Origin of the sequence: Bradyrhizobium sp. Ai1a-2, from assembly GCF_000426245.1 — a bacterium.
In the GTDB taxonomy this organism is placed as follows: domain Bacteria; phylum Pseudomonadota; class Alphaproteobacteria; order Rhizobiales; family Xanthobacteraceae; genus Bradyrhizobium.
The window spans coordinates 1-101,099 of sequence record NZ_AUEZ01000028.1 but is presented as its reverse complement, the minus strand read 5'-3'; the positions used below and the strand labels follow the sequence as shown (position 1 = coordinate 101,099).

General features: G+C 64.1%; 93 protein-coding genes, 1 tRNA gene and 1 pseudogene. 43 read left to right on the top strand and 52 right to left on the bottom strand.

Translation table 11 applies throughout. The features are described from left to right. Positions 1–153: sigma-70 region 4 domain-containing protein (locus K288_RS50695; protein WP_201449694.1), on the bottom strand; the 153-nt coding region annotated here is incomplete at its 3' end. Positions 154–352: 199 nt separating this feature from the next. Then, positions 353–1,789: a DUF1254 domain-containing protein gene (locus K288_RS0119195; protein ID WP_027581029.1), complete on the bottom strand. Its 1,437-nt coding sequence runs from the start codon at positions 1,787–1,789 to the stop codon at positions 353–355. A 280-nt stretch (positions 1,790–2,069) separates the two neighbouring features. Between K288_RS0119195 and K288_RS45890 the strand changes: the two genes are divergently transcribed. The 11 genes from K288_RS45890 (at position 2,070) to K288_RS0119140 (ending at position 15,338) form a co-directional block, all read left to right on the top strand. Then, complete coding sequence (locus tag K288_RS45890; RefSeq protein ID WP_043160210.1) at positions 2,070–3,071, top strand: formylglycine-generating enzyme family protein; 1,002 nt, start codon at positions 2,070–2,072, stop codon at positions 3,069–3,071. 10 nt (positions 3,072–3,081) lie between these two features. Continuing rightward, a complete protein-coding gene (locus K288_RS0119185; protein WP_051334607.1) occupies positions 3,082–4,689 on the top strand; it encodes an arylsulfatase in 1,608 nt (535 codons plus the stop codon). Positions 4,690–4,795: 106 nt separating this feature from the next. Then, a complete protein-coding gene (locus K288_RS0119180; protein WP_244443178.1) occupies positions 4,796–5,830 on the top strand; it encodes an AAA family ATPase in 1,035 nt (344 codons plus the stop codon). Positions 5,831–5,837: 7 nt separating this feature from the next. Next, positions 5,838–6,824 carry a DUF58 domain-containing protein gene (locus K288_RS0119175; RefSeq protein WP_027581026.1) on the top strand — a complete coding sequence of 329 codons (987 nt, stop codon included), beginning with the start codon at positions 5,838–5,840 and terminating at the stop codon, positions 6,822–6,824. After that, complete coding sequence (locus K288_RS0119170) at positions 6,817–7,314, top strand: DUF4381 domain-containing protein (RefSeq protein ID WP_051334606.1); 498 nt, start codon at positions 6,817–6,819, stop codon at positions 7,312–7,314. Before K288_RS0119175 ends, K288_RS0119170 begins: the two co-directional genes overlap by 8 nt. Continuing rightward, complete coding sequence (locus K288_RS0119165; protein ID WP_027581024.1) at positions 7,307–8,305, top strand: VWA domain-containing protein; 999 nt, start codon at positions 7,307–7,309, stop codon at positions 8,303–8,305. Before K288_RS0119170 ends, K288_RS0119165 begins: the two co-directional genes overlap by 8 nt. Next, the gene (locus K288_RS0119160; protein WP_051334605.1) at positions 8,298–9,824 is read left to right on the top strand and encodes a VWA domain-containing protein; all 1,527 of its coding nucleotides are present in this window, start codon (positions 8,298–8,300) and stop codon (positions 9,822–9,824) included. Before K288_RS0119165 ends, K288_RS0119160 begins: the two co-directional genes overlap by 8 nt. Beyond that, positions 9,821–11,212, top strand: a complete 1,392-nt coding sequence (locus K288_RS0119155) for a BatD family protein (RefSeq protein ID WP_027581022.1) — start codon at positions 9,821–9,823, stop codon at positions 11,210–11,212. Before K288_RS0119160 ends, K288_RS0119155 begins: the two co-directional genes overlap by 4 nt. Before the next feature lie 89 nt (positions 11,213–11,301). Next, on the top strand, positions 11,302–12,987 hold the full coding sequence (locus K288_RS0119150) for an arylsulfatase (protein WP_027581021.1): 1,686 nt from the start codon (positions 11,302–11,304) through the stop codon (positions 12,985–12,987). Positions 12,988–13,211: 224 nt separating this feature from the next. Further along, positions 13,212–14,249, top strand: coding sequence for a zinc-dependent alcohol dehydrogenase family protein (locus tag K288_RS0119145; RefSeq protein ID WP_027581020.1), 1,038 nt, complete (start codon positions 13,212–13,214; stop codon positions 14,247–14,249). A gap of 60 nt (positions 14,250–14,309) precedes the next feature. Continuing rightward, positions 14,310–15,338 (top strand): transporter, encoded by a 1,029-nt coding sequence (locus K288_RS0119140; RefSeq protein ID WP_027581019.1) that lies wholly within the window; start codon positions 14,310–14,312, stop codon positions 15,336–15,338. Positions 15,339–15,362: 24 nt separating this feature from the next. Here K288_RS0119140 and K288_RS0119135 read toward each other — a convergent pair whose 3' ends face one another. The 3 genes from K288_RS0119135 to K288_RS0119125 form a co-directional block, all read right to left on the bottom strand. Next, positions 15,363–16,124 carry a glycosyltransferase family 2 protein gene (locus tag K288_RS0119135; protein WP_027581018.1) on the bottom strand — a complete coding sequence of 254 codons (762 nt, stop codon included), beginning with the start codon at positions 16,122–16,124 and terminating at the stop codon, positions 15,363–15,365. Between the two features lie 4 nt (positions 16,125–16,128). Continuing rightward, positions 16,129–16,968 carry an FkbM family methyltransferase gene (locus tag K288_RS49635; RefSeq protein ID WP_051334604.1) on the bottom strand — a complete coding sequence of 280 codons (840 nt, stop codon included), beginning with the start codon at positions 16,966–16,968 and terminating at the stop codon, positions 16,129–16,131. Between the two features lie 145 nt (positions 16,969–17,113). Next, the gene (locus tag K288_RS0119125; RefSeq protein ID WP_027581017.1) at positions 17,114–17,743 is read right to left on the bottom strand and encodes a class I SAM-dependent methyltransferase; all 630 of its coding nucleotides are present in this window, start codon (positions 17,741–17,743) and stop codon (positions 17,114–17,116) included. A 34-nt stretch (positions 17,744–17,777) separates the two neighbouring features. Here K288_RS0119125 and K288_RS0119120 point away from each other — a divergent pair, with 34 nt between their 5' ends. Next, positions 17,778–18,599: a nucleoside phosphorylase gene (locus K288_RS0119120; RefSeq protein WP_027581016.1), complete on the top strand. Its 822-nt coding sequence runs from the start codon at positions 17,778–17,780 to the stop codon at positions 18,597–18,599. Positions 18,600–18,726: 127 nt separating this feature from the next. On the opposite strand, the gene K288_RS0119115 is transcribed toward K288_RS0119120, so the two are convergent. Together K288_RS0119115 and K288_RS0119110 are read right to left on the bottom strand one after the other, a co-directional pair. Further along, positions 18,727–19,026 carry a type II toxin-antitoxin system RelE/ParE family toxin gene (locus K288_RS0119115; RefSeq protein ID WP_027581015.1) on the bottom strand — a complete coding sequence of 100 codons (300 nt, stop codon included), beginning with the start codon at positions 19,024–19,026 and terminating at the stop codon, positions 18,727–18,729. Beyond that, the gene (locus K288_RS0119110; RefSeq protein WP_027581014.1) at positions 19,023–19,280 is read right to left on the bottom strand and encodes a type II toxin-antitoxin system ParD family antitoxin; all 258 of its coding nucleotides are present in this window, start codon (positions 19,278–19,280) and stop codon (positions 19,023–19,025) included. The genes K288_RS0119115 and K288_RS0119110 overlap by 4 nt, the downstream gene beginning before the upstream one ends. Before the next feature lie 220 nt (positions 19,281–19,500). Between K288_RS0119110 and K288_RS0119105 the strand changes: the two genes are divergently transcribed. The 9 genes from K288_RS0119105 (at position 19,501) to K288_RS0119065 (ending at position 26,813) form a co-directional block, all read left to right on the top strand. Beyond that, complete coding sequence (locus K288_RS0119105; RefSeq protein WP_027581013.1) at positions 19,501–20,115, top strand: ribonuclease D; 615 nt, start codon at positions 19,501–19,503, stop codon at positions 20,113–20,115. A gap of 162 nt (positions 20,116–20,277) precedes the next feature. After that, positions 20,278–21,024, top strand: a complete 747-nt coding sequence (lptC, locus tag K288_RS0119100; protein WP_027581012.1) for an LPS export ABC transporter periplasmic protein LptC — start codon at positions 20,278–20,280, stop codon at positions 21,022–21,024. A 5-nt stretch (positions 21,025–21,029) separates the two neighbouring features. Next, positions 21,030–21,725 carry an LptA/OstA family protein gene (locus K288_RS0119095; RefSeq protein WP_244443177.1) on the top strand — a complete coding sequence of 232 codons (696 nt, stop codon included), beginning with the start codon at positions 21,030–21,032 and terminating at the stop codon, positions 21,723–21,725. A 246-nt stretch (positions 21,726–21,971) separates the two neighbouring features. Continuing rightward, the gene (lptB, locus tag K288_RS0119090; protein WP_027581010.1) at positions 21,972–23,000 is read left to right on the top strand and encodes an LPS export ABC transporter ATP-binding protein; all 1,029 of its coding nucleotides are present in this window, start codon (positions 21,972–21,974) and stop codon (positions 22,998–23,000) included. Between the two features lie 93 nt (positions 23,001–23,093). Next, complete coding sequence (gene rpoN, locus K288_RS0119085) at positions 23,094–24,734, top strand: RNA polymerase factor sigma-54 (RefSeq protein ID WP_027581009.1); 1,641 nt, start codon at positions 23,094–23,096, stop codon at positions 24,732–24,734. A gap of 76 nt (positions 24,735–24,810) precedes the next feature. Next, positions 24,811–25,413 carry a ribosome-associated translation inhibitor RaiA gene (raiA, locus tag K288_RS0119080; protein WP_027581008.1) on the top strand — a complete coding sequence of 201 codons (603 nt, stop codon included), beginning with the start codon at positions 24,811–24,813 and terminating at the stop codon, positions 25,411–25,413. A 231-nt stretch (positions 25,414–25,644) separates the two neighbouring features. Next, the gene (gene ptsN, locus K288_RS0119075; RefSeq protein WP_027581007.1) at positions 25,645–26,106 is read left to right on the top strand and encodes a PTS IIA-like nitrogen regulatory protein PtsN; all 462 of its coding nucleotides are present in this window, start codon (positions 25,645–25,647) and stop codon (positions 26,104–26,106) included. 64 nt (positions 26,107–26,170) lie between these two features. Further along, positions 26,171–26,449: a nucleotidyltransferase gene (locus K288_RS0119070; protein WP_027581006.1), complete on the top strand. Its 279-nt coding sequence runs from the start codon at positions 26,171–26,173 to the stop codon at positions 26,447–26,449. A 55-nt stretch (positions 26,450–26,504) separates the two neighbouring features. Then, positions 26,505–26,813, top strand: a complete 309-nt coding sequence (locus K288_RS0119065; protein WP_051334609.1) for a HepT-like ribonuclease domain-containing protein — start codon at positions 26,505–26,507, stop codon at positions 26,811–26,813. 108 nt (positions 26,814–26,921) lie between these two features. On the opposite strand, the gene K288_RS0119060 is transcribed toward K288_RS0119065, so the two are convergent. The 8 genes from K288_RS0119060 to K288_RS0119020 all read right to left on the bottom strand — a co-directional run bounded on the left by K288_RS0119060 (position 26,922) and on the right by K288_RS0119020 (position 34,346). Then, positions 26,922–27,188: a DUF1150 domain-containing protein gene (locus K288_RS0119060; RefSeq protein ID WP_027581004.1), complete on the bottom strand. Its 267-nt coding sequence runs from the start codon at positions 27,186–27,188 to the stop codon at positions 26,922–26,924. Positions 27,189–27,237: 49 nt separating this feature from the next. After that, the gene (locus K288_RS0119055; RefSeq protein ID WP_027581003.1) at positions 27,238–27,663 is read right to left on the bottom strand and encodes an Hsp20 family protein; all 426 of its coding nucleotides are present in this window, start codon (positions 27,661–27,663) and stop codon (positions 27,238–27,240) included. A 276-nt stretch (positions 27,664–27,939) separates the two neighbouring features. Continuing rightward, entirely contained in the window at positions 27,940–29,028 is a 1,089-nt protein-coding gene (locus tag K288_RS0119050; RefSeq protein WP_027581002.1) for a sn-glycerol-3-phosphate import ATP-binding protein UgpC, read from the bottom strand. A 111-nt stretch (positions 29,029–29,139) separates the two neighbouring features. Then, positions 29,140–29,988 (bottom strand): sn-glycerol-3-phosphate ABC transporter permease UgpE, encoded by an 849-nt coding sequence (gene ugpE / locus K288_RS0119045; protein ID WP_027581001.1) that lies wholly within the window; start codon positions 29,986–29,988, stop codon positions 29,140–29,142. Continuing rightward, a complete protein-coding gene (gene ugpA, locus K288_RS0119040) occupies positions 29,988–30,869 on the bottom strand; it encodes a sn-glycerol-3-phosphate ABC transporter permease UgpA (protein ID WP_027581000.1) in 882 nt (293 codons plus the stop codon). Before ugpA ends, ugpE begins: the two co-directional genes overlap by 1 nt. A gap of 178 nt (positions 30,870–31,047) precedes the next feature. Continuing rightward, on the bottom strand, positions 31,048–32,367 hold the full coding sequence (gene ugpB / locus K288_RS0119030) for a sn-glycerol-3-phosphate ABC transporter substrate-binding protein UgpB (protein ID WP_027580999.1): 1,320 nt from the start codon (positions 32,365–32,367) through the stop codon (positions 31,048–31,050). Positions 32,368–32,557: 190 nt separating this feature from the next. Beyond that, positions 32,558–33,763, bottom strand: coding sequence for a CaiB/BaiF CoA-transferase family protein (locus K288_RS0119025; RefSeq protein WP_027580998.1), 1,206 nt, complete (start codon positions 33,761–33,763; stop codon positions 32,558–32,560). Between the two features lie 157 nt (positions 33,764–33,920). Next, positions 33,921–34,346 (bottom strand): organic hydroperoxide resistance protein, encoded by a 426-nt coding sequence (locus tag K288_RS0119020; protein WP_027580997.1) that lies wholly within the window; start codon positions 34,344–34,346, stop codon positions 33,921–33,923. Between the two features lie 155 nt (positions 34,347–34,501). Here K288_RS0119020 and K288_RS0119015 point away from each other — a divergent pair, with 155 nt between their 5' ends. Beyond that, entirely contained in the window at positions 34,502–34,966 is a 465-nt protein-coding gene (locus tag K288_RS0119015; protein WP_027580996.1) for a MarR family transcriptional regulator, read from the top strand. A gap of 13 nt (positions 34,967–34,979) precedes the next feature. On the opposite strand, the gene K288_RS0119010 is transcribed toward K288_RS0119015, so the two are convergent. The 3 genes from K288_RS0119010 to K288_RS0119000 form a co-directional block, all read right to left on the bottom strand. Continuing rightward, positions 34,980–35,219 (bottom strand): GIY-YIG nuclease family protein, encoded by a 240-nt coding sequence (locus K288_RS0119010; RefSeq protein ID WP_027580995.1) that lies wholly within the window; start codon positions 35,217–35,219, stop codon positions 34,980–34,982. Between the two features lie 132 nt (positions 35,220–35,351). Continuing rightward, a tRNA-Ala gene (locus K288_RS0119005) sits at positions 35,352–35,427 on the bottom strand. Between the two features lie 64 nt (positions 35,428–35,491). Further along, on the bottom strand, positions 35,492–35,908 hold the full coding sequence (locus tag K288_RS0119000) for a TIGR02300 family protein (RefSeq protein ID WP_027580994.1): 417 nt from the start codon (positions 35,906–35,908) through the stop codon (positions 35,492–35,494). 144 nt (positions 35,909–36,052) lie between these two features. On the opposite strand from K288_RS0119000, the gene aroA reads away from it, so the two are divergent. Continuing rightward, a complete protein-coding gene (gene aroA, locus K288_RS0118995) occupies positions 36,053–37,414 on the top strand; it encodes a 3-phosphoshikimate 1-carboxyvinyltransferase (protein WP_051334608.1) in 1,362 nt (453 codons plus the stop codon). After that, positions 37,411–38,049, top strand: a complete 639-nt coding sequence (cmk, locus tag K288_RS0118990; protein WP_027580992.1) for a (d)CMP kinase — start codon at positions 37,411–37,413, stop codon at positions 38,047–38,049. Before aroA ends, cmk begins: the two co-directional genes overlap by 4 nt. On the opposite strand, the gene K288_RS53660 is transcribed toward cmk, so the two are convergent. Then, positions 38,046–38,195 (bottom strand): hypothetical protein, encoded by a 150-nt coding sequence (locus tag K288_RS53660; protein ID WP_160168987.1) that lies wholly within the window; start codon positions 38,193–38,195, stop codon positions 38,046–38,048. The genes cmk and K288_RS53660 overlap by 4 nt on opposite strands. Before the next feature lie 549 nt (positions 38,196–38,744). Here K288_RS53660 and rpsA point away from each other — a divergent pair. From rpsA to K288_RS0118935, 9 genes and pseudogenes are all read left to right on the top strand, one after another. After that, a complete protein-coding gene (gene rpsA / locus K288_RS0118975; RefSeq protein ID WP_027580990.1) occupies positions 38,745–40,454 on the top strand; it encodes a 30S ribosomal protein S1 in 1,710 nt (569 codons plus the stop codon). A gap of 251 nt (positions 40,455–40,705) precedes the next feature. Then, the gene (gene sppA, locus K288_RS0118970; protein ID WP_027580989.1) at positions 40,706–41,683 is read left to right on the top strand and encodes a signal peptide peptidase SppA; all 978 of its coding nucleotides are present in this window, start codon (positions 40,706–40,708) and stop codon (positions 41,681–41,683) included. 141 nt (positions 41,684–41,824) lie between these two features. Next, on the top strand, positions 41,825–42,175 hold the full coding sequence (locus K288_RS0118965) for an integration host factor subunit beta (protein WP_256378835.1): 351 nt from the start codon (positions 41,825–41,827) through the stop codon (positions 42,173–42,175). Positions 42,176–42,256: 81 nt separating this feature from the next. Next, positions 42,257–42,649, top strand: a complete 393-nt coding sequence (locus K288_RS0118960) for a LapA family protein (RefSeq protein WP_027580987.1) — start codon at positions 42,257–42,259, stop codon at positions 42,647–42,649. A 60-nt stretch (positions 42,650–42,709) separates the two neighbouring features. After that, positions 42,710–43,348: pseudogene (locus K288_RS45880) on the top strand (phosphoribosylanthranilate isomerase); the annotation flags it as partial. A gap of 184 nt (positions 43,349–43,532) precedes the next feature. After that, a complete protein-coding gene (trpB, locus tag K288_RS0118950; RefSeq protein ID WP_027580986.1) occupies positions 43,533–44,750 on the top strand; it encodes a tryptophan synthase subunit beta in 1,218 nt (405 codons plus the stop codon). Next, positions 44,747–45,583, top strand: coding sequence for a tryptophan synthase subunit alpha (gene trpA, locus K288_RS0118945; protein WP_027580985.1), 837 nt, complete (start codon positions 44,747–44,749; stop codon positions 45,581–45,583). The genes trpB and trpA overlap by 4 nt, the downstream gene beginning before the upstream one ends. A 100-nt stretch (positions 45,584–45,683) precedes the next feature. Continuing rightward, positions 45,684–46,625 carry an acetyl-CoA carboxylase, carboxyltransferase subunit beta gene (gene accD / locus K288_RS0118940; protein ID WP_027580984.1) on the top strand — a complete coding sequence of 314 codons (942 nt, stop codon included), beginning with the start codon at positions 45,684–45,686 and terminating at the stop codon, positions 46,623–46,625. Beyond that, positions 46,622–47,965, top strand: coding sequence for a folylpolyglutamate synthase/dihydrofolate synthase family protein (locus tag K288_RS0118935; protein ID WP_027580983.1), 1,344 nt, complete (start codon positions 46,622–46,624; stop codon positions 47,963–47,965). Before accD ends, K288_RS0118935 begins: the two co-directional genes overlap by 4 nt. Before the next feature lie 174 nt (positions 47,966–48,139). Here the strand turns inward: K288_RS0118935 and trxA are convergent, their stop codons facing one another. The 11 genes from trxA to ubiE form a co-directional block, all read right to left on the bottom strand. Further along, positions 48,140–48,460 (bottom strand): thioredoxin, encoded by a 321-nt coding sequence (trxA, locus tag K288_RS0118930; RefSeq protein WP_027580982.1) that lies wholly within the window; start codon positions 48,458–48,460, stop codon positions 48,140–48,142. 65 nt (positions 48,461–48,525) lie between these two features. After that, complete coding sequence (gene addA, locus K288_RS0118925; protein ID WP_027580981.1) at positions 48,526–52,050, bottom strand: double-strand break repair helicase AddA; 3,525 nt, start codon at positions 52,048–52,050, stop codon at positions 48,526–48,528. Beyond that, complete coding sequence (gene addB, locus K288_RS0118920) at positions 52,044–55,190, bottom strand: double-strand break repair protein AddB (RefSeq protein WP_027580980.1); 3,147 nt, start codon at positions 55,188–55,190, stop codon at positions 52,044–52,046. Before addB ends, addA begins: the two co-directional genes overlap by 7 nt. Before the next feature lie 194 nt (positions 55,191–55,384). Then, complete coding sequence (locus K288_RS0118915; RefSeq protein ID WP_027580979.1) at positions 55,385–56,107, bottom strand: nucleotidyltransferase family protein; 723 nt, start codon at positions 56,105–56,107, stop codon at positions 55,385–55,387. 135 nt (positions 56,108–56,242) lie between these two features. After that, positions 56,243–56,563 (bottom strand): PilZ domain-containing protein, encoded by a 321-nt coding sequence (locus K288_RS0118910; RefSeq protein WP_043160206.1) that lies wholly within the window; start codon positions 56,561–56,563, stop codon positions 56,243–56,245. A gap of 82 nt (positions 56,564–56,645) precedes the next feature. Then, positions 56,646–58,169, bottom strand: coding sequence for a tRNA (adenosine(37)-N6)-threonylcarbamoyltransferase complex ATPase subunit type 1 TsaE (gene tsaE, locus K288_RS0118905; protein WP_027580977.1), 1,524 nt, complete (start codon positions 58,167–58,169; stop codon positions 56,646–56,648). Then, positions 58,166–60,685, bottom strand: coding sequence for a PAS domain-containing sensor histidine kinase (locus K288_RS0118900; protein ID WP_027580976.1), 2,520 nt, complete (start codon positions 60,683–60,685; stop codon positions 58,166–58,168). The genes tsaE and K288_RS0118900 overlap by 4 nt, the downstream gene beginning before the upstream one ends. A 300-nt stretch (positions 60,686–60,985) precedes the next feature. Then, a complete protein-coding gene (gene dut, locus K288_RS0118895; protein WP_027580975.1) occupies positions 60,986–61,444 on the bottom strand; it encodes a dUTP diphosphatase in 459 nt (152 codons plus the stop codon). Further along, positions 61,441–62,853, bottom strand: a complete 1,413-nt coding sequence (gene coaBC, locus K288_RS0118890; RefSeq protein ID WP_027580974.1) for a bifunctional phosphopantothenoylcysteine decarboxylase/phosphopantothenate--cysteine ligase CoaBC — start codon at positions 62,851–62,853, stop codon at positions 61,441–61,443. The genes dut and coaBC overlap by 4 nt, the downstream gene beginning before the upstream one ends. A 52-nt stretch (positions 62,854–62,905) precedes the next feature. Further along, positions 62,906–64,480: a 2-polyprenylphenol 6-hydroxylase gene (gene ubiB / locus K288_RS0118885; protein ID WP_027580973.1), complete on the bottom strand. Its 1,575-nt coding sequence runs from the start codon at positions 64,478–64,480 to the stop codon at positions 62,906–62,908. After that, complete coding sequence (gene ubiE, locus K288_RS0118880) at positions 64,477–65,238, bottom strand: bifunctional demethylmenaquinone methyltransferase/2-methoxy-6-polyprenyl-1,4-benzoquinol methylase UbiE (RefSeq protein ID WP_027580972.1); 762 nt, start codon at positions 65,236–65,238, stop codon at positions 64,477–64,479. Before ubiE ends, ubiB begins: the two co-directional genes overlap by 4 nt. A gap of 190 nt (positions 65,239–65,428) precedes the next feature. Between ubiE and mutM the strand changes: the two genes are divergently transcribed. Together mutM and ggt are read left to right on the top strand one after the other, a co-directional pair. Continuing rightward, positions 65,429–66,313 (top strand): bifunctional DNA-formamidopyrimidine glycosylase/DNA-(apurinic or apyrimidinic site) lyase, encoded by an 885-nt coding sequence (gene mutM, locus K288_RS0118875; protein ID WP_027580971.1) that lies wholly within the window; start codon positions 65,429–65,431, stop codon positions 66,311–66,313. Between the two features lie 23 nt (positions 66,314–66,336). Further along, on the top strand, positions 66,337–68,016 hold the full coding sequence (gene ggt / locus K288_RS0118870) for a gamma-glutamyltransferase (RefSeq protein ID WP_027580970.1): 1,680 nt from the start codon (positions 66,337–66,339) through the stop codon (positions 68,014–68,016). Positions 68,017–68,204: 188 nt separating this feature from the next. On the opposite strand, the gene K288_RS0118865 is transcribed toward ggt, so the two are convergent. After that, entirely contained in the window at positions 68,205–69,554 is a 1,350-nt protein-coding gene (locus tag K288_RS0118865) for a serine protease (RefSeq protein WP_027580969.1), read from the bottom strand. A gap of 179 nt (positions 69,555–69,733) precedes the next feature. Here K288_RS0118865 and moeB point away from each other — a divergent pair, with 179 nt between their 5' ends. After that, positions 69,734–70,534, top strand: a complete 801-nt coding sequence (gene moeB / locus K288_RS0118860) for a molybdopterin-synthase adenylyltransferase MoeB (protein ID WP_027580968.1) — start codon at positions 69,734–69,736, stop codon at positions 70,532–70,534. A gap of 3 nt (positions 70,535–70,537) precedes the next feature. Here the strand turns inward: moeB and K288_RS0118855 are convergent, their stop codons facing one another. Next, positions 70,538–71,539 carry an aldo/keto reductase gene (locus K288_RS0118855; RefSeq protein ID WP_027580967.1) on the bottom strand — a complete coding sequence of 334 codons (1,002 nt, stop codon included), beginning with the start codon at positions 71,537–71,539 and terminating at the stop codon, positions 70,538–70,540. Positions 71,540–71,658: 119 nt separating this feature from the next. On the opposite strand from K288_RS0118855, the gene K288_RS0118850 reads away from it, so the two are divergent. Then, positions 71,659–72,579, top strand: a complete 921-nt coding sequence (locus K288_RS0118850) for a LysR family transcriptional regulator (RefSeq protein ID WP_027580966.1) — start codon at positions 71,659–71,661, stop codon at positions 72,577–72,579. Positions 72,580–72,683: 104 nt separating this feature from the next. On the opposite strand, the gene K288_RS0118845 is transcribed toward K288_RS0118850, so the two are convergent. Then, positions 72,684–73,685, bottom strand: a complete 1,002-nt coding sequence (locus K288_RS0118845; protein ID WP_027580965.1) for a D-glycerate dehydrogenase — start codon at positions 73,683–73,685, stop codon at positions 72,684–72,686. Between the two features lie 305 nt (positions 73,686–73,990). On the opposite strand from K288_RS0118845, the gene K288_RS0118840 reads away from it, so the two are divergent. Further along, positions 73,991–74,518, top strand: coding sequence for an SH3 domain-containing protein (locus K288_RS0118840; RefSeq protein WP_027580964.1), 528 nt, complete (start codon positions 73,991–73,993; stop codon positions 74,516–74,518). 141 nt (positions 74,519–74,659) lie between these two features. Here the strand turns inward: K288_RS0118840 and irrA are convergent, their stop codons facing one another. Next, on the bottom strand, positions 74,660–75,148 hold the full coding sequence (gene irrA, locus K288_RS0118835; protein WP_027580963.1) for an iron response transcriptional regulator IrrA: 489 nt from the start codon (positions 75,146–75,148) through the stop codon (positions 74,660–74,662). 320 nt (positions 75,149–75,468) lie between these two features. Between irrA and fabA the strand changes: the two genes are divergently transcribed. From fabA to fabI, 3 genes are all read left to right on the top strand, one after another. Then, positions 75,469–75,990 (top strand): 3-hydroxyacyl-[acyl-carrier-protein] dehydratase FabA, encoded by a 522-nt coding sequence (gene fabA / locus K288_RS0118830; RefSeq protein WP_027580962.1) that lies wholly within the window; start codon positions 75,469–75,471, stop codon positions 75,988–75,990. 43 nt (positions 75,991–76,033) lie between these two features. Further along, positions 76,034–77,257, top strand: a complete 1,224-nt coding sequence (gene fabB / locus K288_RS0118825) for a beta-ketoacyl-ACP synthase I (RefSeq protein ID WP_027580961.1) — start codon at positions 76,034–76,036, stop codon at positions 77,255–77,257. Positions 77,258–77,400: 143 nt separating this feature from the next. After that, positions 77,401–78,201: an enoyl-ACP reductase FabI gene (fabI, locus tag K288_RS0118820; RefSeq protein WP_027580960.1), complete on the top strand. Its 801-nt coding sequence runs from the start codon at positions 77,401–77,403 to the stop codon at positions 78,199–78,201. A gap of 103 nt (positions 78,202–78,304) precedes the next feature. Here fabI and K288_RS0118815 read toward each other — a convergent pair whose 3' ends face one another. The 10 genes from K288_RS0118815 to rimP form a co-directional block, all read right to left on the bottom strand. Then, positions 78,305–78,901 (bottom strand): glutathione S-transferase family protein, encoded by a 597-nt coding sequence (locus K288_RS0118815; RefSeq protein ID WP_027580959.1) that lies wholly within the window; start codon positions 78,899–78,901, stop codon positions 78,305–78,307. Positions 78,902–79,137: 236 nt separating this feature from the next. Further along, the gene (locus K288_RS0118810; RefSeq protein WP_027580958.1) at positions 79,138–79,872 is read right to left on the bottom strand and encodes a superoxide dismutase; all 735 of its coding nucleotides are present in this window, start codon (positions 79,870–79,872) and stop codon (positions 79,138–79,140) included. A 297-nt stretch (positions 79,873–80,169) separates the two neighbouring features. Then, a complete protein-coding gene (pnp, locus tag K288_RS0118805) occupies positions 80,170–82,326 on the bottom strand; it encodes a polyribonucleotide nucleotidyltransferase (RefSeq protein ID WP_027580957.1) in 2,157 nt (718 codons plus the stop codon). Positions 82,327–82,704: 378 nt separating this feature from the next. Beyond that, positions 82,705–82,974, bottom strand: a complete 270-nt coding sequence (gene rpsO / locus K288_RS0118800) for a 30S ribosomal protein S15 (RefSeq protein ID WP_027580956.1) — start codon at positions 82,972–82,974, stop codon at positions 82,705–82,707. Between the two features lie 2 nt (positions 82,975–82,976). Then, positions 82,977–84,080, bottom strand: coding sequence for a tRNA pseudouridine(55) synthase TruB (gene truB, locus K288_RS0118795; RefSeq protein ID WP_027580955.1), 1,104 nt, complete (start codon positions 84,078–84,080; stop codon positions 82,977–82,979). A gap of 1 nt (position 84,081) precedes the next feature. Then, a complete protein-coding gene (gene rbfA / locus K288_RS0118790; protein ID WP_027580954.1) occupies positions 84,082–84,495 on the bottom strand; it encodes a 30S ribosome-binding factor RbfA in 414 nt (137 codons plus the stop codon). Positions 84,496–84,642: 147 nt separating this feature from the next. Continuing rightward, positions 84,643–87,345 (bottom strand): translation initiation factor IF-2, encoded by a 2,703-nt coding sequence (gene infB / locus K288_RS0118785; RefSeq protein WP_027580953.1) that lies wholly within the window; start codon positions 87,343–87,345, stop codon positions 84,643–84,645. Between the two features lie 160 nt (positions 87,346–87,505). Further along, entirely contained in the window at positions 87,506–88,192 is a 687-nt protein-coding gene (locus K288_RS0118780) for an RNA-binding protein (RefSeq protein WP_027580952.1), read from the bottom strand. 15 nt (positions 88,193–88,207) lie between these two features. Then, entirely contained in the window at positions 88,208–89,815 is a 1,608-nt protein-coding gene (gene nusA / locus K288_RS0118775; RefSeq protein WP_027580951.1) for a transcription termination factor NusA, read from the bottom strand. 2 nt (positions 89,816–89,817) lie between these two features. After that, on the bottom strand, positions 89,818–90,582 hold the full coding sequence (gene rimP / locus K288_RS0118770) for a ribosome maturation factor RimP (protein WP_027580950.1): 765 nt from the start codon (positions 90,580–90,582) through the stop codon (positions 89,818–89,820). Positions 90,583–91,023: 441 nt separating this feature from the next. Between rimP and K288_RS0118760 the strand changes: the two genes are divergently transcribed. Then, the gene (locus K288_RS0118760) at positions 91,024–92,100 is read left to right on the top strand and encodes a DUF2336 domain-containing protein (RefSeq protein ID WP_043160199.1); all 1,077 of its coding nucleotides are present in this window, start codon (positions 91,024–91,026) and stop codon (positions 92,098–92,100) included. 5 nt (positions 92,101–92,105) lie between these two features. On the opposite strand, the gene K288_RS0118755 is transcribed toward K288_RS0118760, so the two are convergent. From K288_RS0118755 to miaB, 8 genes are all read right to left on the bottom strand, one after another. After that, positions 92,106–92,843 (bottom strand): tRNA (guanine(46)-N(7))-methyltransferase TrmB, encoded by a 738-nt coding sequence (locus K288_RS0118755; RefSeq protein WP_027580948.1) that lies wholly within the window; start codon positions 92,841–92,843, stop codon positions 92,106–92,108. Next, a complete protein-coding gene (locus tag K288_RS0118750; protein WP_027580947.1) occupies positions 92,843–93,967 on the bottom strand; it encodes a M20 family metallopeptidase in 1,125 nt (374 codons plus the stop codon). Before K288_RS0118750 ends, K288_RS0118755 begins: the two co-directional genes overlap by 1 nt. A 194-nt stretch (positions 93,968–94,161) precedes the next feature. Further along, positions 94,162–94,578: a helix-turn-helix transcriptional regulator gene (locus tag K288_RS0118745; RefSeq protein WP_027580946.1), complete on the bottom strand. Its 417-nt coding sequence runs from the start codon at positions 94,576–94,578 to the stop codon at positions 94,162–94,164. A gap of 259 nt (positions 94,579–94,837) precedes the next feature. Further along, the gene (gene lnt / locus K288_RS0118740; protein WP_027580945.1) at positions 94,838–96,451 is read right to left on the bottom strand and encodes an apolipoprotein N-acyltransferase; all 1,614 of its coding nucleotides are present in this window, start codon (positions 96,449–96,451) and stop codon (positions 94,838–94,840) included. Next, positions 96,448–97,581, bottom strand: a complete 1,134-nt coding sequence (locus K288_RS0118735; RefSeq protein ID WP_027580944.1) for a hemolysin family protein — start codon at positions 97,579–97,581, stop codon at positions 96,448–96,450. Before K288_RS0118735 ends, lnt begins: the two co-directional genes overlap by 4 nt. Before the next feature lies 1 nt (position 97,582). After that, positions 97,583–98,089 carry an rRNA maturation RNase YbeY gene (gene ybeY, locus K288_RS0118730; protein WP_027580943.1) on the bottom strand — a complete coding sequence of 169 codons (507 nt, stop codon included), beginning with the start codon at positions 98,087–98,089 and terminating at the stop codon, positions 97,583–97,585. Positions 98,090–98,172: 83 nt separating this feature from the next. Further along, positions 98,173–99,228, bottom strand: coding sequence for a PhoH family protein (locus tag K288_RS0118725; RefSeq protein WP_043160195.1), 1,056 nt, complete (start codon positions 99,226–99,228; stop codon positions 98,173–98,175). Between the two features lie 4 nt (positions 99,229–99,232). Next, positions 99,233–100,633 carry a tRNA (N6-isopentenyl adenosine(37)-C2)-methylthiotransferase MiaB gene (miaB, locus tag K288_RS0118720; protein WP_027580941.1) on the bottom strand — a complete coding sequence of 467 codons (1,401 nt, stop codon included), beginning with the start codon at positions 100,631–100,633 and terminating at the stop codon, positions 99,233–99,235. A gap of 184 nt (positions 100,634–100,817) precedes the next feature. Between miaB and K288_RS0118715 the strand changes: the two genes are divergently transcribed. Then, positions 100,818–101,099: IS5 family transposase (locus tag K288_RS0118715; RefSeq protein ID WP_027580940.1), on the top strand; the 282-nt coding region annotated here is incomplete at its 3' end.

The following is a 101,099-nucleotide window of genomic DNA, read 5'->3' as shown; positions in this document are numbered from 1 at the left end:
CAGCCCGGCAGCCCCGGCTCGGCGCAGATAGCTGTGTACGGCACCGTTGCTGATGCCCAGGGTGCGCGCGATGGCTCGCTCCGGCAAGCCTTGAACATGTTTTAAGCGGAGAACCTCTTTGATCCGGCGCATCGACAATCTCTGGGTGGGCATCGGCCTTCCTCGTTCACTGACGAGGCAGTTCCTAAGCCGGTTGAGTTGTCGGCCGAAGCGGGCTGAGCCATTCAAAAATTGCTCACGATCCCGCGAAATCCATGCTCACGATCGTCTGAAATCTCTGCTCACGATGCTCTGAAATCCGTGCTCACGATCCCGCGAAACATGCACGCTGGTCGGGGCATGGGCCACCCGCCTACTGCTTTGCTCCGGTGGTCGCGACGGCGAGGTTCTCGACGTCGGGCAGCGTCCATGCCTTCGCGAAGAACTCCTGCTTCGGTCCATAGAGGCGGAACATAAGCTCGAACCTGCGGGCGGGGTCGGTGGGGATCCAGTTCGGTTCCTGGCCGGCGGGAGGCCTCGGACCGACATAGAGATCGACAGAGCCGTCGGCGTTCTTCTTCACCTCGGCGTTGTTCGAGGCGCGGCTGGCGCGGTCGACGTTCCTGATCAGCGCGTGGGTGTCGCGGTCGTAGGCAGTCAGCGACCAATATTGCTCGATCGGGACGTTCGGTGGGACGTGCAGCCGGTAGGTCTTTGACCCATCGTAGCTCTCGCCGTTCTTGTCCTTGATGTTGATGAGGTAGAACTGGCCGGAGCCCAATCTCTTGATGCCGATATAGGCGTAGTGATAGGCGACCCCGCGCCAGTCCACGGGGTAGGCGTTCGGATCATCAAAGTTGTCCGCCGCCGCCTTGAGCAAATCCGGGTGTGCCGGATACGTCCAGTGAGTCCCCTCGAAGAATGGCGGCAGGCCGCCGTCGTATTTTGCGGCGAGGTAGGCATGCGCCTGGACGATACCATCCGCGAGGGCCTGCTTCGTCGCCGCATCAGGCGCGAAGGCCTTGCCCTTTTCGATGCCGATCGAGCGCAACTGGTCGATCATGGCGCGATCGCGAGCGAGCCAAGGCTCGCTTTGCACCATGCGATCGAGGTGAACGAAGAAGCTGTCGTCATAGCGGATCGTCGAGTCGAACAGGATATCCTTGACGTCGGTAAAGACCGTGGCCGGCGGATCCGATGCCTGCGAGAGCGGGTAGATCTTGATCCGCTTGGCGTAGGCAGCCGACGTCGCGACATCGGCATCGCCGTGGCTCTTCAGGTTCGAGCGGAACAGCACGTAGCTGCCGAAGGTGTTGGGCTGCAGCGCCTCGAAGCCTGCGGGCACCTGACCATTGTGGCCGGGCGGCAGCATCACCAGCTTGACGCCCGCTCCCTTGTCGACGCCGAGCAAGCCTGCATCTTCCAGCGGCTGCTGCCAGACATTGACGAAGTTGGCGTTGAGAGAGCCATCCGGTCCTGCCGGCGGGACTTCTATCGCGATCGGGCCGACATCCTTGGTGTCGAGAAACGCCATGAAATAGAGCGTGTCGGGATTGGGCGTCAGCGTCTGGTTATGCCAGTCGAGCGGCCTGCCCCAGTAGATCACCTGGTTCACCTTGCCCGGTGTCTTGGTCAGCATTTCCTGCAGCATCAGGTCGTAGTTGACGACCGGCATGCCCCAGATGGCGGCCTGTGTCGCGCGGCTGCGTGCGAGCAGGTCTTCGAGCGATCGTGTTTGCGCGGATGCGGCCGAGGGCAACAACGAGGGCGACAACATGAGGACGAATGCGAATGCCAATGCTCGTCTCATTGAGGCCTCCTCAAGGGTCCATGCGGCCATCCGTCACGCTATCCGACGCACTGATCCAAAACAACTTGCCCGAGTGCTGCGCCATCTGACGCCACGCGCGTCCGCCGATTAGCTATGGACGGGTTCGAATATGCATTTTGTGCCAGCGACCATAGGTCAGCAGCAGTGACATTTTTCTCGCGTGCCACCTGTGGTAGATTACCGTTACGTCCTTGACGGCACGGACGGAATTTCGGGGGACGTGCCGGCGGCAGTTGCTGATCCGTGTCGGGAAGTGGGAATGTTGGAGTCGGGTATCGAGCGCACGGGGCGGCCGACCGATCTCGCTGCCGGCGACATGATTTGGATTCCCGGCGCTACTTTCCGTATGGGCTCCGACAATCATTATGCCGAAGAGGCGCCCAGCCATCGGGTGAGCGTGGACGGCTTCTGGATCGACCGCACGCCCGTGACCAACCGCGCGTTCAAGGCGTTCGTCAACGCGACCGGCTACGTCACCACGGCGGAGGTTCCGCCGAACCCCAAAGACTATCCCGGCGCCCTGCCGAAGATGATCTATGCCGGCTCGCTGGTGTTCTCGCCGCCGCGCCGTGTGCACGATCTGCGCGACTGGAGCCAGTGGTGGACGCTCATGAAGGGCGCCAACTGGCGGCGCCCGTACGGACCCGGAAGCAACATCAAGGACCTCGACGATCATCCGGTGGTGCATGTTTCGTACGCTGACGTACTCGCCTACGCGAAATGGATCGGCAAGCAGATTCCCACCGAAGCCGAATGGGAGCTTGCCGCGCGCGGCGGCCTGGATGGTGAGGAGTTCGCCTGGGGCAACACGCTGACGCCTGACGGTCGGCACATGGCCAACACCTGGCAAGGCGAATTCCCGATCCAGAACGCGTGCGAAGACGGCTTCCAGCGCACCTCGCCCGTCACCGCATTTCCGCCGAACGGCTACGGCGTCTACGACATGATCGGCAATGTCTGGGAATGGACCGCCGACTGGTGGTCGGCCCGTCATGAAGCCGATAGCGCCAAGCCGTGCTGTGTTCCACAGAATCCGCGCGGCGGCCCGGAGCGCGCGAGCTTTGATCCAGGTCAACCGAACATCCGTATCCCCCGCAAAGTCTTGAAGGGCGGCTCGCATCTGTGCGCGCCGAACTACTGCCGGCGGTATCGGCCCGCCGCCCGGCACGCCGAACCAGTCGACACGTCGACGAGCCATGTCGGTTTCAGGTGCGTCGTGCGGGCGCCCGGCGTTCAGCCGACACAAGCGCCTTCAAAATAGGGAGTGTGGAATGAGCGACGAAGCTGAGTCCAAGAGCGCCAAATTGCTTCGCACCTTCTTCGCTGCAGCACTGGTTGCGACCAGCCTGTCACCATTCGCCGGCTCGACTGCACTCGCGCAGGCGCCGAGCACGGCAAGGCCGAATATCCTCGTGATCTTCGGTGACGACGTCGGCCAGTCCAACATCAGCGCCTATACCGACGGCCTGATGGGTTACAAGACGCCCAACATCGACCGGATCGCCAAGGAAGGCATGCGGTTCACCGACTATTATGCAGAGAATAGCTGCACGGCGGGCCGTTCCACCTTTATCACCGGTCAAGTCTGCCTGCGGACCGGGCTGTGCAAAGTCGGCATTCCCGGCGCGGCCGTCGGCCTGCAGGATCGCGACGTGACGATCGCCCAGGCGCTCAAGCCGCTCGGCTACGCCACCGGCCAGTTCGGCAAGAACCATCTCGGTGATCGCGACGAATATCTGCCGACCAAGCACGGCTTCGACGAATTCTTCGGCAACCTCTACCACCTCAATGCGGAGGAGGAACCGGAGCGGCCGTATTATCCGAAGAACGACACGGCGTTCGTCAAGGCAAACACCCCGCGCGGGGTCCTGAAAGCCTCCGCTGATGGCAAGATCGAAGATACCGGCCCGCTCAACAGGAAGCGGATGGAGACGGTCGACGACGAAACCACCGCCGCAGCGATCGATTTCATGCAGCGGCAGGTAAGGGCCAACAAGCCGTTCTTCACCTGGATGAACACGACCAGGATGCATGCCTTCACCCACGTTCGGCCCTCGATGCAGGGACAGAGCGGCATGCCCGGCAATGAATATGCCGACGGCATGATCGAGCACGACGGTGACGTCGGCAAGCTCTTGAAGGCGGTCGACGACCTCGGGATCGCCAACAATACGATCGTCGTCTACACCACCGACAACGGACCCAACCAATGGTCATGGCCGGATGCGGCGACGACCCCGTTCCGCAGTGAAAAGGATACCAACTGGGAAGGCGCGTTCCGCGTACCGGCGATGATCCGCTGGCCCGGCCGCATCAAGGCCGGCGAAGTGTCCAATGAAATGATCTCCGGACTCGACTGGTTTCCGACGCTGCTTGCCGCCGCCGGCGATGCCGACATCAAGGACCGGCTGCTCAAGGGCACCGATCTCGGCGGCAAATCCTCCAAGGTCCACCTCGACGGCTACAATCAGTTGCCATACCTGACGGGACAGGCACCGAAGTCCGCGCGCAGCGAGTTCTACTATTTCAACGATGACGGCGAGGTCGTCGCCTATCGCTACGGCGATTGGAAAATCGTGTTCTGCGAACAGCGTCAGCCCGGCGGCTTCGTGGTCTGGTCCAACCCGTTCACCTGCCTGCGCGCGCCGAAAGTGTTCAATCTGCGGATGGATCCATTCGAACGCGCCGATGTGGTGTCGGACCAGTATTACGACTGGCTGGCCAAGAATGCCTATCTCATTCAATACGGCGTGTGGCGCGTTGCTCCATTCCTTCAGACCTTCAAGGAATTTCCGCCGAGCCAGCGCTCCGCCAGCTTCAGCATCGACCAGATGGTCGACGCGCTGATGAAGAATCTCGACAAGACGGGAACGAAATAGTCCTCGGCAGGGCGCTCCCTGCACCGTGAGGCGTCGATATCACGGGGGGCGCCAGCGCACCGGCCGTCCAGGCGGCCGGACAATCCCTGGTCCCAGCGAGAAGGAAATGTCCGACCTCCGCACAGGCAAGTTGCCAATTCCACCGGAGTCCGGGAGCCTGAAGCGCTCGGCTGCGCGCGATGCGTTGTCAGAGCTCAAGGCGCGGATCGGCAAATCGGTGCTCGGCCAGGATCATCTGGTCGAAAGCATGCTGATCGGTCTGCTCGCCAACGGCAATCTCCTGATCGAGAGCCTGCCCGGTCTGGCCAAGACTCGCGCAGTGAAGACATTGGCGAAGAACCTCGCAGCCGACCTGTCGCGTGTGCAGTTCACGCCGGACCTGCTGCCATCGGATGTCACCGGCGCCGAGATCTATGTGCAGACGGAGAAAGGCGGGCAATTCCAGTTCCAGAAGGGGCCGATCTTCGCCAATCTCGTGCTCGCGGACGAGATCAATCGCGCCCCCGCCAAGGTGCAATCGGCGCTGCTCGAGGCCATGGAGGAGCGCCAGGTCACGGTTGCGGGCAAGACCTACAAAATGCCTGACCTGTTCATGGTGCTCGCGACCGAAAACCCGATCGAGCAGGAAGGCACCTATCCGCTGCCCGAGGCGCAGCTCGACCGCTTCCTGATGCACGTCGTCATCACCTATCCGGACGAGGCGACGGAAGGCGAGATCATCAAGCTGAACCGCGCCGAGAATGCACAGGCACCGAAGGACCACGCCACGGAGCCCGCGGCGGTGCCGCAGCAGGCGATCTTCGATGCGCGCGCCGAGATCGACAATCTGTTCGTCTCCGACCTCGCGCTGAAATACATGGTCGATGTGATCTATGCCACCCGGTTTCCCGGCCGCTACGGCGAACCTCTGAGCAAATGGATCCAGATCGGCGCCAGCCCACGCGGCAGCCTCGCGCTCGACCGCTGCGCGCGCGCCCGAGCCTGGCTCGACGCCCAAGAATTTGTCACGCCCGATCATGTCCGCGCGGTGGTGCATGACTGCCTGCGCCATCGGCTGATCCTGAGCTACGAAGCCGTGTCGCAAGGCGTCACGGCCGACCAGGTGATCGACAAGATCACCGAACTGGTCGCAGCCGCGTGAGGCCGCCATGATCGACGAGAACGCCAGGGTGCCCGGTGTCTATGTCGATCTCGAAGAACTCATCGCGCTCGAGCAGCGCGGCCGCCATGTTTCTTTCCTGCCGAAGCAACCCGTGCACAGCTTGCTGTCCGGCCGCTTTGCCTCGCGGATGCGCGGGCGCGGATTGAATTTCGAGGAGATCAGGGACTATCGCCCCGGCGACGACGTTCGCTCGATCGACTGGAAGGTGACGGCGCGGTTGCAGAAGCCGCATGTGCGCGTCTTCAACGAGGAGCGCGACCGGCAGGCGCTGCTGGTGGTTGATCAAAGGCTGTCGATGTTCTTCGGCAGCCGGCTTGCGATGAAGTCGGTGACGGCAGCCCAGGCGGCGGCGATCGGTGCGTGGCGTGTGCTCGGCGTCGGCGACCGCGTCGGCGCCATCGTGTTCAATGACAATGATCTCGCCGAAATCAGGGCACGGCGCAGCCGGGCCACGGTGCTGCAGATCCTTTCCACAATCGTTGCGCAAAACCAGGCGCTCAGTGTCGGCCGCGGCCTCGTCACTGCGCCCATCATGCTGAACACGGCGCTCCAACATGCCGAACGTCGCGCGCTGCATGACGCCACGATCATTGTCATCAGCGATTTTGACGGCGCCGACGATGTGACCCGGAAGATGATCGGCGCCCTGACCCGGCATAACGACGTCGTCGCGGTGCTGGTCCACGATCCCCTGCAAAGCGACCTGCCGGCATCCGCCGCGATGACGGTGACCGACGGCGAGTTGCAGATCCAGCTCGAAGTCGGCCGTGACAGCGTGCGGCAGAGCATCATGCTGGCGACCCAGGAAAGGTTACGGGGCGTGTTTGCATGGACGCACGAACTTGGCGTTCCCGTGCTGCCGCTCAGCGCCGCAGAGGAGATCGTGCCGCAGCTCCGGCACCTGTTCGGCGCGATGCCGGCGCGTCATGGCCGTGGCCGTGGCCAACCACAGACGGAGGCGGCTCTTGGCTGACGTCAAGCCCATCGCCAACGATCCGGTTGCCGGTCTCATTGACATTCCCTTGCCGAAGGAGATCAGCCTGTGGCCCGAGACCTGGGCCTTGCGGATCGCGATTGTCCTGCTGCTCGTCGCGGCCGTGGTCGCGATCTGGCAATTCGTGCACTATCGCCGCGTCAATCGATATCGGCGCGAAGCACTCTCCGAATTGACGCGGATCACGCAGCCGCACGACGTAGATCGGTCGCCGTCCGACTTGGCGACGCAACTTTCGTTGCTGGTGCGACGGACTGCGCTCGCGGCCTACCCGCGCAACCAGGTGGCGCCGCTGATGGGATCAGCCTGGCTCGCCTTTCTCGACCGCACCGGTGACGAAACGAGATTTTCGGCCGGCGTCGGACGCTGGCTCGCGAGCGCACCATATGTTCCGGCCGAGCCAGACGCCAACCAGAGCTCCGCGCTCGTCGAGCTCGTTCGCCGCTGGATCAGGGTGCATCATGTTTGAGTTCGCCTGGCCCTGGATGTTCGCGCTGTTGCCGTTGCCGCTCCTGGTCTGGTGGCTGTTGCCGCCGTTTCGTGCCCGCCAGGCCTCGGTGCAAGTGCCGTTCTTCGAGCGGCTTGCCGCCGCGACCGGACAGACGCCGCAACGGGGAGCAGTAGTGCTGCGACGCCGCGCCATGCAAATGATCGTTGCGATCCTGATCTGGCTATTGATTGTCGCTGCCCTGGCGCGGCCGCAATGGGTCAGCGATCCCGTCACCCACGAGATATCGGCGCGCGACCTGATCCTCGCCGTCGATATCTCGGGATCGATGGATCAGTCCGACTTCCGCAATGCCGACGGACAGATGCTGACGCGGCTCGACGGCGTCAAGCGCGTGATCAAGGATTTCATCGCTCGCCGTCATGGCGACCGCATCGCGCTGATCCTGTTCGGCACCAAGGCCTATGTGCAGGTGCCGTTCACGCAGGATCTCGCGACGGCGCAGCAGCTCCTCGCGCAGACGCAGGTCGGCATGGCCGGGCAGCAGACCGCGATCGGCGACACCATCGGTCTCGCCATCAAGACTTTCGAGAAGAGCACGGCAAAGCAAAGACTGCTGATCCTCCTGACCGACGGCAACGATACGGCAAGCCGTGTGCCGCCCGAGCATGCCGCTGACATCGCGCGACAGAACGGCGTCGTTATCTACACCATCGGCGTCGGCGATCCGGCGGCTTCCGGCGAGAACCGCGTCGACCTCGGCGTGCTGCAAGGCGTGGCGAGCAGCACGGGCGGTGAGTTCTTCCGTGCCGAGGATGGCGCACAATTGGAAGGGGTCTATGCCGACATCGATCGTCTGGCGCCGGCAAAACTCCAGACGCTGTCTTGGCGCCCGAAGCTGCCGCTCTTTCAATGGCCGCTCGGCGCGGCTGTGGTTTTGTCGCTGTTGTTGTGGCTCGCCTTGCTGATGTCGAGTGCCTGGAACCATCGCAGGATGCTCCGCCATGCCTGATGCAGCCGCGATCCCTTTGCAGATCCCCTTGCACCTGCTGCGCCCGCAATGGCTGGTTGCGCTGGTGCCTGTCGTCGCGATCCTGCTGCTGGTGCTCTGGCGCCAACGCGCGGAGACCCAATGGGGCGGCGTGATCTCCTCGCACCTCCTGAAATATCTGATCGTCAGGCCGGACCGAAGATGGGGCATCAATCCGGCCTGGCTCGTTGCGACCGGAATGACGCTCGGCATCGTCGCCCTGTCAGGCCCAACCTGGCGGCGTGAATTGCCGCCCTTTGTCGAAGACAAGGCGCCGCTGATGATCGCGCTGGCGCTGTCGTCGTCCATGACCGAGACCGATGTGGCGCCGTCCCGGCTCGAGCGCGCCAAGCAGAAAATCCATGACCTGCTGGCGGCGCGCGCTGGCGCCCGTATGGGGCTGATCGCCTATGCGGCGACCTCTCATCTGGTGATGCCGCTGACCGACGATCGCGGCGTGATCGAGCCGTTCCTTGCAGCGCTTGCACCCCGCCTGATGCCGTCTGACGGCCGCAACGCGCTTGCAGCCGTCGCGCTTGCGGCGCAGTCGCTCGCGAGCGAACCGGTGGCCGGCACCATCCTTGTCGTCACCGACGATTCCGCAAGCACTGCGGAGCCAGCGCTGCGGCAGGCCGCCGGGCGCAATAATCTGCTGATGCTTGATGTGATGCCTATGGGTGCGCCGCTGGCGTCCGGCGCAGTCCGTGTCAGCGTCGATGGCTCGGACATCCGCATGCTCGAGCGCAGGATCGAAACGCGATATCAGGCCGCGCAGGGAGACACATTCGGCTCGCAGTGGCTCGACGAAGGCTACTGGCTGCTGTTTCCAGTCGCATTGCTCGCCCTGCTGTGGTTCCGGCGCGGCACGACGGTCGCCTGGATGCTGGCATTCTTCCTGGCGTTCCACGCGTTGCCGGCGAACGCGCAAGACGCTTCCTGGTTCAGGAATTTGTGGCTGACGCCGGACCAGCAGGGGCGGCTCGCCTTCGATCGCGGCGATTACGCAGCCGCGGCGAAATTGTTCGCCGACCCGATGTGGCGCGGCCTCGCCGCCTATCGCGCCTATGATTTCCTGGAAGCGGCGAAGGCATTCGCCGAGGTTGATACGATCGAAGGAAAATTCGCGCTCGGCAATGCGCAAGCGCAGAACCATGCCTATGAGAAGGCCATCAAGGCCTATGACGACGTGCTCAAGGCGCAGCCGCAACATCTCGCGGCCAAGACCAACCGCGCGATCGTCGCTGCCGCGCTGAAGGCGCGGGAGGAAAAACGCCGCAAGCAGGAGCAGGACGATCCCGCACCGCCCGATGAAAAGGCGGACGAGATGCGCGTCGATCCCGACCAGAAGGGCGGCAAGCGCATCCAGGTCAAGCCGGAAGACGTGACCACGCCGGGTGCGGCGGAAGCCTGGATGCGCCAGGTGCAGACCACGCCCGCGGATTTCCTGAAGCTGAAATTCGCGATCCAGGCTGCGCCGCCGCCAAAGAGACCACTGCCATGAGGAGCCGGTTCGCCATCGCATGTCTGCTGGCGCTCCTGGTGCCGCTCGCCGCGCAGGCGCAGCAGAATGCAGCGCCCGAGCCGATCGTGCGAGTGGCCATCGATCCCGCGCAGGTGCTGGTTGGTCAGCGCGCGACGCTGCGGGTGGAGGTGCTGGCGCCGAACTACATGACGGCGCCGCCGGAATTGCCGGGCTTCCAGCTCCGTAATGCGGTAACCCGCCAGCTTCAAAGCGTGAACCTCAACGAGCAGTCAAACGGCATCGAATACGCCGGCGTGCGCTTCGAATTCGCGATCTATCCGCTGGAGGCGGGATCCTATGCGATCTCGGACCAGAAGCTGACGATCAAATACGCGGCCGAGCCGCCGGCAACACGCGAAGCCGTCATCTCGCTGCCTCGCATCGAATTCCAGGCGTCCATTCCGGACGCGGCGGCCGGCCTTCATCCCTTCCTGACCGCGACCAGCCTGACCATGGAGCAGCAGATCCAGCGCTCTTCGGAAGAGCTGAAGGTCGGCGACGCCGTCACCCGCATCGTCACCATCAAGGCCGACGGAACGCCGGCGATGCTGCTGCCACCGATCGCGTTTTCCCCGATCGATGGCCTCGCCGTCTATCCGGCACAGCCGTCACTACAGGACACGACGGAGGGGCGGAGCGACGCGTTATCGGCTGCCCGCGTCGATTCCGCGACCTATATGCTGGAAAAGCCCGGCGACTATGTGCTGCCGGCGATCGATGTGCGCTGGTGGAATGCGGGCGACGGGAAGATTGCGCTCGCGCATCTCGACGCCGTCCCGCTGCAGGTCGCGGCCAACCCGGCAGCTGGAAGCGCAGCACCGCCCGGCGATGCCGGTGCGGGCCGGAACTGGAGCAGGCTGCTCGATCTGTTCGTGGATCACTGGGGTCTTGCCGTGCTGGCGCTCGCCGCACTCGCGGGGCTCGGCTGGATCACGCCGCGCGCGGCGCGGGCGATGGCTGCGGACTACCGGCATCGACGCGAAGCCTATCTCCGATCCGAATCGTTTTCCTTCAGCCGGCTGCGCCAGGCGGCGCGCCGTAGCGATGCGAAGGCCGCCTATTTTGCGCTGCTCGACTGGCTGCAGCGCTTCGATCCGGTTGCGCCACGCCACACCGTGGCCTCGCTGAAATCCGTGGCAAAGGATCCCGCGCTCGACGTCCAGATCGGTGCAATCGAACAGCAGCTGTTCGCGCCGCGTAGTACGGATAGCTGGTCGCCACATCAATGGCTGCGTCAGCTCGGTGCGACGCGCCGCCGCTTGCAGCGGCAGGCAGCGCGCTCCGCAAGGATGCGTTCACCGCAACAGCTCAATCCGATCGACGACCACGCGGCGTCGGCCCGTCGCCGCCGCATGCCCGCGAGATGAAAGGAGCACATCAAGGCGAACTCGGCTGAGGACGAACTTTCTGGATCATCGTCACGAGCAATTTTCTCACAGGTGAAGGGAGCGTAAAAATGAGCAGCGAGAAGAATGAAGTTCGAAGGGTCGCCGGGTCGAACCGCAGTGGAAACGCTACCATCGATCGCCGAGCCATATTGCTTGGCTCCTCATCGCTCGTCGCAACAGCAGCGCTGAGCTCGCAGGCGCTCGCGCAGGCTCAGCAGCCAGCACCTTCGCCGGCCCCGGCACAAGCAACCGCTTCGGGCCGCAAGCCGAACATCCTCGTCATCTTCGGCGATGACATCGGCATTCCGCAGATCAGTGCCTACACGATGGGAATGATGGGTTATCGCACGCCCAACATCGACCGCATCGCACGGGAGGGCGCCATCTTCACCGATTCGTACGGGCAGCAAAGCTGCACCGCTGGCCGGGCCTCCTTCATTCTTGGCCAGGAACCGTTCCGGACCGGCCTTCTCACCATCGGCATGCCGGGCGATCCGCACGGTATCCAGGACTGGATGCCGACGATCGCCGATGTGTTGAAGACGCAGGGCTATGCCACCGGACAGTTCGGCAAGAACCATCTCGGCGACCGCGACGAGCATCTGCCAACCAGGCACGGCTTCGACGAATTCTTCGGCAATCTCTATCATCTCAATGCCGAAGAGGAGCCGGAAGGCTACTTCTATCCGAAGGATCCGAATTTCCGTAAGCAGTTCGGCCCTCGCGGTGTCATCAAATCGTCCGCGGATGGAAAGATCGAGGACACCGGCCCCCTGAACAAGGCCCGTATGCCGACCGTCGACGAGGAATTCCTGGGCGGGGCCAAGGATTTCATCGGTCGTCAAGCCAGGGCGAATCGGCCATTTTTCGTCTGGTTCAACTCGACGCGCATGCACGTCTTTACGCACCTCAAGCCGTCATCGCTCGGAAAGACCGGCAAAGGTATCCACGCTGATGGCATGGTGGAGCACGATGGAATGGTTGGAGAGCTGCTCCGGCAGCTTGACGATCTCGGCATCGCCGACAACACCATCGTCCTCTACACCACGGACAATGGCGCTGAACTGGCGCTGTGGCCCGATGGCGCCATGACGCCTTTCCACGGCGAGAAGGGCACGACTTGGGAAGGCGGTTTCCGCATTCCAATGATGGTGCGATGGCCGGGAGTGGTGAAGCCGGGGACGCAATACAACGAGATGATCTCGCTGATCGACTGGTTTCCGACGCTCTGTGCGGCGGCCGGGATTCCGGACATCAAGGAAAGGATGAAAGCCGGATTTGCCGGTGCCGGCGGCAAGAGCTTCAGGGTCCATCTCGACGGCTACAATTTCATGCCGTTCTTCAAGGGAGAGGCAAAGGAGCCGCCACGCGATTCGATCTACTATTTCGATCAAGGCGGCAATCTGAACGCGATCCGGTGGAACGACTGGAAGCTAAGCTTTGCCACGGCCTCGAAGGGAAATATTGCGACCGCGACCCGAGAGGTGCCCGCCTGGGCACTGATCGCCAACCTGCGCATGGACCCCTATGAGCGCGGGATGGAGGAAGGTGGAGGAGCGATCCAGTTCCTTGCTCAGAACATGTGGTTGATCGTGCCCGTGCAGGGCAAGATCAAGGAGTTCTTCGCCGATTTCAACGACTTCCCCTATCAGGAGGGCAGTTCATTGAACGCAAGTGGCATCAACTATGGATTGCTCCGGCAGCAGGCGGCCTTGAAGCGGCTCAATGAGATCGAACGAATGAAGCCGAAGTGAGGAGGATAGCGGTAACCGGCAGCAGGTGTGCGCGAGTACGACAGCGACCGGCCGGCGCGGCAGTCCCGACAAGGAAGTGATCTATCTCAACGTCACACCTGCGAAGAACGACGACAGTGCGATCTACGGGCTTTCCTGGTTCGACAAGAGCTGGCCGGGCGGTTTCACCGAGGTGAAGGCGAGCACGGCGGGGAGAGCATCCAAGTCAGCATGGAGCAAGTATCATGAAGGCACTCGTCTTCGAAGGACCCGGAAAGAAAGCCCTCGTGCAAAGGCCGAAGCCGGCGATCGAGGCGCCCGGTGACGCGATCGTGCGGATCGTGAAGACCACGATCTGCGGCACCGACCTGCACATCCTCAAAGGCGACGTTCCGACCTGCACGCCGGGGCGTATCCTTGGACATGAAGGTGTCGGCGTCGTCGATGCGATCGGGGCCGGCGTGACGGCGTTCAAGCCCGGCGACCGCGTGCTGATCTCCTGCATCTCCTCCTGCGGCAAATGCGACTATTGCCGACGCGGCATGTATTCGCAGTGCCGCACCGGCGGCTGGATCCTCGGCAACAAGATCGACGGCACGCAGGCCGAATATGTCCGCACGCCCCATGCCGACACCAGCCTCTATCACCTGCCGGAAGGCGTGGACGAGGAGGCGCTGGTGATGCTCAGCGATATCCTCCCAACCGGATTCGAGTGCGGAGTGCTGAATGGCAAGATCGCTCCAGGTGCTACGGTCGCCATTGTCGGCGCGGGGCCGGTAGGACTGGCGGCGCTGCTCACGGCGCAATTCTATTCGCCGGCCGGGATCATCATGATCGATCTCGACGACAAGCGGCTCGCCATCGCGCGCCAGTTCGGTGCGACGCAAACCATCAACAGCGGCGACGGCAAAGCCGCCGAGCGCGTCAACAAGCTGACCGGCGGCAGCGGCGTCGACACCGCCATCGAGGCCGTCGGCATTCCCGCCACTTTCGAGCTCTGCACCGACATCATTGCGCCCGGTGGCATCGTTGCCAATGCCGGGGTCCATGGCGTCAAGGTCGATCTCCATCTGGAGCGGCTGTGGTCACAGAACATCTCGATCACCACGCGCCTGGTCGACACGGTCTCGACCCCGATGCTGCTCAAGACAGTCGCCTCGAAGCGCATCGAGCCAAAACGGCTGATCACGCATCATTTCAAGCTCGACCAGATCATGGACGCCTACGACACCTTCTCGCGCGCGGCCGAGACCGGCGCGCTGAAGGTGATCCTCGAGGCTTGATAAGGCTGAAGCGATACTGGAAGAATAAAAATAAACGTCGGGGACAAGGTGAGGGTAGTTATGACGCAAGCCAGACGTCGCAACATCATGGTGCTGGGAGGCCTGTGCGCGCTCGCACTAGCAGCGGCGCCGCAGCGGGCGCTCGCCGATGCCGGTGGCCTTAGCTTCTGGCTTCCCGGAACGTTTGGCAGCCTCGCTGCGACCCCTGTCACGCCCGGATGGTCCTATGCGACCATGTACATCCATCTGCAGCAGAACGCCGGCGCGGGAAGGGAGTTCGTCACCAGCGGGGGTGCGCGCGGGTCTGTGGTCGCCGGCCTCAATGCGCACGCGGACGTCCTCGTGCAAGGTGTGACCTACACCTCAGCGCTGCCTGTCTTTGGCGGTCAGGCGGCTTTCACCGTGCTCGCTGCACCCGGGAATGTGGGAGTTGGAATCGACGCCACGCTGACGGGTCCGCGAGGCAACACGATTTCTGGCGGCAAAAGCGATAATCGTACGACCCTATCAGACGTGTTCTATCAGGGCACGCTCAAATGGAATCAGGGCGTCCACAACGAGATGGTCTACATCGCCGGCAATATTCCAAGCGGCACGTATGACCCGGATCGCCTCGCCAACCTGAGCTTCGGCTTCGCCGCAACCGATGTCGGCGTCGGATATACTTATCTGGATCCGAAGACGGGGCATGAATTCTCCATCGTCGGAGGACTGACCTACAGCACCACCAATCCGTTCCTGCAATACAAGAACGGCATTGACGCTCATATCGATTGGGCCGCCTCGCAGTTCGTCAGCAAGAACGTGCTGGTTGGTGTGGCCGGCTATTACTTCCAGCAGCTCACGGCGGACAGCGGTGCCGGTGCGAATCTCGGCGCCTTCAAGGGAAGTGCGGTCGGCATCGGTCCGCAGGTCGGCTTTCTGTTTCCGGTCGGCGACGATTATCAGGGCTACCTGAATCTGAAGGGATTCAAGGACCTCGCCGTCGAAAACCGCCCCGAAGGATGGACGGCCTGGCTGACCTTTGCGATCTCGCCCAAGGCGCCGGAGCAGCCGGCCCCTGTGAAGCCGATCGTGCGGAAGTATTGAAATGCTCGCCTAGTCGGCTGGCCATCAACGGTTACGTTTGGCTTGCGCCGAATATTCCGCAAGACGCCGCCATTTCGCGGCGGAGTATTGCCGATTGTACTGTGCCACGCCCCAGCCGGCTGCTCCGTCCAGGAAGCCCAGGCGCAGGACGTAGACCTTCAGGAAGGCGGCCAGGCCATGCAAGGGCGCAGCGAAGGGGCCCGCGCGGCGTCCTCGGGCGTTCATCTGCTGTGCCGCGGCCCGGGAATAGCGGTCGATCTTGTCCTGTGCATCGGACCATGATTCGATCGAATCATGCTCGACGGTGACATCGATCCGCCGGATGGGTCCGTCCACGATCAGCCCCTCGTGGACCAGGTCATCGGAAAATCGGGCCTGTCCGCGCTGGAACAGGCGGACGACGTAGTCGGAGGACCAGCCTCCGAACCTCAGCGCCTTGCCGCAGAAACGCGATCGCCGCAGCGTCTGGTAGGCGGCAGGCGCGTCGGGCGCATCGATGGCGCTCCTGATCTGGTCGCCAAATTCCGGCTCGATCCATTCGTCGGCGTCGAGCGACAAAACCCAGTCACCTTGCGCGAGCTCGAGCGCGCGGGTCTTCTGCGGCCCGTATCCCGGCCAATCCGACGTCACCACGACACGTGCGCCGCTCTCGCGGGCGATCTCCACGGTGCGATCGGTGCTGCCGCTGTCCACCACGATGATCTCGTCCGCATCGACCGAGCGCAGGCACCGCGCAATGCAGTGCTCTTCGTTCTTGGTGATCACGATCAGCGACAGCCTCGGCATGCCGTCACCCCGCAAATGGTTCGGCCTGCCTGGATGAGGATGCGACGCCACCGTTCGTTGCTGGTTTGATCCAGAGGATGTCGGTTTGGTCTTCGATGCGACGCAGATCCTCAAGCTCAGCCCTGACGGCCTTGGACGACTTCCCTGCGAGTTGATGCGGGACAAACCCAGCCGCAAGCAGCCGATCGACCATCCCTTCAACCGACAGATCGCCGTCGCGGCTCAGCTCCGGCGAGTATTCGGTGATGACGGCATCGGCTCGCGCGAGAGTCTTCACGGCGCCTGCGAGAACTGCGGGCTCGAAGCCCTCGACGTCGATCTTCATCAACAGCACCCTATCCTGCGCCAAGCCAAGGACCTCGAGCGCGGAATCGACGTCGGTCAGCGGGACCACGCGCGAGCCCAGGCCATAGTTCTTGATCAGCGAGTGGCGCCCATTGTTGGACCTTTTGTAGCGGTGCAGGTGCGCGCGCCCGACGGCGGCTCCAACCGCGCAAGGATAGACAACGACCTTGTCGATATCGTTGATCGTGAGATTGCGATCGAGCAGCCAGGCGTTCGTGGCATCCGGTTCGAATGCCACCACGGTGGTGACGGAGGCGTGCTGAGCGGCATGCACCGCGTGCCAGCCGAGATTGGCGCCGACGTCCACGACGATGCCCTTCGGTTGATTTTGTAGGTATTCGCTGATCCAGTCAGTCAATTGCGGTTCAAACCGGCCATATTTTGCGATGTGACGGCCGATGACGTCGCGGCACTGGACGATGAAACGCAGTTTCGACCCCGCCGCATAGGTCTGGAAAGACGTGCCTTGCGGCATCATCCAGGCGAGCAGGAGCTTCATCGATTGGAGTGGTCTGGGTATTCGGCGCATATTCTCGTATCTCGACGTCGCGACCTCTTCGGGAGGAGATCGTGCGTACAAAGTGGGTAAGCCAAAGTCCAGATGCCGCCAAACGCTTCATCGTCGGCTTCGTGAGCCAGGCGGTTCAGGGGGTGTCGGTCCTGCGAAACACGCTGAACTGGAACGACTGCTCGGCGCCCCATGGCGTCGCATGCCGATGTTGCCGCCGATCGGTCAGCTGGAACGCAGGGCCCAGGATCCGGCCGAGGCCCTCCGCGTCGTAGCGCACGACAGGCAAGCCGCTGCAGCGCTCCGGTCCGTCCAACGCAAAGGTGGCGATGATCGCGTGGCCTCCGGCCTTCAACGCCTGCTTCAAGCGCTTTACATAGGCAGCGCGGTCGTTCTCCCCGGTCAGGAAGTGGAAAGCCGCACGATCATGCCAGATCTCGTAGGTCCTTGATGGCTCCCACGTCGTTATGTCGGTGACGATCCAATCGACCTTTGCAGCACGGTCTCCAAGACGGCTCCTGGCAACCTGCAGCGCCGCTTCGGACACGTCGAGCACGGTGACGTCTTCAAATCCCTTGTCGATGAGATCATCGACCAAACGTGAAGCGCCGCCGCCGATGTCTATGATAGGGGAGGCGCGCGTCGCCCCGACCTGCATGATCAATTCGATTGAAGGAGCTGGGTTCTCCTGAAACCAACTGACTTCGTTCTCGGCCTTTTTGCTATAGACGTCCTGCCAATGGGCGTGTCGATCCTCGCTTTGCATGGCTTTGCTCCGCTGATCCAAGGTTATTCACTGCATGGCTGTTCCGCCTATCCTCGACAACAAGCATTCGTCCACGCCGTCAGTGTTTACTCCGGCGGCCCTGCTGCGGGAAGCGCGGCGACAGAAGCGGCTTTCGACCGTGGACGTGCCGGCGGTCTGCATTCTCGACCCTGACGGGGACCTGGTGCGCCAGTTGCGGAAGACGGGCGCGGCAAGGTCCTTCCCCGGTTGGCCCTGTTACCACACGGAACTTGACACGTTCTCGCTCGCCGGACGCGAAGTCGGGATTGTGGGCCGGGTGGTCGGCGCGTCCTTTGCCGTGCTTGTGGCCGAGGAACTGTTCGCCAGCGGCTGCAAGTTGCTCGTGAGCCTGACCTCGGCCGGGCAGGTCGTTGCGGCAGGGGAGCCACCCTATTTCGTCGTGATCGACCGCTCGCTGCGCGATGAGGGCACCAGCTACCACTATGCACCTCCATCCGAGTTCGCAGATGCCGACCACAACATCGTGAAGATCGCAGCGACGGCGCTTGCCCGGACCGCGTTGCACAGCGTTGTCGGCGCAAGCTGGACCACCGATGCTCCCTTTCGGGAAACCGCAGAGGCGATAGCAGCCGCTCGGGCCAAGAACATCCTCGCGGTCGAGATGGAAGCGGCGGCGCTTTACACCTTTGCGCGCTCTGCAAACCTGCCGGTGCTCTGCCTCGCCCACGTCACCAACACGATGGGCCTGAACGGCGATGATTTCGAGAAAGGCGAAGCGGACGGCACAAACGATGCGCTGACGGCGCTTGCGGCCGTGATCGCCGGCCTGTGCAGCGAAGGCCGGCTTGAGGGCGTTGCCGAAGTCACTGAGTAAACCCGGTTGCGCGGGTGCGGCGGAGCGCAACCCGGGATATTTGTACGAGCGGTGGCGAACGGCCCCCGGGTTGCGCTGGCGCTCTACCCCGGCTGCGGCGCTGCTTCCAAATCATGCCTGGCGGCGATCACTCGTCGGGAAACAGCAGCGACTCGTAGTCCCGCGCGCCGTGAAGGACATGGATGACCTCTATCGCGTCGACGCCGATGCGATAGAAGATCAGGAAGCGACCGAACGGGCGTCGCCGAATGCCGAACTTTTCGTAGCGCGGCACCAGCGGATAGGCACGCGGCCCGTCAGCCAATGATTCGCAGCGCCGTCGAAGCTCGCGGATGAGGTTGAGCGCACTCGTGGGGCTTTGCACGGCGACGTAGGTTGCGATCTGCTCGAGATCGGCCTCAGCTTCTGCGGTGATGACAACGATCACTTGCGTTCGGGATTGGCTGCCAACTTTGCTTCCAGACGATCGAATACCTCAGAGCTTGTCTTAACTCGACCGGCGTCTACGTCTGAGAGACCCCGCGCGATGGATGCGTCCAGCGCCGCCAGTCGTACCTCGCGCTCCTGAATGAGCCGCACGCCCTCGCGCAGAACTTCGCTTTTGGAATGGTAACGGCCCGACTCCACGAGCCTGTTCACGAAGCGCTCAAGCGCTTCACCCAAGTCCGCACTCACTGCCATGAGGGCCTCTCCGCTTCGTCACTATCCACCAATAACTATTATTAGCTGACCTGCCGTTCAAGACGTCTGGTTTCCCGCTCGGCGCGCTCATGGAACGGTAAAAGTATGCCAAATGGCTCATTTTATTGCGATTCAAGCGCCTTGTTCCGCTCGCCTCTCTGCGCCATGGAGGCTAGTGTCGCGCCTCGAATCGAGCTTTTTTGACCCGAGGCACGCTTTCATGACCATCCGCCTGCACCGCGGCGATTTGCCGGATTTGTCCCGCTACAAGGATTCCGTCGCCATCGACACCGAGACCATGGGGCTCAATCCGCATCGCGACCGTCTCTGCGTGGTGCAGATGTCCAATGGCGACGGCACCGCCGACGTCGTGCAGGTGCCGACGGCATCAGCCGATGCGCCGAACCTCAAGGCGCTGCTCGTCAATCCGAACATCCTGAAGATCTTCCACTTCGCACGGTTCGATCTTGCGGCGCTCTTCAATGCCTATGGCGTGATGCCGACGCCGGTCTACTGCACCAAGATCGCCTCCCGCCTCAGCCGCACCTATACCGACCGCCACGGGCTGAAGGACCTGGTGCGCGAGGTGCTCAACGTCGAACTGTCGAAGCAGCAGCAGTCGAGCGACTGGGGCGCGCCGGCGCTGAGCGAGGCGCAGCTTGCCTATGCTGCATCCGACGTGTTGCATCTCCACGCGCTGCGCGAGAAGCTCGACGCGATGCTGGCGCGCGAGGGTCGCACCGAACTGGCGAAAGCCTGTTTCGAATTTCTGCCCACCCGTGCCCGGCTCGATCTCGGCGGCTGGGAAGCCGAGGACATTTTTGCCCATTCATGAACCTGTCCGAGCCGGGCGCTTGACAAGGCGTCCGGCCGCCCCGTTTCGGTCACACTCGTAACGCGAGTGTGCGGCAGCCGCGACGCGAGGTCCCGGCTGCGCAATCCGGCGGTCCCGGGTAGAATGTGAGCCAATGCCAGACCTCGCGCCCTTGGAGCAGCGGTGAATTCGGTCCAGACCCCAGCCTACCTAGCCGGCCTCGAGGCGCGCTTTGCTGCCGCCGAACGCCACAGCCGGATGGTGCGGATTCTGCGCATCGCGGTCCCAGCGGCAGTGGTGCTGTCATTGCTCGCGATCGTTGGGGTGTCGGTCTTCAATCCGTTCCGCATGCTGCTGCCGAAGCTGCCGGTCGACATGGGCAACCTGGTCGTCTCCGGCACCAAGATCACGATGGAATCGCCGCACCTCGCAGGCTTCTCCACCGACCAGCGTCCGTACGAGCTCTGGGCCAAGGCGGCGGTCCAGGACCTCACCGACCCCGATCATGTCGAACTCCAGACCCTGCGCGCAAAGATGCTGATGGAAGACCGCACCACGGTGACCCTGGATGCGCGCACCGGCTTGTACGATAGCAAGCAGCAGCTGCTCGACCTGCGCAAGGATATCTTCCTGCAATCGTCGACCGGCTACGAGGCAAAGCTGTCGCAAGCCTTTGTCGATATGAACAAGGGCACGGTGACCTCGGACGAGCATGTCGACGTCAAATTGCTGAACGGCACGCTGACCGCCGACAAGCTCCGTATCTACAATAACGGCGAGGTCGTGCGCTTCGAAGGCAATGTCGTGATGAATTTGATCATGGATAATCCGCCGGCGCAGGCTGAAGCGGAGCCGGCGCCCGCACCTGCGCCGCCGCCGCCATCACAGAAAACGCGCTCGGGCTCAAGCAAATCCGCCAACACGAAATGATCTTCATGAAGCTGTTTTCTTCGCGCGGTGTTGCAACGGCGGCTTTCGTGCTCGCGATGATCGCGCCGGGTTCGGTGCGCGCGCAGGGCGCGGTCTCCGGCGTGCCCAATGCCATGCAGGGCTTTACCCAGAATCGCGACCAGCCAATCCAGATCGAAGCTGCGGCGCTCGAGATGCGCGACAAGAAAAAGGAAGCGACATTCTCGGGCAATGTGAAGGTGGTACAGGGCGACACCACCATGACGTCGAAGACGCTCGTCGTGTTCTACGAATCGAGTTCGGGACAGGGCACGCCGCCGCCGTCGAACGCCAAGGGCGCAAAATCGGCGCCGATGCAGTCAGCTCAGCCGGGGCCCGGCGGCAGCTCGTCGATCAAGCGGCTGGAGGCCAAGGGCAATGTCGTGGTTACCCAGAAAGACCAGGTCGTCACCGGCGAGACCGCGATCTTTGACACCAAGGCCAATCTGATCACCATGCTGGGCGGCGTCGTGCTGACACAGTGCAAGAACGTGCTGCGCGGCGACCGGCTGCTGGTGGACATGACGACCGGCGTCTCGCGCGTGGAATCCGACAGCGGCAGGGTGCAGGCGCTGATCCAGCAGGGACAGGGCGGGCAAGGCGGCGGTGGCCAGGGGGGCTGCCCGCCGCAGCCCGGCAGCCCATCCGGCGGACCGTCGTCGTCTTCCAGTAAGGCTAAATAAATCAATGCCTTACTGAATATCTTGAAACGGCGAGGTTGAAGCCGGCGTGGCAAGACTCTATCTAGGGCAATAATCCGGAAAAGTGGGAACCGGTTTTCCGAAAAAGAGTGGACGTCCGGTGGTGGAGCGCGCCTGGGGTGGGCGAGTGGTTCCGCAGGACAAGGGCATCCATGCATTCAAGGTTCGCGAGCGAATTAGACCGCGGGCGTAGTCCCCGGGGACACCGTGAAAGGCTGGCGAAGCGGGATGGTGGACATATTCGGCATGTTCCGAAGGCGCCCTGCGAAACGCAGTTCAGGCTTCGCGCGTTCGCGTGAGGATATCACTGCGGTCGAGGATTCCTTTGGCGAGATGCTGACAACCTCTGTCCGGGATACGCCACCGGTGGCGCGTGCCGCCTCGATGCCAGGCCTTGAATTGCCGCATCCGCAGACGGTGCCCGACCCGTCCAGCGAGGCGAGGCCGCGTTCGCGCGCCGCCAAGCCCGCCAAGGCGCCTGACAAGGCCGCTGCCAAAACCAATGGCGCCAACGCCCCGCGCCTGATCCGGCGCCCGGGATATCTGGCTGTGCATAGCGTGGAAAAGAGCTTCGGCAGCCGCCAGGTCGTGCGCGGCGTCAGCATCTATGTCCGCCGCGGCGAGGCGGTCGGTCTGCTCGGCCCCAACGGCGCCGGCAAGACCACTGTGTTCTACATGATCACCGGCCTGATCAAGGCTGATCGCGGCGCCATCGAGCTCGATGGTCACGATGTGACGAAGCTGCCGATGTATCAGCGCGCCCGCCTCGGCATCGGCTATCTGCCGCAGGAAGCCTCGATCTTCCGCGGACTGTCGGTCGAGCAGAATATCCGCGCGGTGCTCGAGGTGGTCGAGCCCTCGAGGAAGAAGCGCGAGGCGGAACTCGACGCGCTGCTCGACGAATTCAACATTACGCGATTGCGAAAGACACCGTCGATCGCGCTATCCGGTGGCGAGCGTCGCCGCGTCGAGATCGCCCGTGCGCTGGCGACGCGGCCCAATTACATGCTGCTCGACGAGCCCTTCGCCGGCATCGACCCGATCGCGGTCGGCGACATCCAGGATCTCGTCCGTCACCTGACCAATCGCGGTATCGGAGTGTTGATCACCGACCACAATGTGCGGGAAACGCTCGGTCTGACCGACCGCGCCTATATCGTTTACGCTGGCGAAATCTTGACGGAAGGCAGTCCGGATGAGATCGTCAACAACCCGGATGTCCGCCGGCTTTACCTTGGCGAAGAATTCCGCCTCTAGCCCTTATTTCCGATCCGTCAAGCCGTGTACATCGGCCTTGGACTAGGCTAAGCAAGAATCGAGCCAACTTCCATTTGGACCGTTCTTGCCTCCATGGCACTGACCCAGAGACTAGAGTTCCGCCAGTCGCAGTCGCTGGTGATGACGCCGCAGCTGATGCAGGCGATCAAGCTGCTGCAACTGTCCAACCTGGATCTCTCGGCCTTCGTGGAAGAAGAGCTGGAACGGAACCCGCTGTTGGATCGCGCCAGCGACGGACCCGAACCGCCGGTGGCCGGCGAACCCGCCGTGGAGCGGTCGGAGTTTTCCGAGGCTGACGGTTCCAGCTACGCCGACGAAGCCGGTGGCGAGGCGGCGAGTTCCGGAGACGGATTCGAATCGGGCCAGGAAGAATGGCTGAACCGCGATCTCGGCAGCCGCACCGAGATCGAGCAGACGCTCGATACCGGCCTCGAAAATGTTTTCTCCGAGGAGCCGGCGGAGGCTGCCGAGCGCGCCGCGAAAGACGCGGCTCCGACCGCCTATACGGAATGGGGCGGCGGTGCTTCGAGCGACGAGGATTACAACCTCGAAGCCTTTGTCGCTGCCGAGCTGACGCTTGCCGACCATCTCGCCGAGCAGCTTGCGGTCGCCTTCTCCTCGCCCGCGGAGCGCATGATCGGGCAGTATCTGATCGATCTCGTCGACGAGGCCGGCTACCTGCCGCCGGACCTCGGACAGGCCGCGGAGCGGCTCGGTGCGCCGCAGCACGATGTCGATGCCGTGCTTTCGGTGCTGCAGAAATTCGATCCCCCAGGCGTCTGCGCGCGAAACTTGAGCGAGTGCCTTGCAATCCAGCTGTGCGAGCTCGATCGTTACGACCCGGCGATGCAGGCGCTGGTGGAGCACCTCGATCTCCTCGCCAAGCGCGATATCGCGTCGCTGCGGAAGCTGTGCGGCGTCGACGACGAAGACATCACCGACATGATCGGCGAGATCCGCAGGCTCGATCCGAAGCCGGGTCTGAAGTTCGGCACGTCGCGGACGCAAACCATGGTGCCGGACGTCTATGTACGGCCGGGGCCGGATGGCGGCTGGCATGTCGAGCTCAATAGCGACACGTTGCCGCGCGTCCTGGTGAACCAGACCTATTATGCCGAATTGTCGAAGACGATCCGGAAGGACGGCGACAAGTCCTACTTCACGGATTGCCTGCAGAACGCGACCTGGCTGGTGCGCGCACTTGATCAACGCGCCCGTACGATCCTCAAGGTCGCAACCGAGATCGTTCGCCAGCAGGACGGCTTCTTCACCTATGGCGTGGCGCATTTGCGGCCGCTCAACCTGAAGGCCGTGGCGGATGCGATCCAGATGCACGAATCGACGGTGTCGCGTGTGACCGCTAACAAATATATGGCGACCAATCGCGGCACTTTCGAACTGAAGTACTTCTTCACGGCCTCGATCGCTTCCGCCGACGGCGGCGAGGCGCATTCGGCCGAAGCCGTGCGGCATCACATCAAGCAACTGATCGACGCCGAATCTCCCTCCGCGGTCCTCTCCGACGATACGATCGTGGAACGATTGCGCGCATCGGGCATTGATATCGCCCGCCGCACCGTGGCGAAGTATCGCGAGGCGATGAGAATTCCTTCCTCGGTGCAGCGCCGCCGCGACAAACAGAGCATGCTTGGACACGCCCTTTCAGCACCTGCTTCCTCTCCAGACCGGCCGCGCGATACCGCACCGGTGTAATTGCGTTCGCGTTAAATCGCGCTAGTCTTGGTACCCCTCCGAACGATCGGGGGTTTCATAGGCATAGAGGCACGCAATGACCCTTCGAATCTCGGGAAAGAGCATCTCAATCGGCGAGGCGCTTCGCGCACGCGTGAGCGAGCGCACCGATGAGGTTCTGAAGAAATATTTCGACGGCAATTATTCCGGCCACATCACACTGAGCAAGGACGGCTTCGGTTTCCGCACCGACTGTGCGCTGCACCTGGATTCCGGGATCACGCTGGAAGCGGATTCGAACGCCGCCGACGCGTATGCCAGCGCAGATGCCGCGCTTCTGATGATCGAGAAGCGCCTGCGCCGCTACAAGAGCCGGCTGAAGGACCGCTCGGCCCGCAAGGCCTATGCGGCTTCCGCCGCCCTTGCCGAGCTCAACGGCGTTCCCCTGGATGCGCCAAGCTATGTGATCGAGGCGCCGGCAGAAGGCGATGGGGAGGTCACCGAATACAGCCCCGTGATCATCGCCGAGGCGACCACCTCGCTGAAGCGGCTGTCGGTCAGCGAGGCGGTGCTGGAATTGGACCTGACAGGCGCACCCTGCCTGGTCTTCCAGCACGGCGGTAGCGGTCGTGTGAATATCATTTACCGCCGCGCGGACGGCAATGTGGGCTGGGTCGATCCACCCGTGGTTAATCCATAATGGTTAGGCCGTTCCGCATTGACGAGCCCCTTGGCCGTCCCTATGGTCCGCGGCCCTTAAGCATAGGCTCAAGGGAACTGACCGGCGGGAGTTGGCACGGCTCGTGCCTTGGAGTAGAAGCCGCCGCATCGGGATCCGGGTCGAAAAGCCGCTTCCCGATTCATCTTCTTGACGCCTGCGCCTGACAACCTATTTCGCAACTTGACGGTTCACTTCACCTCGGAACGCCCCATGACGATTACCGATCTGGTCGCACCCGAGGCGATTCTCCCGGCGTTGAAAGTCATCAGCAAGAAGCAGGCGCTGCAGGAGCTCGCCGCGCGGGCCGCAACTCTTACGGGGCAGAACGAACGTTCGATCTTCGAGGTATTGCTGCAGCGCGAGAAGCTGGGCACCACGGCAGTCGGTTACGGTGTCGCCATTCCCCACGGTAAGCTGCCGAAGCTGGAAAAGCTGTTCGGCCTGTTCGCGCGCCTGGAGCGTCCGATCGACTTCGAGGCGATGGACGGCCAGCCGGTCGACCTGATTTTCCTCTTGCTCGCCCCGGAAGGCGCCGGCGCCGACCATCTCAAGGCCCTGGCGCGCATCGCGCGCCTGTTGCGCGACCAGGACGTCGCCAAGAAGCTCCGCGCCTCCCGCGACGCACAGGCGATCTACTCGGTGCTCGCCCTGCCGCCGGCAAGCGCGGCCTAGTCGTCATCTGCGAAGCGCATACTGGCTTTGCCGGCATTTCGGTGCTCGTGATACAATTCGCTGCATGACAAGAGCTGAAGCATTGAGGAAGTTGCGAAGCCAGGCGGACGCCATCAAGGCGCTGGGGGCGACGTCGCTCTATCTGTTCGGTTCGACGGCTCGCAACAAAGCCAATGCGAAAAGCGACGTCGACCTGTTTATCGATTATGATCCTCGGGGCCGCTTCAACGCCCTGGATTTGGTGGCCGCCAAGCGACTACTTGAGGAGAGCCTTGGCGTCGAGGTCGATTTGACCACGCGCAAGGGACTCCATCCGCTCATCCGAAAACAGATCGAAGCTTAGGCGACGCGGGTTTTCTGAATGCCCACGCGTTCCCCCTTTGCTGCGGATCCATGACATGCTCGAAAGCATCCGTGGCATCGAGAAGGCGTTGGCCGGCAAAACGATACGCGACTATGAGCGCTCCTGGTTGCTCCGCTCTGCGGTTGAACGTGGCAAAGAGATTATTTCCGAAGCGAGCCGCCATCTCGGCAACGAGTTGAAGGCGCGGCATAAGGATGTGCGTTGGAAGGACATTGCCGGCATCGGCAATATTCTGCGGCATGATTATCAGCGGGTGGACGCTGCAATCATCTGGAAAGCCGTCAAAGACGATCTCCCCCCGCTTAAGGCAGCGTTGCTTGAACTCCGGGAGTCCTTGAAATAGCGCCGGAAATAGCGGCGAAGCGGCCCAGAAAAAATACGCGGGCTTGCCCCCATCAGAGGACTTGCCCGCGCATTCGAATTCGTTTCGGTCGCGGTCAACCCGCCGGCGTCAGTGGACGCTGACAGCCTGCAGCTCGTTGCTCCAGGCGTTTGCGATCGCGGCTTCCCGGCTATCGGTCAGCATGATCGGCGTGCCATCGGCGGCATGGAGCGCAAAGAGTTTGAGTCCCGGCGCGATCTTGGGCGCCTGGGGAAAGAGATCCGGAACATCCTCGGAACGGACCTGCTTCACATAGGCGATATGACCCTCGCCCATATGGGCCAGCGCCTCCGGTGAGACGCCATCGCGTTCTAACGTCGTACTTGCTTCACTCATGGTCTCGACTCCTCTGTCGATTAAGCGGTCGAGTCCGCTCCTCGTTCCATTATTCGTGCTCATTGATCGCGATTGTCTTAATGACCCTTTCAGGTTCCGGCCTGGCCAGGTCGACCGACAACAGCCCGTTCTTCAGATCCGCGCCCAGCACCTGCATCCCCTCCGCCAGCACGAAAGTGCGCTGGAAGTGGCGCGCGGCAATGCCGCGATGGATGTATTGCCGAGCCTTGTCCTCCTGCTGGCGGCCCCGAATCACGAGCTGGTTTTCCTCAACCGTCACATCGAGTTGGTCGCGGGTAAACCCCGCCACCGCCAGCGTGATACGCAGGCGCTCGGGCTGGCCGTTGGACCGGTCAAACCGCTCGATATTGTATGGAGGATAGCCGTCGGCGCCTTTCACGACGCGATCGAGCGCACGCTCGATTTCGTCGAATCCCAAAAGGAACGGACTGGACAACGATGGAACACGAGACATCCCAAAGCCCTCTCGAAGCGACTTTGAGGGGCCCTTGCGGCACCCCATGCAACCGATGAGCCTCTTGCCCTCCGGTCATAGGCGAATATGGGGTCGATTCGTGGAGGGTTCAAGCGCCTCTGGAATCAGGATTAATCGGCCCAATTGCCAGCCCAGACGCCGTCATTCCGGGGCATCGCGTAGCGATGAACCCGGAATCCGGAGATTGCGAAGCGAGATTCCGGGTTCCCGCTGCTCGGGCCCCGGGATGACGAGCGAAGAACCCCGATCCGAGTCTCAGCCGACCCGCTTCCGGCCGTCGGCGGTGAACAGGTGCAATTTGTCGCGAGGAGCAACCGCCCGGATCCGCTGGCCGATCGCAGGGCCGGCCGTCCCGGGAACCCGGACGATGACCTCGCCCGGCGGCAGTTCGCCGGGGTTGGCCGCCACGCCCTGTTCCTCGCGCTGGCGGGTGCCGTAGACGAAGGTCTCGGCACCGACATGCTCGATCGCTTCTACGGTGAGGCCAAGCGCAATGCCGCCGGGGACCGGTTCGTTCGCGATCACAAAGTCCTCAGGCCGGATTCCGACAATGCCGGCCTCGCTGGCGCTGATGTCGCCGGCGAGCTGCGACCTGAGCTCGTCGGAAGCCAGCGGCATCAGGTTCATCGGCGGTGCGCCGATGAAGGCGGCGACGAAGGTGGTCGCGGGCCTCTGGTAGATTTCGAGCGGATTGCCAATCTGCTCGACCAGGCCGCCGTTCATCACGACAAGGATATCGGCGAGCGTCATCGCCTCGAGCTGATCGTGGGTGACGTAGATCGAGGTCGTGTTCAGCCGGCGCTGCAATTTGCGGATCTCGACACGCATCGCGATGCGCAGCTTGGCGTCGAGGTTCGACAATGGCTCGTCGAACAGGAACACTTTCGGCTGCCGCACGATCGCCCGCCCCATCGCAACGCGCTGGCGCTGGCCGCCGGAGAGTTGCCGCGGCTTGCGGTCGAGCATCGCGGCAAGCTCGAGGATGCGCGCGGCTTCCTCGACGCGCGTCCTGATTTCCGCCTCCGGCATGCGGCGGTTGCGCAGGCCATAGGCCATGTTGTTGTAGACACTCATATGCGGATAGAGCGCGTAGTTCTGGAACACCATGGCGATGTCGCGATCGGCGGGCTCGATCCGGTTGACCACGCGGCCGCCGATGTCGATCTCGCCGCCGGTGATGGTCTCCAGGCCCGCCACCATGCGCAGCAGCGTGGACTTGCCGCAGCCGGACGGTCCGACCAGTACGCAGAACTGGCCGTCGCCGACCTCGAAATCGATGCCCTTGATCGCTTCGAAACCGCCCGGATAGGTCTTGCGGACATTGCGGAGCGTGACGTTAGCCATGTCGAGCTCCGCCCGCGCGAATGGCGAGTAGCGAATGGCGAATAGGGAAGGGAAGAGAGCGGAGCCTGCACGGTCCACCACTCGCTACTCTCCATTCGCTATTCGCCATATTCACTTTTCCGTCTCCACCAGTCCGCGCACGAACAGCTTCTGCATCACCACGACCACGAGCACCGGCGGCAGCATGGCGAGCACGGCGGTCGCCATCACCACGGGCCATTCGGTCAATGCATCGGTGGTGGTGATCATCTTGCGGATGCCGATCTGGATCGTCTGCATGTCGTCGCGCGTGGTGATCAATAGCGGCCAGAGATATTGATTCCAGCCGAGGATGAAGAGGATGACGAACAGCGCCGCCATGTTGGTGCGCGACAACGGCAGCAGGGTATCCCAGAAGAACCTTAGAGGCCCGGCGCCGTCGATGCGCGATGCCTCGAGCAACTCCTCGGGTACGGTCATGAAGAACTGGCGGAACAATAGTGTCGCCGTGGCGGACGCGATCAGCGGCAGCGCGAGGCCGGCATAGCTGTCGAGCAGACGCAGGTCGGCGACGATCTTGTAGGTCGGATAGATCCGCACCTCGACCGGCAGCATCAGCGTGATGAAGATCATCCAGAACATCGCCATCCGGAACGGAAAGCGGAAATAGACGATCGCATAGGCCGAGATGATCGAGATCGCGATCTTGCCGAAAGCGATCAAGAGCGCCATCACCAGAGAGTTGAGCAGCATCGTGCCGACCGGCTCCCGGGTCGATCCGCTCGTGCCGACGAAGATGGTCTGGTAGTAGGTTTGCAGGAAGTGTCCGCCCGGCAACAGCGACATCTGGCCGTTGGCGATGACAGCATTTTCCTGGGTGGACGCGACGATGGCGAGATAGACCGGAAACGCGACAATCGCGATGCCGATCCACAGGATCGCATGCGCGACGTAGCGCTGGATGCCTTCCTCCTCGACCATCAGTAGGTCACCTTGCGCTCGACGAAGCGGAACTGGATCGCCGTGAGGCCGACGACGATGATCATCAGGATCACCGATTGCGCCGCGGAGCCGCCGAGGTTGCCGCCGAGCAGGCCGTCGACATAGACCTTGTACACCATCGTCTCGGTGGCCTTCGCCGGTCCGCCGCGCGTCATCGTGTCGATAATGCCGAACGTGTCAAAGAAGGCATAGACGATGTTGATGACGAGGAGGAAGAAGATGGTCGGCGACAGCAGCGGGAAGGTCACCGTCCAGAACCGCCGCATCGGGCGCGCCCCGTCGATGGCGGCGGCCTCGAACACGCTTTTCGGGATGCTTTGCAGGCCTGCCAGGAAGAACAGGAAGTTGTAGGAAATCTGCTTCCAGGCGGCGGCGAGAATGATCAGGAGCGCGGCCTGGTTGCCATCGAGCAGCGGATTCCAGTCGATGCCCATGCCGCGCAGTCCGCGCGCCAGGATGCCGAGCGAAGGGTGCAGCATGAACACCCAGAGCACGCCGACCACCGGAGGGGCGACAGCATAGGGCCAGATCAGGAGCGTGCGATACAGCGTGCCGCCGCGCAGCGGCTTGTCGGCCATGACAGCCAGCAGCAGTGCCGATGACAGCGACGAGAACGCGATGGCGAAGGAGAACACGAAGGTCCTGACCACCGCCGCCCAATAGTCCGGCTGGCTGAGGATGTCCTGGTAGTTCTCAAACCAGACGAAACTGGTCGAGAGCCCGAACGCATCCTGGAGCAGGAAGGACTGCACAACCGCCTGCGCTGCCGGCCAGTAGAAGAAGATCAGGACGATCGCGAGTTGCGGCGCGACCAGCGCGTAAGGCAACAGCTTCGACTGGAAAACCGACTGCTTCTGCATGACACCCCAAGCGAAGCGGGTCGCATCATGCGGCCCGCCTGATCCTCAGCGCACGATAGTCGTGATTGTAGCCCGGATGGAGCGCAAGCGTAATCCGGGGCAGTCGATCCGCGGCGAAGATCTCCCGGATTACGCTTCGCTCCATCCGGGCTACGTGGTGTGAGTGTGACGCCAGAGTTCAACGCACAGCGGTTTTTTCAAACTGCCTGAGCATCTGGTTGCCGCGCTCGACGGCGGCATCGAGCGCCTGCTTGGCGGTCTTCTTGCCGGCCAGCGCCTGCTCGATCTCTTCGGCCCAGATGTCGCGAAGCTGGACCATGTTGCCGAGGCGCAGGCCGCGTGAATTCTCGGTCGGCTCCTTGTTGGTGAGCTCCTTCAGCGGGGTCTCCAGATAGGGCTGGTCCTTGTAGAAGCCCTCCGCCTTCGCCTTCTCGTAGGCCGCCTTGGTGATCGGAAGATAGCCGGAGGCCTTGTGGATCTCGATCTGGCGGTCGGTGTCCGAAAGGAAAGCCAGGAACTTGGCGACGCCCTTGTATTCCTCGGGCTTCTTGCCGCCCATCACCCACAGTGAGGCGCCGCCGATGATCGAATTCTGCGGCGCGCCCTTGGCGTCGGAGTAGTAGGGCATTGGCGCGTTGGTCCAGTTGAACTTGGCCTGCGACTTCACATTGCCGAAGAAGGCCGACGAGGTCAGGAAGATCGGGCATTCACCCGAGGTGAAACGGCCCTCGCCGGCGTTGGTGCGGCCGGAATAGTCGTAAGTCTTGTCCTTCTGCAGCTCGACCAGATTTTCCAGATGCTTGACCTGCAGCGGTCCGTTGAACTGCAGCACGGTGTCAAAACCGTCGAGCCCGTTGGCCTTGCTGGCCAGCGGCACGTTGTGCCAGGCCGAGAGCTGCTCGAGATTGACCCAGGTGGCCCAGGCGTTGGAGAAGCCGCAATTGGTGTAGCCCGCGGCCTTCAGTTTTTTCGCCGCATCGAACACGTCCGGCCAGGTCTTCGGGATCTCTGCAATATCAGCCTTCTTCAAGGCGTCGAGATTGACCCACATTACGGTCGACGACGAGTTGAAGGGAAAGGACAGCATCTCGCCTTTCGAGGTCGAGTAGTAGCCGGTGATCGCGGGCAGATAGCTGTTGGGATCGAATTTCTCGCCGGCTTCCTGCATCAATTTGTAGACCGGCTTGATCGCGCCGGTTGCCGCCATCATGGTGGCGGTGCCGACCTCGAAGACCTGCATGATGTGGGGCGCGTTGCCGGCGCGGAACGCGGCGATACCGGCGTTCATCGTATCAGCATAGCCGCCCTTGTAGGTCGGAACGACCTTGTACTCGCTCTGCGACGCGTTGAAGTCATTGGCGAGCTTGACCACGACATCGTTGTTGCCGCCTGTCATGGCGTGCCACCACTGGATCTCGGTCACCGCAAATGCCGGCGAAGCGCCGAATGCCAGTGCGACCGCGATTGCTGCTGCAGCGCCGAACTGTCGAAAAGCCATCAAACCCCTCCCGTTAAGCCGCCATGTCCGTCGGTTGCGCTAGCAGCGCGGAATGACGTGCAAATGACCTATAAGCGAAGATCATGGCACCGGGGAAGCCTGCGAAAGGTAGAAACGGCCAACGGCGCCGGTGGCGGCGCCCCGAATGCCGGGGGCCCGTCACCGAGGCGACCCGTTGCCGCAGCTCGGATCAGCGTTTCCGCTCGGGCCCGCAGACCACGCCCTTGGCGACCAGCGCCTCGACTTCCGCCTGCGAGTAGCCGAACTCGCCGAGCACTTCGGTGGCGTGCTGGCTGAACTTCGGCGGAGTGCGGCGCAGACTGGGTTTGGTGCGTTCGAGCCGGACCGGCGAGGCGACGCCCTTGTACCAATCCTTCTCGATGATATCGCCACGGTAGATCGTGTGCGGGTTGGTTAGCGCCTGGTCGATCTTCTGCACTGGGCCGGCCGGCAGGCCGGCGGCGAGCAGGCGGTTGCACAGCGGCTCGGCCTCGTACTGGCTGAACACCGCGGCGAGCTCCGCGCGCAGCGCGTCGCGGTTGGCGATGCGGTCCTTGTTACGGGCAAAGCGCGGATCGGTGCCGAGCTCGGGCTTGCCGATCTCCTTGCACAATTTGCGGAAGGTGCCGTCATTGCCGACGCCGATGAAGATGTTGTCGGTCTTGGTCGGGAAGATCGCATACGGCACGAGATTCGGATGCTCGTTGCCGGTCAGGCTCGGCGGCTTGCCGTGCATGAAGTAGTTGGCCGTGTGCGGATGCATGATCGCAAGGCCGGTCTCGTACAGCGTGGTCTCGAGGAACTGGCCGAGGCCGGAGCGCTGCCGCTCCGACAGCGCCATCAGGATGCCGATCGCCGCATAGAGTCCGGTGGTGATGTCGACCAGCGGCACGCCGATCCGCATCGGGCCGCTCTCCGGCGAGCCGGTGGCGGCGATCATGCCGGTCATCGCCTGGATGATCGCATCATAGCCGGGATTGCCACCGCGCGGGCCGTCGGCGCCGAAGCCGGAGATCCGGCAATGCACCAGCCGCGGGAATTTCGCGCGCAGCACATCGTTGCCGATGCCCCATTTGTCGAGCGTGCCCGGCTTGAAATTCTCGATCAGCACGTCGGCGCCTTCGAGCAGCTTCATGAGCACGGCCCGACCGCCTTCAGAGGCGAGGTCGAGCCCGATCGAGCGCTTGTTGCGGTTGATGCCGACGAAATAGGCCGCGTCTTCTTCATGGAACGGAGGGCCCCAGTCGCGGACTTCGTCGCCGGCGGGCGGCTCGACCTTGATCACGTCGGCGCCGTGGTCGGCGAGGATCTGCGTGCAATAGGGGCCGCCGAGCACGCGCGTCAGATCGATCACGCGCAGGCCGGCCATCGCGCCTGCGACCGCTTCTGAACTCATGGGAAACCTTCGCTCAAGTCAAACAGATGGAGGGTTTGACCAGAGCTAGCGGTCTTCGAACGCCGCGGCAATGGCTTATCGCGCGTGGGGGCATGCCGCAGCACCGATCGCGACGCGAATAGCCCGCCAGGTACGGCGGGCTATTCCGCCGTACGGATTACACCACGTTCAGGCGCACATCGACATTGCCGCGCGTGGCGTTGGAATAGGGGCACACCTGGTGGGCCTTTTCCACCAGCGCCTCGGCATCCGCGCGCGCGAGCCCGGGCAGTGAGATATCGAGCGCGATATCGAGGCCGAAGCCGCCCTCGGAACGCGGTCCGATGCCGACCGTCGAGGTGACCGAAGCATCGGCAGGCACTTTCGGGCCGCCCTGCGAGGCGACGAACTTCATCGCGCCGATGAAGCAGGCGGCATAGCCGGCCGCAAAAAGTTGTTCGGGGTTGTTGCCGGCGCCGCCGCCACCACCGAGCTCTTTCGGGGTGGTGAGCTTGACGTCGAGCGTGCCGTCGATCGTTGCGGCGTGGCCGTCGCGGCCGCCGGTTGCCTTGGCGCTGGTCTTGTAGAGCACGTTTACGGACATGGGTGTCTCCCTCATCAACGGTTTCAACGCGGCTTATATTGCAGACAATTAGATTGCGCACAATATAAAAAGCATGGCCTCACATTTAATTGTTCTCAATTGAATGTGCGGCCGCACCGGACCACAATGAACTGAGATTCTGACGAGGCTGAGAAATGGCAAGGAAACAGCTGGCGGTCGCGGACCAGCCGCTACGGCTCGACAATCAAATCTGCTTTGCGATCTATTCGGCCGCGCACGCGTTCAACCGCGTCTACAAGCCGCTATTGGACCGGCTCGGGCTGACCTATCCGCAGTACCTGGTGATGCTGGTGCTGTGGGAGAAGGATGGCGTGCCGCTCAAGGACATCGGCGAGCGGCTGTTCCTCGATTCCGGCACGCTGACGCCGCTGCTCAAGCGGCTGGAGGCGGCGCAGCTCATCAAGCGCACGCGCAGCAAGGAAGACGAGCGGCAGGTGCTGATCGCGCTCACGCCGCAAGGCCAGGGGCTGAAGGAGCAGGCGAGGACCGTGCCGCACCAGGTCCTGGCGGCATCGGCCTGCTCGATCCCGGAACTGTCGGCGATGAAGAGCGAGATCGCCGCGCTGCGGGACAGGCTGAATGCGGCGATGGGGGAGTGAGGGGGGCGGAGGGTTAGAGGCGCTTCTTGGCGAAGGCTCGGCCGGAGTGGGATTTGAGATATTTCTCAAAGGCGAGGGCTTTGTACTTATCGGGGAAAGCGCAGTACCAGACGAGCTGCCAAGGCTTGAATTTGGCGGTGTGCGCGGATTTGCCCGCATTGTGCTCGGGAAAGCGCCGCTTCAAATCCGCAGTGGCGCCAATGTATTCCTGATCTGGAAAGTTGATGCTGCGGATGATGTAGACGTACCACATCAATGCCTACCGGCAGATGGCACCAGCTGAGTTTTGGGCAGCCCGTCTTCGCCCGTTGGGCTTCGCCGGGCACCACGCTTCGCCCTTCAAGCTCCGCGCGGCTGCGCCACGCGTAGCCCGAAGGGCGAAGCGTGGTGGAGCCAGGCGGGATCGAACCGCCGACCTCTTGCATGCCATGCAAGCGCTCTCCCAGCTGAGCTATGGCCCCTTAAGGGATCGCGAGCCGCATCCGACTCGCGGGGAAAGACCCAGAACACAGTTCTGGATCGATCTCAAGTCTCTTCATCACCTCCGACGTCGCCAATGATGTCGGTGACGTCCTCATCGCCCTCTTCTTCGTCGGCGATGAAGGTGGAATCATCGTCGTCATCGTCTTCGAGGGTCTCGTCGATCTCGATATCGTCCTCGGATTCGGGAACGACTGCCTTGACCTTGCCGGTGTTCTCCTCGGCATCGGCCTCCTCGAGCGAGACCATTTCTTCGGCCTCCGCGGGCTCCGGCGTATCGGCGGCGGCGGCGGTGGCCGCCGCAGCGGCGCCGGCGCCTCGGGTCGCGCGCGGCGGCGCCACGGGGGCGATCGGCACGACCTCGCCGGTGTAGGGCGAGATGACCGGGTTCTTGTTCAGATCATAGAACTTCTTGCCCGTGGTCGGGCAAATGCGTTTGGTTCCGAGGTCGGACTTGGCCACGTGGTGATCCCAGGAATTTTCTGAAAAGCGGTGCTTCACTTGGCTAGTTGAGGGGCCGCTGTCAATAGCGGTTTGCGCGCATTTGTCCCCGGGTGACGCCGGGGGTCCGATGTGTTACCTGCCGCGCCGCGAGAGGACGTGATCTTGGCCCATTCCGACCAGCAGAACCCTGAAAAAACCCCCTCCAAGACCCCCCTGGAGGCCCGCGCGAGCGGTCCCCTGAGCGGCCAGGCCCGCGTCCCCGGCGACAAGTCGATCTCCCACCGCGCCCTGATCCTGGGTGCGCTGGCGGTCGGTCAAAGCCGGATTTCCGGGTTGCTCGAGGGCGAAGACGTGCTCAATACCGCCAAATCGATGCGGGCGCTGGGTGCCGAGGTCGAGCGTACCGGGCCGTTTGCCTGGTCGGTCCGGGGTGTCGGCGTCGGGGGCTTCGCGGAGCCCGCCGGGCCGCTCGATTTCGGCAATTCCGGCACCGGCTGCCGGCTCGTGATGGGGGCGGTCGCCGGCTGCCCGATCACGGCGATCTTTGACGGCGATGCCTCGCTGCGCTCGCGGCCGATGCGACGGATCCTCGATCCGCTGGAACTGATGGGCGCCAAGGCGGGTGAAATGAGGGAGGGCGGCCGCCTGCCGCTGACGCTGCATGGCGCCCGCAACCCGGTGCCGATCGTCTACAAGACGCCCGTCGCCTCGGCCCAGATCAAGTCTGCCGTGCTGCTGGCGGGGCTGGCGGCACCCGGCGTCACCACGGTGATCGAGCAGGAAGCCAGCCGCGATCACACCGAGCTGATGCTGAAGCATTTTGGCGCCGAGCTCACGTCGATCAAGGAAGGCAGCCACGGCCGCCGGATCGCGCTGACCGGCCAGGGCGAACTGCACGGCGCCGAGGTCGTCGTTCCCGCCGATCCATCCTCCGCGTCGTTCCCGATCGTGGCGGCGCTGATCGTCGACGGCTCCGATATCGTGCTGCCTGACGTCATGACCAATCCGCTGCGCACCGGCCTGTTCACGACGCTGCGAGAAATGGGCGCCTCCATCGAGGAAGACGAGCTGCGCATGGATGGCGGCGAGCCGATGGCGCGGCTCCGCGTGCGCGCCTCCAAATTGCGCGGGGTCGAGGTGCCGCCGGAACGTGCGCCGTCGATGATCGACGAATATCTGGTGCTGGCGGTGGCGGCCGCTTACGCCGAAGGCACCACCATCATGCGCGGCCTGCAGGAATTGCGCGTCAAGGAATCCGATCGTCTCGAAGCCACCGCCGACATGCTGCGCGTCAACGGCGTCAAGGTCGAGGTTTCGGGCGACGATTTGATCGTGGAAGGCAAGGGCCATGTGCCCGGCGGCGGCGTGGTCGCCACCCATATGGATCACCGTATCGCGATGTCGGCGCTGGTGATGGGGCTCGCGGCCGACCGGCCGGTGACGATCGACGACACCGCCTTCATCGCCACCAGTTTCCCGGATTTCATTCCGATGATGCGTTCGCTCGGCGCGGAGCTGTCATGATCATCGCTATCGACGGACCGGCCGCATCCGGCAAAGGCACGCTCGGAAAACGGCTCGCCGCGCATTATGGCTACCGCCATCTCGACACCGGCGTGATCTATCGCGCGGTGGCGAAGGCATTGCTCGATGCCGGCGCCGGCCTCACCGATGAGGCGCGCGCGGTCAAGGCGGCGATGGAGCTCGACCCTGAGAAATTCGGCCATCCCGAGTTGAAGACGCAGCGGATCGGCGATGCCGCGTCCGTGGTCTCGGCGATCCCGAAAGTGCGCGAGGCGCTGGTCAATTTTCAGCGCCAGTTCGCTATCGACCCGCCCGGCGCGGTGCTTGACGGCCGCGATATCGGGACCGTGATCTGCCCGAATGCCGATGTGAAGATCTTTGTCCTCGCCGATCCGCGCGTGCGGGCGCGGCGGCGGACGCTGGAGGCCCGCGCACGCGGCGAGGACGCCGATGAGGCAGCGGTGCTGGCCGATATCCTCCAGCGCGACGAGCGCGACAAGAACCGCCCGGTGGCCCCGCTGAAGCCGGCGCCCGATGCGCATATGCTGGACAATTCCAATCTCGATATCGAGGCGGGCGTGCGCGCCGCGATCGACATCGTCGAGGCGGTGCGCGCCGCTCGTGGGCTGACCTAGCGGGTCGAGGATTCCTGGTCAGCCAGACCGGAAAAAGATTGTGCAGCCGAAAAGGTCCGCATCGACGCAGCCGCGCCAGGCATCGCGGCGATGGCATGGCCGAGCGCAAATGCGGCAACGACGGCCAGGGCGATCAGGCTTTTCATGGTCGTACCCCCTGTCTCTTGGGTGGGCCCCACTATGCGCGGGCTCGCTTAAGCCCGGGTTCCACCGCAAGCCGCGCCGGATGCCTTTCGCGCAACACGGTCAATAATTGTTCAAATGCACTCCGGCATTGTTAAGGCTTGTGTCAGCCTCGGAGCCCCGCAAATCGGGCATTTCTGGCTTGCCGAAAATGGCGGTGGATATTATATCAGCAGCGTCCGTGCCGCCATCGACTATGTCGGGGCCGCCCGAGCGGGCCGGCAGCGGGGTATGAGCCCCGGCCGACATTGGAGGAGCGCCCGCTCCATCGGTTCTTGACGTCGATCCTTCGTTTCCGGCCCCGGACATCTACGTCACGCGCATTCTTTCGCAAAACCGGTTTCCACTTTTGCGGAATGCGCGCCATCAACGTATCGGACATGTGGCTTGCTGCCGGCCCGCTTTTGCGCCCTCGCGCAAGGAGCGGTCGTCAGGATTTGCGGACCTGACACCACATGCGCGATGCGCCCTTAACCCGAACGGCCGGCAAGACACCCGCATCTGGAGAACATATGGTTTCGAATACTGCTGCTTCCTATAATCCCAGCCGCGACGATTTCGCCGCGATGCTCGATGAATCCTTTGCCGGCGGCAATCTGCAGGAGAGCTCGGTCGTCAAGGGCAAGGTGGTTGCCATCGAAAAGGATATGGCCGTCATCGATGTCGGCCTGAAGACCGAAGGCCGCGTGGCGCTGCGCGAATTCGCCGGCCCCGGCCGCGAAAGCGATCTCAAGGTCGGCGACGAGGTCGAGGTGTTCCTCGACCGCATCGAGAATGCGCTGGGTGAAGCCGTGCTGTCGCGTGACAAGGCGCGGCGTGAGGAGAGCTGGGGCAAGCTCGAGAAGGCGTTCCAGAACAACGAAAAGGTTACGGGCGTCATCTTCAACCAGGTCAAGGGCGGCTTCACCGTCGACCTCGACGGCGCCGTGGCCTTCCTGCCGCGCTCGCAGGTCGATATCCGTCCGATCCGCGACGTCGCGCCGCTGATGAACAACTCGCAGCCGTTCCAGATCCTCAAGATGGACCGCCGCCGCGGCAACATCGTGGTGTCGCGCCGCACCGTGCTGGAAGAGACCCGTGCCGAGCAGCGCCAGGAACTGGTGCAGAACCTCGAAGAGGGTCAGGTGATCGACGGCGTGGTCAAGAACATCACCGACTACGGTGCGTTCGTGGACCTCGGCGGCATCGATGGCCTGCTGCACGTCACCGACATCGCCTGGCGCCGCGTCAATCACCCGACCGAGGTGCTCTCCATCGGCCAGACCGTGAAGGTCAAGATCATCAAGATCAACCACGAGACGCACCGCATCTCGCTCGGCATGAAGCAGCTGCTGGACGATCCGTGGCAGGGCATCGAGGCGAAGTATCCGCTCGGCGCCCGCTTCACCGGCCGCGTTACCAACATCACCGACTACGGCGCGTTCGTCGAGCTCGAGCCGGGCATCGAAGGCCTGATCCACGTCTCCGAGATGTCGTGGACCAAGAAGAACATGCATCCCGGCAAGATCGTCTCCACCTCGCAGGAAGTCGAGGTGCAGGTGCTGGAAGTCGATTCGGTCAAGCGGCGCATCTCGCTCGGCCTCAAGCAGACCATGCGCAATCCCTGGGAAGTCTTCGTCGAGAAGCATCCGGTCGGTTCGGTGGTCGAGGGCGAGGTCAAGAACAAGACCGAGTTCGGCCTGTTCCTGGGTCTAGAAGGCGACGTCGACGGCATGGTTCACCTGTCCGATCTCGACTGGAAGCTTCCGGGCGAGCAGGTGATCGACAACTTCAAGAAGAGCGACGTGGTCAAGGCGGTCGTGCTCGACGTCGATGTCGAGAAGGAGCGCATCTCGCTCGGCGTCAAGCAGCTCGAGGGCGATCCCTTCGCCGAGCCGGGCGACGTCAAGAAGGGCGCGGTCGTGACCTGCGAGGTGCTCGAAGTGAAGGAGAGCGGCATCGAGGTGAAGATCGCCGGCACCGACTTCACCACCTTCATCAAGCGCTCGGAACTCGCCCGTGACCGCAACGATCAGCGCTCCGAACGCTTCGCCGTCGGCGAGAAGGTCGATGCGCGGGTGATCCAGTTCGACAAGAAGGCCCGCAAGGTGCAGGTCTCAATCAAGGCGCTGGAAGTCGCCGAAGAGAAGGAAGCCATCGCGCAGTACGGCTCCTCCGATTCGGGCGCGACGCTCGGCGATATTCTCGGCACCGCACTCAAGAATCGTGCCAACGAGAAGTGAGCACTTGCTTTCTTCGTCGTCATCAAGCCCCGGCTTCGGCCGGGGCTTTTTGTTTGGGGCTTGTCCATCGTCGTAGCCCCGTTGGCTTCATCCCGGCTACGGCTGCGTATCTCGGGCTATTCCAGCCGTGCTACGCTTGTAACCCTATGCCAGCCTTGTTTTCTTCATATTGCACCGCAATTGATGTATTTTGATAACCTCTCCGTCATCCTGTGATTGCAAGAACGTGTTGAGCTCTTTTGGAGATTTCGATGTCGCTTGATTCAGACGTGATCGTCGATCGTCGCCGGATTCGCCGCAAGCTGACCTTCTGGCGCGTCGCGGCTGCGGTGGTTGCGATCGCGGCTCTTGTCGGCGTCGGCGTGATCGTAGCAGGCGGGCGCGGCTCGCTGACGACGGCGGGATCGATCGCACGCATCAATATCGAGGGCCTGATCCGCAGCGACCAGGATCGTGTCGAGGCGCTGGAGCGGCTGGAGAAGTCGCAAGCCGCGGCTGTCATCGTTCACATCAATTCGCCCGGTGGCACCACCGCTGGTTCGGAGCAGCTTTACGACGCACTGACGCGGCTGAAGGCGAAGAAGCCGCTGGTCGTAGTGGTCGAGGGATTGGCGGCGTCCGGGGGCTACATCACCGCGATTGCCGCCGATCACATCATCGCGCGGCAGAGCTCGCTGGTCGGCTCGATCGGCGTGCTGTTCCAGTTTCCGAATGTCAGTGAGCTGCTGAAAACCGTGGGCGTGAAGGTCGAGGAGATAAAGTCCTCGCCGCTGAAAGCGGCGCCCAACGGCTTCGAGCCGACCAGCCCGGAAGCGCGCGCCGCGATCGATGCGCTGGTGAAGGATTCCTATGCCTGGTTCCGCGGCCTCGTAAAGGAGCGGCGCGGCATGGATGATGCCTTGCTCGAAAAGGTCGCGGACGGGCGTGTCTTCACCGGCCGCCAGGCGGTCGAATTGAAGCTCGTCGATCAGCTCGGCGATGAGAAGAGCGCGGTCGCCTGGCTGGTCCAGGAGAAGAAGATCAAGAGTGAATTGCCGGTGCGCGATTTCCGGCTCAATCCGCGATTCGGCGATCTGACATTCCTGCGCACGGCCGCTTCGGTCACGCTTGATGCATTTGGTTTGAACGCAATCGCTCGCCGCATTGAACAGGCCGGCCTCGTCCAGGCTGTCGATCGGCTCGGCATGGACGGCATGCTGGCGCTATGGCAGCCGTCGGGGAGCAATTGAGATGTGCACAATCGGTCTTTGGTCGCACTCCCGTATTGCGGGAATCGCGAAAAGCCGGGCTCGGGCCATTTGTCACGGCTCTTCCTTGGCGCCAAAAGTGATTTAGCGTCTTGACAGTTCAAGGCATTTTCACGGAAATGGATATCCGCAAGGTCCCGGGCCAAACTCTCGATGATCAAATCCGAACTTGTTCAGCGTATCGCCGAGCACAACCCGCATCTCTACCAGCGGGATGTCGAGAATATCGTCAATGCGATCCTCGATGAGATCGTGGCAGCGCTGGCGCGCGGCGATCGGGTTGAGCTGCGCGGCTTCGGCGCTTTTTCGGTGAAACATCGTCCAGCGCGGGCCGGTCGCAATCCGAGAACGGGTGCGCACGTTCCGGTTGATCAGAAGAGCGTTCCGTTCTTCAAGACCGGCAAGGAAATGCGCGAACGCCTGAACCGCGACGCCGATAGCAGCGGCGGCAGCTCGCCGGAACCGAGCGCCTGATCTCGAGGAGACCGCTGGCGCATCCGCGTCTCCGGTTGCTATAGATCGGCGCGCGATTGTCGGCCGATGCGAGGGATGGTGATGCGAAAGTTCTTCACGACGCTGCTCGTCGTCCTGCTTGGCCTGTTCTTCATCATCTTCGCCGTCGCGAATCGTCACCTGGTGACGGTTTCATTCGATCCGTTCAATTCGGCCACTCCGACAGTCGCGGTAACGCTGCCGTTATTCCTGGTGCTCATTATCGTCGCGATCCTGGGCGTGATCGCGGGCGGCACGGCGACGTGGTTCCGGCAGCATCGCTGGCGCCGTGCGGCACGGCAGCATGAGGCTGATGCCCGTCAGGCCCAAACGGAACTGGCCGATCTGCGCAGCGCCTTGACCGCAGCCCAGGCTGAACGGCGTCGCCTCACAGGTCCGGCAAATGGCGGCTCCTCGGGGGTCGTTGGGCGAGACAAGCAGGGCGCGACGTTGTAGAACCCGCCCCGTCCGTGCCGGAGCTGCCAGTTCCGGCCGTTACAACGCCCCTGAGAGACCATGTCCCTGCTCGTCAAAATCTGCGGCCTGTCTACGCGCGAGACGCTCGACGTCGCGCTCGAGACCGGTGCCGACATGGTGGGCTTCGTGTTCTTTCCACCCTCGCCGCGGCATCTCTCGCTCGAGAGCGCGCGGGAGCTCGGCCGGCAGGCAAAGGGCCGCGCCGTGAAGGTGGCGCTCACCGTCGATGCGGACGACGCCACGGTCGAAAACATCGTCGAGACGCTTCAGCCCGATGTCCTGCAACTGCATGGCAAGGAGACGGTGGCGCGCGTGCGCGACATCAAGCAGAGATTCGGCCTGCACGTGATGAAGGTGCTCGCTGTCGAAACGGCAGCCGATCTCGCGCGGCTCGCAGGCTATGCCGCCGTCGCCGACCGCATCCTGTTCGACGCGCGGGCCCCGAAGGGCGCGACGCGGCCGGGAGGGCTCGGTGCGGTGTTCGACTGGCACGTGCTGGAACGGCTCGAGCTTGCGTTGCCCTTCATGGTCTCCGGCGGGCTGAATGCCGACAACGTCGCCGAAGCTGTCCGTGTGACCCGTGCGGGCGGCGTCGATATTTCCTCCGGCGTGGAACGGTCACCGGGCATCAAGGATCCCGAGCTGATCCGCGCCTTCATCCGCGCCGCGCGCGCCACAGACCTTCCTTCACCTCTCCCCGTTTACGGGGAGAGGTCGGATCGCGCTAGCGATCCGGGTGAGGGGGAGCCACCGCGGTCACAGCTCTCACCGAATTTGTGGAGAGAGCCCCTCTCCCCGCAAGGGCGGGGCGAGGGAGCAGAGACAGCGCGCCCGCGCGCGCCACAGAAGAATTGACGGTTCGATGAGCCCAGCACTGCCCAACTCTTTCCGCAGCGGTCCCGACGAGCGCGGGCATTTCGGCATTTTCGGCGGACGTTTCGTCGCGGAAACGCTGATGCCGCTGATCCTCGACCTCGAAAAGGCTTACGCCGAGGCCAAGGCCGATCCTGCCTTCCAAAAGGAGATGGACGGCCATCTGAAACACTATGTCGGGCGGCCGTCGCCGCTCTATTTCGCCGAGCGGCTGACCGAGCATCTCGGCGGCGCAAAAATCTATTTCAAGCGCGAGGAGCTCAACCACACCGGCTCGCACAAGGTCAACAATGTGCTCGGCCAGATCATGCTGGCGCGCCGCATGGGCAAGAAGCGCATCATCGCTGAGACCGGCGCCGGCCAGCACGGCGTTGCCACCGCGACGCTGTGCGCGCGGTTCGGGCTCGAATGCGTGGTCTATATGGGCGCGGTCGACGTCGCACGGCAGCAGCCCAACGTGATCCGCATGGAGATGCTGGGCGCCAAGGTGATCCCGGTGCAATCGGGCGCGCGCACGTTGAAGGATGCGATGAACGATGCGCTGCGCGATTGGGTCACCAATGTGCACAATACGTTCTACTGCATCGGCACGGTGGCCGGCCCGCATCCCTATCCGATGATGGTGCGCGACTTCCAGTCGATCATCGGTATCGAAACGCGCCAGCAATTGCAGGAGGTCGAGGGCCGCCTGCCGGATTCGCTGGTCGCCTGCATCGGCGGCGGCTCCAATGCGATGGGTCTGTTCCATCCCTTCCTCGACGATCCCTCGGTCGAGATCTTTGGCGTCGAAGCCGCCGGCCATGGGCTGACGCAATTGCATGCCGCTTCGATCGCCGGCGGCCGCCCCGGCGTGCTGCACGGCAACCGCACCTATCTGCTGATGGACGAGGACGGGCAGATCACGGAAGCGCACTCGATCTCGGCGGGACTGGACTATCCCGGTATTGGGCCGGAGCATTCCTGGCTGCACGAAACCGGCCGCGTCAACTATCTCTCCGCGACCGATGAAGAGGCGCTGGAAGCCTTCCAGTTGCTGTCGCGGCTCGAAGGCATCATTCCGGCGCTGGAGCCAGCGCATGCCATCGCCAAGGTGATGGAGCTCGCGCCGAAGCGGCCCAGGGATCACCTGATGGTGGTCAACCTCTCCGGCCGCGGCGACAAGGACGTGCCGCAGGTCGGCGACATCTTGAAGGGCCGAAACAAGTGACCACCCGTATCGATGCACGTTTTGCCGAGCTCGCGAAGCAGGGCCGCTCCGCCTTTGTCACCTTCGTGATGGCCGGCGATCCCGATCCTGCGACGTCGCTCGACATCCTCAAGGCGTTGCCGAAGGCGGGTGCTGACATCATCGAGATCGGCATGCCCTTCACCGATCCGATGGCGGACGGTCCGTCGATCCAGGCGGCCGGCTTGCGCGCGCTCAAGGGCGGCATGACGCTCAGGAAGACGCTCGAGATGGTGCGCAGCTTCCGCAAGGACGATGACGCGACGCCGCTGGTGATGATGGGCTACTACAATCCGATCTACATCTACGGCGTCGACAAGTTCCTCGCCGATGCCAAGACCGCTGGCGTCGATGGTCTGATCATTGTCGACCTACCGCCGGAGGAGGACACCGAGCTGTGCCTGCCGGCGATGAAGGCCGGGCTCAATTTCATCCGGCTGGCGACGCCGACCACTGACGACAAGCGCCTGCCGGCGGTGCTCGCGAACACCTCGGGCTTCGTCTATTATGTCTCGATCACCGGCATCACCGGTGCTGCTGCGGCGGACGCCAGGGCGGTCGGCGAAGCGGTGGCGCGCATCAAGCGGCATACCGAATTGCCGGTTTGCGTCGGTTTCGGCATCCGCACGCCGGAAGCCGCGCGGGCGATCGCCGAAAGCGCCAATGGTGCGGTGGTCGGCACCGCGCTGGTTGATGCCTTGCGCGGCAGCCTCGATGCGGAGGGGCGGGCTACCGCCAAGACCGTGACCGCTGTCGCCGACCTTGCCGCCGCGCTGGCGCAGGGCGTGCGGGGCGCCAAACAAGCGGCCGAATAGGCTGCAATCGTGGTTGCAGGGCGGCTTGCCGGGGGTTACCCGGCCCGCCATATATCCACCCGTGGATAGATGCGGAACCGACCGCATTCTGGAGCGAAACATGAACTGGCTCACCAATGTCGTCCGGCCGAAGATCCGCAGCATCCTGCGGCGCGAGACGCCGGAGAACCTTTGGATCAAGTGCCCGGATTCCGGGCAGCTCGTGTTCTACAAGGACGTCGAGGCCAACCAGTTCGTCATACCCGGCTCGAACTACCACATGCGCATGGGCGCAGTGGCGCGTCTCAAGTCGATCTTCGACAACGAGACCTGGTTCGACGTCGCGGTGCCGGACGTGACGCCTGACCCGCTGAAGTTCCGCGACGAGCGCAAATATGTCGACCGCATCAAGGACGCGCGGGTGAAGACCGCGCTGAACGACGCGATCAAGGTGGGTTACGGCAAGCTCGAAGGCGCCGGCGTCGTGATCGCGGTGCAGGATTTCGATTTCATGGGCGGTTCGCTCGGCATGGCTGCCGGTGAAGCGATGGTGCGCGGGCTCGAGCTTGCGGTCGAGAAGAAGTCGCCCTTCATCGTGTTCGCGGCTTCGGGCGGCGCGCGGATGCAGGAAGGCATCCTGTCGCTGATGCAGATGCCGCGCACCACCGTCGGCGTGCAGATGCTGCGCGAGGCCAAGCAGCCCTATATCGTGGTGCTGACCAATCCGACTACCGGCGGCGTCACCGCCTCCTATGCGATGCTGGGCGATGTGCATATCGCCGAGCCCGGCGCGCTGATCGGTTTTGCCGGTGCGCGCGTGATCGAGCAGACCATCCGCGAGAAACTGCCGGACGGATTCCAGCGCGCCGAATATCTTCGCGACCACGGCATGGTCGATATGGTCGTGCATCGCCACGACATGCGCGCGACGCTGGCGCGGCTGTGCCGCCTGCTTACCAAATCGCCGCCGCTGCAGGTGCCCCCGAAGCCTGCGCCGGAGGTGACCACGCCCGCCCAGATCGTCACGGCACCGGAAACCGTGCCGGCAGCGCCCCACGCGTGAGCGTACCCGCCGCCCAACCATCGCCGACGCTCGGCGAATTGGTTGCGCGCCTGTCGGCGCTGCATCCGAAGACGATCGACCTCAGCCTCGATCGCATGCACGGGCTGCTCGCACGGCTCGGTCATCCCGAGCGCAAGCTGCCGCCGGTGATCCATGTGGCCGGCACCAACGGCAAGGGCTCCACGATCGCCTATCTGCGCGCGATCCTGGAAGCGGCCGGCCTGCGCGTCCATGTCTTCACCTCGCCCTATCTGGTGCGACTGAACGAATGCTATCGCCTTGGCCGCGTCGATGGCGGCGTGCTGGTCAGCGACGACGAATTGCGCGCGGTGCTCGAGCATTGCGAACGCGTCAACGACGGCCAGCCGATCACGATCTTCGAGATCGAGACCGCGGCGGCGTTCTGCCTGTTTGCCACGCATGCGGCCGACGTCACGCTGCTTGAGGTCGGTCTCGGCGGCAGACTGGATTCGACCAATGTCGTCGACACGCCGCTTGCCTCCGTCATCGCGCCGATCAGCATGGATCACACCGAATTCCTCGGCGACACGCTGACCGCGATCGCCGGTGAGAAGGCGGCGATCATCAAGCGCGGCGTGCCGGTGGTCTGTGCCGAGCAATCTGCTGATGCGATGTCGGTCGTCGAGGCGCAGGCGGCGCGCCGGCGCGCGCCTCTGCATGTGGCCGGCCAGCAATGGCATGTCGGGGTCGAGCGCGGCCGGCTGGTCTATCAGGATGACCGCGGCCTGATGGATCTGGCGGCGCCAAAACTGTTCGGTCGGCATCAGTTCGACAATGCCGGGCTCGCGATCGCGACGCTGCGTGCTGTCGACGCGTTCAGGATCGGGATCGCGGCGTTCGAGGCCGGCATCGTCAACGCCGAATGGCCGGCGCGGATGCAGCGGCTGGCGTCGGGCGCGCTGGTCAATCTGCCGCCAGCGGGATCGGAGATCTGGCTCGATGGCGGACACAATGCCGAAGGCGGACGCGTGGCGGCCACCGCAGTCGGCGATCTCGAGGAGCGCGTGTCGCGTCCGCTGGTCGTCATCGCCGGCATGATGGCGAACAAGGATGCATCCGGCTTTCTCGCCAATTTCGCCGGCCTGACCCGCCACATCATCGCGGTCGAGATTCCCGGCCGCGCGGGCGCCATGCCGCCGGACCGGCTGGCGGATGCGGCGCGCGCGTTCGGCATGCGCGTCGAGATCGCGGCCAGCGTAGAGGCCGCGTTGCAGGCGCTCTCGCAGCTCGCCTACGAGGTGCCGCCGCGCATCCTGATCACGGGCTCGCTCTATCTCGCTGGCCATGTGCTCGACGTGAACGGCACGCCGCCGGCGTGAAGGCGCTCCCGTAGCCCGGGTGAAGCGCAGCGTAACCCGGGAAAAATCTCTCCCCGCGGCGAGAATCCCGGATTGCGCTACGCTTCATCCGGGCTACGGCGTTCACGTGCATAAAACAAAACGGCCGGCTATCCGCCGGCCGCTGTCAAAAATTATTCCAAAAAAAGTACTGGATCAGACCGCAGCGGAAATCCACTGCTGCAGCTTCGCCTTCGGCGCCGCGCCGACCTGGCGCGAAGCCATCTCGCCGCCCTTGAAGATCATCAGGGTCGGGATCGACATCACGCCATATTTGGAAGCCGTCTTCGGGCTCTCGTCGACGTTGAGCTTCACGATCTTGACCTTGTCGCCCATCGAACCCGCGATCTCGTCCAGCGCGGGCGCGATCATGCGGCAGGGGCCGCACCATTCGGCCCAGAAATCGACCACGACAGGCCCGGTCGCGTTGAGCACTTCGGCTTCGAAATTGGCGTCAGAAACCTTGCCAACGGCCATGGGATACCTCGTTCGGTTGGAAGAAAAAGGCGCGATTTGAGTCGCGCCGGGATCGTACGACAAACCTATGAACGCACCCCTGCCGGGTCAAGCTCGGTCACGCCAGCATGATGGGATGCCAGCTCCCCATCCAGCGCGGAGACCGAAATCTCCATCATTTCAGTGCTTTCGGTCCAGAGCAGGGCGGCCCGGACGGGGCGTCCGGGATAGAGCTTGCGCAGCACCGCCCGGTAGAACGCGAGCTGCCGGACGTAGCTTCGCGGCGCCTCGGCCGCACTTTTCGGCGGGGCGTGGTTGGTCTTGAAGTCGACGATCAGGATTTCGTCCGGCCTCACCACCAGCCGGTCGATCTGGCCGGACACCAGCGCCGGTGCTTGCCCAGGCCGATCCAGCCGGCCGACAATCGAGACTTCCGCTCGGCTCCCGGCGGCGAACACGGCTGCGAAACGGGGATCGGCGATCAGGGCCAGCACGCTTTCGGCCAGCGCCCCGCGCTCCTGCTCGGTCCAATCCTCGGCGTTGCGTTCGAGATAGGACAGCGCCGCGCCGCGTCGGCGTTCGGGTGCGATATCCGGCAGCGACTGCAACAGCCGATGCACCAGCGTGCCGCGCTGGATCGCACGGGCGCGCTGTACGAGCTGTTCACCACTGCGGACGCGGCGGCTGTCGTCGGTCGGGTCGGACGGCCGCAGCAGGCTGTCGGCAGCCAATTCGGCCGGGGCGGCCCGCTGCAGCCAGGACGGCAGCTCGATCGGCTGTGGCGCCGACGAGGCCGCGAGGCCGGTCGCGGCATCGGCATCCTCGGGCCGGAAATAGCGCTTCACCAGGCCGGCCGGGGTCTCGATCTCCTGCAGGCTGAGGCCGGAATTGGCGAGGCCCTTGTCGATCAGGTCATACCAGGAGGAAGTCCGCACCTTCTTCATGTTGCCCGGCATGCAGCCGCCAACGATCAGCCGATCGGCGGCGCGCGTCATTGCGACATAGAGCAGGCGGCGATACTCGTCCTCCGTCTCCTCCAGCATCGCCTCGCGCGCCTTGGCGACGGGGGCGGGATCCTCGGCCTTGCGGCCGGCCCAGACCACGATGCCGGGTGCGTGCGGTGCGCTGTTGCCCTGCGGCAGATGGATCAGCCGCAGCCGCTGCGTATCCGAGGGCGAGGTCGTGGTGTCCACCAGGAACACGACGGAGGCCTCCAATCCCTTGGCGCCGTGCACGGTCATCACGCGCACCTCGTCGCGCGAAATCTCCATGTCGCGCTTCACCTCGGTGTCGGCCGCGCGCAGCCAGGCCACAAAGCCCTGCAGCGAGCTTGGTGCCTTGCGCTCATAGGCCAGCGCGAGTTCGAGGAATTCGTCGAGCGCGTCGTTGGCCTCATGGCCGAGCCGGCGCAAGATGCGCGCCCGCCCGCCTTCGCCGCCGAGCAGCCAGGCATAGAAGGCGAATGGGGTCGTGTCGGCGAAACATCGCTCGCATCGCTCGAGCCGTTTCAGCGCAGCCGTCAGGCGCTCGTCGGTCGCCGCATGCTGCGTCAGCGCCTGACGCAGCGAGCCCTTGCGCTCCCAGGCCAGCTTGAACAGATCGTCGTCATCGAGGCCGAACAGCGGGCTTTTCAGCGCCACCGCGAGCGCCAGATCGTCCTGCGGCAGCAGCAGCGCATCCGCGAGGTTCATCAGGTCGATGATCGCGATGTGCTCGGTGAGCTTCAACCGGTCGGCGCCGGCGACCGGGACATTGGCGTGCTTCAGTGCCTGGATCACCGCATCGAACGCGTTGCCGCGCCTTCGCACCAGCACCAGGACATCGCCATAGGTGAGCGGCCGGCGGCTGCCGCGGCTGCCGGTCATGGTGCCGCTTTCCACCAGCCGCCTGATCTCGGCCTGGATGCGCTTTGCCAGCTTCACTTCCGGGCTGGTGACGGAGACGCCGTCGAACGGCGCGCGCCAGCCTTCGATGTCCTGCCTGTCGTCGGCTTCCGCGAGCTGCCAAAGCTCAATCGAGCTGGGCCCGGCATCGGCCAGCGCATTGTGCAGCGGATAGCCGTTCTCGACCGCGTGGATGCTGCGATAAATCTCCTGCTCGCGGAACACATGGTCGACCGATTGCAGGATCGCAGGTCCCGAGCGGAACGAATAGGTGAAGGAGACCGGATCGAACTTCAGCCCGGCGTCCTCGAACTTTTTCTTCAACGAGCGGCGGCGCAAATCGAATTCATGCGGGGCGGCGCCCTGGAACGAGAAGATCGACTGCTTCTCGTCACCGACCGCGAACACGGTGCGCATGACGCCGTCGCGCGCGCCGGCGCCGGAGGTGAATTCGGAGATGATGTGCGCGACGATGTCCCATTGCTTCGGGCTCGTATCCTGGGCTTCGTCGATCAGGACATGATCGACGCCGCGGTCGAGCTTGTAATGCACCCAGCCCGAGGAGACGCGGTCGAGCATCTCCAGCGTCTTGTCGATGAGGTCGTCATAGTCGAGCAGCCCGCGCTCCAGTTTCTCGCGGCGGTAGTTCGCGGCAGCTGCAGTTGCGATGTGCAGCAGCGCCTCGGTGCGGTCGCGGATCGTCACCGCGCGGCGGCGCTCGATCAGCGGGTGGATGCGCTGGCTCTCCGCTTCGAACAGCCGCCCGATGGCGGGATTGTTGTCGAAGAATTTCTTCGTCACCACCGATTTGCGGGGCGTGCGCTCGGTGTCGGTCAGGAAGACGCCGAGATAGGCGTCGACCTGCGCGCTGCCGGTGAAGACCAGCGCCTCACGCAAACGCGCCGCCTGGTCCTGGTCCGACTTGCTGCCGGTGTCGAGGACGAGCGCAATATCCTCCCAGCGCGCGCGGGGCAGATAGGGTCCATCCAGGATCTCGCGCTCGACATCCTCGATCGAATCGTTCGTGGCCACGCCAAGCGCTGTCGACATCTGCCCGGCGGCCGCTTCCGCACTGCCCGCGGCATCGGTCCAGGCCATGAAATGATCGCGGCTGAGGCAGGCCTCGCGCACCACGTCCTTGAAGGTGACGTCGGCGGCGCTTGCCATCGCCACCATCAGCGCGCGCCCGGTGGCGCTGTCGGGATTGCGCGAGGCTTCCAGCAGCACGGCGAGATTGGCGCGCTCCATCATCTCGTTCTGGTCGCGCTCGTCGAGCACGGCGAACCGCGCCGGCACATTGGCCTCGAACGGGAATTGCTGCAGCAGGCGGGTGCACAGCGCGTGGATGGTCTGCACCTTCAGCCCGCCCGGCGTCTCCAGCGCGCAGGCGAACAGCTTTCGTGCTGCCCGCCGGAGGTTTGCGTTGGGATAAGCGATGCCGGCTTCGCGGATCGCGGTGTCCAGCGCGGTATCGTCGAGGGTGACCCAGTGGCCGAGCGTGGAAAACACCCGCTCGGCCATGTTGGCCGCGGCCGCCTTGGTGAAGGTGATGCAGAGGATCTTTTCCGGCGGCACACCCTCCAGCAACAGCCGGATCACGCGCTGTACCAGCACATGGGTCTTGCCCGAACCGGCATTGGCGGACACGAAGGCGGATGCCTTGGGATCGGACGCACGCGCCTGCGTGGCGCGGACGGCGTCGGGAATGGGACGGGGCGCTTTCACCATTCCTCCAATCCCAGGCCACCGGCCGCCGACCATTCCTTGATGCGGGCGAGATCGTCATAGGTGCCGTAGCGGTTGGCCCACATCGACAGATTCAGCGAGGTGTAGGCCTGGTTCTCGTCCTCGAACTGGCGGATCAGTTTTTCCAGCTCTCGCCGCGCATGGTCGGCGGCATCGTCGGGCGATTGCGGCGTATCGCCTGGCCTGATCTTCAATTCCAGCGTCCGCTGCTCGCCCGGCGGATTGTTGCCGCTGAGCCTGACATAGGTGAGCTCGCCGACGGATGAGCCGGCGGGAATTTCCGCAAAGCCGCCCTCGCGCAGGATCGCGGCTTCCAGCGTGAGCTGCGGCGACAGTCCCATGCGTACCTGTTTTCCCGTTGGCGGCTGGCCGGACTTGTAGTCGAGGATCGCGAACGAGCCGTCGCGGTCACGCTCGATCCGGTCGGCGCGTGCCGAAAGCGTGAAGGTGCGTTCATTGTCGAGGGGTATGCCGATCTCGCCACGGATCTCGGCGTTGATGGCCGCGATACCGCCGCGCCGCGCGGTCTCCCATTCGGCGAACCATGCCGCGATGCGCTGGAAGCGCGGCCACCACAGTGCCCGCGCTTCCGGCCGCTCCATCAGCGGCGCGAAATGCTTGCCGCCGATCTCGCGCAGCGCGCGAAGCGGATCGTCAGGCAGCGCGGCAGCGAAGGCTTGCGTGAATTCGCCGAGCGCTGCGTGGATCGCCGAGCCGCGATCGGCCGCCGACAGCGGCATGTCGACGGGATCGAGCGGGTCGAGCCTGAGGATATATCTTGCGTAGATCGTGTAGGGATCGCGCAGCCAGTCCTCGATCGCCGTCACCGACATCTTGAGCGGTCTTGTCGCGAGCGGCGGCTTTGGCGCGGGTTGCGGGATCGGCTCGACCTTGTCCGGCCGATCGAGCTCGGCGGCGTAATGAACGTATGTCTCGCCCGATGCTTTCGCGGCTTTCCAGCGCACCTCGCCTGCGACCGCTTCGAGCCGGTGCAGAAAGCGCGAGGCCACCGCCGGCGCGCCGCCGACCTTGGCCGAGTGGCTGAGGATCACATCATCAGTGCCGAGCAGTTGCGCGAAGTCATGCGCGGAAAGGCCGATACGGCGCTCCGGCAAATCGAGGCCAAGCTCGTGCCGCATCGGCCGGCTCAGCCAGGGATCGATCCGCGGCGCCGGCGGCCAGACGCCCTCCACGAGGCTGCCGAGGATCACGCGATCCGTCTCCGTCAGGCGCGCTTCGAGCTGACCGAAGATGTGCAGCTGCGCGCGCGGCGATTCCGGACGGCGCACCATGCGGTCGGCGAACGCGGTCTGGAAGACGTCAGCATAATCGGCGAGCGGGACCATCACGCCGCTCAGCTTTCTTGCGCCGACGAGATCATCGAATGCGGATACGAGCACGGAGCCAGCCTGCTCTTCGAAGGCGACGGCGATGCCGTGCTGATCGCAGGATAACGCGGTGAGAGCCTCGCGATGCCGCAGTGCCAGCTCGGCGAAATCATAGGGCCTGGACGCACTGAGGCTTTCGATCGGTGCAAGCGCGGCCCTTAGCCTTGATATCAGCGACTGCGCCTGGTCGAGGTCGACATCGCGGAGCCGGGTCCGCTGTTCCAGGGGATGCAGCGACGAGGTCTCGCCGCGGCGCAGCTTGGCGAGTTCGGTGCGGAAGCGTTCGAAGTCGCGGCCAAGGCCTTCGCTGCCGGCTTGCGGCCGCGTGCCGCGCAGCAGCGCCAGCTCCAATACTTCGGTGGCGCGCCGGTGGGCGCCAGGCGCAGCGCCGAGCCGAAACAGCGGATGTTTCAGCAGAGCAAGCAGCGTCGGCGGCTCCAGCCCCTTGGCTGCTGCTTCCGCGCCAAGGCGGGCAAAAATGCCCGATGGCGTGTCCATCAGCGCTTCACCGCCGGAATCGTCGAATTCGAGATTCCAGCGCGTCAGCGCCGCCATCACCCGCCGTGCCAAAGCGCGGTCCGGCGTCACCAGCGCGGCTGATTTGTCGAGATGCCGCGCCTCGCGCATCGCAATGGCGATGGCGAGCGCTTCCATCTCCGGATTCGGCGCCTCCATGACCGCGATGCCATTCATGCCGGCGGAAATCTTTTTGGCGACGTCAGGCTGTTCGAGACGATCGTGCCATTGCGCCGTAGCGGTGGACGGCCGCATCGTTTCCGACAGCAGCATTTCGCGCCCGCATGGTGCCGGCTCGCCCAGAATCTCCACCTCGTCGCGCTTGATGCCGAAGCGATCGAGCAGCGCGTTCATGGCGAATTGCGGGTGGTTCGACGCGGGCGGCGTGGTGAATTTGCCCGTGGCGTCGCGCATGCCGCCGATCATGTCCCAGGACTCTTCATCGAGATCGGCATCAAGCCCGGGCAGCACGACCGCGCCGTGCGGCAGCTTGGCCACCGCGTGGAGAAACTTGGCGGTCGTCGGCATCGAACCGGTCGAGCCCGCCGCGATCACGGGGCCATCGGGCTGCGCGGTCAGGCGTGCGGCTTCGGCCGCGATCAGGAGGTCGCGCCGCGCCGCCGGTTCGATGCGGCCGACTTCGGCGAGATGGGCCGGCCAGGCCTGGCGCGCGATCCGCAGGAAATCCAGCGAATGCTGCCAATACTGGTCGAGCCCGTCGGGGACGAGCTTGTCTAGCGCGCTCCACTCGACACCACGCGTCACCATGTCGTCCATCAGCCGCGCCAGATCGCCGGCAAGTTGCAGCGTCGATGCGGGACCGCCGACCACCTGCGGCGCGGTCACCGGGCTCCTGGCCCATGCGGCGACCAGCCTCGCCAGCGTCAGCCGGCGCTCGAGCTCGCCGAGCTTGGGCGGAATCTCCAGCGGCGCAGCGCCGCTGAACTGTTCCGCCTCTTCCGCGAAGGCGAGTTCATCCTCGTCGATGTCGCCAAGTGCGACGATGCGCGGCAGCACGACGGCATCGGTACTCAGGACGTCGAGGAAGATCTCCCGCGCAAGCCGGCCCGCTCGCCGGGTCGGCAGATAGAGCGTCGCATCCGCCAGCTTTTCGGGATTACCCCGCGCGTCGAAGCCCCTGACAAGGCGACCGTCGACCAGGGCGGCGATGACGGTACGCAGGAACGGGACGGAGAGGGGAACGCTGAAAACGCGCATGAGGAGCCTGATTCGGGATCAGGCGTTAATATAGGGTGCGATCTCCGCGCGGTCGAACCACCCGTTCACCTGTCATCACCCGCGAAGGCGGGTGATCCAGTATTCCACAGGCGCCAGTGAATAAGCCGAGAGGCTGCGGCGTACTGGATGCCCCGCCTACGCGGGGCATGACGACCGCTGGGGTCAGCTTGAGCCTACGCCACGCTTTCCAAAAACGCTTCTTCCGCGGCTTGCACGGCGTCGGGGGTTCCGACATGCATCCAGACACCGTCGAGCCTGAGGCCGAACAGCCGTTCCTGCTCGTTGGCGCGGTCGAACAGCCTGGTCAGCGAGAACTCGCCCGCGGGGGCGTCCGCAAAGATCGACGGCGACATGATCGCGGCGCCGGCATAGACGAACGGCACTACCTGATGTTCCCGCCGCTTGCGCAGCGCGCCGTCCGGCAGCATGGAATAGTCGCCGCGGCCGCCATAGCCGATGCTGTTGGCGGTCGGCGCCATCAGGAGCAGGATATCCATCTTCGCAGGATCGAAGATCTCCGCGAGCCGCGCCAGGTTCGGCCGCACGCCGTCGATCCACATCGTGTCGGCGTTGACATGAAAGAACGGCTCGTGCCCGAGCAGCGGCAACGCCTTCACGACGGCGCCGCCGGTGCCCAGCACCTTGCCGCGCTCGTCCGAGATGATCACGCGCGGCTGCTTCCGCGTCTTGACGTGCTCGATGATCTGGTCCGGCAGATAGTGCACGTTGACCACGGCCTCGCTGACGCCGGCAGCGGCAAGCTTGTCCAGGACATGATCGAGCAGCGGCTGGCCCGCCACGCTCACCAGCGGCTTCGGCATATGGTCGGTCAAAGGCCGCATGCGCAGACCGAGACCGGCAGCGAGGACCATGGCTTTATGAGGGGTGACGGACATTCTTCCGGGCTCTCGAACCGTTCAAATCATGACGCGCGCCATCCTATCACGCCGATTTGGGGCGCGCATGAGGTCGACGCGATAGTCGCCGGACATGACGGCCGTGCGACGGAAAACGTCTCAAAACAACAGTCTTCAGGCCTCAGCGGGCTGCGAGCCACGCTTGCCCGCCCTCTTCTTCTTGTCGCTCTGCTTGAGGAAATTGACCCCGATCTGGTCGCCATTGACCCAGGATAATTCGCAGCGGCGATAGGCAAGCCCGGTCGATGACAGCAGCAGGAAGAATTCCTTCAGGTGCAGGCCTTCCACCGAGCCCTCGACCGTCAGCTTGGCGCCGGTCTCGGAAACGTCTTCCATGGTGCAGTCGCGCCGCCACGTGCCGTCGATCCCCATCATATGCGCGGGAATGCCGCGCTCGAAGGTGACACGCTCGCCACGGCGCCGTTCTGCTTTCATCGCCAAACTCAAGCCTCAACCCAACCGCTCCGTATCCGGAGCGTGGGTCACACTAGGGCGGCTCGGGCTAACAGGCAGTAAATCAGCCGACCGGCGGCGGGACGTGTGCCGCGTACCATTCGCGGAGGCCGGCCAGCGCCGGGTGGGCCAGTGAACGAGTAAGATAGGTCCAGATCCGCGGTTGGTGCTTGAGATAATGCGGCTTGCCGTCCCGCCCATTGAGCCGCGCAAAGGTCCCCAGCAGACGGGTGTTACGCTGGGCCGACATGATGGCGTAGAGCTCGGCGAAGCTGGCCGCGTCGAAATGCTCCTCCGTGGTCCGCCGCGCCTTGATGTAGCGGGAGAGCAGCGTGAGTTCGAGCGATTCGGGCACGTCGATCCGCGCGTCCTGGAGCAGCGACACGAGGTCATAGGTGGCGGGCCCCAGCACGGCGTCCTGGAAGTCGATCAGGCCGACCCGCAGAATTCCTGTGCGTTCGCCGAGCCAGATCAGGTTGGGCGAGTGGAAGTCGCGCAGTACCCAGGTCCGCGGCGCCGCGGCCGGCTTCTCCAGGAGCGTTCGCCACATCGCGAGAAATTCGTTGCGTAGATCCGGGGCGAGGTTGACGCCGCGATCCGGCAAATACCACTCGATCATCAAGCCCAACTCGACCAGCCAGGCGTCGACGTCGAAGACGGGGATGTCGTAGGTGAGCTGCGGCGTCAGCGGCAGCGTGTCCGGCAGCTTCTCGCGATGTAGCGCCGCCAGCATGTCCGTCGCCGCCTCGTAGCGCTCGGTGATCGGTGCCGGCGGATCGCCCTCGACCACGCCTTCCTTGCCGAAATCCTCGGTGATCAGGAATCCCAGATCGATATCAAAGTGGCGGATCGCGGGCGCCGAGAAGCCGCGGTCGCGCAGTCCGTTGTCGATGGCGACGAACGGCTTGACGTCCTCGGCGAGATGGACGGCCGCGCTGTAGGGCTTGCCGTCATAGATCGGCGGCCCATCGGGACGGCGCGGCGAGTTCATCAGGATGACGCTGCCATTGTCGTCGAACAGCCGGGCGTAGGAGCGGGTGGAGGCGTCGCCCGGCATGCGCTCGCGCCGCGCGTCGATGTAGCCGGCATTGTCGAGGAATTGACGCAGCGCCTTCAGCCGCGTGACGACAGCGGCGGCCTTGCCGTGGCCGGTGATCTCGGCGGCACGTGCGGTCGATCCCAGTGCCGGCCGATGGCTAAACGCGATGTCGATGCGGTCCAGCGGCAGGGCATGTGGCGCCCGCTCGGGCCATTCGATCAGCGCCACCGCGCCGTCAGGCAAGGGCGACAGCCCGATCTCCTCGAGTTCGCTCGCATCATTGATGCGGTAGAGATCGGCGTGAACAAGCGGAAACGCCGGCAGCTCGTAGCTTTGCGCCAGCGTGAAGGTCGGGCTCGGCACCTCCAGCGTGGCATCGGTGGCGAGATAGCGGATCAGCGCCCGGGCCGCCGCAGTCTTGCCGGCGCCGAGATCGCCGGAGAGCGCGATGACTTCGCCGGGACCGATCAAGAGCGCAAGATCGGCCATCAGATGCGCGGTTGCGGCCTCATTGGCGAGTGCGACCGAGAATGTGCTGGTGACAATCATTCGGCGGCGTTGCGATGCGCGTTCTGGTCGACCGGAAAGATGCAGATCACGGTCGTGCCTTTGCCGACCGTCGAATCGACGCGCACCTTGCCGCCATGCAACTCGACGAAGGAGCGCACCAGCGACAGGCCGAGGCCGGCGCCGCGATGCCGCGAGCCATGGGAATGGCTCTCGAACCAGTTGAACACCTTGTCCTTGACCTCGGGCGCGATGCCCGGGCCGGTGTCGGTCACCGCGAACACGACGCTGTGCTCGGCGCGTCGCGCGCTGATCATGACTGTCCCATCGTGCGGGGAGAAACCGACGGCGTTGGCGAGCAGGTTATAGAGCACCTGAACCACGCGACGTTCGTCGCCGATGAATTCGCCGATATTGGGTTCGATGTCGACCTTGAGCGTGATGCGGTCGGTCGCGAGCCGGTCCTGGATGCCTTCGGCGGCGGCCTCGATCGTCTTGCTGATATCGACCGAGCCGAGCTCGAGCGTCATCGCGCCGGCATCGATGGTGGCGAGATCGAGGATGTTGTTGGTGAGCGCGAGCAAGGCGTTGGTCGATTTGGTGACGTAGTCGAGATATTCGGTCTGCTTCGTGTTGAGCGGTCCGGTCGCAGGGTCAGAGAGGAAATGCGCAAAGCCGATGATGGTGGTCAGCGGCGCGCGCAGTTCGTAGGAGACGTGGTGGACGAAGTCGACCTTCATCTGGTCGGCGGCTTCCAGCGCCTCGTTGCGCTCGCGCAGCGCGCGCTCGACATTCTCGGTGTCGGTGATGTCCTGGAATGTCAGCATGGTCGCGCCGTCGGGCAGCGGCATGGTCATGCAGTGGAGCACGCTGCCGTCTTTGCGCTCGAGCTTCAGCGCGACCTGGGCCCGGTTCTCGATCGCGGTGATGGCCTCGCGCAGCGCCCGCCAGACGATCGGATCGTCGAACAGCGGCCGGCACAGCGCTTCCACGGTCTCGATATGCGGCTGCTCGCGCAATGCATCCGCCGGCAGCTTCCACATCTTGGCGAATGCCGGGTTGAACAACTGCACCCGGCCGTTGCTGCCGAACACCGCGACCGCCTCGTTCAGGTTGTCGAGGGTCTCGTGCTGGACCCGGATCAGGCCGTCGAAGCGACGCGCCAGATCGAGGCTTTCGGTGACGTTGTCGAAGAGATAGGTGACGCCGCCTTCGAGGTTCGGCGTGGTGACGACGCTGACCGCGCGGCCGTCCGGCAGGAACCAGGTGTAGCTCTCCGGTTCGACCGCTCGATAGGCTTCGTGCAGCTTGGCCTTCCAGGCGCGGAAGTCCGGCTGCTCCGGCAGTTTGCGCGCGGCGCGCAGCCGGTCGAGGACGCTGGAATCGTCGGGATTGGAGTCGAGGAACGCCTGATCGAAGTCCCAGAGGCGGCGGTAGGATTCGTTGTAGAAGGCGAGTCGCCGGTCGGCGTCGAACACGGCCACGCCGGAAGAGAGCTGGTCGAGGGTGCGGCGATGCGCTTCCGCCATCCGCGTGAGCGCGGCGCGAAGGGCGGCGACTTCGCTGGCGTCGATGGCGATGCCGGCGCTGCCGCCGGCAAGCTTCATCGCCTGGACGTCGTAGATCCGCCGCTCGCCGCCGACCACGATCGGCAATCGTGCAGCATAGGTTGCATATTCGTGCAGCGCCTTGGCCATCTCGATCCGCTGGTCGTTCTCGAGGAGCTCGAGGTGGCGGCTGATCGCATCCGCGATGCTCGCGCCTTCGGTCGCGCGCAGATAGGCCGTATTGGCATAGCGCAGATCGTCCTGCGCATTCTTGGCCCAGATCGGCCAGGGTGCGGCGGCGGCGAAATCGCGCAGCAGCTCGGTCTCCTCCTGCAGCATCTTGTAGCGCAGATTGGCTTCGGCCAGTTCGCGACGCAAGCCGCCAAGCTCGCGCATCCGCACGATCGCCTGGCCGCCGATGGCGCGCCCCATCGCCTCGATCGCGCGGCCGTTCGATGTAGTGAGGTTGAGCAGGAAGCCCTGCCCGGCCTCGCGCAGCGCGTCGACGGCGTGATCCATCTGCAGCGCCGGTTCCGGTGGCAGCCAGGTTCCGAATGCCAGCACGCGCTGGGACGAGTTCTGCGTCGCCTCCTGCGAGGTCAGCAATGCGATGTCGCCGCTGATTTCGGGGCGGTTGTCGCCGGCCGCCCAGGAAATCAGGACCTGCGGCTCGGCAAACAGCAGCGCGCGCAGGCGATCGGATTGGGCCCGCAGATTGGCGATCTCGGCGCGCAGATGTCGTTCGCTCCGCATCGCGCGTGCGCGCGTGCGCATCAGCAGGATTGCTGCGACCACGGAAAAACCGAGCAATGCCAGCGGGGCGGTGAACAGGACGAATTCCTGGTGATCGAGGTCGAACCACGTCGAGATCGCCGGCTCGAACAGCCAGCCGCCGGCGCGCGCCGATGCTATGGGCAGCGCCAGCATGGCGGCGAGCCCAATCATGCCGTCGCGCGCCAGTGAGGTGCACGATAGCAGGCTTCGACGCATTGCGGCGACCACGCCCGACATAATTTGCCCCAGAACGCACGACTTTTGCCCGGCGTTAGACCCCCGCCGCGCACACGAATCGAGGAAGCATATCCTCAAGCTGACTCAGCGAGTAAGAGTCCAGATCGTGAACGCAAGACACGCTGTGAAAAATGCGGGGCTCAATTCCTGCGCCAGCGCAAATTTTATCCGTATTCGAATGGCTTAACGGCCCGATCAAGTGCCGTAGCCCGGTGAAGCGCAGCGTAACCCGGGTCCGCTCGCGGATGTGGACGCAGATGTCCCGGGTTGCGCTCCGCTCCACCCGGGCTACGAGATCAGCTATCTTCCCGTGGAGCCGAAGCCGCGGCCGCCGCGTTCGGTGCTCGACAGCACCGTCACCGGAACCAGCTCTGCCTGCACGACCGGCGCGATCACCATCTGCGCGATGCGTTCGCCGCGCCGAATCGAAAACGGCGCCTCGCCGTGATTGATCAGGAGCACGTTGATCTCGCCGCGATAGTCGGCGTCGATGGTACCAGGCGAATTCAACACGGTCACGCCGTGCTTGGCGGCAAGTCCGGAACGCGGCCGCACCTGCGCCTCATAGCCCGGCGGCAGCGCAATCGTCAGCCCGGTCGGAACCATCGCGTATTTGCCTGACGCGAGCACCAGCGGCGCTTCTTCGGGCACCGCAGCGAGCAGATCGAGCCCGGCGGCATCGGGGGTCTGGTAGGCCGGCAGCGGAAGACCTTCGCCATGCGGCAATTGCCTGACATCGACCTTGATTGTCGCACTCACGATTTTGTCTCCACGGCCTTGGCGATCCGCGCCACCAGTTCGGTTGCGACCTGTTCCTTGGTCATGACCGGCCAGGAATCGACGCTGATATCCTCGCCCTCGCGCGTCAGCAGATGAACGGTGTTGCGGTCGCCGCCCATCACGCCGGTAGCCGGTGAGACATCATTGGCGACGATCCAGTCGCAGCCCTTGCGGGCGATCTTGGCCTTCGCGTTCTCGATCAGATGCTCGGTCTCGGCCGCGAAACCGATCACCAGCGGCGGGCGGTTGTTCTCCAGCTTGGCGATGGTGGCGAGGATGTCGGGGTTCTCGACCAGTTGCAGCGCCGGCACGCCGGCGGCGGTCTTCTTCAGCTTCTGCTCGCCTTCATTGGCAACCCGCCAGTCGGCGACCGCAGCCGCGAAGATCGCGACATCGACGGGCAGCGCCGCTTCCACCCGGTGCAGCATGTCGCGCGCGGATTCCACAGAAATCACCGACACGCCGGACGGATCGGCGAGATCGACCGGCCCGGAGACCAGGACGACCTCGGCGCCGGCATCTCGTGCCGCGGCTGCGATGGCAAAGCCCTGCTTGCCCGAGGAACGGTTGGCGATATAGCGCACCGGATCGATCGCCTCATGTGTCGGCCCTGCGGTGATCAACACGCGCTTGCCCTGAAGCGGGCGCGGATGGGGCGGGCGCAGGATGTGTTCGGCAGCGGCAGCGATTTCGGTGGGCTCGGCCATCCGCCCGACGCCGGCTTCGCCCGCCTCGGCCATCTCACCCGCATTGGGGCCGACGGTCAGGATGCCGTCGCGGCGAAGCTGCAGCACATTGCGACGGGTGGCGGCGTTGTTCCACATCAGCGGATTCATCGCCGGCGCCAGCAGGATCGGGCGGTTGGCAGCAAGCAGGGTCGCGGAGGCAAGGTCGTCGGCGTGGCCATGCGCCATTTTTGCAATCAAGTCCGCGGTCGCCGGCGCCACCACGATCAGATCGCATTCGCGCGCCAGCCGGATGTGGCCGGCATCGAACTCGCTCTCAGGATCGAACAGGTCGGTATAGACGCGCTCATGCGACAGCGCGCTGGCCGCAAGCGGCGTGACGAATTGCTGTGCGGCCTTGGTCAGCACGCAGCGGACGTGAATCTGGCGCTCCTTGAGCCGCCGGATCAGGTCCAGCGCCTTGTAGGCGGCAATGCCGCCGCCGATGATCAGGGTGACACGGGCGAGGCCATTGGCCGACGCCACAGCGGCCTGCGGGCGCGGCGCAGGAGCTGCCGGCGGGACCTCGAAGGGCTGCCCCGCCACCACCTCGCCGAGGATGACCCGTACCTCGTCCTCGACCGAACGGCCGTTACGAGCGGCGCGCAGGCGCAGTTCGTCTCGCACGGCGTCGTCGAGCTTGCGAATAGTCAGATTGGCCATGGCCGCACCATCGATTTGACAGCAATGCTAGCATTGAGCGCTATCATTGCAATCACAAATTTCGGACGGCGATCAGGATTCCGATGAAGGTGGCCGCGATGATCCAGAGCGCGATTGTCCGCCAGCGGTTCTTGCGGACCTCGGTCCGTCCCATCGTCGCAATCGTTTCCTGCGACAGCATGACGCCCTCGCGCGTCATCTTCTCCAGATTGCCCAGCACCGCGACTGCGCGCGAGGCGATATCGGGCAGGTGCGCCAGCACGCGGGCGAGTTCGCCGGCCCCCGACATCGCGCCCTGGATCCGCCCCACGGGTCCGAGATTGCGCTCGATCCATTCGCGCACCACGGGGTCTGCAATCTTCCAGATGTCGAGCTTGGGGTCGAAGCCGCGCGCCACGCCTTCGACCACCACCATGGTCTTCTGCAGCAGGATCAATTCCGGGCGGGTCTGCATGTCGAACAGGCCGGTGACCTCGAGCAGCAGCGTCAACAGCCGCGCCATCGAGATTTCCTCGGCGGTGCGATTGTGGATCGGCTCGCCGATGGCGCGGATCGCCTGCGCGAAATTCTCCACCGAGTGATGCCCCGGCACATAGCCGGCCTCGAAATGCACCTCGGCGACACGGCGGTAGTCGCGGGTGATGAAGCCGAGCAGGATTTCGGCGAGGAAGCGCCGCTCCTTCTGTCCGAGCCGGCCCATGATGCCGAAATCGACCGCCACCAGCCGGCCGGTATCGTCGAGGAACAGATTGCCGGGATGCATATCGGCGTGGAAGAAGCCGTCGCGCAGCGCGTGGCGCAGGAAACTCTGGATCACCTTGCGGCCGAGATCGGGCAGGTCGACCTGGGCCTGCTCCAGCCTGATACGGTCGTTCAGCGGGATGCCGTCGACCCATTCCATCGTCAGCACGTTGTGGGTGGTGCGGTCCCAGTCCACCGCCGGCACGCGGAAATCCGGATCGTCGTTGGTGTTTTCCGCCATCTCGGAGAGGGCGGCGGCCTCCAGCCGGAGGTCCATCTCCATCGCGACCGAGCGCGACATCGTGTTGATGACCTCGACCAGCCGCAATCGCCGCGCTTCGGCCGAATGTGCTTCCGCCTTGTGTGCGACAAAGAAGAAATCAGAGAGATCGCGGCGGAAACGGGAGGCGACGTTCGGCCGCAGCACCTTCACGGCCACCTGCCGGCGCACGCCCTTGCGCTCGATCTCGCCGCGATGCACCTGCGCGATCGAGGCGGCGGCGACCGGCGGCCCCAGAGTCACAAAGGCCTGCGCCAGCGGGCGTTCCAGCGATTGTGCGATCACGGCTTCCGCTTCGGTCTGTGAGAATGGCGGCAGCCGGTCCTGCAGGCTCTCCAGATCCTTGGCCATCACGACGCCGACCACGTCGGGCCGTGTCGCAAGGAACTGGCCGAGCTTGAGATAGGCCGGCCCGAGCCGCGTCAGCGCACGCGACAGCCTGGGTCCGGACTTGGAGCCCGGCCGTTCGATCAGCCGGGCCAGCCGCAGCAGAAGCTGCCCGGGTGGTGGTACCAGGGCCGGATCGACCACGCCGAACACGCCTTCGCGCGCGAAGACGTAGGCGGCGCGGGCAAGGCGCGCGATGTGTGTTGTTGCAGAGATCACAAACGCCAGCCCGAATGCAGCGCCACGATGCCGCCGGAGAGGATTTCCCACTTTACGCGCGCAAAGCCGGCGGCAGTGATCATCTCGGCAAAGGCGCTGGGCCGTGGAAACTTGCGGATCGATTCGACGAGATACTGATACGACTCGGCGTCGCCGGTCACGGCGCGGCCGAGCGGCGGGATCACCCTGAATGAGAACAGATCATAGAGCCGGTCGAGCCCGGGCACGTCGACGGTGGAAAATTCGAGACAGAGGAACCGGCTGCCGGGCCGCAGCACGCGATAGGCTTCGCGCAGCGCGACATCGATCCGCGGCACGTTGCGGATGCCGAACGCGATCGTGTAGGCGTCGAACGAACGGTCCGGAAAGCTCAGCGCCTCGGCATTGCCGGCGACGAAGGAGACCCGGTCATCGAGATGCTGGGCGCGGGCACGGTTGCGGCCGACCTCGAGCATGTCGGCATTGATGTCGCAGACGGTGGCGCGGAAGCCGGTGCCGCCGGCTTTCGCCGCGCGGAACGCGATATCGCCGGTGCCGCCCGCGACGTCGAGCAGCGCGAACGGCGCTTCGCTCTTCGGCGGATTGAGCTGGGTGATCATGATGTCCTTCCAGACCCGGTGCAGGCCGATCGACATCAGATCGTTCATCAAGTCATAACGCGACGCCACGCTGTGGAACACCTCGTTCACCAGCGTCTGCTTCTCGCCCAGGGGGACGTCCCTGTAGCCGAAATGGGTGGTTTGGTCCCGCCGATCCATCAACGCACTACCTCACAGCGCGACCATAGCGCGCCCGCCGCAATGGCGCTATCACGTCAGCACCTCCGCGCACAATCCGCCAAACCGGCCGTGATCCGGCGGATTGTTCGCAAATTGTTAATTTGGCGCGCGAAGCGGTGCAAAACCGCTTACACTTTTGCCGATCCCGCCCCGTGTGAATGACATTTCCATGCCCGAGCTCCCCGAAGTCGAGACCGTCCGCCGCGGACTGCAGCCGTCCATGGAGGGCGCGCAAATCCTGAAAGCGGAAGCCCGCCGCAAGGATCTGCGGTTTCCATTTCAAAAAGACTTTGTCGCGCGGCTGGAGGGGCAAACTGTCGCGGGCCTCGGCCGCCGCGCGAAATATCTGATGGCGGACCTGACCTCGGGCGACGTGCTGCTGATGCATCTGGGCATGTCGGGCTCGTTCCGCGTGCTCAAGGACGACGACAAGATTGCGCCGGGCCATTTCCACTACGAGCGGAATCAGGACCGCGCGCACGATCATGTGATCTTCCACATGTCGTCGGGTGCCGCGATCGTCTTCAACGACCCGCGCCGCTTCGGCTACATGAAAGTGATCGCGCGCAACGCGATCGAGGACGAGCCGCTGTTGAAGGGCCTCGGCCCCGAGCCGCTCGGCAATGAATTTGATGCGGCGATGCTGGCGCACTCCTGCGCCAACAAGAAGACCAGCCTGAAGGCGGCGTTGCTCGACCAGCGCGTGGTCGCGGGGCTCGGCAATATCTACGTCTGCGAGGCGCTGTTTCGCGCGCGCCTGTCGCCGCGGCGGCTGGCGGCTACGCTCGCCAAGAAGAAGACGGCGGAGCCGACGGAGCACGCAGAACGATTGGTCGCTGCGATACACGATGTGCTGAACCAGGCGATCAGGGCCGGCGGCTCATCGTTGCGCGACCATCGCCAGACCAATGGCGAACTCGGCTATTTCCAGCATTCGTTCCAGGTCTATGACCGCGAAGGCGAGAAGTGCCCGACTCCGGGCTGCGGCGGCACCGTGAAACGCTTTACCCAGAATGGCCGTTCGACCTTCTGGTGCCCGAAATGTCAGAAATAACCCACAACAAGGGGAGCGACGTCATGAGCAACAATTGGCGCGACCGCGCGTCGACAAGTTTCGCATGCGAGAAGCAACCAGCCATCTCCAGCCGCGGCATGGTCGTCAGCAATCACCCGCTGGCCTCAAGCGCGGGCGCCGAGATGCTGGCCGCCGGCGGCAATGCCGTCGATGCGGCGATCGCGACACTGTTCACGCTGACCGTGGTCGAGCCGATGATGGTCGGCATCATCGGCGGCGGCATGGCGCATATCCGCCTCGCCGACGGCACGCATCGCTTCATCGACGGCCAGAGCACGGTGCCGCTCGCGGTCCGTCCCGACACCTACAGTTCGAAGCCGGGTTCGGTGCATGACGTGTTCGACACCGTCGGCGAAGAGAATTGCGTCGGTCCGAAGGCGGTTGCGGTACCGGGTTCGCTGATGGCCTGGTGCGAGACGCTGCGGCGCTTCGGCACCATGAGCCTTGCCGATGTCATGCAGCCCGCGATCAAGCATGCCGCCCGCGGCTATGCCGTGACGCCTTACTTGCACGAGTGCATCCGCGAGAGCGCGGCCGATATGCTGAAGGACAAGCCGATTTCGGCGATCTACCTTCCGGACGGCGAACCGATCAAGATCGGCGAACGCGTCGTGCAGGCCGAATATGCGGAGACCCTGCGGCATATCGCCGAGCATGGCGAAGCCGCGCTGTATCAGGGATCGCTCGGCGATATCCTCGTGGACTACATGGAGAAGAACGGCGGATACATTCGCCGCGCCGATCTCGCGGCCTACAAGACCGTCGAGCGTCAGCCGATCCGCGCCGATTATCGCGGCTGGGCCATCCTGGGACCGCCGCCGCCGGCGGCGTCGGGCGTGCACATCGCGGAGATGCTGAATATCCTCGAAGGCTACGACATCGCGCGCCTCGGTTTCGGCACCGCCGAGACGATCCACTATCTCGCCGAAGTGCTGAAGATCGCCTTCGCCGACCGCGCGGCGGCGAGCGGCGATCCCGCCTATGTCAACGTGCCCGTCGAGCGGCTGACATCGAAAGCCTATGCCGAGGAGCGCCGCCGTGCGATCGATCCCGATCGGGCGCAGGCCTGGGGCGCGGGCGTTGCGCAGCTCGAAGGTGCGCACACCACGCATCTGACTGCGGCGGATGGGTTCGGCAACGTGGTTGCGACCACGCAGACCATCAACAATCTGTTCGGCGCGAAGATCATGATCCCGGGCTTAGGGGCCATCGCGAACAATTACATGCATTTGTTCGATCCGCGTCCCGGCCACGCGCTGTCGCTCTCGGCGGGCAAGCGCGTCACCACCTCGATGTCGCCGATGATGGCGCTGCGCGACGGCAAGCTCCGATATGCGCTGGGCCTGCCCGGCGGAAAACGCATCTTCCCCAGCGCCATGCAGGCGCTGATCAACCTGATCGATCACGGCATGAGCCTGCAGGAAGCGGTCGAGGCACCGCGGGTGTGGACCGAGGGCAATGCACTCGAAGTCGAACTCGCCGTGCCCGAGAGCGTGCGCGAGAAACTTGCGGCGATGGGCCACACGGTCGCGCCGGTATCCTCAGTCGCCGGCGGCATGAACGCGATCCAGTTTGAGGACGATGGCCGCATGCTGGGCGCCGCCTGCTGGCGCGCCGACGGCACGCCAGTCGGGATCGCCGGCGGTCTCGCGCGCGCGGGGGTAAGGTTCAGGCTGGCGTGACACGGACTCCCTCTCCCCGCTGTTGCGGGGCCGGGACGAGCAGAGCTCGCCCTGAGAGGGTTGGGGTGAGGGGGTGTCTCCGCAAATTCGGTGAGAGATGAGTTCGCGGAGGCAGCCCCTCACCCGGATTGCATCTGCCGATGCAATCCGGCCTCTCCCCGCAAGCGGGGCGAGGCGGGAAGCCAGCGTCACTTCCGCACGCAGATCACGCGGACGACGGCGGCCTTTGCGTCGGACGATGTGCCGTTCGCAGTCACACCATGCGCTTTCAGGAAATCGCGTACCGTCGCGACCGGCGCCAGCATCGCCTGCGACGCAGGTGCCGTATTCGCGGGGCCGGCGACGACCACCGGCTTCAGCAACGCGAGTCCGGCGAAATTGCCGTCGGCATCGAGCGCGGCCGCACCGGAGAAGCCGATCGCGGGTGCCGGCGTGAGCGTGACGTCGCTGCCGACAGGCGTGGCTGTCGCCCTGGCGCTGCTCACGGCATTGCCGCCGCCCTGGTTCTGCGGATCGGCGATGCCGGTGAGGTCGAGCGCCGTCTTGGCGCCGGCGCCGCCGATATTCAGCGGCTTCAATTCGCGCACGCCATAGATGTGCAGCAGCGCGAGATCGTGCTCCTTGTCCTCGGCGATTCGATCGGCATTGCCGTGGCCGCCGATCGTGATCGCGATGCATTCGTCGGTGACCAGCCGGTCGGTCACGATCGCGCCGTCATCGCTGACGACGACGCCGGTGCCGTATTCCACCGTCTTGCGCGGCGGGGGCCCCGCAACCTGCGGGCCGGTCGGGAACGCGTTGAAGGCGCTCGACATCGCGATCACCACCGGCTCGACAGTATTCTCGGTCGCCTGATCGTAGAGGATGGTGAGGATGCGGACCTCGTCGCCCTTGAAGGTGCCGCGGATGTAGAACTTCTTCAGCCCCTGCAGGCCCGACAGCACGAAGAAATCCGGCTTGACGACGGTATAGTCGACGCTGCGTCCCGGTTCCTTCTTCTCGCGCTCGGCGAGTTTCGCGGTGGTCGGGGTCGCCTCCTTGCGCCGCGTCAGCACCACCTGGACCGTCCCCGTCGGTGACGTCCATCTGGCGCCGTCGACGCCGCTTGCCAGTTGCGGAACCAGTTTGGTCGGAATGCCGAGCTGCGCCCCGGTGCCGGGGTCGGTGACGATCCGCCAGCCGACGCTCTCCTGTTTCCGTCGCGCGGTCTCGGCCAGCACGCCGCGTTCCTGCGGGTTGAGCACGCCGGTCGGCTTGCCGCCGCGCGATTTCTGGAATTCCTTGATCGCGTTGACCATGCGCTCGCTGACATCGCCGGTTATCGCGCCATTATACTGGCCGACCCAGGCGAGATCGGATTGCAGCGCGAGCCGCTCGGCCTGCGTCATCCCGTTTGCCGTCTCCTCGGGCTTCTGCAGCGCGGGGCGGACCGGCACGGTCGCGACCGTCTTTGGCTTGGCGCCCGCGGGCGGCGTCGTCTGCGCCTGCGCGATCCCCATTGTCACGATCATCAATGTTGCCGAAAGCATCGATCTCATGACAAATCCGGGAGGTTATTGCGCGTTGGGCCGATTATGCACATCTGCTTGGTCGGCAACAACCGCGTGACGGTTCACTGCGTAAGGCGCAACATAGAAGGTCCTCATCCTGAGGAGCGCGTGCCGCGCTCCTCACCATGAGGGTCTGGCAGGGACCGCGAGGAAGGACAAAGGCGACGATGCTGACTGCTGACGAACTCGAACGCTACGCCCGTCACATCGTGCTGCGCGAAGTCGGTGGGCCCGGACAGACGGCGCTGAAGGAAGCTTCGGTGCTGGTAATCGGCGCCGGCGGCCTTGGCGCGCCGTCACTGATGTATCTGGCGGCGGCCGGCGTCGGCACGCTCGGCGTTGTCGATGACGACACGGTCTCGCTGTCGAACCTGCAGCGCCAGATCATCCATGCGACGCCGGACATCGGCAAACGCAAGGTCGACAGCGCCGCCGAGCAGATCCACGCGCTCAACCCGCATGTCAATTTCGAGGCGCATGCGGTGCGGCTCGATGCGAACAATGTGATGTCGCTGATCGGCGGCTACGATCTCGTGCTCGACGGCTCCGACAATTTCGAGACGCGCTACCTCGCCTCCGATGCCTGCTTCCTCGCGGGCAAACCGCTGATCACTGCGGCGCTTGGCGTGTTCGACGGCTCGCTGACCACGATCCGCGCGCATGAGAAGAACGCTGCCGGCGAGTTCAATCCGACCTATCGCTGCCTGTTTCCCGAACCGCCGCCGCCCGGCACCGTGCCGGCCTGCGCGGAAGCCGGAGTGATGGGTGCGCTCGCCGGCATCCTGGGCTCGATGATGGCGCTAGAGGCGATCCGCGAGATCGTCGGCTTCGGCGACGGCCTGGTCGGCCGCCTGTTGATGGTGGATGCGCGCGCGATGCGCTTCGAGACCCTGCGTTACGCGCGCGATCCGGCCAATCCGCTCAACGGCGACAACCCCGTCATCACCGATCTGAGCGGGCATCTTTAGGCGTCAGGACGCGCGCATCTCGCTATCCATGTGCCTCAAGTGCTCCTCAGGATAGCGGCCGCCAGCAGCAACGCCGGGCGGAAACGCTTTTGCCAGCGCGGCGAGATGCGCATCCGTGAGTTTCACCTCGATCGCGCCGAGCGCCTCGGTGAGACGGTCGCGGCGGCGGGCGCCAACCAGCGGCACGATATCCTTGCCCTGCGCGGCGACCCAGGCGATCGCGACTTGCGCCGGAGATGCGCCGACGTCCCTGGCGATAGCGCGAAGCAACTCCACCAGCGCCAGATTGGTGTCGATATTGCCGGCCTGGAAGCGCGGGCTCAGCAGGCGGAAATCCTGCGCGCCGGAATGCTCCTTCGACCAGTGACCGCTGATCAGTCCGCGTGCCAGCACGCCGTAAGCGGTGATGCTGATGCCAAGCTCGCGGCAGGTCTTCAGGATGTCGTCCTCGATGCCGCGCGCGATCAGCGAATATTCGATCTGCAGATCGGCGATCGGATGCACGGTGTGCGCACGGCGGATGGTCTCCGAGCCGACTTCCGATAGACCGATATGCCTGACGTCCCCGGCCTTGATCAGGTCGGCGATCGCCCCGATCGTCTCCTCGATCGGCACGTTGGGATCGAGCCGCGCCGGCCGATAGATGTCGATGTGGTCAGTGCGGAGCCGCTGCAGCGAATAGGCGGCAAAATTCTTCACCGCAATCGGCCGGCTATCGTAACCGAGAAAGCCCCGGTTCGCTGTGCGCAGCGCGCCGAACTTGACCGAGATCTGCAGATCGTCGCGGCTGCGGCCGGCGAGCGCTTCCCCGATCAGCATCTCATTGTGGCCCATGCCGTAGAAGTCGCCGGTGTCGAGCAGGGTGATGCCGGCATCGAGCGCGGCATGGATGGTGGCAATGCTCTCGTCGCGGTCGGCGGGGCCGTAAAAATCCGACATGCCCATGCAGCCCAGGCCGATGGTGGAGACGTGCGGGCCGGTTGAACCGAGTTTGCGTTTTTCCATGGCAATTTCTCCTCGAAATGGCGGCGTTTGGATGCCGCTTGTGACGAGGCTGATATGCGCCGCTCGGCTTAGTTCGATAAGCTGGACAATCACGAATAGCTTGTTCAATATACCGAACAATGCAGGATTTCGACCTTCGCGATCTCGAGGCTTTCCTCGCGGTGGCCCGCACACAGAATTTTCGGCGTGCGGCGCTGGAGCAGCGCGTCTCGGTTTCCAGCCTCAGCCAGCGGCTGCGCGACATGGAGAAGCAGCTCGGCGTCCGCCTGATGAACCGCACCACGCGCAGCGTGGCGTTGACCGAGGCCGGCGAGTTGTTGCTTGCGCGCGTGGGTCCGGCGATGCGCGACGTCGGCGCAGCGCTTGACCAGGTGCGAGGCTTGCGCGACGTGCCGTCGGGTCGCCTGCGCATCAATGCGCCGCCGCCGGCCATCGACCTGGTGCTGGCGCCGATGGTGGCACCGTTCCTGGCAAAATATCCGCAAGTCGATCTGGAGATCGTCGCCGAAACTGCGTTCGTCGATATCGTCGCCGGAGGCTTCGACGCCGGCGTGCGCTACGGCGAGCATCTCGCGCAGGATATGATCGCGGTATCGCTTGGGCCACCGCAGCGCTACGCGGTCGTGGCCTCGCGTGATTACGTCGCGCGCCATGGCCGGCCGACGCAACCAAGGGACCTGCTCGACCATCCCTGTATCCGCACTCGTTTCGGCAGCGGCGCGATGCACGATTGGGAGTTCGAAAAGGCGGGACGCGTGGTCAAGGTGTCGCCGCCGGCGAAGCTGATCGCGACCTATCTCGGGCTTGCGCTCCGCGCCGTCCATGACGGCGTCGGCTATTGGGCCACGTTTGAGGGATATGTGCGCTATGGTGTCAAATCCGGCGCGCTGGTCAGCGTGCTCGACGATTGGTGCCCGCCGTTTCCGGGCCCGTTCCTCTACTACCCGAGCCGGCGCCAACCGCCGCCGGCGCTCGCCGCCTTCGTGGCGTTCGTCGCCGACTGGCGCAAGCGGGAGCGAAGGAAGAACAAGGGAGCGTAGTCCCGTAGCCCGGATGAAGCGAAGCGCAATCCGGGGCCACTTTATCCGCGAAGAGACTTATCCCGGATTACGCTGCGCTCCATCCGGGCTATAGGCATCCGTCGTTACAGCATGCTCGGCAGCACGCGGTCCGGCGGCTTGTGGTTGTCGAGGAAGGTGCGGATGTTGATGATCACCTTCTCGCCCATCTCGACGCGGCCCTCGATGGTGGCCGAGCCCATATGCGGCAGCAACGTCACCTTGCCGGCCTTGGCGAGCCGCACCAGCTTCGGGTTGACCGCGGGCTCGTGCTCATAGACGTCGAGGCCGGCGCCGCCGATGTCACCGGCTTCGATCAGCTTGATCAGCGTGTCCTCGTCGATCACCTCGCCGCGCGCGGTGTTGACGATATAGGCGTCTTTCCGGATCAGCTTCAGCCGCCGCGCGGAAAGCAGGTGGAAGGTCGCGGGCGTATGCGGACAGTTCACCGAAAGGATGTCCATCCGCGCCAGCATCTGGTCGAGGCTTTCCCAATAGGTAGCGCCTAGCTCGTCGGCAATGCGCGGCGCCACCGGGCGGCGGTTGTGATAGTGGATCTGCAGGCCGAAGGCGCGGGCGCGCCGCGCCACCGCCTGGCCGATGCGGCCCATGCCGATGATGCCGAGCCGTTTTCCCCCGATGCGATGGCCGAGCATCCAGGTCGGCGACCAGCCCGGCCAGTTCTTGCCTTCGGTCAGGATCGAGGCGCCCTCGATCATCCGACGCGGCACCGCGAGGATCAGCGCCATGGTCATGTCGGCGGTATCTTCGGTCAGTACCTTTGGCGTGTTGGTCACGGTGATGCCGCGGGCATGCGCCGCCGCGACGTCGATATTGTCGACGCCGTTGCCGAAATTGGCGATCAGCCGGAGCTTGGATTCGCCCTGGTTGAGCACGTCCTCGCGGATCAGGTCGGTGACGGTCGGCACCAGCACGTCAGCGGTGCGCACGGCTTCGGCGAGCTGCTCCGACGTCATCGGCGTGTCGTCGAGATTGAGCCTGGCGTCGAACAATTCGCGCATCCGGGTCTCGATCGAATCCGGCAGCTTGCGGGTGACGACGACGAGAGGCTTCTTCTTAACCGACATGTTCTGCTCTCATGAGGCTTCGGCCCGTCAAAGGCTTCGCCGTTCAGGCCTCATTAACCCGGTTGTTCGAAACTGCGGTTGCTGCGCGGTCCCGGCGTTTCCTTCACGTTTCCCTGGGTTCCCCGATATTTGCCTCGGGTGGTTCTAAACGTTCCGTCCTCTCTAGCAGAAGACCGGGCCAACACAAGAACCCCTCGGCAAGACGTGCCGGGGCGTCGACGCGCAGCGTAGGGGTCTGGGGTTCTGGGCGTTCAAGGGTTCAACTCGCAGAATTTGAGTTGGCGTTCTCGGCAGGAGACGAGTTGATGGCGTTGGGGCGGTTGAGTTGGTTGGCGATGCTGGTCGGGTCCATGCTCGGCACCTCGGTATCCCCCGGACATTCGGCCAAGGATGCAGGTCCGACCACCAGCGGCCTGCCGATCCCCCGTTACGTCAGCCTCAAATCCGATCATGTGAATGTCCGTGCCGGCCCCACCAAGGACAATGATGTCGCCTGGGTCTATACCCGCTCCGGCCTGCCGGTCGAAATCACCGCCGAGTTCGAGAACTGGCGCCGGGTGCGCGATTCCGAAGGCTCCGAGGGCTGGGTCTATCATTCGCTGTTGTCGGGTCGCCGCACTGCGGTCGTCACGATGAAGCACAAGGACGACCTGGCATCGCTCTACGATCGTCCGGACGCGACGAGTGCGGTGGCAGCGCGGCTGCAGGCCGGCGTCATCGCGCAGGTGAGGAAATGCGCCAATAGCTGGTGCCGTGTCACCGGCAACGGCTTCGATGGCTGGATCGAGCAGCAGCGCCTGTGGGGCGTCTACGCCGACGAGAAGGTGGAATAGATCAGATCCCGGCGATCATGCCATAGGGTGGGCAAAGCGAAGCGTGCCCACCATCGAGAGCACAGCCGCTAAGGGTGGGCACGGCGCAAATGCGCCTTTGCCCACCCTACGAAATTACGAGTTGTGTTGGGATGCCGAAGATCAGCGCTTCTTGCGCAGCCGGACCACCATGTCGATGCGCGCGATCTCGTAACCCTCCGGGATATCCGGCATCTTGGAGAGCACCAGATGCGGGTCGGGAATGTCGACCAGCTCATGGTTGTTCTCGAGATAGAAATGGTGGTGCGCGGTGACGTTGGTGTCGAAATAGGTCTTGGTGCCGTCGACGCTGACTTGACGCAGCAGACCGGCATCGGTGAGCTGGTTCAGCGTGTTGTAGACTGTGGCCAGCGACACCGGAACCTTCGCCAGCGTCGCTTCCTCGTAAAGCATTTCTGCGGTCAGATGGCGGGTGCCCTTGCCGAACAAGAGCCAACCCAACGCCATGCGTTGACGGGTCGGCCGAAGGCCTGCCGCCTGCAGCATTTCGTTGACATCATGCCATGGGCAACCGGTCAGCGCCGGCTGATGACCGGGGCTGTGGGCGACCTGACCAGCGTCATCGCTCACATGCGGAACTTCGTCGCTCATATGCACTCTAGACACCTAACTCGGGCAATATTCCAACCACTATAAGAAGGAAATCCTTCAGATGCAAGTTTCTCGCAACTAGAGCCGGCGCGGGCGGCCGGAGCGGAACCCTCTGGGGATGCAGCAATTTAACCTATTCCGGCACTTTGCCGCGCCTTCATGCCTATGTTACAGAGCGCGCGGACCACATATGCGAATTCGGTAGAGACGCCGTTCGCGCCCAACGTAGCGCCGGGTTGCGGGAAATCTTCTCCCGCCGGGGAAACGGTCCGGTTCGTTCGAGAGCGCTTCACCGGGACATTGAGGAGAGTGGAAAGAGCATGCTGGAGCGGCGCAGCGGTTATGAGTACGAGGATTTGCTGGCGTGCGGCAGGGGCGAGATGTTCGGTCCCGGCAACGCCCAGTTGCCATTGCCGCCGATGCTGATGTTCGACCGCATCAGCGAGATCTCGGAGACGGGCGGCGAGTTCGGCAAGGGCTTGGTGCGCGCCGAGCTCGATGTGAAGCCGGATCTCTGGTTCTTCGGCTGCCATTTCAAGAACGACCCTGTCATGCCCGGCTGCCTTGGCCTGGATGCGATGTGGCAGATGGTTGGCTTTTACCTCGGCTGGATCGGCGGCGAGGGACGCGGGCGCGCGCTCGGGCTTGGCGAGCTGAAATTCGGCGGCCAAGTGCTGCCGAACGTGCGCAAGGTTGTGTACAACGTAGATATTAAGCGCGTGATGCGCTCGAGGCTGGTGCTCGGCATTGCCGATGGCTGGCTTTCCATGGACGGCGAGATTATTTATCGCGCGAAGGATTTGAAGGTTGGGCTGTTCAAGCAGGGCACGGCCCCGGCGTGACCGAAACCGTCACACAGAAAACTAACGGCAGGGCGAGGCGATCATGAGGCGGGTTGTCATCACCGGGATGGGCATTGTCTCGTCCATCGGAAACAACACCCAGGAAGTGCTTGCGAGCCTTCACGAGGCGAAGTCCGGGATTACCCGTGCGGAGAAATATGCGGAGCTCGGCTTCCGTTCGCAGGTGCAAGGCGCGCCGACGCTCAAACCGGCGGAAGTGATCGACCGCCGCGCGATGCGGTTTCTGGCCGACGGCGCGGCATGGAATCACGTGGCGATGGAGCAGGCGATCCGCGATGCCGGACTGGAGGCGGGCGACGTCTCCAACGAACGCACCGGAATCATCATGGGCTCGGGCGGACCGTCGACGCGCACGCTGGTGGAGGCCGCTGACATCGCGCGCACCAAGGGCCCCAAGCGGGTCGGTCCGTTCGCCGTTCCCAAGGGCATGTCGTCGACCGCTTCCGCGACGCTTGCGACCTGGTTCAAGATCAAGGGCGTCAACTATTCGATCTCCTCGGCCTGCGCGACGTCGAACCACTGCATCGGCAATGCCTCCGAGATCATTCAGATGGGCAAGCAGGACGTGATCTTCGCCGGAGGCTGCGAGGAGCTCGACTGGACGCTGTCGGTGCTGTTCGACGCCATGGGCGCGATGTCGTCGAAATATAACGACACGCCGGCCACCGCCTCGCGTCCCTACGACATCAACCGCGACGGCTTTGTCATCGCCGGCGGAGCCGGCGTCGTGGTGCTGGAAGAGCTGGAGCACGCCAAGGCGCGCGGCGCGCGCATCTATGCCGAGATCGTCGGCTATGGCGCGACCTCCGACGGCTACGACATGGTGGCGCCCTCGGGCGAAGGCGCCGAGCGCTGCATGCGCATGGCGCTGTCGACGGTGAAGACGCCGATCGACTACATCAATCCGCACGCCACCTCGACGCCTGCCGGCGATCCGCCGGAAATCGAGGCGATCCGCAAGGTGTTCGGTACCGGCGAAAAGTGCCCGCCGATCGCAGCGACCAAGGCGCTGACCGGCCACTCGCTCGGCGCCACCGGCGTGCAGGAAGCGATCTACTCGCTTCTGATGATGAACAACGGCTTCATTTGCGAGAGCGCGCACATCACCGAGCTCGATCCCGTCTTCGCCGACATGCCGATCGTGCGCAAGCGCATCGACAATGCGAAGCTCGGCACGGTGTTGTCGAATTCCTTCGGCTTTGGCGGCACCAACGCGACGCTGGTGTTCAAGCGGCTGGATGCGTAATCTGTTTATCCGTCATGCCCCGCGAAGGCGGGGCATCCAGTACGCCGCGGCCTTTCAAACTGATTGCTAGCGCCTCTGGAATACTGGATCACTCGCTTTCGTGGGTGATGACGCAGCAGCAAGTCAATCGGAGCGGACGGGCGATGCAGGACCTGATGAAAGGCAAGCGCGGACTGATCATGGGCGTCGCCAATGATCATTCGATCGCCTGGGGCATTGCCAGGGCGCTTCACGCGCAGGGCGCCGAGCTCGCCTTCACCTACCAGGGCGAGGCGCTCGGCAAGCGCGTCAAACCGCTGGCGCTGTCGCTCGGCGTTGATGCGGTACTGCCCTGCGATGTCGAGGATCTCGCAAGCGTCGATGCGGTGTTCGCAGCCTTGCGCGAGAAATGGGGGCAGCTCGATTTTCTCGTCCACGCCGTCGCCTTCTCCGACAAGAACGAGCTGAAGGGCCGCTATGCGGACACCACGCGCGAGAATTTCTTGCGCACCATGCTCATCTCCTGCTTCTCCTTCACCGAGATCGCCAAGCGCGCGGCGGAGTTGATGCCGGAAACCGGCGGCGCCATGATCACGCTGACCTTCGGCGGCTCGGTGCGCGTGATGCCGAACTACAACGTGATGGGGGTTGCGAAGGCGGCGCTGGAAGCCTCCGTGCGCTACCTCGCCGCCGATTTCGGCCCACGCGCCATCCGCATCAATTCGATTTCGGCCGGTCCGGTGCGCACGCTCGCCGGCTCGGGCATTGGCGATGCGCGCGCGATGTTCGCGTTCCAGCAGAAGCATTCGCCGCTCGGCCGCGGCGTGACGCTCGATGAGCTCGGCGGCTCCGCGCTCTATCTGCTGTCCGATCTCTCCGGCGGCGTCACCGGTGAAATCCACTACGTCGATTCCGGCTACAACGTGATCTCGATGCCGCGCCCGGAAAACCTGAAGGCGGAGTAGCTTCGTCTGGTAGCAATCGTAGGGTGGGCAAAGCGAAGCGTGCCCATCATTCACGATCGGTGCAAGAGAAGGCGGGCACGCTGCGCTTTGCCCACCCTACAGCCTAACCCTCCGCAATCTTCTCCGCGCGCTGGAACGCCGGGCGTGCGACGCAACGGTCGATATAGTCCTCGAAGGACGGCCGCGACGGCACCATCTTGAACAGGCGCACCGCATAATTCAGGCCAGAGCCGACCACGATGTCGGCGGCGGAAAAGTCCTCGCCGAGGATCCACGGTCCCTTCTGCAGCTCGGTGTCGAGCACGTCGAAGACCTGCGTCGCGGTGCCCCATGCGGCGGTACTGGCGGGCACTTCGAGCTTGGTGAAGATCTGGATCAGCGCCGGCTCGATGCAGCTCGGCGCGAAGAACAGCCACTGCAGAAATCTCGCGCGCTTCGGATCAGTGATCGCCGGCGCCAGCTTCGCTTCCGGATAGCGATCCGCAATATAGGCGCAGATCGCGGCAGCTTCGCCGAGCGCAACGTCGCCGTCCTTCAAGGCCGGCACCTTGCCCATCGGATTGACCTTCAGGAATTCGGGCGCCTTCTGCGCGCCGGTCGAAATGTCGGTCAGCACGCGCTCATAGGGCAATCCGGTTTCTTCCATCAGCCACACGCAGGTGAACGAGCGCGAACGAGGCGACCAATAGAGCTGGATCATGGGCTGAGCCTTTCATTGGTGGAGGGCTTGTTCTTCGCCCGGAAAGGCCGGATTGGCAATCTACAACCTTTGGGGGAAACGAAGCGCTATGCGCCGACATCTGGGTCAAGCGCATTCGTGCCGGTCAGGCTGGTGCCGCAGATCACCGGAGTCCTTGGCGACAGTAGTGATCGCTGCGCAAAAACGGCCGAGGCTTGCGGCCCCGGCCGTTTGACCGCGCGTCCCATGTGCGTTGATCACACGCCGAGCGTGCCTGCCTTTGCGGCCGCGTAGCGATCGCCGATCGCCTTCCAGTTCACCGTGCTCCACCAGGCCTGCAGATAATCCGGGCGGCGGTTCTGGTAATGCAGATAGTAGGCGTGCTCCCAGACGTCGTTGCCGAACAGCGCGCGCTTGCCGTCCATCAGCGGGCTGTCCTGGTTCGGACGGGTCTCGAGCGCGAGCTTGCCGTCCTTGGTCACCGTGACGAACACCCAGCCCGAACCGAATACGCGCCCGCCGGCGGCGTTGAAGTCGGTCCGAAGTTTCTCCATTCCGCCGAGGTCGCGGTCAACAGCGGCAAGCACCTCGCCTTCCGGCTTGCCGCCGTTCGGTCCCATGATCTGCCAGAACATGGTGTGGTTGGCGTGGCCGCCGAGATTGTTGCGGACGCCGGTACGGACCGCCTCCGGCACGTTGCTCAGATTGGCAAGAACATCCGCGATCGGCTTTTCGGCGATCTGCGGATGATCCTTGGCGATCGCGTTGACGTTGTTCACATAGGCCTGGTGATGCTTGTCATGATGGATTTGCATCGTCAGCGCATCGATATGCGGCTCCAGCGCATTAGCGGGATAAGTCAGCGGGTCCAACTTGAACGGACCGGCAGGCGGCTGGGCCGAGCCTTGCGCGAACACCATTCGCGGCGAAGTGGCTGCAGCGACGAGACCAGTTGCCGCCATCATCAGGCGGCGGCGGGACAGGAATGACATCGTGACCTCCGGGCTTAAGAAAAGCATGACGTCTTATTGTAGGCGCAGGACGTGAAGCGGTTCCGACAAAACGCGATCACGAAATCGCGGCCAATTCGCACATGGCCGTCAGCCACGGTTGATTTACAAGGCCCCACATAAACTTAAGGCGGCCATCAAGGCCGCCCCTTTTTAGCAATTCCATTGTGTCCAGAGCGTTTTCGAGCGAAGTGGACACCGGTTCGCGTGAGGAAAACGCGTCAAAACAGGAATCTAGAGCTTCGATTCTGATGCAGTCAGAACCGAAGCTCTCGGCGTTTACTCGCCGGCGGCCTCGCGCGGTGCCGGGGCTTCCGGCTTCTGCTTGGCCTCCAGATCCTCGCCGGTCTCCTGGTCGACCGCCTTCATCGACAGCCGGGTCTTGCCCCGGTCGTCGAAGCCGAGCAGCTTCACCTTGACCTTGTCGCCTTCCTTGACGACGTCCGAGGTCTTCTGCACGCGGTTGGCCGCGAGCTGGCTGATATGGACGAGGCCGTCCTTGGCGCCGAAGAAGTTCACGAAGGCGCCGAACTCCATCACCTTGACCACGGTGCCCTCGTAGATCTGGCCGATCTCCGGCTCCGAGGTGATCGACTTGATCCACTTGATCGCCGCCTTCATCGCCTCGCCGTCGTTGGAGGCGACCTTCACGGTGCCGTCGTCCTCGATGTTGATCTTGGCGCCGGTCTTCTCGACGATCTCGCGGATCACCTTGCCGCCGGTGCCGATCACTTCGCGGATCTTGTCGGTCGGGATCTTGAAGGTCTCGATGCGCGGTGCGTATTCGCCGAGCTCGGCGCGGGCCGCGGTCAATGCCTTCGCCATTTCGCCGAGGATGTGGATGCGTCCTTCCCTGGCCTGGCCAAGCGCGACGCGCATGATCTCCTCGGTGATGCCCTCGATCTTGATGTCCATCTGCAGCGAGGTGATGCCCTGGTCGGTGCCGGCGACCTTGAAATCCATGTCGCCGAGATGGTCTTCATCGCCGAGGATGTCGGAGAGCACCGCGAAGCGCTGATCTTCGAGGATCAGGCCCATCGCGATACCCGCGGTCGGCCGCTTCAACGGTACGCCAGCGTCCATCAGCGCCAGCGAGGCACCGCAGACCGAGGCCATCGACGACGAGCCGTTGGACTCCGTGATTTCAGACACCACACGCACCGTGTACGGGAATTCGTGGTGCGGCGGCAGCACGGGATGGATCGCGCGCCAGGCGAGCTTACCGTGGCCGATCTCGCGGCGCTTGGTGCCGCCGAGCCGGCCGGTCTCACCGACCGAGTAGGGCGGGAAGTTGTAGTGCAGCAGGAACGTCTCCTTGTACGTTCCGGACAGCGCGTCGATGTACTGCTCATCCTCGCCGGTGCCGAGCGTGGTCACGACCATCGCCTGGGTCTCGCCGCGGGTGAACAGCGCCGAACCGTGGGCGCGCGGCAGCACGCCGACTTCGGCGACGATGTTGCGCACCGTCTTGACGTCGCGGCCGTCGATGCGCTTGCCGGTGTCGAGGATGTTCCAGCGAACGATCTTCGCTTCCAGCTCCTTGAACACGTCGGCGACGCGCAGCTTGTCGTATTTCGGCTCCTGCCCTTCCGGGAAGAAGTGCGCCAGCACCTTTTCCTTGGCGGCGCCGACGGCGGCATAGCGCTCCTGCTTCACCGGGATCGCATAGGCGGTCCGGAGCTCCTGCTCGATCAGGCCAAGCATGTCCTTCTCGATCGCCGAGTTGTCGATCGGAGTGACCTCGCGCGGCTCCTTGGCGGCCTTCTCGGCGAGCTCGATGATCGCGTTGATGACCGGCTGGAAGTGACGGTGGCCGAACATCACGGCGCCGAGCATGACGTCTTCGTTCAGCTCCCTGGCTTCCGATTCCACCATCAGCACGGCATCCGCGGTGCCGGCGACGACGAGGTCGAGCTGGGTCTCGTTCATCTCGTCCAGCGTCGGGTTCAGCACATATTCGTCGTTGGCGAAGCCGACGCGGGCCGCTCCAATCGGGCCCTTGAACGGCGCGCCGGACAGCGTCAGCGCCGCGGAAGCGGCAACCATCGCCAGAATGTCCGGATCGTTCTCCATGTCATGCGACAGGGTGGTGATGATCACTTGGGTTTCGTTGCGCCAGCCGTCGACGAACAGCGGACGGATCGGGCGATCGATCAGGCGGGAGACCAGCGTCTCCTTCTCGGTCGGCCGGCCCTCGCGTTTGAAGTAGCCGCCGGGAATGCGGCCCGCGGCGTAGGCCTTCTCCTGGTAGTCGACCGTCAGCGGCAGGAAGTCGACGCCTTCGCGGGGCGCCTTGGCGGCGACGACGGTGGCAAGCACCACGGTCTCGCCATAGGTCGCCATTACAGCGCCGTCGGCCTGCCGGGCGATCTTTCCGGTCTCAAGCTTGAGCGGACGTCCGCCCCAATCAATCTCAACGGAATGCGTGGTAAACATTTTGGTCTTCTTTCATGGTTTCACGAAAGAGCGGACCCCCAAAACGCAAAAACCATGCGCAAGATGGCGGGACACTGATCGCAAGCCGTGATCAGTATCCGGCGATCCTGCCATGGTTCTCAAGTTCCGGATGGTGTCCATCCCTTCGTTCATACGGGCATCTTGCCCCGCCCAGTGGCCGGATTGCTGCTGGGCACTTAGGTTTGAGCATGAGCTTTCCGGAAAGCCGGATCATGCTCCAGGCTTGAGCATGGGTGCGTGCGACCGCAGTCGTCACGTTCATGCTCCTGCGCATGATCGTCTCCGAACGGGTGAAACTCCGGTTTCTCGGAAGATCATGCGAAAACGCGCGCCAACGTTGCGCGCGTAGTCTTGAAGTCAGCGACGAATGTTATGCTTTTCCAACAAAGCCTTGTAACGCGCCTCGTCCTTTTTCTTGATGTAGTCGAGGAGCGAGCGTCGGGTCGACACGAGCTTCAGAAGACCGCGGCGTGAATGGTTGTCCTTCACATGGGTCTTGAAGTGCTCGGTAAGGTTGCTGATGCGTTCCGACAGGATCGCGACCTGAACCTCGGGCGAGCCGGTGTCGCCGGCTTTGAGGGCACTCGTCTTGATGACTTCCGCTTTGCGTTCGGCGGTAATCGACATCGTCAAATACTTCCATGGTTGCGAGCCGAACTGGCAGTCAGTCCGGTCAGGTTGAACACGCGCTTGGGGATGATTTCGCCATTGCCAATCTCGGCAAGCGCGAGAAGCCGGCCTGCCACTGTGACATAGACTGTGCCGCTACTATCGGGCGCATCCCGTCCGCGCAACAAAACGGCTTGGCCCCGATGGAGCCTTGCCGCATCCGCCCGTGTGACGGCCAGTGCCGGGATGTCGTCCAGCGCGGTCTCAACGGGCAAAAGCGCGTCGGCGAGGCTGCCCTCGCCAGACGCGGCTCTATTGCACAAAGCCTCCAATTCTTCCAGCGGAATCATGTCCCTTTCGGTAAACGGACCGACAACGGTCCGCCGGAGGGCGCAGATATGGCCGAAACAGCCGAGAATCCGCCCCATATCCCGGGCCAAGGCGCGGACATAGGTTCCCTTGCCGCATTCGGCCTCGAATACGGACTGGCCGCCATCCCCATGTTCCACCAGGGTTAATTCGTGAATCTCGACCGGTCGGGGCTGCAATTCGACCTTTTCGCCGTCCCGCGCCAGGTCGTAGGCCCGCTCGCCCTGGACCTTGATCGCTGAATATTGCGGGGGAACCTGCTCGATCACGCCGGTGAAGCGCGGCAGCAGTTCCTGGATCGAATCGGCCGAGGGACGGAGTTCGCTGGTCCGGACCACGCGTCCCTCGATATCGTCGGTGTCGCGTTCCTCGCCCCATGCCACGGTGAAGCGATAGCGCTTGCGGCCGTCCATGACGAAGGGAACCGTCTTCGTGGCTTCGCCGAGCGCAATCGGCAGGCCGCCCGAGGCGAGCGGATCGAGCGTGCCGGCGTGTCCGGCGCGCTTGGCCTGGAACAGGCGCTTCAGCACCGCGACGGCGTGCGTCGACGTCATGCCGATGGGCTTGTCGAGCACGACCCAGCCATGGACGTCGCGCTTGTCGCGCCGCGGCTGGTTACCCTTCTGCTTCTGGCGCGGATCGTTGTTGACGCGACGTGTCTCGTTGCCGCGCGCGGCCAATGGAATTTTTTCTTCGTCCGCATGCGAATCGACGTCTTGCGATTCAATCACGGGGTTTGCGGTCGTCACGGTCATCTCATTCGTCGTCCGAGTCGGGTGCAAGATCGCGCTGCACCGCAGGTGTTCTCAGTAATTTCTCGATACGTTCCGCTTCGTCGAATCGGTCGTCGACGCGAAAACGGATGTCAGGTGCAAATTTCAGGTTAACGCGGTGCGCGATCTCGCCACGGAGGAATTTCTTGTTGCGATCGAGCGCAGCGATCACGGTCTCGGTGTCGCGTCCGCCGAGCGGCATCACATAGATGGTCGCGAGCTTCAGGTCCGGCGACATTCGCACCTCGGGAACGGTGATGATGTGGCCTTGGAGATCCGGATCGTGGACATCACCGTGCGAGAGAATCTCGGCAACCGCGTGGCGCACCGTCTCGCCGACGCGCAGCTGGCGTTGCGAGCCGCCGGCGGCGGAACTCTTCTTCTGATGACGGGGCATTATCTAAAATCCCAAATTACCGGCATCACCCGCGAAAGCGGGCGATCCGGTATTTTGTGCCTAGAATCAATTGCGATACTGGATGCCCCGCCTCCGCGGGGCATGACGGTTCAGCTCGAAAATTCCCGCGCTTCGTAAGACTTGGACTTACAGAGAGCGCTGGATCGTTTCGACACGGTAGCATTCGATCATGTCGCCGACACGCATGTCGCCGTAGTTCTCGAATGCCATGCCGCATTCCTGGCCGGCGACGACTTCCTTCACTTCATCCTTGAAGCGCTTCAGCGTCGACAGCTTGCCTTCGTGCACGACGACGTTGTCGCGGATCAGGCGGACATTGGCACCGCGTTCGACCGTACCGTCGGTGACGCGGCAGCCGGCGACCTTGCCGACCTTGGAGATGTTGAACACCTCCAGGATCTGGGCGTTGCCGAGCATGGTCTCGCGCAGGGTCGGTGCGAGCAGGCCGGACATCGCCTTTTTGATGTCATCCACCAGATCGTAGATGATGTTGTAGTAGCGGATCTCGATGCCGTTGCGCTTGGCAGCGGCCGCCGCCTCCTTGTTGGCGCGCACCGAGAAGCCGATGATCGCGGCGTTGAAGCCTTCCGCCAGCGTGACGTCGGACTCGGAGATGCCGCCGACGCCGGCATGCAGGATGCGGGCGGCGACTTCCTCGGTGCCGAGCTTTTCCAGCGAGCCAAGGATCGCTTCCAGCGAGCCCTGCACGTCCGCCTTCACGATCAGCGGGAATTCCTTGCGGCCCGCGGTCTTGAGCTGCGACATCATCTGCTCGAGCGAGCCGCGCATGCCCGAGATCGAGGCGGCGGCGTTCTCGCGCTTCTGATGCGCGCGGTAGCTCGTGATCTGGCGGGCACGGGCTTCGTTCTCGACCACCGCAAGCCGATCGCCGGCTTCGGGCGGCCCGTTGAAGCCGAGCACCTCGACCGGCACGGACGGACCGGCTTCGTCGAGATTCTCGCCCTGGTCCGAGATCAGCGCGCGGACGCGGCCCATCTCGGCGCCGGCGACGATGATGTCGCCGACCCTGAGCGTGCCGCGCTGCACCAGCACGGTTGCGACCGGACCACGGCCGCGGTCCAGCTTGGCCTCGATCACGGTGCCTTCGGCCGGACGCTGCGAGTTGGTCTTGAGGTCGAGGATTTCGGCCTGCAGCGCGATCATTTCGAGCAGCCGGTCGAGATTGGTTCCGTTCTTGGCGGAGACTTCGACATCGACGACATCGCCGCCGAGCGATTCGACCTGCACCTCATGCTGCAGCAATTCCGTACGCACGCGCTCGGGCCGCGCGTCCGGCTTGTCGATCTTGTTGATCGCGACGATGATCGGGACTCTGGCGGCCTTGGCGTGATTGATCGCTTCAACCGTCTGCGGCATCACGCCGTCGTCGGCCGCGACCACCAGCACCACGATATCGGTGACCTTGGCGCCGCGCGCACGCATCGCGGTGAACGCGGCGTGGCCGGGCGTGTCGATGAAGGTGATCTTCGTGCCGCTTTCCGGCGAAGACACCTGATAGGCGCCGATATGCTGGGTGATGCCGCCGGCTTCGCCGGAGACCACGTTGGCATGACGAAGTGCGTCGAGCAGCGAGGTCTTGCCGTGGTCGACATGGCCCATGACCGTGACGACGGGCGAACGCGGCTCGGTATCGGTGGAATCGTCGACGACGTCGAACAGGCCTTCCTCGACGTCGGACGCAGCCACGCGCTTCACCGTGTGACCCAGTTCCTCGGCGATCAGTTGCGCGGTGTCGGCATCGATCACGTCGGTGATCTTGTGCATCGCGCCCTGCTTCATCAGCATGCGGATGACGTCGACCGCGCGCTCGGACATGCGGTTGGCGAGTTCCTGAATCGTGATGACTTCCGGGATCGTGACTTCGCGGATCAGCTTTTCTTTCGGCTCGTTCGAGCTCATGCCCTTGAGGCGCTGGGTGCGGCGGCGGAAGGACGCGATCGAGCGTTCGCGCACGTCGTCGGCGTCGAGCGCGGTGACAACCGTCAAGCGGCCACGCTGCTTCTGCGGACCCGGCTTGTGGGTGGTCTTCGGGGCGGCCACGGGGCGCATGGCGCCGCCAGGACCACGGCGGACCTGGCGCGGACCCTCGTCTTCATCCGGCTCGGCGGCGACGCCCGGCGCCTTCGCCGCTGGAGCCGACGCTGGTGCGCGTGCCGGGGTCGCCGGCGTACGGGCTGTCGCTGGGGTACGGGCTGCTGGAGCCGCCGGTGCCGGCGCACGGGCTGGAGCTGCCGATGCCGGTGCTGCAGCGGCCGGCTTGGCTTCGCCTTCGCCAAAGCGCCGCTTGGCCTCGATCTCGGCCTTGCGCTTGGCTTCCTCTTCCTGGCGATGACGTTCCTCTTCGGCGACCCGACGGGCTTCGGCAGCTTCGCGCTCGGCGCGCTCGGCGATTTCGCGGCTGGCGCGGCGCTTGGCTTCCTCTTCGGCCTGCCGCCGCTCCTCGATCTCACGCTGCCGGGCGTCGGCGAGCGCGCTGGCGCGGGCCGAGCGTTCATCTTCGGTCAGGGAGCGCAGGACCACGCCTGATCCGCCAGAGTTGCGCTGCGATGGGGAAGGTCCGCCGGGACGGCCGAGCGGCCTGGCGGGCGGCGGCGCGGGCTTGGCCACGACCGGCTCGGGCGCATGCGGCTCGGTTCCGGGGCCATCGCCACCGACGCGGCGCTTGCCGCGCTTTTCGACCACAACCTGCTTGCTGCGGCCATGGCTGAAGCTCTGGCGCACGGTGCCCGTCTCGACGCGTGGCTTCAGCGTCAAGGTCTTGCTCGGGACACTCAAAGTCTTGTCGCCAGGGGTTTTGGTATCAACCATTCAGCAGTCCTAATCTCGTTAGCGTTGTGCCTATCCGCACGCGTCGTCGTCGCAGTCCCAAAAGAGCGAAATGAGTGTCCTCGGACCGTCATCCCGTTCCACCTTGTTGTTTGAACATGATCTTTTCGGAAAGCCGGTTTCCCCTTTTCCCGATCATGCTCTAGCTAGAATTTCTGGCCGCATCGGCGGTCTTGTCGTCGTCGGCCATCCGGTATCGGACCAGAAGCTGGCAGCGCGACAGGAACGTCTTGCTCGCCGGGCCCGCGAGCAGGGCAGCATGTATCACATTTGACCGGCCCAGTGCCAAATCCAATTGTGCCGATGTCAGGGCGGTGACGACAGATATTTTCAACGAATCTTGGTCTTTTCCGCCCCTTTGCCGCAGGATCGCGTCCAATTTGCGGACTCCGTCGGGGGCCGCATCGGAAGCATGGATCAGACCTGGGGGTCTTTCCCGCTGCGACAACGCGTCCTCGACCTTGCCGAACCCGGAAACGACCTGGCCGGCCTTGGCGGCCATCGCCAGCGCCTCGAGGCTGCTGCGAACCAGCAGTGCTTCGGTATCATCGGGCAGAGTTGCCGCGACGCGGACGTCGCGCTTGAATCCCCTGCTAAACTGGTGACGCCGGACCGCTTCCGCAACCGTGCGCCGTGAGGCCGAAAGCCAGAGGCCGCGCCCCGGCAGCTTGCGTTTGACATCGGCGATCACCTCGCCGGTGGGGGCGACGACGAAGCGGATCAGCTCATCGATCGGGCGCACCTCGCGGCTGACCGCGCACATCCGCATGGTCGCGGACTTTTCGGTCCGCGGCCCATGATCCAGATCGGTGTCAGCCATTGCGAGCATGCGTTTCGCATCTCCTTAAGCCGTTTGTTCTTCGGCTTCAGCCTCGGCGTTCTGCTTGGCGAGGTCAGCCTCGGTGATCCAGCCGGCCTTCACGCGGGCCTGCATGATCATCGCCTCGGCATCCTCGCGGGAGATATCGATCCCGTCGAGGAACCCCGTATGCTTGGTCTGTTCGCCGCCGTCCTTGCGCTCGGTCCAGCCGACCAGATCGTCGGTGGCGCAGCCGGCGAGATCCTCGACGGTCTTGACGTCGTTCTCGCCGAGCTTGACCAGCATCTTCGAGGTTATGCCGGGAACGGTCTTCATGGCATCCTCGACGCCGAGTTCCTTGCGCTTGGCTTCCAGCTCGGCCTCGAGCTGCTCCAGATATTCCTTGGCGCGGTTCTGCAGTTCGGTCGCGGTTTCCTCGTCGAAGCCTTCGATGCCGGCGAGTTCCTTGACATCCACCAGCGCGAGTTCCTCGACCGAGGTGAAGCCTTCCGACGCCAGCAGCTGGCCGACGACCTCATCGACGTTCAGCGCCTCCATGAAGACGCGGGTCGAATTCTCGAAGTCGGCCTGGCGACGCTCAGACTCTTCCTGCTCGGTCAGGATATCGATATCCCAGCCGGTGAGCTGCGAGGCGAGGCGGACATTCTGGCCGCGGCGGCCGATCGCCAGCGAAAGCTGGTTGTTGGTGTCGGGCACCACGACCTCGATGCGCTCGCGGTCCTCGTCGATCACGACCTTGGCGACCTCGGCCGGCGCCAGCGCGTTGACGACGAAGGTCGCGATGTCGGGCGACCACGGGATGATGTCGATCTTCTCGCCCTGCAATTCGTTGACCACGGCCTGCACGCGCGAGCCGCGCATGCCGACGCAGGCGCCGACCGGATCGACCGAGGAATCCCGCGAGATCACGCCGATCTTGGCGCGCGAGCCGGGATCGCGGGCCACCGCCTTGATCTCGACGATGCCGTCATAGATCTCGGGCACTTCCTGCGCGAACAGCTTCGCCATGAATTGCGGATGGGTGCGCGACAGGAAGATCTGCGGACCGCGGGTCTCGCGGCGGACGTCGAAGATGTAGGCGCGGACGCGGTCGCCGTTGCGGAACACTTCGCGCGGCAGCATTTCGTCGCGGCGGATGATGGCCTCGCCACGTCCGAGGTCGACGATCACGCTGCCATATTCGACGCGCTTGACGATGCCGTTGACGATGTCGCCGATGCGGTCCTTGAATTCCTGGTATTGCCGGTCGCGCTCGGCCTCGCGCACCTTCTGCACGATCACCTGTTTGGCGGATTGCGCGGCGATGCGGCCGTATTCGAGCGGCGGCAGGGTGTCGGCGATGGTGTCGCCGACACGGGCGCCGGGATTGGCGCGCTGGGCATCGGCCAGCGAAATCTGGTTGGAAGAGTTCTCGACCACGTCGACCACCAGCATGTGGCGCGACAGGCGGAGCTCGCCCTTCTTGGGGTCGATCTCGGCGTGGACGTCGGTCTCGCTGCCGTACCGCGCGCGCGCCGCTTTCGCGATGGCGTCCTCCATCGCGGCGATCACGATGCCGCGGTCGATCGATTTTTCGCGCGCAACAGCGTCGGCGATCTGCAGCAGTTCAAGTCGATTGGCGCTGACTGCCATGGCTAGTCTCCTTCGTCAGGCTCGGTCTCGCCCCGGCGCAGCCGTTCGGCGGCGAGGCGGTGTTGTTTAGTGTTCTTCGGAGCCGGCTTCTTGCCGGTCCCTTGTTTCGGCTTATGGCTCTTGCTCGGATCGCTCTTCTTCGCATGCGCGGGTTGTGGCGGGGCCAGCCCCAGTTCGCGGCGCAGCTCGCGCTCTTGAGCCTTGCCGCGCCGCATCGATTCAGCGATCAGCTCGTCGGTCAGCACCAGCCTTGCTTCGGCGATGTCTTCCATCGCCAGCAAGACCTCCGCATCTTCGCCCTCGCGTGTGTCATCCCGATGTAGGCGCACCGCGTTGCCCTCGACGCCGTTCAGGGTGCCGCGGAACCGCTTGCGGCCCTGATGCGCCACCGCCATCTCGATCTTCACGAGGTGGCTGGCATAGCGCTCGAAATCCGAACGCCGCACCAGCGGGCGATCGATCCCCGGCGAAGAGATTTCAAGCCGGTAGGCCCGGTCGATCGGATCGGCGATGTCGAGCACCGGCGACAGTGCGCGCGAGATCGCCTCGCAATCCTCGATCTGCATCGAGCCGTCCGGCCGTTCCGCCATGATCTGGACGGTGCAGCCGGCATCGCCGGTGATCTTGATCCGCACCAGACGGTAGCCCAGTCCCTGCAGGACCGGCGTGGCGACTGCCGACACGCGCGCCGCAGCGCCCGGCTCGACGACGAGCCGCGGCTCGGCGAGCAGTTCGGCATTGACGGAACCAGCGGTTGGATCGGTCATATCCAGGGTCAATGATACGTCTTGAGCTGTCGGTTCTGTTGTTAGCCGGCCCTCGACCGGCGCCTGATCATGATACGATCAGCTGATCGGGTCATGATCTTATCTCTCGTGTTTGAGCACGATCCTTGCGGATAACAGGCCTCCGCAGTTCCGGTTCATGCTCTGGTTGCGTCACCCGAACCGGACCAGGCTCGGCCGGGTTCGTTCGGGTAATAAAAAAGAGCGGGTCCGGAGGGGCCCACTCTCAATACGCGATCGTATGAGAACTTTAAGTCGCTGCCGATATAGCGCTTTTTGCCCGGTCCGGCAAGGGCGCGGAGGCCGCGGCCGAGCAAATTTGCGCTATCGGGCAGTTGGGTACGAATATCTAACGCTTCATTCACGAACGCCACCTAGATTGCGCCGCAAAAATCGGCACGGCGGGCCGGTTTGGGTAGGCTTATGACGACGACAGCGACCGCGCTGATCCCTGAACTTGACGAGATCGTGCGTACCGGCGACCCCAGGCGCCGCGCCGAGGCCGCGCGCCGGATCGGCGAATTGTTCCTGCAGGGGGCAGCAAGTTTCAGCACCGACCATGTCGATCTGTTCGACGGCGTCCTGACCAGCCTGGTCCCCTACGTCGAGCGAACGGCGCGGGCGGAGCTCGCCGAACGCCTGTCGCTGCTGTCGAATGCGCCGCGCAGCCTGGTCGGGCAGCTTGCACGCGAGGACGAGATCGCGATCGCCGGGCCGCTCTTGCGGTGGTCGCCTGTCATCGACGAGCAGGTTCTGGTCGAGATCGCGCGCGCGAAGGGGCAGGCGCATCTGCTCGCGATGGCGGAGCGGCCGAAGCTCTCCGCCGATCTGACCGACGTCATCGTCCGCCGCGGCGATCGCGACGTTGTCAGACGCGCGGCCGGCAATGCCGGCGCCGAATTCTCGACGAGCGGCTATTCGACGCTGATCCGGCGCGCCAGCCAGGACAGCGTGCTGACGCTCGCGGTCGGTCAGCGTGCGGATCTGTCGCCCGAGCAGTTGAAGACGCTGGTGGCAGGCTCCGTCGAGATCGTCCGCCGCCGCCTGTTCGACGCGGTCAAGCCGGAGCGGCAGGCCGCGATCAAGCAGGCGATCCGCGAGATCAACGGCATGCGCGAGAAGGTCGACAGCGCGCGCGATTTCGCTCCGGCTCAGCGCACGATCCTCGCGCTTCATCACGCCAGTCAATTGAACGAAGTTGCGCTGCTCGAGTTCGCCAAGTCGTTCAAATACGAGGAGGCGGTGTGCGCGCTGGCCGCGATGACCGGCGTCAAAATCGCAACGCTCGATCGCCTGATCGCGGGCGACCGCTACGATCCCATTCTGATCGCGGGCAAGACCATCGGCCTCGAATGGGCCACCGTACGCGCGCTGATCCTGCTCCGCCTCGGCCCCAACCGGGTGCCGTCACCCGCCGACATCGAGAACGCCCGGCTGAACTTCACCCGCCTGATGCCCTCCACCGCCCAGCGCGTCGTGGATTTCTGGAAGACGCGGTAATGGCTTCAGCCGGCTCTACGAAACCGCAAATATGTTGCGCGTCGTCCCTCGCGCTCGGCTTTGGCGCCATAGCGCGTCATCGTGTAGTCGGGCCACGGCGCCTGCCAGTCGGAGGCGCGCTCCGCCAGCCATGTGAAATCGGGCGCGCGCATCAGGTGCCATAGCGTCCAGGCGCAGTAATCGTCGATGTCGCTGACGAAGCGGAATTCGCCGCCTCCCTTGAGGACGCGCGCCATTGCGGCAACGGTGGCGTCCTGGACAAAGCGGCGCTTCCAGTGCCGCCGCTTCGGCCAGGGGTCGGGATGGATCAGGTCGATGCGCCGCATCGATTGTGACGGCGCCCAGGCGAGTAGCTCGGCGGCGTCGCCCGCGAACAGGCGGATGTTGCCGATATTGTGCGCCTCGATCTGGGTCAGGATCTTGGCCATCCCGTTGACATAGGGCTCGCAGCCGATGAAGCCGATATTCGCGAACGCGCGGGCCTCGGCGACGAGGTGCTCGCCGCCGCCAAATCCGATCTCGAGCCTGACATCCTCAACCTTGTCATCGAACAGTTCGGTCAGGCTGGCCGGCGCGGGGCTTGCGATGTCGAGCGCCAGATGCGGCAGCAGATGCTCGATCAGATCGGCCTGATGCGCGCGCAGCTTGTGGCCCTTGCGCCGTCCGAAGAATGAGCCTTGCCCGTGCGCGATCGCGCCGTCATCCGGCGGCGCATCGCGATCGTGATGGCGCGCAGCGTTCATCATCGCAGCGTCTGGTACAGCCGATAGAGCAGCCGCGCCCGCGGCTCGATCGATGAGATGTACATCTGCTCGTAATGGGTATGCGCGCCCTTGCCATCGACGCCGAGGCCGTCGAGCGTCGCCGTATGCAGCGCTGTGAAATTGCCGTCGGAGCCGCCGCCGGTCGAGGTGTCGACGAGGTCGAAACCGATCTCGGTTGCAAGCGTCCGGGCGTGCTCGTAGAGCGCCGCGCCGGCGTTGGTCTTCTCGTAAGGCGGCCGGTTCAATTCGCCGACCACTTTGACGCTGACGCCGTCGGTGCGCGATTTCAGATTGAGGATCTTCGGCACCAGCTCTTCGGCGTCGGCGGCAGCAGGCACGCGCATATCGACCTCGGCATAGGCTTCTTCCGCGATCACGTTCGGCTTGGTGCCGCCTCTGACCACGCCGACATTGACGGTGACGCCGCGCTTCAGATCGTTCATCGCCTCCAGCGTCTGGATGATGTTGCCGAGTTCGCGGATTGCGCTTCGGCCGTCCTCGGGCCGCGTGCCGGCGTGCGAGGGCACACCCTTGACGAAGATCTCGAAGCGGGCGACGCCCTTGCGCCCGGTTACGATCTTGCCGCCATCGCGCGCCGGCTCGGTCACCAGCACATATTTGGCTTTGCGGCCCTCCGCTTCGATCAGCGCCCGAGAGGTCGGGCTGCCAATCTCCTCATCGGAAACGTAGAGCTGGGTCACGCCGAGCGGCGAGCGCGCGCCATTGGCGCAAATTTCCCTGAACGCGTGATAGGCCAGATAGGCGCCGCCCTTCATGTCGTAGATGCCGGGACCGAAAGCGCTGTCGCCGTCGATCCTGAACGGCAGGCGCTGGATGAAGCCGAGCGGGTGCACGGTATCCAGATGGCTCAGCACCAGGATTCCCGGTGCGTCCTGGCCCCAGGCCGAGCGCGCGACGAGATGATCGCCGCATCCGTTCCGGCCGGCGATCCGCTCAAGGGTGATCGGTAGCTCGCGATAGCCATCGGCGACGAGATCGGCGAGCTTGTTGACCTGTTCGGGCGCTTCTGTCGGCGTCTCGATCTCCACCCATTGGCGGATGCCGTGGAGAATCTCCGCGGGATTGAACGATGTGATGGTCATTGGTGCGCCGGTATCTAGAGCATGATCCGGAAAAGTGGAAACCGGTTTTCCGGAAAGATCATGCTCGAACAAAGAGATGAGATCATGATCCGATTCCGTCCAATCGGACCATGACCTGCGAACGATTGAGCCAACGTCATGCGCCCGCGTCGGCGGGCGCGTCAATCGTCATGTCGCGGGAATGATGATGCCGATCAGCGTTGGTCGGGACCTTCGCGGGCGGCGATCTGCTCGACCAGTTCGACGATGCTGCGGCGGAGCTTGGCGTCGGCGATGCGCGTGAAGGCGCGCGTCAGCGCCAGCCCCTCGGAGGTTGCGAGAAAGTCGGAAACGTAACTGGGCGAGGCGCCTTCGCTGAAGCCTTCCGGCGTTGTCGAGCCGCTTGGTCCGCCGTCGAACAGGAACGAAACCGGCACCTGCAGGATCTCGGAAATCTGCTGCAGGCGGCTGGCGCCGACGCGGTTGGTACCCTTCTCGTATTTCTGGATCTGCTGGAAGGTGAGGCCGAGCCTTTCTCCCAGTTTTTCCTGGCTCATGCCCAACATGATCCGCCGCATGCGGACACGGCTGCCGACATATTTGTCAACAGGATTGGGCGCTTTGGTAGACATCTTCGGACTCTCCTGGGAAGGACCTACGCGCCCGGCGGCTGAGGCAAAACGGGCATTGAGTATGCATCAGGTGCCGGTATCGTCAAAATCCTGCGGGGAGGATCAGAGACGAATACGGACAATTTGAGCAACTGTGCTGGCAGGATTTCAGTTTGGCTTGGAACCATAGAATGCGAATGACGCGGCGGTTCTGTCAACCGGGGTAAGCGCGCCTGCTAAATTTTTCCTTGCGCAAGCAACAATCGAGCGACCGTTGGCGTCAAAATTTGCGCCGGGCAACACGCCGTCCGACCACGAGCAACAATGCGACGAGCAGAATGATCGCCGCGGGTATGTCACTGAAGCGTGCATATAGCGTCGGCGGAATGGCGGCCGGCAATCTGGCGTCGAGTACGCCTTCGATGCCGAGACCGAGTTCTGCGACAATCCGCCCGGTCGGATCGATGACCGCGGAGATTCCGGTGTTCGCTGCGCGAACGACGGGCAGGCCTTCCTCGATCGCGCGCAGCCGCGCCTGCTGTAGATGCTGATAGGGGCCGGTCGAGATTCCAAACCAACCGTCATTGGTGACGTTGATGATCCAGCCCGGCCGATCGTCGTGGATGTCAATGTCGCCCGGGAAAATCGCCTCATAGCAGATCAGCGGTAGTGCGCGCGGCGCATTCGGGATGTCCAGCGCGTGACGCCGCTGGCCGGGGATGAAGCCGCCGTGAACTTTCGTAAGTTGCACGAAGCCGAGCTTTTCCATCAGTTCCTGAAACGGCAGATACTCGCCGAACGGCACCAGGTGCAGCTTGTCGTAAACCGACAGCACGCTGCCGTCGTGGTCGATGACATAGATCGAATTGTAAGCCCGCGTGATGCGGGCGCCCGGCGGCAGGTCGGGGGCGCGCACCGAGCCCGTGATCAGCACGGTGCCTTGCGGCAGAAGCTCGGCGATCTGCGCCATCGCGTCGGCCTCGCGCGTCAGGAAAAATGGAAACGCCGATTCCGGCCAGATCAGGATGCTGGCGTCGCGCACGCCCGTGGACTGCGGACCGGAGGCGCGATCGGAGAGCGTCAGATATTTCCTCATCACCTCCGCTTTGGCGGAGTAGTTGAACTTGACGTCCTGCTGCAGGTTGGGCTGCATGATGCGCAGCTTGACGTTGGCGACCATTGTGGTCGGCAGCCGCGACAGCCGCACCGCGCCGAAAACCAGCATGGCCGCGAGAACGACCAGCGCTGTGACCGGTACCCGCCACAGCTTTCGGTTGGACGATTTGCCATCGATCAAGACGGCTGGACTTGCAAAGATTGCGACGGCAAGGAACGTCATGCCCCACAATCCGATCAGCGATGCGGTTTGCGCGAGCGCCAGTGGTTCTGACAGCGCATAGCCGAAGGCGTTCCAGGGAAACCCTGACAGGACATGGCCGCGCAGCCATTCGGCGATCGTCAGGCTCGCTGCCAGCGCCAGCACGCGGAAACTGTCGGGTGTCCAGAGCAGGCGCGCCAGCGCAAAGCCGAGCGCGGGAAACAGTGCGAGATAGGCGGGCAGGCCCAGCACCGCAAACGGCATCAGCCAGGCGAAGGTCTGCGCGTCGACCAGGAAAGCATAACCGGTCCAGTAAAGCCCGGGCACGAAGTAACCGAGCCCGAACCAATAGCCGGAGAGCGCCGCCGCCGGGATGCCGCGCCACTTGCCGGCGCCGGCGCCGTCGATCAGCCAGACCGCGACCGGGAAGGTCAGGAACAGGATTGGCCAGGCGTTGAACGGCGCCATCGCGAGCGAGGACAGGGCGCCGGCGACGAGCGCAATGACGGCGCGCTTCCATCCCCAGGTCAGGATGATCGAAAGCCCGGCCGCGCGGAGTTGATCGGAAAATCTCACTGCGGGCCGGCTCCATCGCCGGACGGCGGAGGCGCGGTGTCGTTGGTCTGCGGGCCGACATCGGCCTGCGGGCTGGCATCGGGCGCAGTCTCGCCGCGGCGACGGCTCTCGCGCTCCTTGCGCGGGACATTGCGTTCCTTGCGCGTCGCGATCCGCACGCGCTTGACACGTCGCGGGTCGGCGTCGAGCACCTCGACCTCGAAATTACCCGGGCCTGAAATCAACTCGCCACGCACCGGCACGCGGCCGACAAACGACACCAGATAGCCGCCGAGCGTCTCGACCTCCTCGCCGGCTTCGCCTGTCACGAAATCTTCGCCGATCACGGAGCGGACATCATCGAGGCTTGCCCGGGCGTCGGCGATGAACGAGTTGTCCGGTTGTCGAACGATCGATGGCGGCTCGTCGCTGTCGTGCTCGTCGTCGATCTCGCCGACGATTTCCTCGACGAGGTCCTCGATCGTCACCAGCCCGTCGGTGCCGCCATATTCGTCGACCACCAGCGCGAGGTGAATGCGCGTGGCCTGCATCTGCACCAAGAGGTCGATCGCGCGCATCGACGGCGGGACATAAAGAAGTTTTCGGATGATGCTCGCTTCCTGAAGCGGCAGCGCCAGATCGACCGCGCGAAGGTCGAGGCCGGCGGGCAGCGGCTTCTTGCGACGCGTCTTGCCGGTATCGCTGACGCGTGCTCTTGCGGTCATGAAGGCGAGCAGGTCGCGGATATGCACCATGCCCTCGGGATCATCGAGGGTTTCGTTGTAGACCACGAGGCGCGAATGCGCGGCGCTTTCGAACAGGCTCATCAATTCGCCGAGCGGGGTGTCGCGCTTCACCGCGACAATGTCGGCGCGATGCACCATCACGTCGGCGATACGCCGCTCATGCAGATTGAGGATGTTGCGCAGCATCGTGCGCTCGACGGCGGAAAAGTTCACGTCATCGGGCGTCGACGCATCGAGCACCACCTGCAGGTCGTCGCGAACCGATCCCGCCTTCCAGCCGAACAAGGTGCGGATCGCGCGCAGCAGCCAGCTCTCCGCTATGGGCCGCTGGGCCTCGTCCGGCACCACGGCCGGCAGGTTGCGCACATCGCGCGGGTTGTCGTGGGTAGGTTCGGAGTCCGCCATTTCAGTCCATCCGCTCCCGGTCCGCATACGGATCGGGAATGCCGAGCTGCGCGAGGATTTCGCGCTCGAGCTCTTCCATTTGCTCGGCGTCGTCGTCGTTTTCGTGGTCGTAGCCGATCAGATGCAGGAAACCGTGCACCGCGAGGTGGCTCAAATGATGGTCGAACGGCTTCTGCTCCTCGTCGGCCTCCCTGCGCGTCGTCTCATAGGCGATTGCGATATCGCCGAGCATGCGCGGGCAGTCGTCCGGCCCCTGAGCGCCCTTCGGCTGCAACGCCGGAAACGACAGCACGTTGGTCGGCTTGTCGATGCCGCGCCAATTGCTGTTCAGCGTCCGGATTCCGGAATCATCCGTCAGCATGACTGCCAGTTCGGCCTCGCCGACATCGGTTTCGGCGATCTCGGCGGCGGCCTCGATGGCCCGATGGATCACCGCTTCGGCATCCGGCTCGGTCTGCCAGCAATCGGCAGTGACGAGAACCTCGGTAGCGGGGAGGGCGGAAGACACGGTCGTTCCAAAAAGTTGTTTCTAGGCGTTCGGGTTGCGGCCGGAACCCGCTTGCGGCAGGTCCGTGAGGCCGGCTGATGACATCAAGATTTGGCGGCGACCTGCCGCTGTGGCAATCCCTCATAGGCCGCGACGATCCGTGCCACCAATTCGTGACGGATCACATCCTCCGCGGTGAAGCGCACCTGTGCGATGCCCTCGACGCCTTCCAGCAGGCTTACCGCTTCGGCCAGTCCCGAGGCCTGGCCGTGGGGCAAGTCGACCTGCGAGGGGTCGCCGGTGACGATCATGCGGCTGTTCTCGCCAAGCCGCGTCAGGAACATCTTCATCTGCATCGAGGTGGTGTTTTGTGCTTCATCCAGGATGATGACGGCGTTTGTCAGTGTGCGGCCGCGCATGAAGGCGAGCGGCGCGATCTCGATCTCGCCGCCCTGCAGCGCGCGCTCCACGACGCGCGCATCCATCAGGTCATAGAGCGCGTCATAGATCGGCCGGAGATAGGGGTCGACCTTCTCGCGGAGATCGCCGGGCAAAAAGCCTAGCCGCTCGCCGGCCTCGACCGCCGGCCGCGACAGGATGATGCGATCGACTTCCTTGCGCTCGAACAATTGCGCTGCATAGGCAACCGCAAGCCAGGTCTTGCCGGTACCGGCAGGCCCGACGCCGAACACCAGCTCGTGCCGCTTCAGCGCGCGGATGTAGGAATCCTGCGCGGCGGTGCGTGCGCGCACGGGGCGCTTGCGCAGATTGATGGTCTCGAACGAGGGCTTTGCGGTCTTGGCGTCGAATTCGAACAGCGAGCCCTGCGCGATCACGGCACGGATCGCACCTTCGACGTCGCCCTGCGAAAGGTCATGCCCCTGCGTGGCCTGGCCATAGAGCGTCTCCAGCACGCGTCGCGCGGCGTCGCAGCCGTCGCGGGAGCCGGCGATGGTGATCTGGTTGCCGCGGGAATCCACGACGACGCCGAGCCGGCGTTCGATCTGCGCCAGATTCTGCCCATAAGGGCCGACCAGCGCGGAAGCGGCGCGGTTGTCGTCGAAGTCAATGACGACCTGGGTCTCTGGCGGGATCTGCATGTCGCGGTCAGGTTTGCGGCTGGGAGCAAGCGAAGTTGAATCCGATGCGCTTTTTGGCAAGGGTTCAGGCTCCAATGGTCGTTTGCGAAAGACCGGATCGTTGCGGCTGCGCATGATGCGCGGCGAGCTCGCCGAGCAGGCTGTAGCGCTCAAGGCTGTCGATCCTGACCGGCAGGACTTTTCCGACGATGTCTGGCGAAGCCATCACGTGCGCGGGCTGCAGATAGGCGGTGCGGCCGAGGATCTGGCCGGGATTGCGTCCCGCGCGTTCGAACAGCACATCGACCGTGGTGCCGATCGCAGCCTTGTTGAAGGCCGATTGCTGGCTGTCGATCAAGTTCTGGAGCCGCTCCAATCGCTCGTCCATTTCTACCGCTGGCACAATCTCCCGCATGTCCGCCGCTGGCGTGCCGGGCCGCGGCGAATATTTGAACGAATAAGCTGCAGCGTACCCTATTTGCGTGACAAGAGCGAGGGTCGCGGAAAAATCTTCCCTACTTTCGTTGGGAAAGCCGACGATGAAATCCGATGAAAAAGCAATATCTTGGCGTACCGCGCGGAATCGGTCGATAACGCGGCGATAGTCATCGGCGGTATGTTTGCGGTTCATGGCTGCCAGGATTCGGTCCGAACCGGACTGCACTGGCAGATGCACGAACGGCATCAGCGCCGGCAGGTCGCGATGCGCCTCGATCAGGCTGTCCTCGACGTCGCGGGGATGGCTGGTCGAATAGCGCAGCCGCAGCACGCCGGGAATGGTGGCAAGCCGTTCAAGCAACTTGCCGAGCGGCCAGCTTCGTCCATCCGGCCCCTCGCCGTGATAGGCGTTGACGTTCTGCCCGATCAAGGTGATCTCGCGCACGCCGTTGTCGGCAAGCCGCGTCACATCCTCGATGATCCTTGTCGCAGGACGCGAGACTTCCGCGCCGCGCGTGTAGGGCACGACGCAGAAGGTGCAGAACTTGTCGCAGCCCTCTTGAACGGTGACGAACGCGGAAATGCCGCGCGCGCGGATCGCGTCGGGCTTCGGCGGCGGCAGAAACCCGAATTTGTCGTCGATGGGGAATTCAGTCTCAAGCGCGCGGCCTTCTGCTTTCGCCTGCTTCAGGAGTTGCGGCAGACGGTGGTAGCTCTGCGGGCCAACCACGACGTCAACGGTCGGTGCGCGGCGAATGATCTCCTCGCCTTCGGCTTGCGCAACGCAGCCGGCGACTGCAATTTTCACGTCGCGACCCTGCCGCGCGGCGTCGTCCTTCACCACGCGCAGCCGCCCGAGTTCGGAATAGACCTTTTCCGAGGCCTTCTCGCGGATATGGCAGGTGTTGAGGATCACCAGGTCCGCTTCGTCGGCGTTTGCCGTCTCGACAAAGCCTTCGCCGGCCAACGTATCCACCATGCGCTGCGCATCGTAGACATTCATCTGGCAGCCATAGGATTTGATGTGCAGCTTGCGCGGCGGCGTCATGGAACCTGCTTGGGGTGGAAAGGAGCGCCTTCGAGGCGCAGGCCTCAAATATAGCCTAAAGCAGTCAAAATCCAGCTTTTGGGGCAGTGATTCCGGGACGGTGCGTCAGCACTAGGCTGTGTGGACTCTTGGGATTCTCAAATCAGATGGAACGTGATTCAAGGCTTTCTTTTAGGAGGAAGCCTTGGGCGTTACGGATCGGCTCGTTCTGAGCGACAGGCAATGGGACCGTATCTCCGGCTTGATCATCGGTCGGCCGGACCAGCGTGGTTCGACAGGCCGCGACAACCGGATGTTTGTCGAGGGCGTGTTATGGATCGTGCGAACCGGTTCGCCGTGGCGTGATCTGCCCGAAGCGTTCGGCGAATGGAACAGCGTCTTCCGACGTTTCAGCCGGTGGAGCGCCAAGGGGGTCTGGCTAGGTATGTTCGAAGCGCTGGCGGATGATCCGGACTTCGAATACCTG

Excerpts from the sequence above, each read along its gene's own strand:
- K288_RS0119195 (WP_027581029.1), bottom strand. The coding sequence starts at position 1,789 with ATGAGACGAGCATTGGCATTCGCATTCGTCCTCATGTTGTCGCCCTCG.
- K288_RS45890 (WP_043160210.1), top strand. The coding sequence starts at position 2,070 with ATGTTGGAGTCGGGTATCGAGCGCACGGGGCGGCCGACCGATCTCGCT.
- K288_RS0119185 (WP_051334607.1), top strand. The coding sequence starts at position 3,082 with ATGAGCGACGAAGCTGAGTCCAAGAGCGCCAAATTGCTTCGCACCTTC.
- K288_RS0119180 (WP_244443178.1), top strand. The coding sequence starts at position 4,796 with ATGTCCGACCTCCGCACAGGCAAGTTGCCAATTCCACCGGAGTCCGGG.
- K288_RS0119175 (WP_027581026.1), top strand. The coding sequence starts at position 5,838 with ATGATCGACGAGAACGCCAGGGTGCCCGGTGTCTATGTCGATCTCGAA.
- K288_RS0119165 (WP_027581024.1), top strand. The coding sequence starts at position 7,307 with ATGTTTGAGTTCGCCTGGCCCTGGATGTTCGCGCTGTTGCCGTTGCCG.
- K288_RS0119160 (WP_051334605.1), top strand. The coding sequence starts at position 8,298 with ATGCCTGATGCAGCCGCGATCCCTTTGCAGATCCCCTTGCACCTGCTG.
- K288_RS0119155 (WP_027581022.1), top strand. The coding sequence starts at position 9,821 with ATGAGGAGCCGGTTCGCCATCGCATGTCTGCTGGCGCTCCTGGTGCCG.
- K288_RS0119150 (WP_027581021.1), top strand. The coding sequence starts at position 11,302 with ATGAGCAGCGAGAAGAATGAAGTTCGAAGGGTCGCCGGGTCGAACCGC.
- K288_RS0119145 (WP_027581020.1), top strand. The coding sequence starts at position 13,212 with ATGAAGGCACTCGTCTTCGAAGGACCCGGAAAGAAAGCCCTCGTGCAA.
- K288_RS0119140 (WP_027581019.1), top strand. The coding sequence starts at position 14,310 with ATGACGCAAGCCAGACGTCGCAACATCATGGTGCTGGGAGGCCTGTGC.
- K288_RS0119135 (WP_027581018.1), bottom strand. The coding sequence starts at position 16,124 with ATGCCGAGGCTGTCGCTGATCGTGATCACCAAGAACGAAGAGCACTGC.
- K288_RS49635 (WP_051334604.1), bottom strand. The coding sequence starts at position 16,968 with ATGAAGCTCCTGCTCGCCTGGATGATGCCGCAAGGCACGTCTTTCCAG.
- K288_RS0119125 (WP_027581017.1), bottom strand. The coding sequence starts at position 17,743 with ATGCAAAGCGAGGATCGACACGCCCATTGGCAGGACGTCTATAGCAAA.
- K288_RS0119120 (WP_027581016.1), top strand. The coding sequence starts at position 17,778 with ATGGCTGTTCCGCCTATCCTCGACAACAAGCATTCGTCCACGCCGTCA.
- K288_RS0119110 (WP_027581014.1), bottom strand. The coding sequence starts at position 19,280 with ATGGCAGTGAGTGCGGACTTGGGTGAAGCGCTTGAGCGCTTCGTGAAC.
- K288_RS0119105 (WP_027581013.1), top strand. The coding sequence starts at position 19,501 with ATGACCATCCGCCTGCACCGCGGCGATTTGCCGGATTTGTCCCGCTAC.
- K288_RS0119095 (WP_244443177.1), top strand. The coding sequence starts at position 21,030 with ATGAAGCTGTTTTCTTCGCGCGGTGTTGCAACGGCGGCTTTCGTGCTC.
- lptB (WP_027581010.1), top strand. The coding sequence starts at position 21,972 with ATGGTGGACATATTCGGCATGTTCCGAAGGCGCCCTGCGAAACGCAGT.
- rpoN (WP_027581009.1), top strand. The coding sequence starts at position 23,094 with ATGGCACTGACCCAGAGACTAGAGTTCCGCCAGTCGCAGTCGCTGGTG.
- raiA (WP_027581008.1), top strand. The coding sequence starts at position 24,811 with ATGACCCTTCGAATCTCGGGAAAGAGCATCTCAATCGGCGAGGCGCTT.
- ptsN (WP_027581007.1), top strand. The coding sequence starts at position 25,645 with ATGACGATTACCGATCTGGTCGCACCCGAGGCGATTCTCCCGGCGTTG.
- K288_RS0119070 (WP_027581006.1), top strand. The coding sequence starts at position 26,171 with ATGACAAGAGCTGAAGCATTGAGGAAGTTGCGAAGCCAGGCGGACGCC.
- K288_RS0119065 (WP_051334609.1), top strand. The coding sequence starts at position 26,505 with ATGCTCGAAAGCATCCGTGGCATCGAGAAGGCGTTGGCCGGCAAAACG.
- K288_RS0119060 (WP_027581004.1), bottom strand. The coding sequence starts at position 27,188 with ATGAGTGAAGCAAGTACGACGTTAGAACGCGATGGCGTCTCACCGGAG.
- K288_RS0119055 (WP_027581003.1), bottom strand. The coding sequence starts at position 27,663 with ATGTCTCGTGTTCCATCGTTGTCCAGTCCGTTCCTTTTGGGATTCGAC.
- K288_RS0119050 (WP_027581002.1), bottom strand. The coding sequence starts at position 29,028 with ATGGCTAACGTCACGCTCCGCAATGTCCGCAAGACCTATCCGGGCGGT.
- ugpE (WP_027581001.1), bottom strand. The coding sequence starts at position 29,988 with ATGGTCGAGGAGGAAGGCATCCAGCGCTACGTCGCGCATGCGATCCTG.
- ugpA (WP_027581000.1), bottom strand. The coding sequence starts at position 30,869 with ATGCAGAAGCAGTCGGTTTTCCAGTCGAAGCTGTTGCCTTACGCGCTG.
- ugpB (WP_027580999.1), bottom strand. The coding sequence starts at position 32,367 with ATGGCTTTTCGACAGTTCGGCGCTGCAGCAGCAATCGCGGTCGCACTG.
- K288_RS0119025 (WP_027580998.1), bottom strand. The coding sequence starts at position 33,763 with ATGAGTTCAGAAGCGGTCGCAGGCGCGATGGCCGGCCTGCGCGTGATC.
- K288_RS0119020 (WP_027580997.1), bottom strand. The coding sequence starts at position 34,346 with ATGTCCGTAAACGTGCTCTACAAGACCAGCGCCAAGGCAACCGGCGGC.
- K288_RS0119015 (WP_027580996.1), top strand. The coding sequence starts at position 34,502 with ATGGCAAGGAAACAGCTGGCGGTCGCGGACCAGCCGCTACGGCTCGAC.
- K288_RS0119010 (WP_027580995.1), bottom strand. The coding sequence starts at position 35,219 with ATGTGGTACGTCTACATCATCCGCAGCATCAACTTTCCAGATCAGGAA.
- cmk (WP_027580992.1), top strand. The coding sequence starts at position 37,411 with ATGATCATCGCTATCGACGGACCGGCCGCATCCGGCAAAGGCACGCTC.
- K288_RS53660 (WP_160168987.1), bottom strand. The coding sequence starts at position 38,195 with ATGAAAAGCCTGATCGCCCTGGCCGTCGTTGCCGCATTTGCGCTCGGC.
- rpsA (WP_027580990.1), top strand. The coding sequence starts at position 38,745 with ATGGTTTCGAATACTGCTGCTTCCTATAATCCCAGCCGCGACGATTTC.
- sppA (WP_027580989.1), top strand. The coding sequence starts at position 40,706 with ATGTCGCTTGATTCAGACGTGATCGTCGATCGTCGCCGGATTCGCCGC.
- K288_RS0118960 (WP_027580987.1), top strand. The coding sequence starts at position 42,257 with ATGCGAAAGTTCTTCACGACGCTGCTCGTCGTCCTGCTTGGCCTGTTC.
- trpB (WP_027580986.1), top strand. The coding sequence starts at position 43,533 with ATGAGCCCAGCACTGCCCAACTCTTTCCGCAGCGGTCCCGACGAGCGC.
- accD (WP_027580984.1), top strand. The coding sequence starts at position 45,684 with ATGAACTGGCTCACCAATGTCGTCCGGCCGAAGATCCGCAGCATCCTG.
- trxA (WP_027580982.1), bottom strand. The coding sequence starts at position 48,460 with ATGGCCGTTGGCAAGGTTTCTGACGCCAATTTCGAAGCCGAAGTGCTC.
- addA (WP_027580981.1), bottom strand. The coding sequence starts at position 52,050 with ATGGTGAAAGCGCCCCGTCCCATTCCCGACGCCGTCCGCGCCACGCAG.
- addB (WP_027580980.1), bottom strand. The coding sequence starts at position 55,190 with ATGCGCGTTTTCAGCGTTCCCCTCTCCGTCCCGTTCCTGCGTACCGTC.
- K288_RS0118915 (WP_027580979.1), bottom strand. The coding sequence starts at position 56,107 with ATGTCCGTCACCCCTCATAAAGCCATGGTCCTCGCTGCCGGTCTCGGT.
- K288_RS0118910 (WP_043160206.1), bottom strand. The coding sequence starts at position 56,563 with ATGAAAGCAGAACGGCGCCGTGGCGAGCGTGTCACCTTCGAGCGCGGC.
- tsaE (WP_027580977.1), bottom strand. The coding sequence starts at position 58,169 with ATGATTGTCACCAGCACATTCTCGGTCGCACTCGCCAATGAGGCCGCA.
- K288_RS0118900 (WP_027580976.1), bottom strand. The coding sequence starts at position 60,685 with ATGTCGGGCGTGGTCGCCGCAATGCGTCGAAGCCTGCTATCGTGCACC.
- coaBC (WP_027580974.1), bottom strand. The coding sequence starts at position 62,853 with ATGGCCAATCTGACTATTCGCAAGCTCGACGACGCCGTGCGAGACGAA.
- ubiE (WP_027580972.1), bottom strand. The coding sequence starts at position 65,238 with ATGGATCGGCGGGACCAAACCACCCATTTCGGCTACAGGGACGTCCCC.
- mutM (WP_027580971.1), top strand. The coding sequence starts at position 65,429 with ATGCCCGAGCTCCCCGAAGTCGAGACCGTCCGCCGCGGACTGCAGCCG.
- ggt (WP_027580970.1), top strand. The coding sequence starts at position 66,337 with ATGAGCAACAATTGGCGCGACCGCGCGTCGACAAGTTTCGCATGCGAG.
- K288_RS0118865 (WP_027580969.1), bottom strand. The coding sequence starts at position 69,554 with ATGAGATCGATGCTTTCGGCAACATTGATGATCGTGACAATGGGGATC.
- moeB (WP_027580968.1), top strand. The coding sequence starts at position 69,734 with ATGCTGACTGCTGACGAACTCGAACGCTACGCCCGTCACATCGTGCTG.
- K288_RS0118855 (WP_027580967.1), bottom strand. The coding sequence starts at position 71,539 with ATGGAAAAACGCAAACTCGGTTCAACCGGCCCGCACGTCTCCACCATC.
- K288_RS0118850 (WP_027580966.1), top strand. The coding sequence starts at position 71,659 with ATGCAGGATTTCGACCTTCGCGATCTCGAGGCTTTCCTCGCGGTGGCC.
- K288_RS0118845 (WP_027580965.1), bottom strand. The coding sequence starts at position 73,685 with ATGTCGGTTAAGAAGAAGCCTCTCGTCGTCGTCACCCGCAAGCTGCCG.
- K288_RS0118840 (WP_027580964.1), top strand. The coding sequence starts at position 73,991 with ATGGCGTTGGGGCGGTTGAGTTGGTTGGCGATGCTGGTCGGGTCCATG.
- irrA (WP_027580963.1), bottom strand. The coding sequence starts at position 75,148 with ATGAGCGACGAAGTTCCGCATGTGAGCGATGACGCTGGTCAGGTCGCC.
- fabA (WP_027580962.1), top strand. The coding sequence starts at position 75,469 with ATGCTGGAGCGGCGCAGCGGTTATGAGTACGAGGATTTGCTGGCGTGC.
- fabB (WP_027580961.1), top strand. The coding sequence starts at position 76,034 with ATGAGGCGGGTTGTCATCACCGGGATGGGCATTGTCTCGTCCATCGGA.
- fabI (WP_027580960.1), top strand. The coding sequence starts at position 77,401 with ATGCAGGACCTGATGAAAGGCAAGCGCGGACTGATCATGGGCGTCGCC.
- K288_RS0118815 (WP_027580959.1), bottom strand. The coding sequence starts at position 78,901 with ATGATCCAGCTCTATTGGTCGCCTCGTTCGCGCTCGTTCACCTGCGTG.
- K288_RS0118810 (WP_027580958.1), bottom strand. The coding sequence starts at position 79,872 with ATGTCATTCCTGTCCCGCCGCCGCCTGATGATGGCGGCAACTGGTCTC.
- pnp (WP_027580957.1), bottom strand. The coding sequence starts at position 82,326 with ATGTTTACCACGCATTCCGTTGAGATTGATTGGGGCGGACGTCCGCTC.
- rpsO (WP_027580956.1), bottom strand. The coding sequence starts at position 82,974 with ATGTCGATTACCGCCGAACGCAAAGCGGAAGTCATCAAGACGAGTGCC.
- truB (WP_027580955.1), bottom strand. The coding sequence starts at position 84,080 with ATGACCGTGACGACCGCAAACCCCGTGATTGAATCGCAAGACGTCGAT.
- rbfA (WP_027580954.1), bottom strand. The coding sequence starts at position 84,495 with ATGCCCCGTCATCAGAAGAAGAGTTCCGCCGCCGGCGGCTCGCAACGC.
- infB (WP_027580953.1), bottom strand. The coding sequence starts at position 87,345 with ATGGTTGATACCAAAACCCCTGGCGACAAGACTTTGAGTGTCCCGAGC.
- K288_RS0118780 (WP_027580952.1), bottom strand. The coding sequence starts at position 88,192 with ATGCTCGCAATGGCTGACACCGATCTGGATCATGGGCCGCGGACCGAA.
- nusA (WP_027580951.1), bottom strand. The coding sequence starts at position 89,815 with ATGGCAGTCAGCGCCAATCGACTTGAACTGCTGCAGATCGCCGACGCT.
- rimP (WP_027580950.1), bottom strand. The coding sequence starts at position 90,582 with ATGACCGATCCAACCGCTGGTTCCGTCAATGCCGAACTGCTCGCCGAG.
- K288_RS0118760 (WP_043160199.1), top strand. The coding sequence starts at position 91,024 with ATGACGACGACAGCGACCGCGCTGATCCCTGAACTTGACGAGATCGTG.
- K288_RS0118755 (WP_027580948.1), bottom strand. The coding sequence starts at position 92,843 with ATGAACGCTGCGCGCCATCACGATCGCGATGCGCCGCCGGATGACGGC.
- K288_RS0118750 (WP_027580947.1), bottom strand. The coding sequence starts at position 93,967 with ATGACCATCACATCGTTCAATCCCGCGGAGATTCTCCACGGCATCCGC.
- K288_RS0118745 (WP_027580946.1), bottom strand. The coding sequence starts at position 94,578 with ATGTCTACCAAAGCGCCCAATCCTGTTGACAAATATGTCGGCAGCCGT.
- K288_RS0118735 (WP_027580944.1), bottom strand. The coding sequence starts at position 97,581 with ATGGCGGACTCCGAACCTACCCACGACAACCCGCGCGATGTGCGCAAC.
- miaB (WP_027580941.1), bottom strand. The coding sequence starts at position 100,633 with ATGACGCCGCCGCGCAAGCTGCACATCAAATCCTATGGCTGCCAGATG.